At 53.3% G+C, this 115,343-nt stretch carries 103 protein-coding genes (2 of these 103 cut by a window edge); 39 read left to right on the top strand and 64 right to left on the bottom strand.

Features of this window, described 5'->3' with window-relative positions; all coding sequences use genetic code 11:
- Both CWE12_RS07795 and acs read right to left on the bottom strand, forming a co-directional pair.
- A protein-coding gene (locus tag CWE12_RS07795; protein WP_126789140.1) for a response regulator transcription factor crosses the window boundary here: on the bottom strand, positions 1 to 137 show its 5' portion. Its footprint begins 523 nt before the window's first position; only the first 137 of its 660 coding nucleotides appear in the window; its start codon is at positions 135 to 137; its stop codon lies beyond the left edge, outside the window.
- A gap of 38 nt (positions 138 to 175) precedes the next feature.
- Positions 176 to 2,119, bottom strand: coding sequence for an acetate--CoA ligase (acs, locus tag CWE12_RS07790; protein WP_126789139.1), 1,944 nt, complete (start codon positions 2,117 to 2,119; stop codon positions 176 to 178).
- Between the two features lie 168 nt (positions 2,120 to 2,287).
- Here acs and CWE12_RS07785 point away from each other — a divergent pair, with 168 nt between their 5' ends.
- From CWE12_RS07785 to CWE12_RS07775, 3 genes are all read left to right on the top strand, one after another.
- Positions 2,288 to 3,451 (top strand): DcaP family trimeric outer membrane transporter, encoded by a 1,164-nt coding sequence (locus CWE12_RS07785; protein WP_241984166.1) that lies wholly within the window; start codon positions 2,288 to 2,290, stop codon positions 3,449 to 3,451.
- A 121-nt stretch (positions 3,452 to 3,572) separates the two neighbouring features.
- Entirely contained in the window at positions 3,573 to 4,166 is a 594-nt protein-coding gene (gene smrA / locus CWE12_RS07780) for a DNA endonuclease SmrA (protein WP_157981947.1), read from the top strand.
- Positions 4,167 to 4,213: 47 nt separating this feature from the next.
- The gene (locus CWE12_RS07775) at positions 4,214 to 5,596 is read left to right on the top strand and encodes an alkaline phosphatase (RefSeq protein ID WP_157981946.1); all 1,383 of its coding nucleotides are present in this window, start codon (positions 4,214 to 4,216) and stop codon (positions 5,594 to 5,596) included.
- A 540-nt stretch (positions 5,597 to 6,136) separates the two neighbouring features.
- Here CWE12_RS07775 and purL read toward each other — a convergent pair.
- Positions 6,137 to 10,039, bottom strand: a complete 3,903-nt coding sequence (purL, locus tag CWE12_RS07770) for a phosphoribosylformylglycinamidine synthase (protein WP_126789135.1) — start codon at positions 10,037 to 10,039, stop codon at positions 6,137 to 6,139.
- Between the two features lie 141 nt (positions 10,040 to 10,180).
- Here purL and mltF point away from each other — a divergent pair, with 141 nt between their 5' ends.
- Positions 10,181 to 11,626, top strand: coding sequence for a membrane-bound lytic murein transglycosylase MltF (mltF, locus tag CWE12_RS07765; protein WP_241984165.1), 1,446 nt, complete (start codon positions 10,181 to 10,183; stop codon positions 11,624 to 11,626).
- 5 nt (positions 11,627 to 11,631) lie between these two features.
- Positions 11,632 to 11,820, top strand: coding sequence for a hypothetical protein (locus tag CWE12_RS07760; RefSeq protein WP_126789134.1), 189 nt, complete (start codon positions 11,632 to 11,634; stop codon positions 11,818 to 11,820).
- Here the strand turns inward: CWE12_RS07760 and tadA are convergent.
- The 4 genes from tadA to guaB form a co-directional block, all read right to left on the bottom strand.
- On the bottom strand, positions 11,775 to 12,302 hold the full coding sequence (tadA, locus tag CWE12_RS07755) for a tRNA adenosine(34) deaminase TadA (protein ID WP_126789133.1): 528 nt from the start codon (positions 12,300 to 12,302) through the stop codon (positions 11,775 to 11,777). The two genes, CWE12_RS07760 and tadA, sit on opposite strands and share 46 nt — an antisense overlap.
- Before the next feature lie 453 nt (positions 12,303 to 12,755).
- Positions 12,756 to 14,153: a Na+/H+ antiporter NhaC family protein gene (locus CWE12_RS07750; protein ID WP_126789132.1), complete on the bottom strand. Its 1,398-nt coding sequence runs from the start codon at positions 14,151 to 14,153 to the stop codon at positions 12,756 to 12,758.
- 14 nt (positions 14,154 to 14,167) lie between these two features.
- On the bottom strand, positions 14,168 to 15,745 hold the full coding sequence (guaA, locus tag CWE12_RS07745) for a glutamine-hydrolyzing GMP synthase (RefSeq protein ID WP_126789131.1): 1,578 nt from the start codon (positions 15,743 to 15,745) through the stop codon (positions 14,168 to 14,170).
- 120 nt (positions 15,746 to 15,865) lie between these two features.
- Complete coding sequence (guaB, locus tag CWE12_RS07740; protein WP_126789130.1) at positions 15,866 to 17,332, bottom strand: IMP dehydrogenase; 1,467 nt, start codon at positions 17,330 to 17,332, stop codon at positions 15,866 to 15,868.
- Between the two features lie 110 nt (positions 17,333 to 17,442).
- Here guaB and xseA point away from each other — a divergent pair, with 110 nt between their 5' ends.
- Positions 17,443 to 18,798, top strand: a complete 1,356-nt coding sequence (xseA, locus tag CWE12_RS07735) for an exodeoxyribonuclease VII large subunit (protein WP_420836635.1) — start codon at positions 17,443 to 17,445, stop codon at positions 18,796 to 18,798.
- Here xseA and CWE12_RS07730 read toward each other — a convergent pair.
- From CWE12_RS07730 to gspC, 13 genes are all read right to left on the bottom strand, one after another.
- Complete coding sequence (locus CWE12_RS07730; protein WP_126789128.1) at positions 18,795 to 19,697, bottom strand: mechanosensitive ion channel family protein; 903 nt, start codon at positions 19,695 to 19,697, stop codon at positions 18,795 to 18,797. The genes xseA and CWE12_RS07730 overlap by 4 nt on opposite strands.
- 80 nt (positions 19,698 to 19,777) lie before the next feature.
- Positions 19,778 to 20,521, bottom strand: coding sequence for a type II secretion system protein N (locus tag CWE12_RS07725; protein WP_126789127.1), 744 nt, complete (start codon positions 20,519 to 20,521; stop codon positions 19,778 to 19,780).
- Positions 20,518 to 21,045: a type II secretion system protein GspM gene (gene gspM, locus CWE12_RS07720; protein WP_126789126.1), complete on the bottom strand. Its 528-nt coding sequence runs from the start codon at positions 21,043 to 21,045 to the stop codon at positions 20,518 to 20,520. Before gspM ends, CWE12_RS07725 begins: the two co-directional genes overlap by 4 nt.
- Complete coding sequence (gene gspL / locus CWE12_RS07715) at positions 21,046 to 22,290, bottom strand: type II secretion system protein GspL (RefSeq protein ID WP_157981945.1); 1,245 nt, start codon at positions 22,288 to 22,290, stop codon at positions 21,046 to 21,048.
- Entirely contained in the window at positions 22,283 to 23,287 is a 1,005-nt protein-coding gene (gene gspK, locus CWE12_RS07710; protein WP_126789124.1) for a type II secretion system minor pseudopilin GspK, read from the bottom strand. Before gspK ends, gspL begins: the two co-directional genes overlap by 8 nt.
- Positions 23,284 to 23,937 carry a type II secretion system minor pseudopilin GspJ gene (gspJ, locus tag CWE12_RS07705; RefSeq protein WP_241984164.1) on the bottom strand — a complete coding sequence of 218 codons (654 nt, stop codon included), beginning with the start codon at positions 23,935 to 23,937 and terminating at the stop codon, positions 23,284 to 23,286. The genes gspK and gspJ overlap by 4 nt, the downstream gene beginning before the upstream one ends.
- Positions 23,937 to 24,305, bottom strand: a complete 369-nt coding sequence (gene gspI, locus CWE12_RS07700) for a type II secretion system minor pseudopilin GspI (RefSeq protein ID WP_126789122.1) — start codon at positions 24,303 to 24,305, stop codon at positions 23,937 to 23,939. Before gspI ends, gspJ begins: the two co-directional genes overlap by 1 nt.
- Positions 24,302 to 24,904: a pilus assembly FimT family protein gene (locus tag CWE12_RS07695; protein ID WP_126789121.1), complete on the bottom strand. Its 603-nt coding sequence runs from the start codon at positions 24,902 to 24,904 to the stop codon at positions 24,302 to 24,304. The genes gspI and CWE12_RS07695 overlap by 4 nt, the downstream gene beginning before the upstream one ends.
- 5 nt (positions 24,905 to 24,909) lie before the next feature.
- Positions 24,910 to 25,341 carry a type II secretion system major pseudopilin GspG gene (gene gspG / locus CWE12_RS07690; RefSeq protein WP_126789120.1) on the bottom strand — a complete coding sequence of 144 codons (432 nt, stop codon included), beginning with the start codon at positions 25,339 to 25,341 and terminating at the stop codon, positions 24,910 to 24,912.
- Positions 25,342 to 25,344: 3 nt separating this feature from the next.
- Positions 25,345 to 26,565: a type II secretion system inner membrane protein GspF gene (gene gspF / locus CWE12_RS07685; RefSeq protein ID WP_126789119.1), complete on the bottom strand. Its 1,221-nt coding sequence runs from the start codon at positions 26,563 to 26,565 to the stop codon at positions 25,345 to 25,347.
- A gap of 3 nt (positions 26,566 to 26,568) precedes the next feature.
- Positions 26,569 to 28,056: a type II secretion system ATPase GspE gene (gene gspE, locus CWE12_RS07680; protein ID WP_126789118.1), complete on the bottom strand. Its 1,488-nt coding sequence runs from the start codon at positions 28,054 to 28,056 to the stop codon at positions 26,569 to 26,571.
- A 3-nt stretch (positions 28,057 to 28,059) separates the two neighbouring features.
- A complete protein-coding gene (gspD, locus tag CWE12_RS07675) occupies positions 28,060 to 30,198 on the bottom strand; it encodes a type II secretion system secretin GspD (protein WP_126789117.1) in 2,139 nt (712 codons plus the stop codon).
- A gap of 16 nt (positions 30,199 to 30,214) precedes the next feature.
- Positions 30,215 to 31,123, bottom strand: coding sequence for a type II secretion system protein GspC (gspC, locus tag CWE12_RS07670; RefSeq protein ID WP_157981944.1), 909 nt, complete (start codon positions 31,121 to 31,123; stop codon positions 30,215 to 30,217).
- Between the two features lie 160 nt (positions 31,124 to 31,283).
- Here gspC and hslR point away from each other — a divergent pair, with 160 nt between their 5' ends.
- Positions 31,284 to 31,697: a ribosome-associated heat shock protein Hsp15 gene (hslR, locus tag CWE12_RS07665; RefSeq protein ID WP_126789115.1), complete on the top strand. Its 414-nt coding sequence runs from the start codon at positions 31,284 to 31,286 to the stop codon at positions 31,695 to 31,697.
- Between the two features lie 11 nt (positions 31,698 to 31,708).
- On the top strand, positions 31,709 to 32,572 hold the full coding sequence (gene hslO / locus CWE12_RS07660) for an Hsp33 family molecular chaperone HslO (protein ID WP_126789114.1): 864 nt from the start codon (positions 31,709 to 31,711) through the stop codon (positions 32,570 to 32,572).
- A gap of 20 nt (positions 32,573 to 32,592) precedes the next feature.
- On the opposite strand, the gene der is transcribed toward hslO, so the two are convergent.
- The 8 genes from der to ndk form a co-directional block, all read right to left on the bottom strand.
- On the bottom strand, positions 32,593 to 34,038 hold the full coding sequence (gene der, locus CWE12_RS07655) for a ribosome biogenesis GTPase Der (RefSeq protein WP_126789113.1): 1,446 nt from the start codon (positions 34,036 to 34,038) through the stop codon (positions 32,593 to 32,595).
- A 31-nt stretch (positions 34,039 to 34,069) separates the two neighbouring features.
- On the bottom strand, positions 34,070 to 35,257 hold the full coding sequence (gene bamB / locus CWE12_RS07650) for an outer membrane protein assembly factor BamB (protein WP_157981943.1): 1,188 nt from the start codon (positions 35,255 to 35,257) through the stop codon (positions 34,070 to 34,072).
- Entirely contained in the window at positions 35,257 to 35,874 is a 618-nt protein-coding gene (locus CWE12_RS07645; RefSeq protein WP_126789111.1) for a YfgM family protein, read from the bottom strand. The genes bamB and CWE12_RS07645 overlap by 1 nt, the downstream gene beginning before the upstream one ends.
- A gap of 20 nt (positions 35,875 to 35,894) precedes the next feature.
- On the bottom strand, positions 35,895 to 37,166 hold the full coding sequence (hisS, locus tag CWE12_RS07640) for a histidine--tRNA ligase (RefSeq protein WP_126789110.1): 1,272 nt from the start codon (positions 37,164 to 37,166) through the stop codon (positions 35,895 to 35,897).
- Between the two features lie 33 nt (positions 37,167 to 37,199).
- Positions 37,200 to 38,351, bottom strand: a complete 1,152-nt coding sequence (gene ispG, locus CWE12_RS07635) for a flavodoxin-dependent (E)-4-hydroxy-3-methylbut-2-enyl-diphosphate synthase (protein WP_126789109.1) — start codon at positions 38,349 to 38,351, stop codon at positions 37,200 to 37,202.
- Between the two features lie 11 nt (positions 38,352 to 38,362).
- Complete coding sequence (locus CWE12_RS07630) at positions 38,363 to 39,460, bottom strand: RodZ domain-containing protein (protein ID WP_126789108.1); 1,098 nt, start codon at positions 39,458 to 39,460, stop codon at positions 38,363 to 38,365.
- Between the two features lie 22 nt (positions 39,461 to 39,482).
- Positions 39,483 to 40,607, bottom strand: coding sequence for a dual-specificity RNA methyltransferase RlmN (gene rlmN, locus CWE12_RS07625; RefSeq protein ID WP_126789107.1), 1,125 nt, complete (start codon positions 40,605 to 40,607; stop codon positions 39,483 to 39,485).
- A gap of 175 nt (positions 40,608 to 40,782) precedes the next feature.
- Positions 40,783 to 41,214, bottom strand: a complete 432-nt coding sequence (gene ndk, locus CWE12_RS07620) for a nucleoside-diphosphate kinase (RefSeq protein ID WP_126789106.1) — start codon at positions 41,212 to 41,214, stop codon at positions 40,783 to 40,785.
- 251 nt (positions 41,215 to 41,465) lie between these two features.
- Here ndk and msrA point away from each other — a divergent pair, with 251 nt between their 5' ends.
- Positions 41,466 to 42,056 carry a peptide-methionine (S)-S-oxide reductase MsrA gene (msrA, locus tag CWE12_RS07615; RefSeq protein WP_126789105.1) on the top strand — a complete coding sequence of 197 codons (591 nt, stop codon included), beginning with the start codon at positions 41,466 to 41,468 and terminating at the stop codon, positions 42,054 to 42,056.
- Between the two features lie 33 nt (positions 42,057 to 42,089).
- Here msrA and CWE12_RS07610 read toward each other — a convergent pair whose 3' ends face one another.
- A complete protein-coding gene (locus tag CWE12_RS07610; RefSeq protein WP_126789104.1) occupies positions 42,090 to 43,265 on the bottom strand; it encodes an IscS subfamily cysteine desulfurase in 1,176 nt (391 codons plus the stop codon).
- A 3-nt stretch (positions 43,266 to 43,268) separates the two neighbouring features.
- Positions 43,269 to 44,024: a tRNA (cytosine(32)/uridine(32)-2'-O)-methyltransferase TrmJ gene (gene trmJ, locus CWE12_RS07605; protein WP_126789103.1), complete on the bottom strand. Its 756-nt coding sequence runs from the start codon at positions 44,022 to 44,024 to the stop codon at positions 43,269 to 43,271.
- Positions 44,025 to 44,219: 195 nt separating this feature from the next.
- Between trmJ and suhB the strand changes: the two genes are divergently transcribed.
- Positions 44,220 to 45,023, top strand: a complete 804-nt coding sequence (suhB, locus tag CWE12_RS07600; RefSeq protein ID WP_126789102.1) for an inositol-1-monophosphatase — start codon at positions 44,220 to 44,222, stop codon at positions 45,021 to 45,023.
- Between the two features lie 218 nt (positions 45,024 to 45,241).
- Positions 45,242 to 45,412 (top strand): DUF3545 family protein, encoded by a 171-nt coding sequence (locus tag CWE12_RS07595; protein ID WP_126789101.1) that lies wholly within the window; start codon positions 45,242 to 45,244, stop codon positions 45,410 to 45,412.
- 28 nt (positions 45,413 to 45,440) lie between these two features.
- Here the strand turns inward: CWE12_RS07595 and ung are convergent, their stop codons facing one another.
- The 5 genes from ung to CWE12_RS07570 all read right to left on the bottom strand — a co-directional run bounded on the left by ung (position 45,441) and on the right by CWE12_RS07570 (position 52,112).
- On the bottom strand, positions 45,441 to 46,184 hold the full coding sequence (gene ung / locus CWE12_RS07590) for a uracil-DNA glycosylase (RefSeq protein WP_241984163.1): 744 nt from the start codon (positions 46,182 to 46,184) through the stop codon (positions 45,441 to 45,443).
- Positions 46,184 to 48,244 carry a S9 family peptidase gene (locus CWE12_RS07585; RefSeq protein WP_126789100.1) on the bottom strand — a complete coding sequence of 687 codons (2,061 nt, stop codon included), beginning with the start codon at positions 48,242 to 48,244 and terminating at the stop codon, positions 46,184 to 46,186. Before CWE12_RS07585 ends, ung begins: the two co-directional genes overlap by 1 nt.
- 136 nt (positions 48,245 to 48,380) lie before the next feature.
- Positions 48,381 to 50,255 carry a DUF1302 domain-containing protein gene (locus CWE12_RS07580; RefSeq protein ID WP_126789099.1) on the bottom strand — a complete coding sequence of 625 codons (1,875 nt, stop codon included), beginning with the start codon at positions 50,253 to 50,255 and terminating at the stop codon, positions 48,381 to 48,383.
- Positions 50,256 to 50,433: 178 nt separating this feature from the next.
- Positions 50,434 to 51,366 (bottom strand): electron transfer flavoprotein subunit alpha/FixB family protein, encoded by a 933-nt coding sequence (locus tag CWE12_RS07575; protein ID WP_126789098.1) that lies wholly within the window; start codon positions 51,364 to 51,366, stop codon positions 50,434 to 50,436.
- Positions 51,363 to 52,112, bottom strand: coding sequence for an electron transfer flavoprotein subunit beta/FixA family protein (locus tag CWE12_RS07570; protein ID WP_126789097.1), 750 nt, complete (start codon positions 52,110 to 52,112; stop codon positions 51,363 to 51,365). The genes CWE12_RS07575 and CWE12_RS07570 overlap by 4 nt, the downstream gene beginning before the upstream one ends.
- 187 nt (positions 52,113 to 52,299) lie before the next feature.
- On the opposite strand from CWE12_RS07570, the gene CWE12_RS07565 reads away from it, so the two are divergent.
- The gene (locus tag CWE12_RS07565; RefSeq protein ID WP_126789096.1) at positions 52,300 to 52,722 is read left to right on the top strand and encodes a SufE family protein; all 423 of its coding nucleotides are present in this window, start codon (positions 52,300 to 52,302) and stop codon (positions 52,720 to 52,722) included.
- A gap of 5 nt (positions 52,723 to 52,727) precedes the next feature.
- Here the strand turns inward: CWE12_RS07565 and tcdA are convergent, their stop codons facing one another.
- From tcdA to rppH, 6 genes are read right to left on the bottom strand one after another with little or no spacing between them, the layout of a single operon-like run.
- Positions 52,728 to 53,516: a tRNA cyclic N6-threonylcarbamoyladenosine(37) synthase TcdA gene (tcdA, locus tag CWE12_RS07560; RefSeq protein WP_126789095.1), complete on the bottom strand. Its 789-nt coding sequence runs from the start codon at positions 53,514 to 53,516 to the stop codon at positions 52,728 to 52,730.
- A gap of 24 nt (positions 53,517 to 53,540) precedes the next feature.
- A complete protein-coding gene (locus tag CWE12_RS07555) occupies positions 53,541 to 54,374 on the bottom strand; it encodes a thymidylate synthase (RefSeq protein ID WP_126789094.1) in 834 nt (277 codons plus the stop codon).
- Positions 54,371 to 55,255 carry a prolipoprotein diacylglyceryl transferase gene (lgt, locus tag CWE12_RS07550; protein WP_126789093.1) on the bottom strand — a complete coding sequence of 295 codons (885 nt, stop codon included), beginning with the start codon at positions 55,253 to 55,255 and terminating at the stop codon, positions 54,371 to 54,373. The genes CWE12_RS07555 and lgt overlap by 4 nt, the downstream gene beginning before the upstream one ends.
- 27 nt (positions 55,256 to 55,282) lie before the next feature.
- Positions 55,283 to 56,080, bottom strand: a complete 798-nt coding sequence (locus tag CWE12_RS07545; protein ID WP_126789092.1) for a sulfite exporter TauE/SafE family protein — start codon at positions 56,078 to 56,080, stop codon at positions 55,283 to 55,285.
- Entirely contained in the window at positions 56,081 to 58,354 is a 2,274-nt protein-coding gene (gene ptsP, locus CWE12_RS07540; protein WP_126789383.1) for a phosphoenolpyruvate--protein phosphotransferase, read from the bottom strand. It lies immediately after the preceding gene.
- A 9-nt stretch (positions 58,355 to 58,363) separates the two neighbouring features.
- Complete coding sequence (rppH, locus tag CWE12_RS07535; RefSeq protein WP_126789091.1) at positions 58,364 to 58,873, bottom strand: RNA pyrophosphohydrolase; 510 nt, start codon at positions 58,871 to 58,873, stop codon at positions 58,364 to 58,366.
- 123 nt (positions 58,874 to 58,996) lie between these two features.
- Between rppH and mutH the strand changes: the two genes are divergently transcribed.
- Both mutH and CWE12_RS07525 read left to right on the top strand, forming a co-directional pair.
- Entirely contained in the window at positions 58,997 to 59,701 is a 705-nt protein-coding gene (gene mutH, locus CWE12_RS07530; RefSeq protein WP_126789090.1) for a DNA mismatch repair endonuclease MutH, read from the top strand.
- A gap of 163 nt (positions 59,702 to 59,864) precedes the next feature.
- The gene (locus CWE12_RS07525) at positions 59,865 to 60,545 is read left to right on the top strand and encodes a DUF2982 domain-containing protein (RefSeq protein WP_126789089.1); all 681 of its coding nucleotides are present in this window, start codon (positions 59,865 to 59,867) and stop codon (positions 60,543 to 60,545) included.
- A 21-nt stretch (positions 60,546 to 60,566) separates the two neighbouring features.
- Here CWE12_RS07525 and CWE12_RS07520 read toward each other — a convergent pair whose 3' ends face one another.
- Positions 60,567 to 61,301, bottom strand: a complete 735-nt coding sequence (locus CWE12_RS07520; RefSeq protein ID WP_126789088.1) for an EAL domain-containing protein — start codon at positions 61,299 to 61,301, stop codon at positions 60,567 to 60,569.
- 102 nt (positions 61,302 to 61,403) lie between these two features.
- Here CWE12_RS07520 and CWE12_RS07515 point away from each other — a divergent pair, with 102 nt between their 5' ends.
- The 12 genes from CWE12_RS07515 (at position 61,404) to arcA (ending at position 72,449) form a co-directional block, all read left to right on the top strand.
- A complete protein-coding gene (locus tag CWE12_RS07515; protein WP_198675717.1) occupies positions 61,404 to 62,192 on the top strand; it encodes a hypothetical protein in 789 nt (262 codons plus the stop codon).
- Positions 62,193 to 62,200: 8 nt separating this feature from the next.
- Positions 62,201 to 63,025 (top strand): mechanosensitive ion channel family protein, encoded by an 825-nt coding sequence (locus CWE12_RS07510; protein ID WP_126789086.1) that lies wholly within the window; start codon positions 62,201 to 62,203, stop codon positions 63,023 to 63,025.
- 78 nt (positions 63,026 to 63,103) lie between these two features.
- Positions 63,104 to 63,535: an ATP-dependent zinc protease family protein gene (locus CWE12_RS07505; RefSeq protein ID WP_241972426.1), complete on the top strand. Its 432-nt coding sequence runs from the start codon at positions 63,104 to 63,106 to the stop codon at positions 63,533 to 63,535.
- Entirely contained in the window at positions 63,532 to 64,440 is a 909-nt protein-coding gene (gene rimK, locus CWE12_RS07500) for a 30S ribosomal protein S6--L-glutamate ligase (protein WP_126789084.1), read from the top strand. Before CWE12_RS07505 ends, rimK begins: the two co-directional genes overlap by 4 nt.
- A gap of 28 nt (positions 64,441 to 64,468) precedes the next feature.
- Positions 64,469 to 65,497 carry a succinylglutamate desuccinylase/aspartoacylase family protein gene (locus CWE12_RS07495; RefSeq protein ID WP_126789083.1) on the top strand — a complete coding sequence of 343 codons (1,029 nt, stop codon included), beginning with the start codon at positions 64,469 to 64,471 and terminating at the stop codon, positions 65,495 to 65,497.
- 59 nt (positions 65,498 to 65,556) lie between these two features.
- Positions 65,557 to 66,213, top strand: coding sequence for a FlgO family outer membrane protein (locus tag CWE12_RS07490; RefSeq protein ID WP_126789082.1), 657 nt, complete (start codon positions 65,557 to 65,559; stop codon positions 66,211 to 66,213).
- The gene (locus CWE12_RS07485; protein ID WP_126789081.1) at positions 66,210 to 66,779 is read left to right on the top strand and encodes a FlgO family outer membrane protein; all 570 of its coding nucleotides are present in this window, start codon (positions 66,210 to 66,212) and stop codon (positions 66,777 to 66,779) included. The genes CWE12_RS07490 and CWE12_RS07485 overlap by 4 nt, the downstream gene beginning before the upstream one ends.
- Positions 66,776 to 67,330: a hypothetical protein gene (locus CWE12_RS07480; protein WP_126789080.1), complete on the top strand. Its 555-nt coding sequence runs from the start codon at positions 66,776 to 66,778 to the stop codon at positions 67,328 to 67,330. Before CWE12_RS07485 ends, CWE12_RS07480 begins: the two co-directional genes overlap by 4 nt.
- Before the next feature lie 64 nt (positions 67,331 to 67,394).
- The gene (locus tag CWE12_RS07475) at positions 67,395 to 69,059 is read left to right on the top strand and encodes a DUF342 domain-containing protein (RefSeq protein ID WP_126789079.1); all 1,665 of its coding nucleotides are present in this window, start codon (positions 67,395 to 67,397) and stop codon (positions 69,057 to 69,059) included.
- Positions 69,049 to 70,041, top strand: a complete 993-nt coding sequence (locus CWE12_RS07470; protein WP_126789078.1) for a methyltransferase — start codon at positions 69,049 to 69,051, stop codon at positions 70,039 to 70,041. The genes CWE12_RS07475 and CWE12_RS07470 overlap by 11 nt, the downstream gene beginning before the upstream one ends.
- Positions 70,035 to 71,624: a sensor histidine kinase gene (locus tag CWE12_RS07465; RefSeq protein ID WP_126789077.1), complete on the top strand. Its 1,590-nt coding sequence runs from the start codon at positions 70,035 to 70,037 to the stop codon at positions 71,622 to 71,624. Before CWE12_RS07470 ends, CWE12_RS07465 begins: the two co-directional genes overlap by 7 nt.
- 96 nt (positions 71,625 to 71,720) lie before the next feature.
- On the top strand, positions 71,721 to 72,449 hold the full coding sequence (arcA, locus tag CWE12_RS07460; protein WP_126789076.1) for a two-component system response regulator ArcA: 729 nt from the start codon (positions 71,721 to 71,723) through the stop codon (positions 72,447 to 72,449).
- A 64-nt stretch (positions 72,450 to 72,513) separates the two neighbouring features.
- On the opposite strand, the gene CWE12_RS07455 is transcribed toward arcA, so the two are convergent.
- Positions 72,514 to 72,873, bottom strand: a complete 360-nt coding sequence (locus CWE12_RS07455) for an Hpt domain-containing protein (protein ID WP_126789075.1) — start codon at positions 72,871 to 72,873, stop codon at positions 72,514 to 72,516.
- A 190-nt stretch (positions 72,874 to 73,063) separates the two neighbouring features.
- On the opposite strand from CWE12_RS07455, the gene folE2 reads away from it, so the two are divergent.
- From folE2 to CWE12_RS07420, 7 genes are all read left to right on the top strand, one after another.
- Positions 73,064 to 73,990: a GTP cyclohydrolase FolE2 gene (gene folE2, locus CWE12_RS07450; RefSeq protein ID WP_126789074.1), complete on the top strand. Its 927-nt coding sequence runs from the start codon at positions 73,064 to 73,066 to the stop codon at positions 73,988 to 73,990.
- Positions 73,991 to 74,152: 162 nt separating this feature from the next.
- Positions 74,153 to 74,716 carry a DUF2726 domain-containing protein gene (locus tag CWE12_RS07445; RefSeq protein ID WP_126789073.1) on the top strand — a complete coding sequence of 188 codons (564 nt, stop codon included), beginning with the start codon at positions 74,153 to 74,155 and terminating at the stop codon, positions 74,714 to 74,716.
- Positions 74,688 to 75,644, top strand: coding sequence for a cobalamin biosynthesis protein CobD/CbiB (locus CWE12_RS07440; protein WP_126789072.1), 957 nt, complete (start codon positions 74,688 to 74,690; stop codon positions 75,642 to 75,644). Before CWE12_RS07445 ends, CWE12_RS07440 begins: the two co-directional genes overlap by 29 nt.
- A gap of 78 nt (positions 75,645 to 75,722) precedes the next feature.
- Positions 75,723 to 76,748 (top strand): adenosine kinase, encoded by a 1,026-nt coding sequence (locus CWE12_RS07435; RefSeq protein ID WP_126789071.1) that lies wholly within the window; start codon positions 75,723 to 75,725, stop codon positions 76,746 to 76,748.
- 14 nt (positions 76,749 to 76,762) lie between these two features.
- Positions 76,763 to 78,136 carry an adenosylhomocysteinase gene (gene ahcY / locus CWE12_RS07430; protein WP_126789070.1) on the top strand — a complete coding sequence of 458 codons (1,374 nt, stop codon included), beginning with the start codon at positions 76,763 to 76,765 and terminating at the stop codon, positions 78,134 to 78,136.
- 23 nt (positions 78,137 to 78,159) lie between these two features.
- On the top strand, positions 78,160 to 78,750 hold the full coding sequence (locus CWE12_RS07425) for a GNAT family N-acetyltransferase (RefSeq protein WP_126789069.1): 591 nt from the start codon (positions 78,160 to 78,162) through the stop codon (positions 78,748 to 78,750).
- Between the two features lie 7 nt (positions 78,751 to 78,757).
- Positions 78,758 to 80,113, top strand: coding sequence for an NAD(P)/FAD-dependent oxidoreductase (locus CWE12_RS07420; RefSeq protein ID WP_126789068.1), 1,356 nt, complete (start codon positions 78,758 to 78,760; stop codon positions 80,111 to 80,113).
- A 68-nt stretch (positions 80,114 to 80,181) separates the two neighbouring features.
- Here CWE12_RS07420 and CWE12_RS07415 read toward each other — a convergent pair whose 3' ends face one another.
- From CWE12_RS07415 to rplU, 5 genes are all read right to left on the bottom strand, one after another.
- Positions 80,182 to 80,460, bottom strand: coding sequence for a DUF3718 domain-containing protein (locus CWE12_RS07415; RefSeq protein ID WP_241972425.1), 279 nt, complete (start codon positions 80,458 to 80,460; stop codon positions 80,182 to 80,184).
- A gap of 212 nt (positions 80,461 to 80,672) precedes the next feature.
- Positions 80,673 to 81,176, bottom strand: a complete 504-nt coding sequence (folA, locus tag CWE12_RS07410; protein ID WP_126789066.1) for a type 3 dihydrofolate reductase — start codon at positions 81,174 to 81,176, stop codon at positions 80,673 to 80,675.
- 13 nt (positions 81,177 to 81,189) lie between these two features.
- Positions 81,190 to 82,359, bottom strand: a complete 1,170-nt coding sequence (gene cgtA / locus CWE12_RS07405; RefSeq protein ID WP_126789065.1) for an Obg family GTPase CgtA — start codon at positions 82,357 to 82,359, stop codon at positions 81,190 to 81,192.
- A 125-nt stretch (positions 82,360 to 82,484) separates the two neighbouring features.
- Entirely contained in the window at positions 82,485 to 82,742 is a 258-nt protein-coding gene (rpmA, locus tag CWE12_RS07400; protein ID WP_126789064.1) for a 50S ribosomal protein L27, read from the bottom strand.
- Positions 82,743 to 82,759: 17 nt separating this feature from the next.
- The gene (gene rplU / locus CWE12_RS07395; protein WP_126789063.1) at positions 82,760 to 83,071 is read right to left on the bottom strand and encodes a 50S ribosomal protein L21; all 312 of its coding nucleotides are present in this window, start codon (positions 83,069 to 83,071) and stop codon (positions 82,760 to 82,762) included.
- A 196-nt stretch (positions 83,072 to 83,267) separates the two neighbouring features.
- Here rplU and ispB point away from each other — a divergent pair, with 196 nt between their 5' ends.
- Together ispB and CWE12_RS07385 are read left to right on the top strand one after the other, a co-directional pair.
- On the top strand, positions 83,268 to 84,239 hold the full coding sequence (gene ispB / locus CWE12_RS07390; RefSeq protein WP_126789382.1) for an octaprenyl diphosphate synthase: 972 nt from the start codon (positions 83,268 to 83,270) through the stop codon (positions 84,237 to 84,239).
- A gap of 274 nt (positions 84,240 to 84,513) precedes the next feature.
- Complete coding sequence (locus tag CWE12_RS07385) at positions 84,514 to 89,037, top strand: EAL domain-containing protein (protein WP_126789062.1); 4,524 nt, start codon at positions 84,514 to 84,516, stop codon at positions 89,035 to 89,037.
- Between the two features lie 77 nt (positions 89,038 to 89,114).
- Here the strand turns inward: CWE12_RS07385 and mdh are convergent, their stop codons facing one another.
- Positions 89,115 to 90,050, bottom strand: a complete 936-nt coding sequence (gene mdh, locus CWE12_RS07380; protein WP_126789061.1) for a malate dehydrogenase — start codon at positions 90,048 to 90,050, stop codon at positions 89,115 to 89,117.
- Positions 90,051 to 90,195: 145 nt separating this feature from the next.
- Here mdh and argR point away from each other — a divergent pair, with 145 nt between their 5' ends.
- A complete protein-coding gene (gene argR, locus CWE12_RS07375; RefSeq protein ID WP_126789381.1) occupies positions 90,196 to 90,660 on the top strand; it encodes a transcriptional regulator ArgR in 465 nt (154 codons plus the stop codon).
- On the opposite strand, the gene CWE12_RS07370 is transcribed toward argR, so the two are convergent.
- The 8 genes from CWE12_RS07370 to CWE12_RS07335 all read right to left on the bottom strand — a co-directional run bounded on the left by CWE12_RS07370 (position 90,657) and on the right by CWE12_RS07335 (position 100,761).
- The gene (locus CWE12_RS07370; RefSeq protein ID WP_126789060.1) at positions 90,657 to 91,568 is read right to left on the bottom strand and encodes a Dyp-type peroxidase; all 912 of its coding nucleotides are present in this window, start codon (positions 91,566 to 91,568) and stop codon (positions 90,657 to 90,659) included. The two genes, argR and CWE12_RS07370, sit on opposite strands and share 4 nt — an antisense overlap.
- A 39-nt stretch (positions 91,569 to 91,607) precedes the next feature.
- Positions 91,608 to 92,531: a glycosyltransferase family 2 protein gene (locus CWE12_RS07365; RefSeq protein WP_126789059.1), complete on the bottom strand. Its 924-nt coding sequence runs from the start codon at positions 92,529 to 92,531 to the stop codon at positions 91,608 to 91,610.
- Positions 92,532 to 92,547: 16 nt separating this feature from the next.
- The gene (locus CWE12_RS07360; protein WP_126789058.1) at positions 92,548 to 93,816 is read right to left on the bottom strand and encodes a nucleotide sugar dehydrogenase; all 1,269 of its coding nucleotides are present in this window, start codon (positions 93,814 to 93,816) and stop codon (positions 92,548 to 92,550) included.
- Positions 93,813 to 95,807: an acyltransferase family protein gene (locus tag CWE12_RS07355; protein ID WP_126789057.1), complete on the bottom strand. Its 1,995-nt coding sequence runs from the start codon at positions 95,805 to 95,807 to the stop codon at positions 93,813 to 93,815. Before CWE12_RS07355 ends, CWE12_RS07360 begins: the two co-directional genes overlap by 4 nt.
- A gap of 43 nt (positions 95,808 to 95,850) precedes the next feature.
- A complete protein-coding gene (locus CWE12_RS07350; protein WP_126789056.1) occupies positions 95,851 to 96,297 on the bottom strand; it encodes a hypothetical protein in 447 nt (148 codons plus the stop codon).
- Positions 96,298 to 96,517: 220 nt separating this feature from the next.
- On the bottom strand, positions 96,518 to 99,106 hold the full coding sequence (acnB, locus tag CWE12_RS07345) for a bifunctional aconitate hydratase 2/2-methylisocitrate dehydratase (RefSeq protein ID WP_126789055.1): 2,589 nt from the start codon (positions 99,104 to 99,106) through the stop codon (positions 96,518 to 96,520).
- A 229-nt stretch (positions 99,107 to 99,335) separates the two neighbouring features.
- Complete coding sequence (locus tag CWE12_RS07340) at positions 99,336 to 99,698, bottom strand: hypothetical protein (RefSeq protein WP_126789054.1); 363 nt, start codon at positions 99,696 to 99,698, stop codon at positions 99,336 to 99,338.
- Between the two features lie 175 nt (positions 99,699 to 99,873).
- Positions 99,874 to 100,761, bottom strand: coding sequence for a LysR family transcriptional regulator (locus tag CWE12_RS07335; RefSeq protein ID WP_126789053.1), 888 nt, complete (start codon positions 100,759 to 100,761; stop codon positions 99,874 to 99,876).
- A gap of 102 nt (positions 100,762 to 100,863) precedes the next feature.
- On the opposite strand from CWE12_RS07335, the gene CWE12_RS07330 reads away from it, so the two are divergent.
- The gene (locus CWE12_RS07330; protein ID WP_126789052.1) at positions 100,864 to 101,973 is read left to right on the top strand and encodes an efflux RND transporter periplasmic adaptor subunit; all 1,110 of its coding nucleotides are present in this window, start codon (positions 100,864 to 100,866) and stop codon (positions 101,971 to 101,973) included.
- 3 nt (positions 101,974 to 101,976) lie between these two features.
- Positions 101,977 to 105,057, top strand: a complete 3,081-nt coding sequence (locus CWE12_RS07325) for an efflux RND transporter permease subunit (protein WP_126789051.1) — start codon at positions 101,977 to 101,979, stop codon at positions 105,055 to 105,057.
- A 4-nt stretch (positions 105,058 to 105,061) separates the two neighbouring features.
- Here the strand turns inward: CWE12_RS07325 and CWE12_RS07320 are convergent, their stop codons facing one another.
- Positions 105,062 to 106,867, bottom strand: a complete 1,806-nt coding sequence (locus tag CWE12_RS07320; protein WP_198675716.1) for a glycerophosphodiester phosphodiesterase family protein — start codon at positions 106,865 to 106,867, stop codon at positions 105,062 to 105,064.
- A gap of 178 nt (positions 106,868 to 107,045) precedes the next feature.
- Here CWE12_RS07320 and CWE12_RS07315 point away from each other — a divergent pair, with 178 nt between their 5' ends.
- Positions 107,046 to 109,568 (top strand): zinc-dependent metalloprotease, encoded by a 2,523-nt coding sequence (locus CWE12_RS07315; protein ID WP_126789049.1) that lies wholly within the window; start codon positions 107,046 to 107,048, stop codon positions 109,566 to 109,568.
- 113 nt (positions 109,569 to 109,681) lie between these two features.
- Here CWE12_RS07315 and CWE12_RS07310 read toward each other — a convergent pair whose 3' ends face one another.
- The 6 genes from CWE12_RS07310 to CWE12_RS07285 form a co-directional block, all read right to left on the bottom strand.
- Positions 109,682 to 109,894, bottom strand: a complete 213-nt coding sequence (locus CWE12_RS07310; protein ID WP_126789048.1) for a hypothetical protein — start codon at positions 109,892 to 109,894, stop codon at positions 109,682 to 109,684.
- 199 nt (positions 109,895 to 110,093) lie between these two features.
- A complete protein-coding gene (locus tag CWE12_RS07305; protein WP_126789047.1) occupies positions 110,094 to 111,353 on the bottom strand; it encodes an Nramp family divalent metal transporter in 1,260 nt (419 codons plus the stop codon).
- A gap of 89 nt (positions 111,354 to 111,442) precedes the next feature.
- The gene (locus CWE12_RS07300) at positions 111,443 to 113,527 is read right to left on the bottom strand and encodes a M13 family metallopeptidase (protein WP_126789046.1); all 2,085 of its coding nucleotides are present in this window, start codon (positions 113,525 to 113,527) and stop codon (positions 111,443 to 111,445) included.
- Between the two features lie 103 nt (positions 113,528 to 113,630).
- Complete coding sequence (gene ribA / locus CWE12_RS07295; RefSeq protein WP_126789045.1) at positions 113,631 to 114,212, bottom strand: GTP cyclohydrolase II; 582 nt, start codon at positions 114,210 to 114,212, stop codon at positions 113,631 to 113,633.
- 163 nt (positions 114,213 to 114,375) lie between these two features.
- Positions 114,376 to 114,702, bottom strand: coding sequence for a hypothetical protein (locus tag CWE12_RS07290; RefSeq protein WP_126789044.1), 327 nt, complete (start codon positions 114,700 to 114,702; stop codon positions 114,376 to 114,378).
- Positions 114,703 to 115,160: 458 nt separating this feature from the next.
- Positions 115,161 to 115,343: the 3' portion of a metallophosphoesterase family protein gene (locus tag CWE12_RS07285; protein WP_126789043.1), read on the bottom strand. Its footprint extends 1,725 nt past the window's final position; 183 of the gene's 1,908 nt are visible here — the last part of the coding sequence; the start codon falls outside the window, past its right edge; its stop codon occupies positions 115,161 to 115,163.

Raw genomic sequence — 115,343 nt, 5'->3', positions numbered from 1 at the left:
TCGTCGTTCAGCACCTCGAGGGTACTTTCAAGACTGTCAGCTTCAACAATAGAAAGGTTATCTAAATGAGTCGCGAGAGCGCCTTGCAGCGCCTCGCGAAACAAAGGATGGTCGTCCGCTATTAATAGTTTGGTCATAACGCCTCTAACCTGCGCCGTCCAAACTACTGACGGCCTTACTTATTTAGTCTGTTTTCGATTAATGACTCTACCACACTCGGATCAGCAAGCGTAGATGTATCACCCAGACTATCATGCTCGTTAGCGGCTATCTTACGCAGGATCCGGCGCATGATTTTACCCGAACGTGTTTTCGGCAATCCTGGTGAGAACTGAATATGATCCGGGGTCGCTATCGGGCTTAAATCCGTGCGCACCCATTGAATCAATTCTTTGCGCAGCTCATCAGTCGGCTCGGTTCCTTCCACCACAGTGACATAGACATAAATACCCTGCCCCTTGATATCATGCGGAAAACCGACCACGGCCGCTTCCGCCACCGCTTCATGAGCAACCAGCGCACTTTCAATCTCAGCGGTGCCCAGACGGTGTCCGGATACGTTCAACACATCATCGACCCGACCGGTAATCATGTAGTCACCGTCTTCATCGACTTTGGCACCATCCCCGGTGAAGTAATACCCTTCGTAGGTGCTGAAGTACGTCTGCACAAAGCGCTCATGGTCGCCCCACAGGGTACGCGCCTGACCTGGCCAGGAATCGGCAATCACCAGATTGCCTTCGGCCACGCCCTCAAGCTTATTGCCCTCGTTGTCCACCAGTGCAGGCTGCACGCCGAAGAATGGCGTCATCGCCGCACCCGGCTTCATATCTTTCACCGCTGGCAATGGCGTAATCATGATACCGCCCGTTTCCGTCTGCCAGAAGGTGTCCATAATCGGGCACTTGCCATTGCCGATGCAGTTGTAATACCAGTCCCAGGCTTCCGGATTAATCGGTTCACCGACCGAGCCAAGAATGCGCAAACTGTCACGACTACTGCCCCGCGCCGCTGCGTCACCTTTCGCCATCAACGCGCGGATCGCAGTGGGTGCTGTGTAGAGAATATTAACCTGGTGCTTATCGACGATCTTCGCAATCCGCGTCTCGTCAGGATAGGTAGGCACCCCTTCAAACATCAGTGTCGTTGCACCATTGGCCAACGGACCGTACACAATATAGCTGTGCCCGGTAATCCAGCCCACATCGGCGGCACACCAATAGACATCGTCCTCGCGCAGGTCAAACACATACTCATGGGTCATAGCGGCATACACCATGTAACCACCCGTCGTATGCTGCACACCTTTTGGTGTGCCGGTTGAGCCTGAGGTATAAAGAATGAACAACGGATCTTCAGCCTGCATGACTTCGGCCGGGCAGTCGCTGTCGCAATCACCAATCAGCTCATGCCACCACACGTCGAGTTCACTGTTCCAGGGCACCTCTGTTTCGGTATGTTTGAAGACCACCACACTACTAACTGATGGGCATGCATTGTCTGCAACTGCTTTATCAACATTGGTTTTCAGCGCCACACCTTTACCACCGCGACGCCCTTCGTTGGCCGTAATAACCACTTTAGCGCCACAGTCATTCACCCGATCGGCAATCGCGTTGGGCGAAAAACCAGCAAAAATCACTGAATGAATAGCCCCGAGACGGGCACAGGCGAGCATTGCATAGGCCGCTTCCGGCACCATTGGCATGTAAATAGCCACCCGGTCGCCTTTTTTAACGCCTAGCTTCTTCAAACCATTGGCAAATTTCGCGACCTGCTCGTGCAGCTCCCGGTAACTGATATGCTTCTGCTCGTCGACATCGTCACCTTCCCAGATGATGGCTGTTTTATCAGCACGCTCGGCCAGATGACGGTCCACACAGTTGTAACAGGCATTCAGGGTGCCATCGCGGAACCACTCAATTTGCACGTCATTTTTACCAAAGTGCGTATTTTTCACCTCAGTGTATGGGGTGAACCAGGTAATCCGCTTGCCGTGTTCAGCCCAAAAGGATTCTGGGTCCTGAACCGACTGGTTATACATCGCCTGGTACCTGGCAGCATCCAGGCGAGCTTCATCTTTTAGTGCAGCTGGCATTGGATAATGAGCTTGTGCCATGACTACTCCTCCGTCATTCAAATGTGGTACTAGTTGTACTCGCTAAGACCCTCAAAAACCTATTAGACCATAGTCTAGATTGACCTATAATGGCGCCTTGCCCGATGATTTACCTTCACACTCTCTCACTCTCTCTACTTAAAAAAAAGGGTTAGCAGAATGAATAAAATGAGCAACAACAACCTCGTTTCGAGCGCTGTAGCCGGCGCCCTTCTGAGTCTAGCTACCTTAGGTGTTTCGACAAGTGCCGCCGCAGACACAGACTATCGTGTTGGTGGGTATATTAAGCTGGACGTTATGACCAGCCACTTTGACGATGGTACTTTACCCAGTGGTAGTATTGGCCGTGATTTCTATATTCCCGGCCTGACCCCTGTAGGTGGTGGGGACTCCAGCACGGTTACAGATTTCCACGCACGTGAATCGCGCTTCTTCTTCGAAGCTAAGCAAACACTGTCCAATGGTGAAACCATCAGCGGCTACGTCGAGTTCGATTTCCTTGGCACCGCCGGGGGTGATAAACGTATCACCAACTCCTACAGCCCTCGCGTCCGTCATGCTTTCATTGACTATCGCAACTGGCGGGTTGGCCAGTTCTGGAGTAACTTCCAGGAGACAGCGATCATTCCTGAAGCACCGGACTTCGTTGGCGTCGCCGACGGCATCGTGTTTAACCGTCAGCCACAAATCCGCTACACCTTTGACAATGGTTTATCAGTCTCTGTTGAAGCACCGGAAACCACAGTAACGCCGTATCAGGGTGGTACCGGCCGCATCACCTCCGGCGACACTGCCATGCCCGACCTGACGGCGCGCTGGGCAACCAAGCTGGATAATGTTTATTTTAGTATCGCCGGTATCTACCGTCGCCTCGAGTTGCGTCAACAAGGCGTTGATGACACTGAGAACGCGTTCGGCGCCAGCTTAGCCATGAAATGGGACATTGGCCCACACGACATCCGTACCAGTGTGGTGCATGGTTCAGGGTTAGGCCGTTACGTCGGTATTAATGTCGCCAACGGTGCGATTATTAATGAAGACCTCAATCTTGATGCGATTGACGTCACTGGTTTCTCGTTTGCATACCGTCATGTGTGGAGCGAGAAATGGCGCACCAACCTGATTTACTCACGTGCTGACATCGACAACCAGATGGAGCTCGCAGGTCCGGTAGCCAACGACAGTACTCAGCGTTACGCAATCAACATGATGTATCAGGTCAACGAACGCCTGGTCGTCGGCGGCGAATATAGCAGCGCCAACCGTGAATTGCTTAGCGGCGCTGACGGCAACATGGACCGGGTGCAGTTTTCAGCGCAGTATTCGTTCTAAGCTGAAACCGTTTACATAGGTCCAAACCTGTTTAGCCGCCCTTCTTAGGGCGGCTTTTTTTTCCTCCTTGCTGCCACTTTTGATATAATCGCTGGTCCATACGATATGGATGGAGGTGCCTATGTACGACAACAACCGTTCTCAGGACGATAGCTTTGACAGCTTACTTGGCGATGACGTCGTTCCGTTAAAACATGACACGATAGGCGACATCCGTCAGGCGTTTACCCCAACGCTAGCCCAGCTTGAACGCCAGAAGGCCGCCGCAGCCGAAGCACAGGATCAACCCGCTGACGCCTTGAGCGAAATTATCCAACACTGGCTTGAACCGGGTGAAGTTATCAGCTGGCGTCACGACGGGGTGCAGGATGGAGTCTTCCGAAGCCTTAAGCGAGGCGACTATACGCCCAGTGCCAGCCTTAGTTTACAGCAACATAACGTGACCCAGGCGCGGCATGCTTTAGCCAATTTTATTCACGACTGTTATCAGCGTGGTGTGCGTAATGCACTCATTATTCATGGTATGAGCAAACACAGCCAACCCAAGCCTGGTTTGCTCAGAAGTCTTTGCGGACAATGGTTGCCGCAACTCGAGCCCGTCCTGGCCGCACACAGCGCCCGCCCCGAACATGGCGGATTAGGTGCAACTTATGTCATGATACGGAAAAATAACGCGGCTAAGATAGCCAACAAAGAACGTAACCGGCGCCGCTAGCAAGCACTCGCTCTCGGTTTTTATAGTTGTGATACATGGGATCAATGATGTTTAATAAAGTAATCACCAAGCCGCTGCTCAGCAGCCTCTTTATCCTCGCGGCGCTCACCACCGCCACCCCGGCTACCAGTTTTGCGCAAACGGCAGAACCTGGCGCTGAAACCCCGCGCAACCTGATCCTGGTTATCGGTGACGGCATGGGTTTCCCATACCTTAGCGCCTATCGCTACTTTAAAGACGGCCGCGGCATGACCGACCGTGCCGACATTGAACAGACTATTTTCGACCAGTATCTGGTCGGCGCTGCCTCAACCTATCCCGCTGACGAAACCCTGGTCACAGATTCCGCAGCCGGTGCGACCACCCTTGCCTCCGGCGTCAAAACCTACAACGGTGCCATCGGTGTAGATCCTGACCGGGACCCCGTTAAAAGCATGATGGCCTATGCCAATGAGCGCGATATGTTAACCGCGGCCATTGCCACCGTGCAGGTAACCCATGCCACGCCCGCCGCCTTCTTTACCCATAGCGAAAGCCGCCGCCTGGAAAATGACATTGCCGACCAGTTCGCCAGCCTCGATGACAATGGCAACTGGCGCTTTGACTTACTCCTTGGCGGCGGTGAAGACTTTTTTGTTCGCCCTGCCAGCGACGAGCATGACGCCGTTGATCACCTCGAATACTTTCGCAACAACGGCATGCGCGTCGTCACCAGCTTCGAAGAACTGGCGACCCAGCAACGCCTGCCCCTGATTGGCCTCTTTGCAGAGCGCAACCTGCCGAACGTCATCGACGATCAGACGCGCCTCAAGAACATGACCGAACAAAGCCTGCGTTTGCTTAACAATGCCGACAAGCCTTATGTACTGATGATCGAAGCCTCAATGATCGACTGGTGTGGTCATGGCAACGACATCGGTTGCGCCATGCACGAAATGGCCGAGCTCGACGAGCTACTGGAATTCCTGATCCCATACGTCGAAGAGCAAGGCGACACCGCCCTGGTGGTCACCGCTGACCATTCAACCGGCGGCCTGACCCTGGGTGCAGACGGTGCTTATCAGTTCCGCGCCGCTGAAGTACGCCGCCAGGGCCGCGCCCTGCGTAGCATGGCAATCGACCTCAACGACATGCCCTGGATCGACTGGGAAGGCTACATCGAAACCCATCTGCCATACCCGCTAAGCACCGATCAACAGCAAGCCATCGCCGACGTCGCCGAATACCAGGGCGATGATCGCCGCAACAAAATCAACGACGTCCTGCGCGACATTCTCAACTACCACACCCGCGCCGGCTGGACCACTGGTGGCCACACCGGCGAAGACGTCCCCGTTATCGCCGCCGGTCCATGGGCCGACCGCTTCCGTGGCAGTCAGGACCACACCGACATCGCCAACCAATTCATCGAGTGGATAAAAGCCCACTAATCAAAAAGCCCGCGCCGCGGGCTTTTTTCTGCCCCGTGGGAGGGCCCGGTAAAGGTTGGCTTTGTGGGGGGCGTAGGGTTGACCGCTTTGCGGAGAGGTAGGGGCTCTGTTTTGGGGGACGCCGCAAGTACATCCATGTAGGCTCGGTTCGCGCATCCATGCGCTCAACGCCCCCAAAAGCAGAATCCCCCACCCCTCCGCGCGGCCAATCCTACGCCCGGCAAGCGTCCATAGCCCACGTCGGTCTTTCTCCGTGACTCCCTTACTCCAACAAATAACACATGTTAAGCCACGAAAGACGTGGCCCAAGAAACAGTGACGTTGTTAGTTTATGGATTCGTTAAATAGCGCACAGGTGTTGAGTGGAGGGTGACGCTGGCTGCGCGGGCGGGTGGGGAGTTCTGCTTTTGGGAGTGTCGGCCGCAGGGATGCGGCCGTCAAGCCCCCAGGGACGGGTTTACGGCGTCTCCCAAAACAGAACCCCCACCTGCCCGGGAAGCAGCCAGTGTCACCCTCCCCGAGCGATGCGGGCCTTTTTGCTTAGCCGATGGCTTTGCGGGCGTTGCGGAAGATGCGCATCCATGGGCTGTCTTCGCCCCACTCGCTGGGGTGCCAGGAGTTGGCGACGGTGCGGAAGACCCGTTCAGGGTGCGGCATCATTAGGGTGACGCGGCCGTCGTTGCTGGTGATACCTGTCATGCCGCCGGTTGAACCGTTCGGGTTGGCTGGGTATTGCTCGGTGACTTTGCCGTAGTTATCGACGTAACGCAGTGCCACCTGGCCGGCCTGGCTTAGGCTGGCGGCGCCATTGGCATCTTTAAATTCGACCCGGCCTTCACCGTGTGACACGGCGATTGGCATGCGTGAGCCTTCCATACCGGCAAACAACAGGGACGGTGATTTTTGTACTTCGACCATGCTGACGCGGGCTTCGAAACGCTCGGAACGGTTGGTCACAAAACGTGGCCAGCCTTCAGCGCCTGGGATCAAGCTGTGCAGGTTGGACAACATCTGGCAGCCGTTGCAGACGCCCAGTGACAAGGTGTCGTTGCGCTCGAAGAAGGTGGCGAATTGCTCCCTTGCTTGCTGGTTGAACAGAATTGATTTTGCCCAGCCTTCACCGGCGCCGAGTACGTCGCCGTATGAGAAGCCGCCGCATGCTGCCAGCGCCTGGAACTGCTCTAAGCTGACCCGTCCACTGAGAATGTCGCTCATGTGTACGTCAATCGCTTTGAAGCCTGCGCGGTCAAATGCCGCTGCCATTTCATAATGGGAGTTAACGCCTTGCTCGCGCAATATCGCAACCTGCGGCGCTGCACCTTTATTAATATAAGGGCTGGCGATGTCTTCGTTGAGATCGAAGGTCAGGTCGGCGTGCAAACCAGGGTTGCTGGTATCGGTTTTAATCGCCCATTCTTCGCTGACGCATTCGGGGTTATCGCGCAGACGTTGCATCTGGTCGGTGGTTTCGGCCCAGATCGCTCGCAAACTGGAGCGGCTTGCGCTGAAGACGGTCTCGCCCTGCTGGCGAATGCGCACTTCATCGCCTGCGCTAACTACACCAAGCTCCACCAGTACATTGTCGAGGCCGTGTTCCTGGCACAGGGTCTGCAAACGCGCAGCGCCGGCCGCGGTGACCTGAACCACTGCGCCCAGCTCTTCAGCGAAAAGTGCGGCTACAGCATCGGTGTTCGCGGGCAACTCAACATCCAGGGCGCAGTTACCGGCAAACGCCATTTCTGCCAACGTGGTAAAGAGTCCGCCGTCTGAGCGATCATGGTAAGCACTGAGCTGGCCATCGGCGATCAGGGTCTGAATAACATGGAAGAAGCCTTTTAAATCCTCTGCGCTGTCGAGATCTGCTGGCTGCTGTCCGATTGAGCGATAGACCTGAGTCAGGGCGGAGCCACCTAAACGGTTCTGACCACGGCCTAAATCAAGCAGGAATAGCTTGTTGTCGTCTTCGTTCGCGCTGGGCTGCAACTGCGGGGTAATCGCATTGCGTACATCGGTGACCCGGGCAAAGGCGGTGATAACCAGCGACAGCGGCGAGGTCACGGCAGTGTCTTTACCGTCCTGTTGCCACTGGGTTTTCATCGACATTGAGTCTTTGCCGACCGGGATGGTTAAGCCAAGCGCCGGGCAAAGTTCTTCACCCACTGCCTTTACGGCTTCGTACAAACCGGCATCTTCGCCGGGGTGACCGGCGGCGGCCATCCAGTTTGCTGACAATTTAATTCGTTTTAAGTCACCGATCGCATTGGCTGCGATATTGGTGATCGCTTCGGCAACCGCTAAACGGGCTGAGGCAGCGTAATCCAGCAACGCCACTGGGGTGCGTTCGCCCATCGACATGGCTTCACCGGCATAGCTGTCATACGACGCAGCGGTTACACCACAGTTTGCGACTGGGATCTGCCATGGTCCTACCATTTGGTCACGAGCCACTAAGCCGGTCACAGAACGGTCGCCGATGGTTATCAAGAAGGTTTTTTCAGCCACCGTTGGCAAGCGTAAAATACGTCCTACGGCGTCGTCGACAGTAATACCCTGAGTCGCAAAGTTGTCACCCCCGGCTTTGCGGCTGGTCACGTCGCGATGCATTTTTGGTGCTTTACCCAGTAGTACGTTTAGTGGCATGTCGACCGGGTAGTTATCAAAAACCTCATCGTACAGTTTCAGGTGACGCTCTTCGGTTGCTTCACCTACCACCGCGAACGGCGCGCGCTCGCGCTCACACAAAGCGCTGAATATCGCCAGTTTAGCTGGGTCGATGGCCAACACGTAGCGTTCCTGGGACTCGTTACACCAGATTGCCAACGGGCTCATGCCAGGCTCATCGTTCGGGATTGCACGCAGCTTAAACTGACCGCCACGTTCACCGTCATTGACCAGCTCTGGCATCGCGTTGGACAGGCCACCTGCACCAACGTCATGAATAAAGACAATGGGGTTATCGGCGCCCATCTGCCAGCAGCGATCGATCACTTCCTGACAGCGGCGTTCGATTTCCGGGTTTTCACGCTGCACGGAGGCGAAATCAAGTTCAGCCGATGAGGTACCCGAGGTCATTGACGACGCAGCACCGCCACCAAGACCGATATTCATCGCTGGACCGCCCAATACGACCAGCGGTGCGCCAACCGGGATCTCGTCTTTCTCAACGTGGTCTTCACGGATGTTACCGAGACCACCGGCGATCATAATGGGTTTATGGTAGCCACGCAGTTCGGTGCCGTTATGGCTTGCAACCATTTCTTCGTAGGTACGGAAATAGCCGAGAATATTCGGGCGGCCAAATTCATTGTTAAAGGCGGCGCCTCCTAATGGACCTTCCAGCATAATATCGAGCGCGGTCACAATACGGTCAGGTTTGCCGAAATCTTCTTCCCACGGCTGATCGAAACCAGGAATGCGTAAGTTGGACACGGTAAAGCCAACCAGCCCAGCTTTTGGCTTGGCACCAATACCCGTGGCACCTTCGTCCCGAATTTCACCGCCCGAGCCGGTGGCCGCACCTGGATAAGGTGAAATGGCAGTCGGGTGGTTGTGGGTTTCCACTTTCATCAGAATGTGGATATTTTCGTTGCTGTAACCGTACTCACCCGGATCGGCGCTGCCAAATGGTGCCGGGAAAAAACGTCCGGCTGCAGAGCCTTCCATCACCGCGGCGTTGTCTTTGTAGGCAGACAGGACGTAGTCCGGGGTGCTTTTAAAGGTGTTTTTAATCATCCCAAACAGTGATTTGGCCTGCTCTTCGCCATCAATCGTCCAGTCGGCATTGAAGATTTTATGCCGGCAATGCTCTGAGTTTGCCTGCGCAAACATATAGAGTTCGATGTCATTGGGATTACGGCCAAGGGCACGGAAATTTTCAACCAGGTAGTCGATTTCATCCTCTGCCAATGCCAGACCCAAATTAATATTTGCCGTTGCCAGTGCGTGACGGCCATCGGCAAGAATATCCACGGTGCTCAGCGGCGCCGGTTGCGCATGGGCAAACAGGACGTCGGCCTCAGCCAAAGTGGCGAACGTGCTTTCAGTCATCCTGTCGTGCAAAAAGCCTTTCGCGAGTTCCCATTGTTCAGCGGTAAATTCACCTTCCAAGTGATACAGAATGCCCCGCTCAACCCGCTTCACCGCTACCAGCCCACAATTATGAGCTATATCGGTAGCTTTCGACGACCACGGGGAAATGGTTCCCTGCCGTGGGGTGACAAAAACTTGCTGCTCGCCGCCTGCTTTTTCTTCCCGGGCCGGGCCGTAGGTTAGCAGCTGCTGCAATACATTTTGCTGTTGCTCGCTAAGCGCAGGTTCAGCGGTATATAAATGAATGAATTCCGCGCTAACAGAACGGACATCAAGGCCCGCTTGTTGCATACGGTTTATCAGCTTTTGTTGACGAAAATCGGATAAGGCAGGCGCGCCACGCAAAATTTGCACTGGTCTGGACTCCGCAGGTTAATTGAGCAGGTGTCTGGTGGCTGCGATTATAAAGAAAGTGGCCATATTTTGCGACATAAATGACGATGCAGTGGAACTTTTAGCATGGTATAAAGAGCGTAGTAACGCATAGAGGATTGCATGGAAAAACCAAATATAAAAAAATCCCTGCGCTTAGCGGCTCTTAGTCTGCTAGTCGTTTCGGTCTCATTATTAACGGCCTGTAATTCAGATCCGGTTAAACAAAATTACCTGCAAGAGGTACAGCAGCGTGGTTATCTGACCGTGGGCACGATTATGAACTCATCGAGCTACCATCTGGACGGGGAGAGTCCCACCGGCTTTGAGTACGAAATGGCCCTGGCCCTTGCGGACGAATTAGGCGTTGAACTCAGAGTGCTCGACGAAGTCCAGATTGAGCATTTATTCGAGCATTTAGAGCACGGCCGCGTCGATTTTCTCGCAGCCGGACTCGATGTGACGGACCAGCGCCGCAAGCACATGCGTTTTACCCCGTACTACCACCGTGTTGACCAACGGCTGATTTTCAAACAGGGTACCCGTCAACGTCCGCGGGACTGGAGTGACCTCGAGGGCGAGCTAGTGGTGGTTTCAGGCAGCAGCCACGAAGAATATTTGCAGGAGGTCCAGGCCGAGTATCCGGATTTACAGTGGCGTGCGACCCGGCTCTACGACGCCGACGAACTGCTAGCCAAGGTCATTTCCGAAGAAATTGATTTCACTATTGCCGATACCAATACCCTGGATATCAAGCGGCGCCTGTATCCTGACCTGAGTGTAGCCTTTACGGTGCGTTTTGATGTGCCGCTGGCCTGGGCATTCCCGCTCGCCGAAGACGACTCATTGTATGCAGCCGCCATTGAATACATCGGGCGCCAACATGAACGCGGCGAAATCACTAAACTGGTCGATCGCTACTGGGGCCATGTTCAGCATTTTAATTACGTCGATACGCAGCTGTTTATTCAGGCTGTAGACGAGACTTTGCCACAATATATCGAACTATTTCAACAGTATGCAGGCAACCTGGACTGGCGCCTGCTGGCTGCGATTAGTTATCAGGAAAGTCTGTGGGACCCCTGGGCGCGCTCGCCCACCGGTGTTCGAGGGATGATGATGTTAACCCTGCCGACCGCTCGCTCGATGGGCGTGCGCAGTCGACTGGATGCTGAACAGGCCATTCGCGGCGGCGCCCGCTACCTTGAGCGCTTGCACCAACGCCTGCCGGATCGCATCACCGAACCGGACCGGACCTGGTTTGCCCTGGCAGCCTATAACGTGGGCCTCGGCCATTTAAATGATGCGCGTGAAATTACCACCCGCCAGGGAGGCGACGCGGACTATTGGGTCGACGTTCGCGCGCGTCTGCCATTGTTGCGGCAAAAGCAGTACTACAAAGATACTCGCTATGGATTCGCTCGTGGCGACGAGCCTGTCACCTACGTTGGCAATATCCGACGCTACTATGACACGCTGCAATGGCTAGATTCACAAAACCGTATCCCCTACCCTGGAGACAACCGCCTGGTCCAGCGCGAGGATCAGGCTGACGAGTCAGAGGAGTAAGGTAAATGAAACGAGGCATGCGCAATACCCCTCGTGGCAAAGGGATTATTCCCAACGAACGCCGTCGTCAGCTTTGGCGCAAGCACCGTTTGAGCTTAACGGATCGCCGCACCAAATGGTTTTATCAGGATACGCAAAAACGAAAAGCTCAGGACGAGGACGGATCCGAACCGACCCTATCAGAGGACGACTGATACGCCCGTGCCGCTTTTTTTAACGCTTTTTTAGCGGCTCTGCGCTGACGGAAGAAGTTTGACAGCTTTTCCGCGCAGGGCTCGGCCATCAGCCCGGCAGTGACTTCCAGCTGATGGTTCAGGCGCGGGTCCTGAGTTAAGTTAAACACACTTCCACAGGCGCCTGTCTTCAGATCCGCCGCAGCATACACCAGTCGTTTTACCCGCCCATGCACCAGGGCACCGGCACACATTGGACAAGGTTCCAGCGTTACATACAGCGTTGTGTCGAGCACCCGATAGTTCTGCAGGTAATGCGCGGCTTCTTTTAACGCCTGCATTTCAGCGTGCGCAGACGGGTCAGCCAGGGTGATCACCTGATTATATCCACGGCCGATTATCTTGCCGTCATGAACCATCACGGCTCCAACCGGCACTTCGCCCTGGGCTTCGGCCTGATCAGCGAGTTCCAGCGCCAGCTGCATGTAATAGTCGTCTTGCATTGAGGTATGGGTATCGATTGAAAAGGGTAGGTCTAGTATACGGATTTATCTGACAGAAAGAAAAAAGCCCGCATCCTGCGGGCTGGTCCCTTATCTTTCCTGCGCGTCCCTTAGCTGCCATCCATTGGCACCAATCCTTTGGCATAGCTACATCCTGTAGGTGTCTTCCATGGGGGCGTCCAGCCCTGCGTCCTCTTGCGTCTTCCCTAACGCGGTGTCCAGTACTTACGTCCCTGTAAGCCGTTCCAAGGTCTTTTAATCTGCTAATTGCTTAGCTGAATTCGACTATGCACATAGAGTACAGTTATCTGCCTATATCTATTAGCAAGAGGCGCGCCAGTTTTTCAAAAAACTGAAATCACAGGAAAGATAAGGGGTCTAGCGAGATTGAGCGGTCGCCACGGGAGTGCTAGCAAACGATATTGACGTCAATTGACGCCAATATCGTCTTTTTTACATCACCCAGAGGCCATAGGTGAGATAAAGCAGAATGGTGCCGAAGGCCGCCAGCAAGGCGTAAGGTAACTGGGTACGTACGTGGTCAATATGTTCCGTCCCCGCAGCCAGTGATGCCAGAATTGTGGTATCACTAATCGGCGAGGCATGATCACCAAAAATTCCGCCTGAAATAGCCGCCGCAATAAAAGGCGCGGGGGGTAAACCCAGTGACAGTGCCAGCGGAATCGCCAGCGGTAGCATGATAGCAAAAGTGCCCCAGCTCGAGCCGATGGCAAACGCGGTCAGCGCGGCCAGAATAAAGGTGGTCGGCAACAGCACCCAAACCGGAAAACTGTCATCAATCAGGCTGGTTATAAAACTGGCGGTGCCGAGCATCCGTGTCATGTCGCCCAGTACCATCGCCAGCCACAAAATAATTGCTAACGGCAGGATTTTACGGGCCCCTTGCAACGCGTGCCAGCCGAGCTTACGCCATGACGTTTGCAGACTTATCCGCGCACCGAATACCGCCAACGCCAGCGCACAACTGACCGCAACCAGCACACTGGTGGTGCCAGCGCCCTGCACGATACTGCCGTTGCCCGTGATTAATAGCATCAGCGGAACCAGTACAATCATACTTAGCAGGCTTAGCATCACGCTGCGAGCTGCAGCGGAGTTGTAATCCGCTGTAGCAGGCTCACTCTGCGTCGCTGCGTCCGCGTTCTGCTCGGCCTGCGTGAGCGCGCGTCGGTCTGCTTTACGCATAGGGCCAATGCTCCAGCCACTCCAGGCGACCCAAAGTGCGAGTACAATAGCCAGAATGGCGTAGAAGTTAAATAGCAACGATTGGGCAAAGGTTAGCAGCGGGTTGGCGATGTCCTGCGCGCTGATTAAACCCAGATTAAAAGCACCCCAGGCGTTCAGCGGGATCAGAATACAAATCGGCGCGCAGGTTGAATCAATCAGGTAAGCAAGCTTTTCGCGGGACATGCCCAAACGGTCGTAGAGCGGACGTGAAGTGGTACCCGAGGTCATAATCGAGACATTCGACTCAATAAAGACCGCCACACCGAGAAACCAGGTAAACAGGCGTGCTTTACGTGGCGAGTTACCCAACCGGCGGCGCTCGAGCGCAGCGACAAAATGGCGAAACGTCCCGCCCCCTTCCAGCACACCAAATAAGGCGCCGATAATCAGGGTGAAGGCCCAGATTTGCATATTACCCGGGTCGACCAGAGCACTACTTAACGACACCACACTGCCAAGAAACGCGCTCAGCAGGTCGGGTGCATAGAAAAGTCCATTGGCCAGTAACACGCCACCCAACAAGGCGAGAATGACCCGCCTGGTGAGGATGGCGAATACGATCGCCAATAATGACGGCAGCAAGCTATACCAGCTACCGTCCATGGTGACTTACCGCGTTATTCCCACTCAATCGTTGCTGGTGGCTTGCCAGAAATGTCATACACAACCCGTGAAATACCATTAATTTCGTTAATGATACGGTTTGAGACGCGTTCCAGCAAATCATACGGCAGGTGAGCCCAGCGCGCAGTCATGAAATCGATGGTTTCCACTGCACGAATGGCAATAACCCAGTCGTATTTACGCGCATCACCCATCACGCCCACAGAGCGAACCGGCAGGAACACCGCAAATGCCTGACTGACTTTGTCGTACCAGCCCGAGTTGCGCAGCTCTTCGATAAAGATATGGTCGGCACGGCGTAATAAGTCACAATATTCTTTGCGCACTTCAGCCAGTACCCGAACCCCTAAGCCTGGACCAGGAAAGGGATGGCGATACAGCATGTCGTATGGCAAACCAAGCTCAAGCCCTATTTTGCGCACTTCGTCTTTAAATAGTTCACGCAGCGGCTCAACCAGGCTCAACTGCATGTCTTCGGGCAAGCCGCCGACGTTGTGATGCGACTTGATAACGTGTGCTTTACCGGTTTTGGAACCAGCCGACTCAATCACGTCGGGATAGATAGTCCCTTGTGCCAGCCATTGTACGTCTTCGATTGAAGTCGCCTGCTCATCGAACAACTCAATGAACACACGGCCGATGGTCTTGCGTTTAAGCTCTGGGTCACTGACACCGGCAAGCTCGCTTAAAAAGCGATCTTCGGCATCCACGCGCACAATGTTAAGGCCAAAATGGTCGCCGAACATTTCCATCACCTGGTCGCCTTCGTTGAGACGCAGCAGTCCATTGTCGACAAAGACACAGGTTAACTGGCTCCCGATAGCGCGGTGCAGCAACATCGCGGTGACGGAGGAGTCCACCCCACCGGACAGGCCAAGAATAACTTTGTCATTGCCGACTTGGTCGCGAATACGTTCAATCGCGTCATCAATAATGGTGGCTGGCGTCCACAGGTTTTCACAGCCGCAAATGTCATTCACGAAATGCTCAAGCATGCGCAGGCCCTGGCGGGTATGGGTCACTTCCGGGTGAAACTGAAGCCCATAAAAATGACGTTTGGTATCCGCCATTGCCGCATGCGGGCAGGTTTTGGTACGCGCAACAGTTTCGAAACCAGCTGGGATTTCAATGACCTTGTCACCGTGGCTCATCCATACATCAAGCAGCGGTTTGCCGTTTTCGCTGACCGCATCTTCAATGTTCTTAAACAGTTCACTTTCGATCACGTGCTCAATCTGGGCATACCCAAATTCACGTTCATCTGAACCCAATACCCGTCCGCCGAGCTGAGCGGCCATGGTTTGCATACCGTAACAAACCCCAAGCACCGGTACACCGGCCTCGAATACGTACTCTGGCGCGCGTGGTGAACCTGGTTCCGGCACGCTTTCCGGCCCACCGGACAGAATAATCCCTTGCGGGTTAAACGCTTTAATGTCGGCGGCATCCACGTCCCATGCCCAGAGTTCACAATAGACCCCGATTTCACGGATACGGCGGGCGATTAACTGAGTATATTGCGAGCCAAAGTCGAGGATTAGAATACGATGCTGGTGAATGTCAGTGGTCATTGGTTCTCTCGTGTTGGTTGCGACTGGCATAACTAACCTGCCATAGATACAAAATGCCTGAAGGCAGACCCTGCCTGCCCTCAGATAATGCGCGATGGCATGCAGTGCATGCCCCAGGGGTTAACCTAAACGGTAATTCGGTGCTTCCTTGGTAATCTGTACATCATGCACATGGGACTCACCCATGCCGGCAGACGTGACCCGGACGAATTCAGGTTTAGTGCGCAGGGTCAGAATATCGGCACTGCCGGTAAGCCCCATCGCCGAGCGCAAGCCACCCATCTGCTGATGGATAATGGTCGCCATCGGTCCTTTATAAGCAACCCGGCCTTCAATTCCTTCCGGAACCAGTTTCTCCGCCTGGTTGCTGCTTTGGAAGTAACGATCTGAAGAACCGTGGCTCTGGTTCATCGCACCGATGCTACCCATGCCGCGATAGGATTTGTAATAACGCCCCTGATACAGCTCAACTTCACCTGGCGCTTCTTCAGTGCCAGCCAGCATACTGCCGACCATGACACAACTGGCGCCGGCAACAATGGCTTTGGCAATATCACCGGAGAAACGGATGCCACCATCGGCAATAACCGGAATGTCGCGGTCTTTAAGTGCTTCAACTGCATCCGCAATAGCAGTAATTTGTGGCACACCACAGCCGGTCACAATACGTGTGGTGCAAATAGAACCCGGGCCAATACCGACTTTAACGGCATCGACACCGGCGTCGGCCAGCGCCAGCGCACCGGCTTTGGTGGCTACGTTACCAGCAATTAACTGCACATCAGGGAAATTCTTGCGAACCCAGCGAACCCGCTCAAGCACCCCTTCAGAATGGCCATGGGAGGTGTCGACCAGAATCACATCAACACCTACATCAACCAATGCAGCGACCCGTTCTTCAGTGCCTGCACCAACACCAACCGCAGCACCGACCCGTAAACGGCCCTGCTCGTCTTTACAGGCATTGGGTTTGTTGGCTGCTTTTTCGAAGTCTTTCAGCGTAATCATGCCAACCAGCGTCTGCTTGTCATCGGTGACCAGGATCTTTTCGATCCGATGCTGATGCATTAAGGCCAGGATTTGCTCGCTTTTGGCGTTTTGTTTGACCGTGATAAGGCGCTCTTCCGGCGTCATCACATCGGCGACTGTCGTATGGCTGCCATCTTCAAAGCGGGTATCGCGACCGGTAACAATACCAACCAGGCGCTTATTATCGACTACCGGGAAACCCTGGAAACCATGTTCTGCCGCCAGTGCTTTCACGTCGGCAATGGTCATCGATGGCGTCACAGTGACCGGGTCTTTAACAATCCCGCTTTCGTATTTTTTAACCTTGCGAACATGTGCAGCCTGTTCGCTGATACTCATGTTCTTGTGAATAAACCCAACGCCGCCTTCCTGAGCCAGCGCAATCGCCAGATCAGCTTCGGTCACGGTATCCATCGCCGATGAGACCATTGGAATATTGAGTTCGATGTTGCGCGTCAGACGCGTGCGTAAGTCCGCGGTATGAGGTAGAACAGTAGAGTGACCGGGAACGAGTAAAACGTCGTCAAAAGTCAGGGCTTCTTGAGCAATTCGTAGCATGGCAACATCTCTCTTGTGAAAGGTGGGAGCTGGATCAATGTTGCGGCGGTATTTTACTCACAAGCATGGCTCCAGTAAACTAGTTTTTATCAGATTCTCAATAAGGCCTCATTGTGTTTGCACCCGAACAAGCTGAATCCAGCCCACAGCGCACTATTTACAGCGTTTCTAAGCTAAACCTGGCGGTCCGTCGGTTACTTGAAGGTCACTTCGGTCAGGTCTGGCTGGTCGGCGAACTGTCGAACTTTTCAGCGCCGGCGTCCGGACACTGGTATTTCACCTTAAAAGATAGCAAAGCGCAGGTACGTTGCGCGATGTTCAGAGGCGCCAACCAGCGGGTTATGACTCAGGTTGGCAATGGCAAACAGGTCATGGTGCGGGCCAAACCAGGTCTCTATGAACCGCGTGGTGACTATCAGCTGATCGTCGAGCACATGGAAGATGCCGGTGCCGGGTTACTGCAACAGCAATTCGAACAACTTAAAGCCAAGCTTCAAAGCGAAGGTTTGTTTGACCCCGCCAGTAAAAAAGCACTGCCCACAGATATCCGCCGTATCGGCGTGGTGACCTCTGCCAGTGGCGCTGCTTTGCATGATGTGCTTTCAGTCCTTAAACGTCGTGACGCCAGTGTTGAAGTGATTGTGTATCCCTCACAGGTACAGGGTAGTCTGGCAGCTGAGAATCTGATTAGCGCCTTGAATACAGCCAACCGACGTAATGAAGTCGATGTTATTCTGCTCACCCGCGGCGGTGGCTCATTAGAAGATTTGTCCTGTTTTAACGACGAAACTCTGGCCAGAGTGGTATTTACCAGTAGGTTGCCTGTCATCTCTGCGGTGGGTCATGAGGTGGATTTTGCGATCACCGATTTCGTCGCTGACTTGCGTGCCCCGACCCCCTCTGCAGCCGCCGAATTGCTAAGTCAGGACCGCAGTCATTTACGCGCCCAACAGCAGCACCTTAGCCAACGCCTGTGGCGTGCCTGGCAGCATGCATTGCACCGGGTTCAGCACCGCCAGGCCTTATTGCAGCAACGGCTAACCCCGCTTCACCCGGCCCAGCAATTGCAACAACAAGGGCAACGGCAGGATGAACTGCAACGTCGGCTTCAGCAAAGCGTACATGCATTATTACGTCACTGTAGTCAGCAACAGCATCATTTGCAGGCGCGCCTTAGCCAAATCAAACCGGCCGCCCACCTCGATCGCGCCCGGCAGCAACACCTGCGTGCCGAACAACAATTGCAACGGGCTATGCTGCAGGTGCTCAAACAGGCTCAGCAACGCACCGCCGCGAACGCCCACTCATTGCAGCTGGTGTCGCCGTTACAAACCTTGAGTCGTGGTTATAGTATTACTCAGACTGACACTGGTGAGGTGATCAAAAACGCCGGGCAAGTAGAGCCCGGCGCTGTTATTACCACCCGCCTTGGTCAAGGCGAGCTGAAAAGTAAAGTACTCGACTAGCCGTGATTGGCGTGCTGCTTGTCTGCGTCACTGCCCGCGCTTTGGGACACTGTTGAAGCGATTCGGATCGGACCTTCGTCGCTGCCACCCTGATGCAAATGGACATCCATTTGTGGGAACGGGATGCCAATACCGGCTTCATCCAGCTTGAGCTTAATGGTTTCCATGGTATCCCAGTAAAACGGCCAGTAGTCTTCACTGTTAACCCAGGGACGAACAATAAAGTTGACTGAAGAATCTGCCAGCTCGTTCACCGAGACGCGCGGTTCAGGCTCTTCCAGCACACGAGGGTCGTCGTTAAGGACGCCCATCAGCACCTCTTTGGTCTTTTTCAGGTCCGCGCTGTAACTGACCCCAATCACCATATCGACCCGTCGCGTCGGGTGTTCGGAGTAGTTCGTGATCGGATTTGAAGTGATTTGCGAATTAGGGACCACCACTTTCTTACTGTCTGGGGTTTTCAGAATCGTGGTGAATAGCTCAATCCCGATCACAGTACCCGACACACCGCCCGCTTCGACATAGTCGCCGGACTTGAACGGACGGTAGATCATGATTAGCACCCCGGAGGCAAAGTTTGCCAGTGAGCCCTGCAATGACAGGCCAATCGCCAGACCCATAGCACCTAAGATGGCGATAAACGAGGTGGTCTGAATACCCACATGGGAGAGCGCCATCATAATCGCGGCAGCGACGATAATAGCCCGTACAATACCGGCCAGAAACGACACCACGGCATTATCAATCTTGCTCTTATCAAGACGCTTTACCATGCTACGGCTGATAATACCGGAGAGAATAAAACCACCCACTAGTATTGCCAGACCAATAACAAAGCGCACTGCATACATCGCCAGTATACTTTGGTTTTCTTCCAGCCAGAGCCACATCTCGTTCATGCTAATTCCTTATTTTGTCAGACAATATTGTATTAGCTTAATGAAAAGCCCGGCAGTTGCAAATTTGCGCTTCCGGCAAGCTACTGGAAACGCACACTAAAGCGCTGTTGCTGACGTGCTTGCTGCGGCAGCAGTGACATCAGGTTACGCACTGAGCGCGGGGCATCACTGCCCGGATTGAGCTGAAAGTGGCCCTGTGCCATCTGCAGCGATGCCTGCACCGATGCCGACAGGCCGAGGTCGTTCGGTTCATTCAGTTCACCGTATACCTGACCCTCTGCACAACTTAACTCCGCCTGCAGCATTCCTAATTCTTCCCACTCGCGACCAACCTGAACCGCAGCCCCCTGCACCCGGATCTGCCCTTGCAGTTCTGTACATAGCGGTTGCCCCCAGACGAAGTGAGCGACATTCAGTTCTACATCACCGCGCAGTGGCAACGGGCTGGGCTGAGGAGCAAACGCCGCAATGTCAGTTAGCCGCGCTTGCAACTGCAGGTTATCAACCTGTAACTGCCCTGAAGACGCTTTTACCACCGCGTCGCCGACCAGGATATTGTCCACATGGTCGCCAACTTCAATCGCCGCCGCCAGCTGACCGCGTAGCAACGACAAGGGCTGCAGGCGCCAGCTTACCTGGCGCAACATACTATCCTCCACGCGCAGTGCATCGACACTGCCAGACCAGAGACTGCCCTGCACGCCCCCTAGCTGTACCTGTGCAGGAAGCTGCACAAATTGCAGCGCAAATCGTGCTGGTAGTAAGGCCACCAGCGCACACAGGTAAGCCCCGATAAGCGCGAGCACAATTAACAGTTTCTTCATTCGGCCTCCGCCCTGACTTCCAGTCTACGAACCCGGACCATCCCTGGTTCATCGCCTTCGGCAATATCGACCGCATTTACCTGCACTGCACGAGATTCCAGCTCGGCGATAAACCGTAGGAGCTGATCAAAGTCAGCGTCATTAAAAACTACTAGCAACGAATCGCTCTGTGGCTGCAAGCGCGACACCTGTAAATTAAACTCGGCGCTGGTGCGACTGATAAAGGCGTTAAGCTCGCCGCTACGCACCGGTTGCTCTGCTGACGTGGTGGTCTGCGGTCCTGCTTGTTGACGCAACTGCTCGACCCGCGCGGCATTCTCCTCGACCCAACGCAAGGTTTCCTGTTGCGTCGCCAGGCGGTTTTCGGCACGAACTATATTGCTTTGCAGCGGTTGCCAAAGGCCGTACCAAAATATAAAAATAACCAACAATGCGGCTAATACGACCAGCAACTGCCGTTCACGTGGTTCACGTTTCTGCCACCACAATCGGGCCTGTTGTTTGTACTGCTTGAATTGATCCATTTATCCTCCCTGACCGCGGACTACCATGGTCCCGGCGATACGCCCACCACGACTGTTCAGTTGGCCTTGTTCGACCTCCAGTTCCTGCTCGCGCGCTAGCTGAATAAAGCGTTCAAAGGTCATGAAATCCTCTGCTGACGCCTGAATGCGTAATTCACTGCGTCCGGAATCAAACTGCAGCAGGCTTATGTCCAGTTCCGTCGCGGTAAACGCCGGTGTAAGCTGCTGCAACAGCACTAATAACTGGCTACCCTGACCTCCGCCCTGCAAGCGGCTTAGGTGCTGACCTAACTGAGCACGCACGTTTACTACCCGCGACTCCTCAGGAAAAGTATCGCGATAGCGCTGTTCGGTCGCCGCGGCCAGTTGCTGCTGTTGTTGATTCAGCTGCCACAAGTAGCTGCTGCGATCGACCAGTAGCAAAGCCAGCAGGACACCTGCCGCCGTCGCTGGCCAACGCCAGATACCGAGGCTGGTTTTGCGCTTACGTTTGAGTGCGAACTCCCCTTGCAGCAGATTAATCGCTTTGCTGGTGCGCTGATCAAGGTGACGAGCCAGTGCCAGAGCCGGTTCCTGCGCGGTGTCGTCTGCCGTATCGGCCTGGACCAACTGAGCTGGTGCCTGCGGCCACTCAACCTGGCCCCAGCAACGAATACGCTGCGGCGGGGGTAAGGCGTCGCTGAACAAGCCAGAGAGTTCGGCAAATAAGGTTTGCTCAATGGCAAATCCGCGCCAGGTCTGGTGGCGCACTACAATATCGTGATCCAGCTCCATTGCTGACCATTCGTCAGCTACCACAGGCAGGATAAACAAATCCGGGATCAAGGCTTTATAGGTCAGGCCTGCATTATCCAGCCAGTCACGCCAGGTCGCGACCTGCGCCTTGGCGACCACCACTACCGGCAAATGCGCCTGTTTGTCAGCCGGCAATTGCCAGGCGAAATGCAGTTCGCTGATATCCTGCGCCAGTTCCTCTTCCAGCGCGTAAGGGACGACCTGTGCTAAATGGCGACGAGAGCCCGGCGGCAACTCGAGTTGATGAAAGCCAACTTCGGTACTACTCACCAGCACAGTTAACTGTGCATCTGCCGCCTGGCCTGCCAGTTCATGCAATTGCCCGGAGTGAGCCAGAACGCCCTGATCCAGGGTCTGCGCCGACTTTCCATCCGCTGCATCCTGCCACAAAAGCCAGGGAATATTGCCGTCAGCTTGTCCGGGCAGGCGTATAATCAGCTGCTTAGTCATCCCAGTCATATCCTCTTCTTGAACGGTGCAAGATCCGAACCTCGCCCCCGCGCGCCTGCACAATGGAGGTCGCAAAAAATTCTGTCTCGCCGAACCTGATTGCCGCTCTCAATTCAAAATACTCACTGGCAACGGTCAATGAATCACCGGCTGGCAGGTCCTCTTCGCCTTCCGGAATAATACTTTGCAGCTCCGCCAGCTCCATAATCTCAGTGACATCCTCATACCCGGTCTCGGGCCAGCTCGCAAGCAGACTACTGGCCTCATCGACGCTCAGTTCACCGAAAAAGATAGCGCTGAGTAACTCCGCCTTGGTTTCATCCATAGTGTTGATATTAAACGCCAATGTCGAGCTTTGCGGGATCACGCAGACATAGGGACGGATGCGCTGGTAAACTTCCTGCGTGTAACCAATAATCTGCCGCGTTTCCGACACATGGCTCAGCAACCCATTCGCCGCCTGGTACGGCTGCGGCATCGACTCATAATCAGCATCTTCAGCGCCATACTGATTAATCAGTACGGTGTCGTCGTCCAGCCAGTCCAGCAGGGTCGCACTTAGCTGCTCGACGGTAAAATCATCAAACTCCAGCGCCCTTAATAACGCCTGATACTGCGCCAGCGCCAGGCTGGCGGTGTCATTGCCATCGCCGTCGGTGCCCGGGTACAGTGCATTCAAATTAAAGCAGCTGTGTAAATCACGGATTGTTCCGCCAATTAGTCCGCCGGCTACCGGGTACGGCCCCTGCTCTTCGGCCCAGCTTTGTCCGCCATGGGCATACCCGTCGTTTTCCAACTCAACATGCAGTAGCTGCCGCACCAGTTCTTCCGCGCTCAGCCAGTGCCAGTATCCCTGCTCAGCCTGCTCCATTGAGTGAGCCCTGGTCACCTGGCTTTGCAGGCGCCCGCTCATGCCGACCGCTATGACCGTGACTAAGGCGACGACCAAAAGCACGGTAATCAAAGCGACGCCCTGCTGTTTCCCTGAATGGTTCACTGTAGGCCCTCGCCCTGCGGATTGCCCTGCTCATCTGCCGCACCCAGCGGCCCTTCACCGCTGGTCAGTAACCAGCGCTCGATGCGGCCATAGCTGTCGGTTTGCAAGCTAACAATCACCACGTCCGGCAACCGGTTTGCGACATTCCAGTCTTCCCGCCGTTCGCCGTTGGCAATAAATTCAACACGAAAATCAGTCACGTTATGGAGCAGGTTCTGAATCGCTGGTTCAGCACTGACATCATCGACATAACTGTGGCTGAGTCGCTGTAAAACACCATCCCACAGACGGTAAACCACGGGTTGCAACATCGACCGCGGCAGCATCGCATCCGGGTTACTCCAGCCCGCACGGACGAAGGCCAGGCCATCAGCATCTGAATCGGTGTAGCGACCATCACTAAATAAATAGATGTTACGCTGCTCGGCTGGCACCTGACGCACCGGACGCATCACCATCTGACGCACATCACGCTCCAGCAACAGCAAGCTGAATTGCAGTTGCTCCAGCTCTTCGCGCCGTTCTGTGGCGCGTGCATCACTGCTTAGCATCTGATTAAGAACCACACTGCTGGCGAGACCAATCAAGGCAAATATAAACATTGCCAGCATCAGCTCAACCAGGGTGAATCCATTTAATTTTTTGTTCATCAGCGACGCCCCAGATAGCCGCTCAGGCTCGCTGACTCATCACCGTCTTCCTCGGTACGCACAATAATGGTGACTTCCCGCAGTCCGTCAGTGACGGTTTCCACCACCTGTTGCTCCCAAAACCAGTCACGGCCAGCCATCTCCACCCGTCCACTGGCGCCATTCTGCGGTGGCCACTGCTGCAGGCTGTGCAGTTCAGCCAGACGGTTCGAGGCGACCATGGTCGCCAGCGTGTGTTCCTCGATGAGGGATATATTACGAATATGTCCACTGGCAACCTGCAACGCAGCCAGAGCAGCCAGGGTAAAAATGCTCAATGCCAGCATCACTTCAATCAGTGTAAACCCAGCGCTGGTTTTGCCTCTCATGGCTCGATTTCCTCCACCCGTACGTGCAGGCCATCGTTGCCATTGACAAAATAGGCTGCACCACTGAGAAGATGGCGAAATTCCACCACGAAAGGAACAAAGTCGGTACTTTCAAAAATCAGCAGCCGTGGCTGCACGGGTGCTTCGTCGTCATCTTGATCACTCGGTTCGCTACGAAACACTGCCGAGCGGTCACCATCAATAATATTATCGAGCAGCGCGAAATCACCGAGGTTTAAGTCAAGTTGTAAGTCGGTCAGTTCGACGCGCTGTAAAGCCGGGTCGGGCAGCGCCTGCCAACGTCCCTGCTGCCAGTAATAAAAAGCATAGCTATGCTCCTCAACGTCGACACCGATTACCCAGTTACGAATAAGCGCCATTTGCCGCGCATGGCCAAGCTTTTCTTTAAATACCACTGCCGCCGTTTGCGCATCGTCGCGGTCCCCCCGCGGAGTGATATTAACTACAGCCGTCCCCGCAACCAAAGCCAGGATAAAAGCTACAATAAGAATTTCGAGCAGGGTAAAACCCCGCTGCGCTGATCGTCTGTTGCAACTCTGACCGCCGGGCTCCAGCTCAGACAACGGGCAAGTACGCATAGTGCTTACTGATAATCCTGCAGGTTCCAGTTACCCATATCGTCGTCAGTACCGGGCTGTCCGTCCGGGCCATACGAGAAGATATCGAACCGCCCATGCTCGCCCGGGTTTAACAGCTGGTATTCATTGCCCCAGGGATCTGCCGGCAAACGCCGAATATAACCGCCTTCGCGATAACGACGAGGCTGTGGCTCAATGCGTGGTTCATAGACCAGCGCCTCCAGCCCTTGCTCGGTCGACGGGTAAACGCCATTGTCGAGCCGATACATGTCGATCGCATTTTCCAGCGCAACAATGTCAGAAATGACTTTCTGCCGTTCCCCATCGTCACGGCTGCCCATTACATTTGGCACCACCAGACTGGCAAGAATCCCCAGAATTACCAGTACCACCATCAATTCAAGTAGTGAAAAACCACCTTGCTTCACAGTTTTCATCTTTTATAGTCCTACCTGTTGGTTAAGTGCCATAATCGGTTGGATAATGGCCAGTACAATAAATAACACGACGCCCGCCATGGTAATGATAAGCGCCGGTTCGAAAATCTTCAGGCTGACGTTAACCATATTGGAAAACTCATTGTCCTGATTGTCTGCACAACGTCTCAGCATCTGCTCCAGTTCACCACTTTTTTCACCTGACGCTATCATATGCAGCATCATCGGTGGAAACAGCTTACTGTCGGCCAGTGCTGCTCTTAAACTACTGCCTTCGCGGACCCGGTCACAGGCCTCGTCCACCACTTCGCGCATCCGCATATTGCTCATTACCGAAGCGGTAATTTTCAGACTCTCCAGTAAGGGAACTGCAGAGGCGGTCAGAATACTCAAAGTTCGCGCGAAACGCGCTGTATTAACGCCCCGGATAATGCGCCCGACAAAGGGCGTATAAAGCAATTTACGATGCACTTTGTAGCGAAATGAAGCTTGGTTCATCATCCGCTTAAAGGCGACCAGCAGCACGACAATTAAGAGGCCAAGGAAAAGCCCGTAATCACGCACAAAGTCACTCAGTGCAATCAAAAACAAGGTAACACCGGGCAATTGCTGACCTTGATCAGCGAACTGACTGACAATTTCCGGCACCACCGATGCCAGCAGGAAGATAATCACTGCTACCGCCACCAGTGTCAGCACCGCCGGATACACCGAAGCCTGCTGAATTTGACTGCGGGTTTGCTGACGTTGTTCCGTATAATCGGCCAGTCGGTCAAGGACTTCGTCAAGATGACCGGACTTTTCACCGGCAGCGACCATCGCGCAATACAGGTCATCGAAAATCTGCGGAAAATCGCGCATACCTTCAGCCAGGGTGTAGCCTTCAACCACTTTACTGCGTACCGACATCAGCATTTTCTGCAAACGCGGTTTATCGGTCTGCTCTGCAACTGCTAAAAGGCATTGTTCCAACGGTAAACCCGACGCTACCAGGGTGGAAAGCTGGCGTGAGATTAACGCCAGATCGGTGACACTGACCCGGCCCTGAAATAAGCGGCTACCAGAAGAGGGTCCCTTGTCCTTACCGGCTGCTTCCTCGACGGATAGCGGGATCAGCCCTTTCTCACGCAATTGCTGGCGTATCTGGCGCTCGTTGTCCCCTTCAAGCACCCCTTTCTTACGTCGCCCCCTGGCATCCATGGCCTGATATTCATACGCTGCCATGGCTTACTCCTCGCGGGTTACACGCAACACTTCTTCCAGTGTTGTAATGCCGGCCAGCACTTTATCGCAGCCGTCCTGACGGATCCCCGGGAATTTAGCCCGCGCATACTTTTCTATCGCCTGCTCGCCATGGCCATTGTGAATATGGCTACGGATCACTTCGTCGACCACCAGCATTTCATGAATGCCGGTACGCCCGCGGTACCCGGTCTGATTACACTCAGGGCACCCTACGGCGCGGTAAATCTTTGTTGGGTCCTGCTCTGTGATGCCAAGCAATGCGCGCTCATCGGCATTGGGCTGATAGGCTTCACGGCATTCACTACAAAGAGTTCGCACTAAACGTTGTGACAACACAGCCAGCAGACTGGATGACAACAGAAACGGCTCGATGCCCATGTCTTCAAGACGGGTAATCGCGCCGGAGGCTGTGTTGGTATGCAGAGTGGACAATACCAGGTGGCCGGTCAAACTCGCCTGAACGCCAATTTTTGCGGTTTCTGCATCGCGGATTTCACCCACCATGACCACATCCGGATCCTGCCGCAATATCGCCCGCAGCCCTCGTGCAAAGGTCATATCAACGCGGGGGTTCACCTGTGTCTGGCCAATGCCGTCGATGGCATACTCAATCGGATCTTCCACCGTGAGTATATTGCGGTCTTTCGAGTTAATTTCACTCAGTCCCGCATACAGGGTGGTACTTTTCCCTGAGCCGGTCGGCCCGGTGACCAGAATAATGCCATGCGGCTTGTGAATCAGTTCGGCAAAAATACTGCGGTTGGCTTCCGTCATGCCCAGCTGAATCAGTTGCAAACGGGCGTTGTTCTTATCCAGCAAACGCAGTACCACTCGTTCGCCGTGGTTCGATGGCATGGTCGACACCCGCACATCCACCGCGCGTCCGGCAATTAACAACGAGATACGACCGTCCTGCGGTAGCCGCTTCTCGGCAATATCGAGTTGCGCCATGACTTTTATCCGCGACACCAGCAGCGATGCCAGTTTACGGTTCGGCCGCAGGATTTCCCGCAACACGCCGTCAATACGAAAACGGATCAGCAAATCCTTTTCGAAGGTTTCAATATGAATATCCGATGCACCTTCTTTGATCGCCTCACTTAACATGGCGTTGATCAGCTTGATAATCGGCGCATCGTCTTCGCTTTCCAGCAGGTCCTCGGTTTGCGGTAATTCATCCGCCAGCGAAAACAGGTTTACTTCATTGCCTATGTCTTCCATCAACTGCTTTGCTTCCGACGAATCGCGCTGGTAAGCACGCGTCAGCAAGGCTTCAAATTCAGCTTCATTATGGCGTTCAACCCGGTAGGCCCGGCCCAGCAGACGGCGCACCTCATGCAGCGCGTGCGGGGTGACCGTTGGCCGGCAATGCACCACCAACTGATCATCCACTTGCATCAGTACCACCCCATTTCGCTTGGCAAAAGCAAACGGCAAGCGGGTAAAGACGGGGGTTGCCGTGTCGCTCATGCGCTACTCCTCGTCGTCCTGTTGTGGCGATTCATCCTCATTCGCTTCAGGATCAACGTAAGGTTCGAAACCCGGCGGCAGCAGTTTATGGTCAGCCCACTCCGGTAACACCGGGATGCGACTGTCCTGGCGCAATGACAGGCCGCGCTCGCGTTGTTCAAGTTGCTGCGCACGAATATAGCTGTACTTACGGCTGCTTAACTGGTCCATCCGTGCGTCATCACGAATAATAGTCGGCCGGATGAAGACCATCAGGTTACGCTTGCGGGTGGTGACACTGGTCGATTTAAACAAATGACCGAGGATCGGGATGTCACCTAAAATTGGCACCTTGGATAAACTTTCCTGCACGTCTTCATCGATCAGCCCGCCCAGCACAATGGTTTCACCATCACGGGCCAGCACTGTGGTCGACAGCTCGCGTTTGTTGATAGTGATATCCACACTGGTGGCACCGGCCAGACTTGAGACCTCTTGCTCGATAACCATTTGCACCGAATCGCCTTCGTTGATCTGCGGTGTGACCCGAAGCCGAATACCTATTTCCTGCCGTTCAACGGTTTGGAACGGATTGTCGTTGTTAGAACCCGCTGTTGACCCGGTCAGCGTCGGGACATCCTGGCCGACAAGGAAGTTTGCCTCCTGATTATCCAGTGTAGTGATACTGGGGGCCGAGAGAATATTTGAATTGGTATTCGTCGACACTGCCTGCACCACAGCGCCCCAGCCATCCTGCACGGTGCCGAACATCAGTCCGTTGGCCTGGCCTAACAGGTTCGCCAGCAGCGAGTAGTCGCCACGTTGGTCCGGTTCACGGGTGGTCACGACCTGTCCGGTATTCGGGTCGACCCGTTCAAATTCGGCTCCTGGCTGGTCGCGAGCCGCTTCTGCCGCAACTCCTATCTGTCCCAGCGGGACCAGATTGCCATTATTATGCTGCATTAAACCAAACTCGTCGCTGGCCCACTGCACCCCGAAATCAACTCCATCGCCTTCATAGACTTCGACAATAATCGCTTCAACCAATACCTGAGCGCGGCGGATATCGAGCTGACGCACGACCCCTTCAATCGCCCGGATCATCGACGGTTGCGCGGTTACCACCAGTGAGTTGGTACTTTCATGCGCCTGGATACTGACTTCGTTGCCGGTCTGTCGGCGTGCCGCGCTGGCGCTGCGTTGCTGGCCCCCGTTACCCTGCCCCTGGCTTTGCCGCTCTTCTTCGGCCAGCATGGTATCAGTCATGCCTTGCAGCACCTCGACCATGTCTTCGGCTTTGGCATAGCGAAGATAGAACACCCGCGTATTACCGCTCGTCTCGAGTTCGGAATCCAGCTCGCGGATCAGCCGTGCCACGCGCGCTCGTACCCGCGGTTCCCCACTGACCAGAACGCTGTTGGTTCGTTCATCAGCAACAATCCGCGGGACCAGTAGTTCAGGCGTATTGCCCGCGCTCTGTGGAATAAATATGGCACTGGCGATACGTACCATTTCCGCAGCTGATGCATGTTCAAGTTCAATTTGTTCGACGTCCTGGTCACCAGCGCGGTCGACCCGCCGGATAATCTCGACCAGTTGATTTACCACCGACGCACGGCCGGTAATCATGATCACATTCGAGGGGTCATAGCTGACCACGTTGCCGCCGCCTGACTGGTCGTTGAGGCCGCGTAGCAAAGGCGCCAGTTCACGTACTGACACATTCTCTACCGCTACCACACGGGTAATCATCGCCGCACCGGTCTGGCTATCGTCATCCACCACCGGCAGTGCTGTGTTACGTGCATCACGGTCACGGATCACGCGCAAGGTGCCATTGTCAGACTCAACCACAGCATAGCCGTAGACTTCAAGTACATCGAGGAAGAACTGATAATACTGAGTTCGGTTCAGCACATCGTAACTACGAACATTAATCCGCCCACGGACTTCAGGATGAACCACAATGGTCTTTTCCAGGTTACGGCTGACCGTCTGGATGAACTCATTGATATCGGTATTGTTAAACGAGGCCGAAAACTCACCCTGCTCTGCCTGTTGCGGCGATGCCTGCAACGCCTGGGCAACCGGAGAAAGTGAGAGCCCGGCAACCAATAAGGCTGAACTCAGGCCCACGGCGATGGTTGTTGTTAGAATACGCATTCCTGTACCTGTTACCCTAAGGAACCTGCAGTTCCAGGTCGATGATATTATTGCCTCGCTGCACCTGCACAATGGCGCGCGTAGCATCTTGTAATTCATTCATAGCCGCCAGAGCCTCGGAAGGCTCCGTCAAATCAAAACCATTAATAGCCAGCGCGATGTCACCGGGTTGCAGCCCGAGGGCATCAAATAAGGCCCGGTTCTGGCGCGGCGACAGCCGGTAACCAGTCAGCTGCTGGCCATTGCGCACTGGTGACACATTAATAATTTCGAGTAATTCTGACGGGTTCTCACGAACGTTACTGACTGCCTCAAGCAGCTCTTGGTTGGCGCTAAGATCCACCTGCTCCGAGCGTGTCGACTCGTTTTCAGACTGGTTTACCTGGGCAGCCGGAGACGCTGGCATTCTAAGCTGCGCTTCGGAACCGTCCCGCCCCTCGATATAGAGAGCCTCCCTGCGCCCGCCGTTGTCGAGAATAACCCGGTCCGGGAATACCGCATCCAGCGTCGCTCGGCTATTTCCAATACGTTCGCCGATAATATAGGTACGCTGAGTACCGGACTGTTCAATAATAGCCGCTGAGCGTTCTGGATCCACACTGGCGACCAGGCCGACCAGGCGCACGTTAAGCGTTGTTTCCGGTGCATCCAACACCTCAGCGTCTGCCTCCGCGGCGGCCACCCGGTCGCCAAAAAGATACAGCTGCTGAACGGCGACCAGGGCGTCACCTTCGACATTTCCAACGCGCTGTTGAAGCGCAATCGGAGCAACCACCACCTGTTCGGCAGGAGTTAGCACGCGCCAGGTTAACTGCGCCAACCACCATATGGCAATCAAGCTAAACAGCCACGCCAGACTCAGCGCTAATAAACGCTGTCTGGATGGAGTAAAATGTTGCTGGATTCGGGATTCTATTAGCTGCACATCTGTTATCGTTTTTATATATCGTTTAGCGTGACATTCTAGCCTGCCAGGCAAAAGCATAGCAACAAATTGTCAACAGCGGGTTTAACAAAGACTCTATGTTACACTTTAAATAAGACAATCGTCCTACAGTCGCCCGCTTCAGACTCGGAGTCCCGTTATGAGTTCCTTAAAAGCTGCTCAGTCTAAACAAAGCACCGCCAGCGTGCGGCTCGATAAATGGCTTTGGGCGGCGCGCTTTTTTAAAACCCGCGCCCTGGCCCGCGAAGCCGTTCAATCCGGTAAGGTAAGTTACAATGGTCAACGTAGCAAGCCATCTAAAGCAGTCGAAGTCGGTGCCATAATCGTTATCCCCCGTGGGTACGATCGAATGGAGGTCCATGTACTTGAGCTGTCCGAACGGCGGCGCGGTGCGCCCGAGGCCCAGCAAATGTATCAGGAAAGCGAAGCCAGCATTGCAAAACGTGAGGAAAATGCGTCTGCACGCAAAGCCAATGCATTGTATAATCCCCACCCGCAAGGCCGCCCGGATAAAAAGCAGCGGCGTGATATTATCAAATTCAAGAACCAATAGAGGTGGTCGCAGTGCAGTCAGCCGATAGTCTAATTCGTTATACCTTTGCCAATGCGCCCGTGCGCGGTGAACTCGTGCAGTTACAGCAAAGCTACCAGCGTCTGGTAGAAGGCCATGCCTATCCCGCTGGCGTACAGCAGTTACTCGGTGAGTTAATGGCGGTGACCAGTTTGCTGACCGCGACACTGAAGTTTGACGGCCATATTAATCTGCAGATACAAGGCGATGGCGCGCTCAATTTTGCCACCGTCAATGGTAGTCATGACCAGTTACTGCGCGGCGTTGCGCGACTCACGGCAACACCGGCTGATGACAGCTTTGCCGCTCTGATGGGCGCGAAATCGTACCTGATTATTACCCTCACCCCGAAAGACGGTGAACGTTATCAGGGGCTGGTTGAAGTGCGCCGAGATGACCACAGCCTGAGTCAGGTCATTGAACGCTATTTCACCCAGTCTGAGCAGCTCAACACCCGAGTCTGGCTGCACACATCGGCTACCCAGGTTGCGGGTTTACTGCTCCAGGCGTTACCAGGTGAAGACGATCCTGAGCGTGGTTTCGATCACCTCGCCACGCTGACCACCACTATGACCGCCGACGAACTGCATACGCTGGAAGCGAACGTTGTCCTACACCGTTTGTACCATGAAGAAGACCTTCGCGTATTCGAACCGGTGCCGGTGCGCTTCTTTTGTGGCTGTTCGAAAGAAAAAAGCATGCATGCATTGTACAGCGTGCCGATCGCAGAGTTGAAAGATATATTACAGCAGGACGGCGACATCCGCCTGACGTGTGACTATTGTCTGACTGAGTATGTCTACGACGAAGAGGATGTGGCCGCCGTACAGGGCTATCAGCAAAGCGGCGTGCAATAAAAAAAGGCAGCTCAGGCTGCCTATTTTTTTACGTGACGTAACATCCGTTTGCGCTTGCGTTGCTGCGACAACGTCAGCTTATTTTTCTTTCCTTCATACGGATTCGCGCCTTCACGGAACTCAACTTTTATCGGCGTACCCATAACTTTCAATGCTTTACGGAAGTAATTCATCAGATAGCGTTTATAGGTATTCGGCAATGACTTCACCTGATTGCCGTGAATAACCACCAGCGGAGGGTTATAACCACCAGCGTGGGCGTATTTAAGCTTAACCCGTCTGCCACGAACCAGCGGCGGCTGATGTTCATCCTGAGCCATGTCCATGATTTGCGTTAACTGGGCGGTACCAACCCGTTGGGTGGCCGACTTATAGGCTTCCTGAACGGAGCCAAACAAATGGCCTACATTGGTGCCATGCAATGCTGAAATAAAATGAATCCGGGCAAAGTCAACGAAGCCCAGGCGGCGGTCGAGTTCCTGCTTTAACCAGTCTTTAGCGTCCTGCTCCAGCCCGTCCCATTTATTCACCGTGATTACAATTGAGCGTCCGGCATTCAGAGCAAACCCAAGTAAACTCAAGTCCTGATCACTGATCTGGTCTCTGGCGTCGATCACCAGCATCACCACATTGGCGTCTTCAATGGCTTGCAGGGTTTTAATAACGGAGAACTTCTCCACCGCAAGGTCAATCCGGCCACGTTTACGCACCCCAGCGGTGTCGATAATCACATACTTCTGATCATCCCGCTCCATATCGATATAGATACTATCCCGCGTGGTTCCGGGCATATCAAACACGACCACCCGCTCTTCACCGAGCAGACGATTGGTCAGTGTTGACTTACCTACGTTCGGGCGGCCGACAATGGCGATTTTAATCGGCTGATCCGCATAGTATTCAGCCTGGCGCACCAGGGTGTCTTCGTCTTCGTCGCGCTCTTCTTTCGGCGGCGTAATCACATCCGGGTAGGTCTCCCGAAGTGGTTCAAGCGTCCGTTGCAGGAGTTGTTGCACACCACGGCCATGCGCCGCGGCAATATGATAGACCTCGCCGAGACCAAGCTGATAGAAGTCGGCAACGGCAGAGTCCGCATCGAGACCGTCAATTTTGTTGGCTACCACCCAGACAGATTTGTCCTGGCGGCGTAAGTGGTCGGCAAGTGCGATATCGGCTGCAGTTACCCCTTCACGCGCATCGACCATGAACAAAACAATATCGGCTTCGTCAATTGCCTGCAGTGACTGCTTAGCCATGTGCAGGTCAATGCCTTCCTCATTGCCTTCGATACCACCGGTGTCAATGACGATAAACTGATAGCCATCATAGTTTGCCTGGCCATACTTGCGGTCACGGGTAAGGCCCGGGAAATCAGCAACTAAGGCATCCCGGGTACGTGTTAAACGATTAAAGAGTGTGGATTTGCCGACATTCGGGCGTCCCACCAGTGCAACCACCGGAAGCATTCTATTTCCTTTCTAAAACTGAAAGCGCTGACTAGTCAGTCAGCGCAACTAGACGGCCGTCGATGGTCATTACAATAACCTTATCGCCCGCCCGTATGGGAGCTACCTGGATAGGGTCACTTGCTTCGTAGCGTCCCATCATCTGGCCACTATCGCGATCCAGCCAATGGACGAAACCAAAACGGTCGGCTACCACCAGTTGACCCGAAAGCACCGCGGGTTCTGTCAGACTACGCCCGTAAAGGTCAGCCGAACGCCAACTTTCATTGCCACTGAGCCGGTCAACCGCCACCACGTGGCTCTCACTGGTGGTCAGAAAAATACGACTGCCTGCCACCTGTGGGGTACGATGCCCCTGATAATCACGCCGCCAAACCACTTCACCGGTGCGCAGTTCTAATGCAACCAGCTCACCATTAAACGCCAGCATATACACCTGGTCACCACGTACCACAGGGGTTGCATCAATATCCACGATACGTTCGAGGTCACTGCCACCGGACGGAGTCGCCACGCGTTCGTCCCAGGCCATCTGGCCGCTTTCCAGCACTAATACCGCCGCGCGCCCATTATTGGTACCCAGAATCACGCCTCCGGCCGATATCACCGGCGATGAACTGCCGCGCAGAGTCAACGCAGGCACTTCCTCTTCGTGGCGCCATTGCTCTTCGCCGTCAGCAGCGTTCAGACTCACCACCATGCCGTTGCCAAGATGCAACACGACATAGCCTTCACCGACCGCAGGGGCTGAAATTACTTCGCCCTCGAGCTGGCTTTGCCATTGGATCTCGCCGTTGTCTTTATTGATCGCATAGAGCATGCCGCTCTCGTTACCCACATAAAGGGTATCGCCATCCAACGTCAGCCCACCAGCTAGTTTTGCCGGCGGCCCTTTACGGAATAAGCCCAATAACGAGAACCCCGTCGCTGGAGTCAGGTCCTGACGCCACAGACGTCGGCCGTTATCTGCATTCAACGCGACCACATTGCCATGCCGCTCAGCAGCGAAGACAACACCATCGTCATACACTGGCGCCAAGCGGGAATAGTGTTCGTCAGACCCCGGCCCTACATTGGCCTTCCAGGCTACGTTTACACTTACTTGCTCTTCGAATGTTTGCAGCTCGGCATAATCAGGCTCTTCGGTGCTGGAACAGGCTGCCAGCCCAACACTTAACAGAACGCCACTTATCGCAACTCGCCAATTCAACAATCGCACTATAGTTCACCTGCCAGGTTTTCAAATTTAAATTGCAGACCAGGAGACGACTGCGCGCCACCTAGATCGACCGCGGCTTGATAGGCAGCACGGGCCTGCTCAGGATTCCCCTGAGCCAGATACACGTCACCGCGGATCTCTTCTACCTGAGCCGTAAAGCTTTGCGGTAAAGACTGTTGCAAGCTCTGCAGTGCTGCATCGTATTCGCCCAGTGCCAGTTGCACGCGAGCTAGGCGGGTGGTCGCTAAACCACTCACAACACTGGAACCGGCTTTTTGCTGGGCACTGTAGAGATGATCTGCTGCACTACTCAAATCATCTGCATCCACTGCCTGACGCGCCAGTTGGAGGTGAGCTAAGGCGGCCTGACTGGATTCGTCCAGTTGACTCAGCACGTCTTCGGCTTGCGCCAGCGCTTCCTCGTCACCTTGTTGAACCTGTTGTGAGATTTGCTCATAGGCTGCGGTGCGCTGCTGCTGGGCTTCAATTTGTGAGGCATCATACGCACGCCAGGCAAATAACGAGCCCAACCCAATAACCACACCGGCACCAATCCAGATGCCGTATTCGCGCATAAATTGCTTTATCTGTTCGACCTGTTGATCTTCGTGTTCCACCTGCAAATCCTCTTCAGTTCTTAAACTAATTCGTTCACGGTCGCGACTATCTGTGCCCAGCTCATTTCTTGCTGAGGCGTGTCTTCGCGTAAAAACTTAACACTGACAACGTCACGTGCCACTTCATCCTCACCCATAATCAGGGCCAGGCGGGCACCAGACTTATCCGCTCTTTTTAATTGCTTCTTAAAATTGCCACCACCACAGTGCTGCATCACACGTAGCGTCGGAAACTGGTCTCGAAGGCGTTCGGCAACGTTCACCGCCGGAAGTTCCGCCGCCTCACCCATTGCCGAGACATAGAGATCGACTGCTTGCGGTAAGGTCACAGCATCGAGCTGCTCAAGCATCAGCACCAGCCGTTCCAGCCCCATCGCAAAACCCACCGCCGGGGTCGCTTTACCACCCAGTTGTTCAACCAGACCATCGTAACGGCCGCCCGCACAGACAGTACCCTGAGCGCCGAGGCTATCGGTCACCCATTCGAATACCGTGCGGTTGTAATAATCCAGACCACGCACCAGTCGCTCGTTATGAACATAACGAATGCCCAGCGCATCGAGGCGCTGGCATAACGCAGCAAAGTGGCTGCGTGATTCGTCATCCCAGTACTCTGAAAGCTTTGGTGCCTGACTGAGCATGTCGCTCATTGCCGGGTTCTTGGAGTCAAGCACACGCAGTGGGTTACTCTGCAGACGACGTTTACTGTCTTCGTCCAGTACCGCTTCGTGCTCGGTCAGATACGCGGTTAAGGCGTCGCGGTAGTCTGCCCGCGCCTCGTTCGAGGCCAGTGAATTAAGTTCCAGCGTAAGGTACTCGCTGAGTCCTAATTGCTTCCACAATCGCGCAGTCATGATAATCAGTTCGGCGTCAATATCCGGTCCGTTAAGGCCAAACACCTCAACGCCAACCTGATGAAACTGACGGTAGCGCCCTTTTTGTGGGCGTTCATGGCGGAACATCGGGCCCATATACCATAGCCGTTGCTGCTGGTTGTATAGCAGGCCGTGTTCATTGCCAGCGCGGACACAACTGGCAGTCCCTTCCGGACGCAAGGTCAGGCTGTCGCCATTGCGGTCCTCAAAGGTATACATTTCTTTTTCAACGATATCGGTGACTTCGCCAATCGAGCGTTTAAACAAATCGGTCTGCTCAACCACAGGCATACGAATTTCTTCATAACCGTAGCTTGCAACGATAGTGCGCACTACCTGCTCTATATACTGCCAGCGACGGCTTTGCTCTGGCAGAATGTCATTCATTCCACGAATTGCCTGGATTTGTTTGGCCACGTTAGTCTTTTCCTGCAGTCAAAAATGTCGGCATTATAGGGGCTGCTTGCTATCGCCGTCTACCGTTCCCTCGACCATGGTGATATCGATCGGTTGTTCAGCATCGCGCTTTTTCACGGCGGCACGGATGCGAGCTTCCAGGGTATCCACCAGATCGTCATTGCGCAGGCGTTCTTTCTGCCGAACACCATCGACATATAAACCGGATTTAGTCTTTGCCCCGGCCAGGCCGAGATCTGAAACCAGCGCTTCACCCGGCCCATTCACCACGCACCCAATAATTGAGACATCCATCGGCGTGGTAATATCTTCCAGGCGTTCTTCCAGCGCATTGACCGTGGCGATAACATCGAACTCCTGGCGTGAGCAGCTCGGACAGGCAATAAAGTTGATGCCCCGTGAGCGAATGCGCAGCGATTTCAGAATGTCGAAGCCCACTTTGATTTCTTCGACCGGGTCGGCGGCCAATGACACCCGCAGGGTGTCGCCAATGCCTTCGGCAAGCAACATTCCAAGCCCTACCGCCGACTTCACCGCACCAGCGCGAGCGCCACCGGCTTCGGTAATACCCAGATGCAGCGGCTGGTCGATTTGTTTGGCTAACAAGCGGTAGGCGTCGACGGCCAGAAAAACGTCAGAGGCTTTGACACTGACTTTAAAGTCCTGGAAATCATATTTTTGCAGAATATCGACGTGACGCATGGCTGATTCAAGCAATGCCTGCCCTGTGGGTTCCCCGTATTTTTCCTGCAAATCCTTTTCTAATGAGCCGCCATTGACGCCGATCCGAATTGGAATATTGTGGTCGCGGGCACAGTCAATGACAGAACGAATACGCGCTTCATTGCCGATGTTGCCCGGGTTAATACGCAGGCAGTCGACACCATATTCGGCAACTTTTAACGCGATCCGATAATCAAAGTGAATATCGGCCACCAACGGCACTTTCGCCTGTTGTTTTATTAATTTAAACGCTTCTGCCGCATCCATAGTGGGCACGGACACCCGCACAATATCAGCACCGGCATCAGCCAACCGGTTAACCTGCGCAACGGTGGCCGCTACATCGGTGGTCAGGGTATTGGTCATAGACTGCACCGCGATAGGTGCACCGTCGCCTATTGGCACATTGCCGACGTAGATGCGACGGCTGGGGCGACGTTTTATCGGTGATTCTGGGTGCATGATAACTATTACTACTCGTCTGCAGGCAGGGTCATCCGAACAACTCGACCAGGCCGATAGCCCGACAAGTCAACCAAAGTTCCCTGATAGTACATTTCAACGTTTTCCGGAGCGCCCAGAGTAACCTGGTACGGCCCCTGATCATTCAATTCGGTAATATGACCACTGCCTTTCACCCCAAATGCAACCGCATCGCCGTTGTTATCCTCGATCCGAATCCAGGTATCATCGGAGAAACGTAACACCAGTTCAGCGTCCGGTAACGGCAATGGTGCCTCTTCAGCTTCCGCCTCAGTTGGTTGCGGCGTCGCTTGTCGGGCAGGTGTTGGCTCAACAGGTTCAGCCGTTGTTGCAGCTTCATTTTCGACTGCGTCGCCCTGCGCGCTATTGGCGGGCTCTGGGGTTGCTGACTCCGCATTATTCTCGCTGCTACGCTCAGCGACATCGCGACTGGCTTGATCATTTTCAATCACATCAGCACTGCGGGGAGCATCGCCACTCGCCGTCTCCGGGTCACGATTAGCTCGGTCAGCTACCACACTGGCGTCAATAAAAATGGGGTCACGGGTCGCCCTGGTACTTTCGGCTTCGCTGGAGGCAGGTTCAAGCTCGACGCTGGCATCCTGTTCAGACACCATGCGTTCGGCCATGCCCTGGGCTACCGGTTCTACTTCACTGTCTTTATTTTGCAGCCAGAATATAACCGCAGAGCCAATAATAACGGCGCCGATAATATAAGTGACCAGCATCAGCCGATTATCGTTACTTTGTTCACGGGCACGCTGGGAAAAGCTTTGCATGGTCTGATCAACCGGCTCTTCGATGCCCTGCGACGCATAGGCCGCGAGAACTTTTTCTTCATCCACGTCGACTAACCGGGCATAGGATCTCAGGTAGCCACGGGTAAAGGTGCCCGCCACATACTTACTGAATAAGTCCCCTTCCAGATCAAGAATAATCTGGTGCCGCAGTCGCAAACGTTCTGCCACTTGCTGCGTTGTTAACTGAAGGCGCTCGCGCCCTTCTCTGAGCAGACGTCCAGGAGATTCCGGCGCAGGTCGCTGCACCGCATCTTCCGACACGTCCTGGTGCGGTTGTTGATCCGTCATGCGTATATTGGCCTCACGTGAATCACACGCTCTTGATGGCGATGGATTGCTGTTGTTGTTGTTTTTTTAGCAAACGTTTGGTTCTGTCGACCACGTCGCCGACTAACTGCCCACAGGCGGCATCAATATCGTCGCCCCGGGTTTTTCTAACCATAACGGTATAACCGTGTTGCATCAATACCTTTGCGAAGCGATCAATTCGTGAATTGCTCGAGCGCCCGTATGGCGACTGCGGAAAGGGATTGAACGGAATCAAATTAATTTTACTCGGCGTATCTTTTAACGTTTGTGCTAGTGCATGCGCCTGATCCGTTGAATCATTGATATGATCCAGCATCACATACTCAACGGTGACTTGTTTCTGCGCCTTAGACTGATCCACGTAGGCTTTTGCCGACGCGAGAAATTCTTTAATCGGATATTTTTTATTGATAGGCACTATTTCGTTACGTAATGCGTCATCTGGCGCATGCAGCGAAATCGCCAGAGCCACGTCAATTTTCTCGCGCAACATATCCAGCGCCGGCACCACCCCTGAGGTACTTAAGGTCACCCGCCGTTTGGACAGGCCGACCGCTAAGTCGTCGAGCATAAGCTCCATCGCTGGGACGACGTTCTTCATGTTCAGCAATGGTTCGCCCATTCCCATCATGACCACGTTAGTCACAGCTTTGACATTGGTTTTGCCAAAGGGGCCCAGCAGTTGGTTAACCCGCCATACCTGACCAATAATTTCGGCCACACGCAGGTTACGGTTAAAGCCCTGATAGCCAGTCGAGCAGAATGTACACTCAAGCGCGCAGCCAACCTGCGACGAGACGCACAACGTGGCGCGGTCATCTTCCGGGATCCAGACCGTCTCAACTTCCTGCCCGTCGAACAGTTCCATGGCAAACTTAATGGTGCCATCAGATGACTGCTGTTGACGTTTAATCTTAGGTGCGCGGATTTCGGCGATCTCTTTCAACTTAGCCCGCAGGACCTTGTTGAGGTTGGTCATTTCATCGAAATCGTCAATGCAATAGTGATGCAACCACTTCATTACCTGTTCGGCACGGAACTTCTTCTCACCCAGTTCGGAGAAAAAATCGTGCATCCCTTGCCGGTCTAAATCCAACAAGTTCACTTTTTCGTTTGTGGTCGCCATGTGCACCTCCGCGGTTTGACTTCAACCGTCACTGCCGTCGCAGTTATATCTCTACAACAAAAATTTATAAAAAAAGGGCCCCTGCTGCGCCCTTTTTAATTCCCTTACGGGAAGTCCTTTCTCTGTCAAAGTGGCAACGTCCTGCCAGGCTGGACGTTGCATGGTCAGGCAACTCTTAACGAGTGCGTGAGCACACTTCTTCATCAGAGAAGAAATAAGCGATTTCACGAGCCGCAGACTCAGGAGCATCTGAACCATGTACCGCGTTCTCGTCGATCGTTTCAGCGTAGTCAGCACGCAGCGTACCGGCAGCCGCTTCAGCTGGATTCGTTGCACCCATGATTTCACGGTTCTTACGTACCGCGCCTTCACCTTCAAGTACCATCACTACGATAGGACCAGAGGTCATGAATTCAACCAGCGCGCCAAAGAAAGGACGTTCGCTGTGTTCTGCATAAAAACCTTCAGCCTGTTCCTTGCTCAGGTGCATCATTTTTTGACCCACGATGCGCAGATCCGCAGATTCAAAACGGTTGACGATTGCGCCGATCACGTTTTTAGCAACTGCATCAGGTTTAATGATTGACAGGGTACGTTCCAAAGCCATGCTGTAACTCCAATTCGATTTGCTGAGGGCCCGCGTCACGCGGCACCACCTGGATTCATAAATTCGCGCGAATTATACGCGAATAGGTCGCTAATTCCCAATAAAACTTTCTTAAAAAAGGCTTTTCATCCTATCCTTACCGATCTAATATAGACGTCTATACGCCCACCGTGATGTGGCGGTGGCAAGTCGACAATGTGCAGCAACGTACGTCTTCGACATACGCGCCAAAACCAACAGGAGTTCTACGTATGACCGATCTAGTTTCCAGTAATTCCAGTGACACCCCGGATCTGGCGCATGCCACGCTTGGTGGCGGCTGTTTTTGGTGCATTGAATCTGCGTTTAAAGAAGTTCAGGGCATTATTGATGCGGAATCAGGGTACGCCGGCGGCCACATTGAAAACCCAAGCTACCAGCAGGTTTGCAATGGCGACTCAGGCCATGCAGAAGTCGTTCGCCTGAGCTACAACCCGAACCAGATTAGTTATCGGGAATTGCTCGAGATCTTTTTTGCCCTGCATGATCCAACCCAACTGAACCGTCAGGGTAACGATATTGGTACTCAGTACCGGTCAGTGATATTTGTTCATGATCAGCAACAGCGTAGCGAAGCAGAAGCGATTATTGCTGAAATGGGTGCCGACCAAACCTGGCCGGACCCGGTGGTTACTGAGGTCGCACCGTTGCCGGTTTACTATCCGGCCGAGCAATACCATAAGGATTATTACGCTAACAACCCGCAGCAACCTTATTGCGCGATGGTGGTTGGTCCGAAACTGGCGAAATTCAAACAAACGTTCGCTAAACGCCTGAAACAACCCGACTCAGCGTCAGCCTAGATCGGGTCAACTCGGGCTCTACCGCCAACTTGTTTACCAGGGGCTCGGCTGCTGACGTAGCCGGGTCACTGCCTCACTGACCACCTCAATACACTGAGCGACTTCCTCGTCCGTCGTAAAGCGACCGACACTGAAGCGGATCGAACGGTGAGCCTGGTCACGGTCCAGCCCCATTGCGGTTAACACAAACGACGGGTCGACACTGGCAGAATTACAGGCCGATCCAGTCGACACCGCCAGGTCTTTCAGTGCCATCAGCAACATTTCACCATCCACCTTGGCAAACTGCAGATTAAGAATACCGCCAACGCGCTGAGTCGGGTGGCCATTCAAAGTGACCTCACCAATAGCGCACAGCCCGTTGTACAATTGCTCCCGCAGCTTTTCAATGCGTGCCGATTGATCTGCAAGTCCAGCCTGTGCAATAGCGGCTGCCTTGCCGAATGCCGCAATCTGGTGGGTCGCCAGGGTACCTGAACGCATCCCCCGCTCGTGCCCCCCGCCGTGAATTTGGGCATGCAGCATGACCTTCGGGCTGCGGCGGACAAAAAGTGCACCTATCCCTTTCGGGCCATACATTTTATGGCCGGATACCGATAACAGGTCGACATCCAGTGCGCGCACGTCAACCTTCAGCTTGGCCACACTTTGCGCCGCATCGACATGCAACAACGCACCACTGCGGTGACACAGCGCTGCTATGGCGGCAATATCCTGCACCACCCCGGTTTCATTATTGACGTGCATCACACTGACCAAAGCCGTTGGCCGTTGCAGTGCCTGCTCCAACGCAGCCAAATCAAGCAGACCGTCGTGCTGCACATCAAGGTAGGTTACTTCAACCCCTCGCTGCTGCAGATCGTTGCAGGTATCCAGCACCGCTTTATGTTCGGTCTTCAGGGTCACCACATGCAGCGGATCATGACCACCCTGTCGCTGCAGATACTCAACCGCGCCTTTAATAGCCAGGTTATTCGATTCAGTCGCGCCACTGGTGAAGACGATTTCGCGCGGATCTGCATTGATTAAATCGGCAAGGTCTTCACGAGCGTTATCTACCGCCTCTTCCGCCTGCCAGCCAAAGCGGTGCGAACGCGAGGCCGGATTACCAAAAACACCATCGGCGGTCAGATAGCGGCACAGGGTTGCGGCCACTTCAGGGTCCATCGGTGTCGTCGCTGCATAGTCAAAGTATAAGGGCGTTTTCATTGTCTAACCTTTGGTTTTGTCACTTAGCATGCGTTTGTCATAGGTCGACAAAATGCCACGTAAGATGTTCAGTTCGTTCTCGTCGGGCCGCGCACGGTTAAATAACCGACGTAACTTATTCATGACCAGCCCGGGATGCTGGCGGACAATAAAGCCGGACTGCGTCAGGCTTTGCTCTAAATGCTGGTAGAAACGCTCAAGATCGTCGCCCCGTGGGTACGCAGATGGCTCCTGTTGCACCCCCTGCTGCTCGTTCTCACTGGCCAGCCAGGCCATACGCACTTCATAGCTGAGTGTCTGCACAGCCATCGCCAGATTCAATGAACTGTAGTCAGGGTTTGCCGGAATATGCACATGGTACTGGCTCAGCTGCAGCTCCTCATTGGTCAGGCCGCTATTTTCACGCCCAAAGACCAGCGCGACTTTGCCGCGAGCGGCTTCCTGTACCGCCTGCTTACCCGCTTCACGCGGGTTCAGCATCGGCCAGTCAAGTGTGCGTGAGCGGGCACTGGTCGCTAAGACCAGATGGCAGTCCGCAATCGCTTCCTGCAAGGTCGGAACGGTACGTGCCTGAGCCAGAATATCGGTCGCACCAGCGGCCAACGCCGAGGCGTGACTTTGCGGCGCTTCCACCGGGTCGACCAGAACCAACTCGGAAAGCCCCATGGTCTTCATGGCGCGGGCGGCAGAACCGATGTTGCCTTGATGGGACGTGTTAACAAGCACAATGCGTAAATTGTCTAAAACAGCGACTGACATGACGATCTCACAAACCTGGGGTTCGCTCCCACGGAATTCGTCCATGAGAGTCTACAAAAAAGAGACCTGGATTCTAACACAGGGCCGCCCTTTCGGTCATATTCGGTTTACGTTGGGTGCTGCATCACGTATAATGCGCCGGCGTTTTTTGATGAAAAAATGCTCACGTTCTTTAGCAACCAAAAGGTAATCACCATGCATCCGATGCTTAATATCGCGGTGCGCGCTGCGCGCGCGGCCGGAAAAGTAGTCATGAAATCAGTGGCTCAGGGCGAAAAGCTGATCATTGAAGGCAAAGGCCAACACGATTTCGTCACTCATATCGACAAAGCGGCGGAGAGCGTCATTATTGATACCATTCGCAAGTCCTACCCCAACCACAGTATTCAGGCTGAAGAGTCTGGCGACCAACAAGGTAGTGACAGTGATTACCTTTGGGTCATCGATCCCATCGATGGCACGACTAACTTCATGCGTGGAATCCCCCATTTTTGTATCTCTATAGCACTGGTCGTCAAAGGTCAGGTACAGCAAGCCGTAGTTTTCGATCCGGTTCGTGACGAACTCTTTAGTGCAAGCCGTGGTGCCGGTGCTCAGCTCAATGGCTACCGCATTCGCACCGGCAAAAACAAAGATCTGGACGGCACTATCCTCGCCACAGGCTTCCCTTTCCGCATGAAGCATATCCTGCCTGAGTACCAGGCGGTGTTCACTAAATTCTTCGAACAGGCTGCAGACGTCCGCCGCATGGGCTCTGCCGCACTAGATTTAGCCTATGTAGCCGCCGGACGATACGACGGCTATTGGGAAGCAGGCCTGAAACCCTGGGATCTGATGGCTGGTCAGTTGCTAGTTCGCGAAGCGGGTGGCATGGTCAGCGACTTTGCTGGAGGGATGAATCACGAAACCTCCGGTAACATTGTTGCAGCTAGCCCAAAAGTACTGCAAATGATGGTTACCCAAATGCGTACACTGCTCCCTGCCAGCCTGCGCAAGTAATAGATCAGCGTTTAAAATACCGCGCGAACCTCGCAAGCCCAGCCCAGTGCTGGGCTTTTTTATGTCCGCAAAAGATTGTCAGTGATCCACTCCCGCACCTGCACTACGAAATATGTTAATAATTCTGCAACAAAAGAGTTTTACAATCGGTTCAGATGTGGTAAAAGGTTAATACGTTAGCATTTTGTTAATGATTCGTTAGACAAAGGGGGTGCCCAGTGGACCATTCAGAAGAACTAAAAAACGTCACTGAAAAAACCAGTAAGTCTCGTGCGAACAAGCGCAAATGGCGTGAAATCGAAGCGTTGAAAGAACGTCATAGCTTACGCAAAGAGTTGATGGACATCGACTACTGCTTCGATTGCGAGCTCGAAGAGCTTGAACTCTAGTAGTTGCTACACACTCAAACACTAAAACTTACCACGCCAGCTTTTGCTGGCGTGATTGTTTTTGCCCGGGGTCTGCAGGCTGCTGCCGCATAACGCTGCACCACTCCACAGCGTCTCTTCCCTGTTGCAGCAGAAATTGATTACTCTGGCTAAAATGGCCACACTGAAAAAACCCCCGATGCGCCGATAATGGTGACGGGTGCACACTGCTTAATTTTAGATGACGTGAGTCAGTAATCACCGCGGCTGCATTCTGCGCATGCTTGCCCCACAATAAAAATACCAGAGGTTGCGGGTGCTCGTTGAGGCAGCGCAACAGGTTCCCGGTAAATTGCTCCCACCCCCATTTTGCATGGGAATGAGGCTGTCCTTCATTCACTGTCAGTACCGTATTCAGCAGTAACACTCCCTGCTCTGCCCAGCTGCTCAAATCGCCCTGCAATGGCGCTTCAAAGCTTTCAATGTCCAAAGCCAGCGCCTTGTATATATTGCGCAGTGACGGTGGCAGCCTGACGTCTGCTGGCACCGAAAATGACAATCCCTGAGCCTGGCCAGGCTGGTGATACGGATCCTGCCCCAGAATGACCACTTTGACCTTTGCATAGGGGGTTAACTGAAACGCCCGGAAAACATCAGCTGACGGCGGATAAACCGGCAGTGGACCAGATCTGGCCTGGTCCACTTTTTCACTCAGGGTCTGGAAATATTCCTGCTCTGCTTCATCAGCCAGCAATGACTGCCAAATCGGGCAGGTCAGATCCGACATTTGCATCAGTTGCTTTCACCGCCATTGGCGCGAAAACGGTCAAACCAGTACACCGCATAGGCTGGTTTCGCCATCAGGTTACTCGGACGCAGGTGCAAAGCATGGGATGCACCGGGCACTCGAACCATTGCCGATTCCACCCCACGTAGTTTGAGCGCCTGATAATACTGCTCCGTTTCACTGATTGGAGTACGGTGATCCGACTCACCCGTGAACAACAGTACCGGCGTATTGACCTTGCCGACATGGCTAATCGGTGAATACTCCATATAGTGTTCAACATTGTCCCATGGCAAACCCGGGAACCAGTACTGGCTGAAATAGGGGTACATATCTGCAGTTAAGGTAAAGCTAATCCAGTTTATAACCGGGTTCACCACCATAGCCGCAGCAAAGCGATCAGTATGAGCGATACTCCATGAGGTCAGCACGCCGCCACCACTGCCGCCCATCACAAAGAGTTCCTCTTCATCGACAAAACCGCGCGAGACCACCAAATCCACTGCATCCATCAAGTCATCGTAGTCATTGCTTGGGTAATTATGATGGATCAGATTAGCAAAGTCTTCGCCATAGCTGGTACTGCCACGTGGATTGGTGTAGACCACCACATAGCCTTGCGCCGCCATCAGTTGCAGTTCCATCGCGAACGCAGGGCCGTAAGCCGCATGGGGACCGCCGTGGATCTCAAGAATCATTGGGTACTGTTTGCTTTCATCAAAGCCCGGTGGATACATGATCCAGCCCTGAATCCGGGTGTCGTCCACCGACGATTCGAGCCAGAACTCCTCCACCTCACCGACGCTGAATGAACTAAGGAAATCGCGGTTGAGCTGAGTAATCGGGCGGGTCTGACTGCCCTCCAGGAAGGCAAGTTCGGCGGGGTGGTTACTTGCCATTTGGGTAAATACAAGCTTGCCATTGTCGGCGACCGAGAACTGCCCACCAGTATACGGGCGACTATAAGACAGGCCGCCCACACCGTCAGTCAGGGTTTCGGCAACACCGCGTAACGTATGCAGCGCCAAATGACCTTCGCCCTCGTCATCATAGCTAAAGTAAATACCACGGCCATCGCGGGCCCACTCAAAGCTACTCACACTGCGGTCAAGATCTTCGGTCAGGTTACGGATCTCAGAACCATCCGTATTCATCACGTAGAGGCGGTTTGCCTGATGCGCTAACTGGCGATCTTGATAACCGACAAAGGCTATCTGACGGCCATCAGGCGACACTTTTGGCTCGCTTGCCGGACCATTGGTACTGGTTATACGCTGCACTTCTGCAGAGTCTACTTCGACCCGATAAATATCCGAGTTCACTGGTTCTGTGACCGGGTTTTCGTTCTTATTAGCACTGTAATAAATAGCCCCACCGTCGTGGCTCCAACTTATCGTTCCACGCACATCGTAGTCACCCTCGGTCAACTGCCGAGGTGTGCCCCCTTCGACGGGCATCACGTACAGATGAGAGTTCCCCTGCGGGGAATAGCCAGCGCCATCGCGGCGGTACTGGACACTGTCAATATAGGTTGGGGCCTCTGCCCATTCTGCGCCTGCTGGCTTGCCCGGAAGTTGTACCGGGGCCTGGCGTGATTCAGGCGTAAACATGGTAAAGGCAAACCATTCGCCGTCCGGCGACCAGCTCAGGCTACCCGGGCTAAACGGAAGCGTAGAAACCAGCGAGGTGTGCCCGCTGTCCTGCCAGCGAATATGGATTTGCTGGCTACCACTTTGGTCAGACACATACGCCAGCCGTTCGAAGTCAGGCGACCAACGTGGACTGCTTTCATTGCCCTCACCCGAGGTCAGCGGACGCAGGTTCGAACCGTCAGTAGCCACCTGCCACAACCGTCCTACCATACGGTCTGCCTGGCGGTCCATGCTGCGCCGAACAAAGACCACGTGATTGCCATTGGCATGGACCTGCGGATCGGCTGCCAGCTCCAGCTCGAAGACATCGTCATACTGCAGTGGGTTAATCTCACTCTCAGCTGCAGACACCGGCCATGCGAACGCTGCCAGCGCCGCCGACGCCGTCAGTAAATAATTTAAACCTGGTTTCATACCATGCCCCTATCAATCGATCAGATTGAATCCAACAAAAAAGCCAGCATAAGCTGGCTTTTTAACATATTCAAGGTGTTAGCCGGGCATCTGCCCCTGCTTTAAACCCTTTGGTCGTTTCCGTGACCCGTTCCGGTTAGAACGAGTACGCGAAGTTAACACCGACGTGATTACGGTCCATTGCCGGGTCATAATCAGCACCTGTGTAATGGTTGTACGCTAATGACAGGCGATATTTGCTCTGGTAGCTCGCATCCATCAACACACCTACATTGATGCGCCCTTCAATAAAGTTAGAGTTTGGTGAATAGCCATGAACGTCGTGGTTAAATACCAGTGTCGGATTCAGGTTCCAGCCCTTGTACACGTTTGCGTATTCAAACACGAAGCGTGCACGATAACCGAACGACAGGTCAGTGACAAAACCTTCACAATTCTGGTCGTTGAAGTCCCCGGCACTTGCTCCCGGATTCCCCTGCAACTGTGCAATAGTTGCCTGGTCCTGTGACGTCAGGCATTTACCGTAAACCGGGTTGCGACCAAAACGTTGTTCATCCAGGCCTGGTAAATCAGCGACATAGTTGGCACCAACTTCGCCAATAAAGGTCATCCGTTGAGAACCCCACAGGCGATCAAAGAAGTTCACAAAGGTCATTTGCGCCTGATACACCTCAAGCTCTTCAAAGCCGCGCGCATAGGCACCCACTGGCGCATCAACATCGCCGCCGCGGGCTTCTGTAATGCGGCTTCTGAAACTGCTTGGTACTGCCGGTTGTAAACCAGCCGTCAGGATCTCGGTGGTATTGATTTGCACCGCCTGATTTGGGCGATAGCTTACTTCACCAGACCAGGACCAGGCACCCAGTGTGGTACTGAAGCTGGTACCGAAAATTTTGTTATCTTCCGGCCACTCGATAAAATACCGAGGACCAATAGCGGCTACGTTTGCCGTGCTGATATCACCTGTCTGCCAACCGCTAGGCGCGGTTTCAGTGGCGGTGTCCCACGCCAGCGTATCCCAGTCATAGGCTGAAATAATAGGCTGTGTATTGTGGACGTTGATAAAGAAGAAACCGAATTCAGTATCAAGCCCAGTCGAGTAATAACGCGCCGCTAAACCATACTGGCCACTGTCACTTGCGTCACGGTCACCAGCACGGGTGATGTAAGCGCCTGCTTCCACCGACTCCTGGTCGCTAAGGAAACGACCCGGTGCAATTTGCGGGTTCAGGGTTACTTTGTCACAGCCTGGACCACCGACAATATCGACCGTCGAGAAGAAGCTACCACAACCATCCAGCTTGGTGTTGTCCCATTCAAATGCACTAAAGGCATCCAGACTCCATTCGGCATTCAGGCCGATAGACGCGGTGACCATACCAATCGGCAACAAGGCTTCACGAACTTCGGCGCCAGGTCGGCGAATCGCGTTCACATCAGCAGGGTTAATTGAATTAATACCGTTCTGGATAAAGGTGCTTTCACCCCAGCTCAGAACCTGACGACCAATACGTAAATCAACCGGCATCTGACCAAGGTCAAAACCAGTGTAGAAAAACGCATCCAGCAAATTAAGACCGCTGCCAGCTGAGTAGTCATCGAATGCGTTGGTGTTGAGGCGCGCGTCCGGGTAGTAATTCGTGGCGGCGTGACCATGATAGACGTTTTCGTTTTTCAGAATATCGTCATACCAGTAGTTAAAACGAACAAAGAAGCCATGATTACCACCATCGACTGCGACGTCGTGGATGCCACGGAAAACCAAAGATGTCAGGTCACCTTTCTCGTAGTTCAGGTTACCGTCGTCGGCAACCCCCGACTGGCCTTCACCTCCAGCCATGTTACCCGGGTGGATAACGCGCATGTCTGGATCTTCAGTGCGCATCGTGGCACCAATGGATAAAGTTGAATCGACACGCACGTTGTAACGGCCGAGATCAAATTCAACAGCTTGGGCTGGCAATGCGAGTGCCATAGCAATCGCAGAGGCGAGAGGTAATTTTTTTATCATAGTTGGATTTCTTTTCATTGTTGTTGCCACCTATCCTGCGTACCCCACAAAACGTGAGAGTCCCTGGCGTTATTACTTTATCGTCGACCAGACATTGATCCAGTAAACGTTTATTTTTTGTAACTATAGCAAGCAGGTTAGCAGAGGACTAACCTGCTTGTCACTAGTTGTTATCAGATTAAGATAACGCCTTTTCTAACTCTGGCAAAGCCTCAAATAAATCCGCTACCAGACCATAATCAGCAACCTGAAAAATTGGCGCCTCTTCGTCTTTGTTGATAGCCACAATCACCTTTGAGTCTTTCATTCCCGCCAGATGTTGAATCGCGCCACTGATACCCACTGCGATATACAACTGTGGAGCGACAATTTTACCCGTCTGGCCAACTTGCATGTCATTTGGCACAAAGCCAGCATCGACTGCAGCACGCGACGCACCGACCGCAGCACCCAGTTTGTCTGCCAGACTTTCCAATAGCTTAAAGTTCTCGCCATTTTGCATACCGCGACCACCTGAAATCACCACAGGTGCTGAGGCAAGATCCGGGCGTTCTGATTCAGCCAGCTGTTCACCAACAAATTCAACTTTATCGCTGTTGAATACATCGCCGATAGCCTCTACCGAGGCACTGCCACCGGATGCACTGGCGGCGTCGAATGCAGTACCACGGACGGTAATAACTTTAATACTGTCGCTGCTTTGCACCGTGGCAATCGCGTTACCAGCATAGATAGGACGCTTAAAGGTATCTGCACTTTCTACCGCGACGATGTCTGAAATCTGGCCAACATCAAGTAGTGCTGCGACCCGCGGCATCATATTTTTGCCGGTGGTAGTCGCAGGCGCCAGAATATGGCTGTAGTCAGCACCGACTTTCGCCACCAGCTCACTGACGTTTTCCGCCAGTTGATGCTCATAGGCTGCATTGTCCGCAAGCCGGACCCGTTTGATCCCTTCAACCTGGGCCGCGTTATCTGCGACACCCTGGGCATTCAGCCCTGCTACCAGCATATCCACATCACCGCCAATCTGCTGCGCGGCTGCAACTGCTTTCAGAGTAGCCTGGTTCAGGCTCTGATTATCGTGTTCGGCAATCACTAAAATGCTCATAATACTTTTGCCTCGTTCTTCAGTTTATCGACCAGTTCTGCGACATCTGCTACGCGAACTCCAGCGCTACGTTCAGCCGGTGGCTCCGCTTTCAAAAGCTTGATGTTGCTGCTGACTTCGACACCCAAATCAGCTGGCGATTTGACCTCAAGCGGCTTGCGCTTGGCTTTCATAATATTCGGCAGCGACGCGTAACGTGGCTCGTTGAGACGCAAGTCGGTGGTCACAATAGCAGGCAAGGTCAAACGTAAGGTTTGCAAACCGCCATCCACTTCGCGGGTGACATCCACTTTGCCGTCTTCAACTTTCACTTCAGAGGCGAAGGTACCTTGCGGCATGCCAGTAAGCGCACCCAGCATCTGGCCAGTCTGGTTGTTATCTGAATCGATAGACTGCTTACCTAAAATAACCATGTCTGGCTTTTCTTCGGCAACGACTGCTTTTAACAGTTTAGCCACTGCCAGCGAATCTGGCATCGTATCGGCTTCGACATGAATGCCACGGTCGGCACCTAATGCCAACGCGGTGCGGATCTGTTCCTGGCAGGCTTTCGGGCCAATCGAAACCACCACCACTTCTTCAGCCGTGCCCTTCTCTTTCAATCGCACTGCTTCTTCGATGGCAATTTCACAAAAAGGGTTTAATGCCATTTTAACGTTCGCCAGATCCACGTCTGACTGATCGGCTTTCACACGGACTTTGACGTTGTAGTCAATCACGCGCTTCACCGCGACCAAAATTTTCATAACTTCAATCCTTCTTTACGTCGTAAAGATTCAGGTAAATTCAGATAATCCGTGCGGCATTATGTAAAACCCGCCTGCATCAAACAAGGCTTATGGGTATAATATCGGCGAATTTCCATTAACTTGCTGTCAACTTATACTGGCAGCGTTCATTATTTGTTCACATCAAACTGGCTGGCGACACCTTATGACAACTTTGCCTGCAGAAGCTGACAGTCTGCGTCAGCAACTTCTTGCCCAGGGTAACTGGCAGGAAACCTACCGGGTTCTCTTACTGGCCGCCAAAACACAAGCGTCACTGGACCCGGATCAGCGCACCCCTGCCAACCGTGTGCATGGCTGCGAAGCTCAGGTCTACCTCCGCGTAGAAGGGACTCAGCAGCATGCGAATTACCGCTTTCAGAGCGATGCACGGATGGTGCAGGCGCTGATCTACGCCTCACTGTTACCTCTGCAAGGGCAAACTGCAGAGGCAGCAATGCAATTCGACGCCAGCGCATGGCTGACATCCTGTGGCCTGGAAAAGCAGTTAAGCCCGTCGCGCAGTAACGGGTTGTACCAGGTAATTAAAGCCGCGAAAGCCGCGGCACAGACCTTGCCACCGACCTGAACCCACTAGGCCCCAGGCTTAGCCTGCGGTAACAAACGGTTCAGCAGCACCGCCGCGGCCTGCAAACCAAAGCTGGCGGTCACCATCATACTGGCACCGAAACCACTACTACAGTCCATACGACCGCTCTGAGTACCAGGTTTTGCGTAGGAAACCTCGCCATCCCCCGCCGGATAACGCAATTGCTCAGTGGAATACACGCAATGGATGCCAAATTTACGTTTGGGGTTGGTGGTAAAGTTATAGTCGCGACGTAGCTGCGAGCGAACCTTGGCCATTAACGGGTCCTGACTAACCCGCGCCACATCGGCGACGGCAATCTGGCTCGGATCAATTTGTCCGCCGGCTCCACCTGTGGTCACAACCGGAATTTTTTGCCGTTTGCACCAGGCCAACAGCGCGGTCTTTGCGGCAATGCTGTCGATGGCATCGAGTATCCCATGCGGCCGATTGGCAAAGATCTCAGCCAGATTAGACGGCGTCGCGAAATCATCAACCAGATGCAGCGTTAAGTCGGGATTTATCTGCAACAACCGTTCGCCCAGTACTTCGATCTTCGGTCGGCCGATGGTATCGGTCAGCGCATGTGACTGCCGATTCATATTACTTAAGCAAACATCGTCCATATCGACCAGAGTGAGTTCACCGATGCCACTGCGGACCAGTGCCTCAGCAGCCCACGACCCAACACCGCCAACCCCGACCACCGCCAGGTGCAAGCTGCGGATCACTGCGGTATTTGCGGTCCCGTATAAGCGCTCAATGCCGCCAAAGCGACGTGCAAAATCATCCATACTGCCTTCGTTGATTGGTTGGCCTCAGATAGCGATCGGCGCCTTGATGTGCGGGTGCGCCTTATAGTCGACCAGTTCGAAATCATCAAAGGTGAACGCAAACAGGTCTTTCACCTCAGGGTTCATGCGCATGGTCGGCAACTGATACGGCGTTCTGCTCAACTGCTCTCGCGCCTGATCGAAATGGTTACTATACAAATGCGCATCACCAAAGGTATGCACAAAGTCGCCGGGCTCTAACTCACAGACTTGCGCCAGCATCATGGTCAACAATGCATAGCTGGCAATGTTAAATGGAACCCCAAGGAACACATCGGCACTGCGCTGGTAGAGCTGACAGGACAACTTGCCATCAGCAACGTAAAATTGGAACATGGTATGGCAGGGTGGTAGTGCCTGCAGGCCTTTTGCCGCATTTTCTTTGGGGCTCAACCCTGCTTGCGGTAACACCGCCGGGTTCCATGCACTGACCAGCAGCCGGCGAGAATCCGGGTTGGTCTTTATTTGGTCCACCAGCGCCTGAATCTGGTCAATATGACCGCCGTCCGGGGTCGGCCAGCTACGCCACTGTGCGCCATACACAGGCCCTAAATCACCCTCATCGGTGGCCCATTCGTCCCAGATACTGACCCCATTTTGTTGCAGATAGCTGATATTGGTCTCACCACTGAGAAACCAGAGTAATTCATGAAGTATCGAGCGTAAGTGGCACTTTTTGGTGGTTACCAGCGGGAAGCCATCGGCCAGATTAAAACGCATCTGGTGGCCAAACACACTGCGTGTGCCAGTGCCGGTACGATCACTTTTGTCGACCCCATTATCAAGCACATGCTGCATCAGTTGCAGGTATTGTTTCATGACTTGCCTCCACGCTGTTTACCCTGCGTTTTGCTCTCTTTGCTCGCCACTTGCTGCGTGTAACGTGGCTTAAATACGCCACGATACGCGAGCAGCAGAAACAGAACTCCCACTAGCACCATGGGGATCGATAACCATTGGCCCATCGACAGTGACGCGGCCAACAAACCGAGATGAGCATCGGGTTCACGGAAATACTCGGTGAACAAACGTGCGCAGCCGTAGCCAATCAAGAATAAACCCGCAATGGCGCCGGTCGGCCGCTGACGGCGGCTAAACCAAAACAATAAAGCAAACAACAGCAGGCCTTCAAAGAACGCCTGATACAACTGGGATGCGTGCCGCGGGTCAGGCCCGGCCGCCGGGAAAATCACTGCCCATGGCACGTCAGTGGTACGCCCCCACAGCTCGCCGTTAATATAGTTGCCTATCCGCCCTGCACCTAAGCCAATTGGAACCAGAGGGGCAACAAAGTCACCCACCGCCATGATCGAGCGCCCTTTCACTTTGGCATATAGCAGGATCGCAACAATCGCGCCGAGCAAGCCACCGTGGAACGACATGCCGCCCGAGGTGATATCGAAAAGGTACAATGGGTTGGCAAGGAACGCACTGAACTGATAAAACAGCACATAACCCACGCGGCCACCAATAATCAGCGCCAGAAAGCCCCAGAACAATAAATCGCTCCATTGCTCACGGGTCCATACTTCACCGCCGATGGCCTGCCCCTGCTGAGAGCGGTCGGCCTGTCGGTTGCCCCACCACCAGGCGAATGCCAGCCCAACCAGGTACATCAAGCCATACCAGCGCACATCCAGTGGACCTACGCTAAAAAAAATCGGGTCAAATCCCGGATGAACGTAATAGTCTCGAGTCATTGCTTCTGCAATCCTTGTTAATGGTCGTCAGACAGTGACGAAAAGATGCACTGATACCACAATCAGCAGCAAGGCAAAGGCACGCTGTAACCAGCGTACCGGTAAAATCCGCGCCAGTCGCGCGCCAACAGGCGCCATCAACACCGACATCACGGCAATCCCTAACCAGGCGGGGAGGTAAATAAAGCCGACCGCGCCCTTAACCACCCCTGCACTCACCTGCTGACCCAGTAACGCGTAGGTGATGGTACCAACAAAGGCCAGCAGAACGCTACACACAGCAGCCACTGCCACTGCATGGCGCATGGTAATCTGGTAAAAATGCAACAGCGGCACTACCAGGGCACCACCACCGATCCCCACCAGCGACGAAATAACACCAATACCGACGGACCATAGCCGCACCGGGGTGCGCCGGATTCGTTTGTCGTCGGCGCGCGGCTGCATCTTCCAGATCATCCGCGCGGCCAGCAGTAACAGAACAGTGGCAAAAATTCGCTGCAATAATTGAGGCTCAATTTTAACCCCGAGCATGGCCCCCACTATACCGCCGCCGACCATGCAAGGGGCAATCAGCCCCACCCAAGGCCACAGGATCATACGATGGCGGTGATGCGCATAGGCGCCTGACAAGGTGGTCACGACAATAGTGGCAAGACTGGTACCCACCGCCATCGGCACCACCAGCGCCGCTTCAATCCCCATCAGTGGCAACAGGTAGATTAACAACGGGACGACCACAATACCGCCGCCAATGCCGAGCATGCCCGACAACAGGCCGGCCAGTATCCCACCCAATGCCAACAGGAAAAAGCTCAGCAGCATCTACTTGCCCGCCCGGATAAAGCCGCCCAGGCCGAGGCTTTCCAGCTTATTATTCACAATTCTGCGGACCTGCGACGGATGCCGTGCTTTCAACGCCTGAGTCAGCAACACCTGCAAGGTGCTGGTGTGCACATTACGGATTATCCACTTCACTTTATCCAGGTTGTGACTATTCATGCTCAGGTTGCGGTAGCCCATCGCGATAAGTAACATCGCGCCGCCCGGATCACCGGCAAATTCGCCACACACACTGACCGGTCGGTCCAGACGGTGGCATTCTTCAATGATATGCATCAGTGCCCGCAATACGGCCGGGTGATAGGGTTCATACAGGCTGGCTACGCGCGGGTTGTTGCGATCCACTGCAAGTAAATACTGGGTCAGGTCATTGGTACCGACCGAAAAGAAATCAACTCGCGGTGCAATCATTTCCAGCTGATATAAAATACCCGGCACTTCTATCATCACACCAAGCTCAGGTCGTGCCAGCGTCGCCCCCGGTTGTTTCTGCACCAGCTCATTGCGCACTTCGAAATACGCCTGATTGAGTAAGCGTGCCGCTTCTTCGACTTCTTCCAGTGAGGATATCATCGGCAGCAGAATTTTCAGATTACTGCGCCCCACATTGGCCGCCAGCATAGCGCGAGCCTGCACCAGGAAAATCTCAGGGTGGTCGAGGGTCAGCCGAATACCACGCCAGCCCAGAAAGGGGTTGTCTTCGTGCAATGGAAAATACGGCAGCGGTTTATCACCACCCACGTCAAGCGTGCGCATGACCACTGGCAGATCGCCAAAACTCTGTAACACCTGATGATAAAGCTCAGTCTGCTCAGCTTCCGTAGGAAAGCGATCTTTCATCATGAATGGAATTTCGGTGCGATAGAGGCCAATGCCGTCATAATGACCGTTGTGTTCAACCCCATGCTCGATATTCAGACCGGCGTTAATTTGCAGGGTTACCGCCACCCCATCCTGAGTTTGCGCAGGCAAATCACGATCCCGGGCAACAATTTCAGCCAGTTCCTCTTCTTCCAGCTGCAGCTGTTTATACTCGTCCAGGACCTGCTCAAAGGGATTTACAAAGAGCTCCCCCGAATACCCGTCCACTATCAGAAACTGTTCTTCAAGGTACTGCAACGGCACATCTTCAATCCCCAGCACCGCCGGCACGCCCATACTGCGGGCCATGATTGCTGCATGCGAGTTGGCACTGCCTCGTAATGACACAATGCCCTGCAGTTTCTCCCGCGGGATTTCAGCCAGCATACTGGCGGTGACTTCCTCAGCCACCAGGATACAGTGGTCCGGAATCACCTGATCGCGACTACTGCGCTGCTGCAGATGCGACAGAATACGCTGGCCGAGGTCACGCACATCGACCGCCCGCTCCTGCAGATAGGGGTCCTCAAGGTCTTCAAACTGAGCTACATAGTCTTCCACGGTCAGCTTGACCGCGGTTTGTGCCATCCAGCCATCGCGGATTTTGCTTTCAACCGCGTTGCCTAATGAGGCCGCATCAAGCATCCCCTGGTAGACATCAAAAATAGCCAGGGTGTCTTCCGCTACATAGCTCGCAACTTGCTTTGCCAGATCCTGCAACTCACGGCGGGTTTGCATCACCGCTTTGCGGAACAAACGAATATGGCGCCAGGGTTTTTCAGTTTTTCGTGGAACCACTGCACTTAGCCGGGCAGCAGGCTTGCCAATAAAAGCGCGACCAATAGCAACCCCAGGCGAACCGGGCACTGCATGCAGGCTCCGTAGCCACGGCGCAGTATGACTGGCCAACAAACCCTTGGCCTCGGCGTGCGCAATGACCGACGCTAACTGCGCGGCCAAAGTCACCACAAAGGATTCTTCGTCTGCAGAAAATGCCCGGGCCGCCGCTTGCTGCACCGCCAGCACACCCATCACCCGGCGCTGGTGAATAATAGGCGCGACCAGCATGGCCCTGAAGCCTTCTTCTTCGACCTCATCAACCAGTTTAAAGCTTGGGTGCTGTGCCGCATTGGCGAAGTTGAGCGGCTCTTCACGCTGTGCGGCGAGGCTGATAAGGCCTTCACCGAATTTCAGCGTGATCCGTTCACCCTGATTCATACGCAGGCCATCTGAGGCAGCGAGGACAAATTCCTCAGATTGATAGTCAGCAATATAGATGCTGCATACATCCGTTTGCAGAGCAGCTTTAACCCGGGTCACCATGGTACGCAGGGCAGTATCAAACTCCGGCGCCTGATTTACCGCCTCAACAATTCGATGTAATTTTGCCAGCATCACCATAGGTTATCGCCTGCGCTTACGTTTAGAACGTTTATGTTGAAATGGCATGGCGATAGCCGCAAATTCTTTCATTACACGGCGGTACACGTCCCTTTTAAAGGACACCACCTGACGCACCGGATACCAGTAGGACACCCAGCGCCAGCCATCAAACTCCGGATGGCCGGACTGCAACACATCGACATCTGATTCCGGGCAGGTCAAACGTAACAAAAACCATTTCTGTTTCTGTCCAATACACACGGGTTTGGCGCCTTTGCGCACCAAACGTTTCGGTAACTTGTAGCGAAACCAGTTACGGCTGGTATAAATAAGTTCCACTTGCTCGGGACGTAAGCCCACTTCTTCGTATAACTCACGAAACATTGCCTGTTCCGGCGTCTCGCCTTCGTCAATACCGCCCTGTGGAAACTGCCAGCTATTTTGCCCATAACGTCTGGCCCAGAAGACTTGCCCGTGCTCGTTACATATCACTATGCCGACATTCGAACGATAACCTTCGGCATCAATCACGCGAGCATCTCCATACTATTCATCTCTGACTTTGATTCTTCCATAAAGGCCAACAATGGGCAAACATTACCTGTAACTGGTAACATACCAACAGACCTTATTTCACAACCGATAACGACCCCGATGTCCGACTATTTACAGTTGCCACAAGTTCCGTCTCACCCGCCTGCCGACGAACAGCAGCTGCTGACCCGTGCCTGTGCACTGGCAGGTATGCCGCTGGGCTGGCTGGCTGAGCAAGCCGGCTGGGTCACACCGGATAATCTGAGCAGAGCAAAAGGCTGGAGCGGTCAGTTGATTGAGCTTTACCTTGGCGCCTCAGCAGGGTCCCGACCAGAGCAGGATTTCCCTGAGCTGGGGATTGAGCTGAAAACCATTCCGGTTAATAGCGGTGGTACGCCGCTGGAAACCACCTATGTATGCATTGCCCCCCTACTCGGACTGAATGGGGTCAGCTGGCAACAGTCCAATGTCCGTAATAAGCTGCAAAAAGTACTCTGGGTCCCGCTGGATGGCCGACGTGAGATAAAACCCGCCGACCGTTGCATCGGTATGCCCTTCCTCTGGCAGCCAGCCGCCGACGAAGATGCACTTTTACGTGCCGACTGGGAAGAAATCACTGAGCGCATTATTCTGGGGCAGATCCAGCAAATTACCGCGCGTCATGGGCAAGCATTGCAACTACGCCCAAAAGCTGCAAACAGTAAAGCCTTAACCGCGGCCATCGGGCCAGACGGCGATACCATTCAAACGCTGCCCCGCGGCTACTATCTGAAAACTGATTTTACCGCACGGATTCTGCAGCGTGCCTTGCAAAACAGCTGGTAACTCAGCATGCTGAAACTATGACTAAGAAAATGAAAAGCCGGTTGCGCCAATGGTGGCAAACCGACTGTGAATACTGTAAACGAACCCGCCTGTTGTTGCTCTGGTGCATTTTACTGTTGCCCTGGATAGCCTGGTGGGTGGTTAGCCTTGGTGAGCCGAGTCGATGACTGAACTGGTCCGCAGAATACGTCCGCATACGAAGCGCAACGGTTCCTTTTACCTGTTATTAGGGGCCGGAGGTCTGCTTTTAATTGCACTGGTGCACGGACAAACCGAGCTCATGCCCTGGCCGGTGCGGCTGTGTCTGTCATCGTTTTGCTTAATCACAATGGCGCTCGGCGTCGGTAAGCTGATTGAGCCGGAGACCAGCCTTGAGATCACCCCGGATAAAATACATTACATCCATATTCGCGGGCGCTGGACACTAACCTGGGACGACATTGTCCGCTACGACGTGCCCACGGTGCAGTATGGCGCCAAACGCCAGCCACTGGCTTTTCTTGGAATTCGTTTACGCCATTACGATGCCTTCCTGCAGCAGCTGTCGCCGCGCCTTGCGGTGCATCTGCTGCATCAGCAGCGGGCGCTGATGACCCAGGCCATACGCAGTGAAATGCCCGCGCACCGCCAGTACACTGATTATTTTGAAGTGCCCGATTACTTTGTCAGCGAAACCGGAAAACGGTACTCCGGTGTCCTTGCCACCTTTGCCGTACGCATGCAGCTGATGCGCGAACTGCTCGGCTATGACCTCTATATTCCGCAGAATGCGTTCGATCGACCCTTATCTGACTTTGTCGCTCACCTTAAAGCATTGCAGCAAACTCGTAATCAGTACCTTTAAATTCACGGGCAAAGGCGCGGATTAGCGCCACTCAGGCATAATGGCTTGTTCAAGGGCGGGCCGGGCGAAGTAATACCCCTGTTGCAGTTTCACCCCCGCGTGTTTAAAGAACGCGTGTTCTTCTGCCGTTTCCACGCCTTCAGCGATAAGCGTGATGCCGAGTTCTTCAGCCACTTTCGCAATACCCGAGAAAATCGCCTGTTTGACCCTGTTCTGGTCAATACCCCGGATCATTTTCATATCCAGTTTCAGCAAATCCGGCTGAAAGTCAGCAAGCAGGTTGAGCCCCGCGTAGCCTTCACCGAAGTCATCGATGGCGGTCATGAAACCATGCCGCTGATAGGTTTGGAATACATCGACCAGTAAATCATGATTTTCCACTTTCTCGTGCTCGGTCACCTCGAAGATAATATTCTGATGAGGGAAATTAACCCGCTTTGCAGTTTGCAGCGTTTTAGCCAGGCAGGTTTCCGGCTCGTAAATGGCATTCGGCATAAAATTGATCGATAACTTTGCCGGGAGCTTAACCGCAGCGGCGGTTTCAATCGACTTGACCCGGCAGGCCTGGTCAAAACTGTACAGATTGTCGGCATTGACCCTGCCAATCACTTCTCCGGCCCCTTCACCATGTTCGCCGCGCACCAGCGCTTCATGCGCAAATACGCTGCGCTGTTCAACATCAACAATTGGCTGAAATGCCATGCGGATGGCGAAATCTAATGGCGTATGGCAATGACAGTCTGTGCATTTAGGCATTCAAATCGCCCTCCTCTGAACGTTTACAACTTCTCGACTTTACGGATAAAACGAAAAAAGCGATGATGGAACCCGCATTTATTTCTATTAAGTTAGCGTATCATGTTGCAAGCCGTCGAGGCCTTTCAATTACCACCAGGCGAAGCAGTGTCAATTGAGACCCATGAGGAAACGTTGTTTATCCAGCGTCAGCCACAACAATGGGTGCTTGCCCGGGTTAACCGTGAGGCGCCCGCCTGCTCGTTGCAACGTGCGCTTTGCATTGAACGTAACGTCACCATGCCAGACCAGGCCAACACCTGGCAACGCTGGAGCAATGCAGAACAGGAAAGTACCCTGCGCATTGTCCCCTGTATGGCTGATAAGAACCTGGTCGCCCGCCCGACTCAGCCGATCCTGATCCCGCATGGCCGCAAACCATATTTTTATGTCAGCCTGCCGTTGATGTACCAACTTTATATTGGCAACAATAAACGCCCGTTGATTGAGTTTTTTGTCGAGAAATTGCCACTGACCTGGTTTGGCAGTAATACCCGCCGGGGTGAGTTATGTTATGAAATTGAGTCCGGGCTGGTGCAAAGTATTGACGAGCTTCCTGCAGCGCCGCATCGGGCGATTCTCGAGGTCCGCGTGCATAACCGCGATCCCGAGCATCTTAGCATCGACAAACTCAATCTGCCGGCGCAGTTTCTTCCCGTCTACCGGGTCGACGGCCAGCATTACTGGACCTGCCCGTTAACCATTACCAATGAAAAACTGACTGATGAACTCAGCCTGCATTATGGGAAGTCCGTGCCCTGTCGGCATGAACAGCTGCAACTCATCAGCGAGCCTCGCATGCGCAGTGAAGCGCGCACCATTTTACGGGCACTGGAAGCAATTATAGGATAAGGATCAGCGTGGATATTCTTCAACAAGTTCTGCAACCCCTGCAAGGCGCTGATGGCGGTGCCTGGTTACGCGCTCTGGGCTACCTGTTGCTCGGTATTGTGCTGCGTAATATTCTGATCCACGGTATGCGCAAGTACGTCGATACGCATACCAGCCCGCACAAGGCTATTCTGTTTCGTCGGGCGATGTCTTACAGCATTGTCTTTATTTTCGTCCTGATTGCGCTCAGTGAACTCGGTTTTCATAGCGGTGTACTGCTAGCCGTAGCCGGTGTGCTGTCGGTGGCCATAGGTTTTGCGTCGCAAGCATCGACCTCAAACTTTATTAGTGGCCTGTTTTTACTTGGCGAAAAAAGTTTCAAAGTTGGTGACGTCATAGCCGTCAATGCAACCCGCGGTGAAGTCGTCAGCATTGACTGGCTGGCGATTAAAATTCGCACCTTCGACAACCTCTACGTTCGGGTTCCCAATGATGACCTGATAAAAGGTCACGTGATCAATTTCGCCAAGTTTCAGATCCGCCGGATAGACCTTAATTTCTGGGTCGATCTGGGCACCGACTGTGTTCAGCTTGAAGACATTCTGACCCGGCTAATCCAGCCCCATACCGACTTCCTTCGTGATCCAGAACCTGATTTATTTCGTTTAGGAATAGGCGTACTTGGTTTACAAGTACAGTGGTCGGTCTGGACTCAAACTGAGGGTTTTTTTGATGCCCGCTCAAAACTGATTGATTTAATGCTGCCTGCTATGCAAAATGCCGGCGTTGTCATCACGCAAACCCCAAGCGTGGTTCAGGGGCAAGACAGTTCCTACCGGATGCCCTACCCTTAATGACAACCGCTGGCTCAACGCCAAACACTGGTCTAACACGGAATGGCGTTAGCAGTGCTAATCACACAGGAGAAAACAGTGGCAGCAACTACAACTCTGGGCTGGCGCGAATGGGGCGCTTTGCCTGATCTGGGTATCACCAATATCAAAATGAAAGTAGACACCGGGGCGAAAACCTCCTGTTTGCATGCTTTCCAGCTCGAACCATTTGAAAAGAACGGTGAACAATGGTTACGAATATGGGTCCACCCTCGCCAGGGCAGCAACGAAGAGCACATGTGCGAAGCGAGGATTAAAGACCAGCGAGCTGTCACTGACTCCGGAGGACACCGTGAGACACGTTACGTGATCGAGACTACACTGGTGATTGGTGGGAACGCCTTTAAAGTCGAGCTAACACTAACAAATCGTGACACCATGAAGTTTAGAATGCTACTCGGTCGCCAGGCTATGAATGGCCGTTATCTGGTCGACCCGCAAGCCTCCTATTTAACCGGGGAACTGAAATGAGAATTGGAATTTTATCGCGTAACAAGAATCTCTATTCGACGCGCCGCCTGATTGAAGCCGGCGAAGCCCGCAACCACGAAATGGTGGTACTGGATCCGCTGCGTTGTTATATGAACATTAATGCTAAAGAACCCAGCATTCACATGCGTGGTAAAGAGCTCCCTGAGTTCGACGCTATCATTCCGCGCATTGGCGCCTCGATCACCTTCTACGGTGCTGCGGTGTTGCGCCAGTTTGAAATGATGGGGGTTTACCCGCTTAATGAATCGGTCGCAATTAGCCGCAGCCGCGACAAATTGCGCTCACTGCAATTGTTGTCACGCAAAGGCATTGGCTTGCCCGTGACCGGGTTTGCCAGTAAGCCAAGCGACATCCCTGATTTGATCGACATGGTCGGTGGTAGCCCCTTAGTGATAAAACTACTGGAAGGCACTCAGGGGATTGGCGTGGTACTGGCGGAAACCCGTAAGGCCGCAGAAAGCGTAATTGAGGCCTTTATGGGCCTGAACGCTCACTTTATGGTGCAGGAATATATCAAGGAAGCCGGCGGTGCCGATTTACGTTGCTTAGTGATTGGTGACCGCGTCATTGCCGCCATGAAACGCCAGGCTAAACCCGGTGAATTCCGCTCCAACCTGCACCGCGGTGGCAGCGCGACGCTGGTTAAGCTCACTGCATCTGAGCGTGCCACTGCAGTGAAAGCAGCGAAAACCATGGGTCTAAGCGTTGCTGGTGTCGATTTACTGCGCTCCAACCACGGTCCATTAGTCATGGAAGTGAATAGTTCACCTGGCCTCGAAGGCATCGAAACAGCGACCGATAAAGATGTGGCGGCACAGATTATTAGCTTCATCGAAAAAAATGCTGACAAAGCCAATCGCACCCGCACCAAGGGCAAAGGCTAATCAATCCACGCAATCAGAAGGCGGTTAGATGAAAGCGTTTCAACTGCATGACCATTTTATTGCGCCAGGCAGCCGCGCCAGTATTCACCTGCCAGCCGCCCGGCTTTATAACGACGCCCCCTTAGATCTGCATGTTGAAGTCATGCATGGGGTTAAGAAAGGCCCGGTGGTATTAGTCTGTGCCGCTATTCATGGCGACGAGATGAACGGTATCGAAATCTGCCGTCGGGTCGCCGCTCAGGTCGACCCGACCAAGCTGCACGGCACCCTGATGGTAGTGCCGGTGGTCAACATGTTCGGTTTTATTCAGCAGTCCCGCTACCTGCCGGACCGTCGCGATCTCAACCGCTGTTTCCCCGGGTCCGAACGTGGTGCCCTGGGGAGCCGGCTGGCCTATTTGTTCAATACCCAGCTGGTCCAGCGTGCGAGCCATATTATTGACCTGCACACTGGCGCGATTCACCGCAGCAACCTGCCGCAAATCCGCGTTAACATGGACAACGCTGAGGCCTGTTTGATGGCTGAAGCCTTTAACTGCCCAGTGATTTTAAACGCCAAAGACCGCGACGGGTCGCTCCGCGCCCTGGCCGCTGAACTCAACATCCCGCTGATCCTGTATGAAGCCGGTGAAGCACTGCGTTTCGACTACACCGCCATTGACGCCGGCGTGAATGGCGTGACGAATGTGCTGAAAATGCTGAAAATGCTCAAAGGCCGGCGCACCCGCAAAAAGGTCAAGCCGGTGTGGGCGCTGCGCTCGCTGTGGATGCGCAGTGACAGCGATGGACTGGTCATTAAGCTCGCCGACCTCGGACAAACCGTCAGTCGTGGACAAATTATTGCCCAGATAGCGCCGCCCCACGGTGGCAACACCAGTGAAGTTAAAGCTGCCGTCAGCGGCATTATTATCGGCGCCAGCAATATTCCGGTGACCAACGAAGGAGAAGCCCTGTTTCACCTTGCCTGCTTTGACAGCAATGAAGCACCACTGGCAACCGCCATGGTAGACACCTTTGTTGAGGCCTATCCGAATCAACCCGCACCACTAAACGATTAAAGAGAATGCAGTTGGCGCCGATAGCTTGAGTATTCGCAGTTAATGCATTGAGGATTATCATGTCATTTGCACGTTCTGGCTTTCGCTATCTGGCGGTGGTTGCGACTGCCTTACTGATCAGTTCATGCGCCAGCCCTACGCCGGTCGCCAGTCACAATGATCGCAGCCTGCAAACTCATACTGAAGAGCTTGCTGCCTCCCTGTTCAGCACCCACTCGCGCCGTTCAGCGGCGCCGCGACGTATAGCGGTGGGCAGCTTGGTGCCGGTTCAGGACCTTCGCCAGCAAGGCGACGGCCAGGACCGGGTTATGGTGCAGCAGATCCAGGAAGGCTTAATTGGAGCCGTGACTCAACGCGGTGCACAGGTGATTGAATACCGCACCAGCCAGCAACTTAGACTGGAAGACAATCAGGAACTGATGCTGAGTCGCGAACTGCAGGAATTGAGTACCCGCCAACATCTGGATTACTTCCTCACCGGTACATACAGCGAAGTGAGTGGTGGCTTACTGGTCAATATACGCCTGGTGGCACTGGCCGATAACAGTGTGCACAGCGCAGCGACCCACTTTTTCCCCTGGAGCGCTCTGCATGGCAGTGGCCAGCAAAGTGAGCTGCGTCAGGGACGTTTATACCGTGAAGCGGTCCCAGCCGAAGCGGCGCAGTCGCGCACTCAGCGACAGCGCACGATGTTTAACCAAGGAGCTCGCCGATGATCAACTTTACTAACAGAGCCCGTCAGCTGTTTGTCGCTGCACTATTCAGCCTGGTGTTGGGCGCTTGCAGTCAGTTTCCACAACCTGTAGCGAGTCAGCCTCAACCTGAGTCGATTCGCGACTATGCACATCAACTGAGTACTCAGTTAATGGACTCGGGAAAGTATGTGCGTGGCGGACAGCGCATCGCGGTTACCACACCGGCATGGCTCGAAGGCAACCTTGACCATGGCAGCCTGCTGGCGTTGCAGTTGCAGGAGAACCTGGCCGCCGAGTTGCATAGCCACCATATGCATGTGATTGATTTTAAGCTGACGGATGGTATTCGGGTCACTCAGCAAGGCGATTTTGCACTGAGCCGCAACTACCTTGAATTACGTGAATTGCAGTCAGCGGATTATATTCTTGCGGCCACGGCGGTGGATCGCAGCGACGGTATCACGATTAATGCACGCCTGATTGAATTCGACAGCCAGATAGTCGCAGCCACGGCGGAAGTTACTGTACCTCGTGCACTGGTTGAGCAACTGCGTTCAGAGCAAGGGGTGGAGCTGGTTGCGAGATGACCTCCAGCCCGTTGCTCGACGTCGACTACGGGCTGAGGATCTGTCAGCACAAGCAGACACTGTATCGTTCTGTTTTAGAAAGCTTCGTCCAACAACATGCTGCTTTGCTCAGCAGCGAGGCCCTGACCAGTGAACAGGCGCAGGAACTCGCTCATAACTGGAAAAGCACCGCACCAGCCTGTGGTGCTCGCCCATTAGCTGACCTGGCGACTTCGCTGGCACCTCCAGCGCCCCTGCCTTCAGCCGGTCAAAGCCTGCAGTTGCTTGAGCTGGCACAAGATACTCTGGAGCAGATTCAGGCACAGTTAAATAGCCGTAGTCATGCAGTAAAAACTACTTCATTGACGAAGGAGTTGTTACAAAAGCTTGAACAGCATAACTTAAGCGCAGTAACATTGTTGAATTCCTGGGCATCTTGCGATGCTGCTCACTGGCCGGACGACGACCTCGCAGATATCGAATTGGCACTGCAGGCATTCGATTTTGAGCGTGCAAAACAACTCGTTATGCAAGGGCTGATCAGTCACCAGGACGATACCAACAAAGAATGACAACGCGCAGCGTGCTCACAGAGCCCGCTTAAAAAATAATTATAATTTTGTCAGTGGGTGGATCATGAAAGGCATCGATTTCGTGCTTACCGATCAAAACCTGTACCTGTCTCTGGACAGTACCGCAGAGCGTGCCAGCCTGAATAGTAAATCGCTGGATACCCTGTTTCAGCAATCCGATATGCGTCACTGCGTTCTCGACGACAATGCATTCATAAATGCCTGTCAGCACCTGACCGAGCATGACGACTCGCTGATCCGTATTGGCCAGTGTTTGCCTGCCTCGATAACCTTGCAACTGAGTGACGACCAGATGCAGGCCCACGCCGAGGTGATTGCGCCTCAGGGCGGTGCGGCCCTGACCATGAATCAAATCCTGAAAACCTTGCGCGCCGAGGGTATCACCTCAGGTATTCGCCGCCAGGCCATGGAAAAACTCGTCTTACATAGTATGAATGGCGAACCCGGGACCTCACTGACCTTGCTAATAGCACGCGGCCGCCCTCCTATTGACGGCGACGACGCGCGTTTTGAGGCACTCACCATGGATGCCCGCGAACGTGTTCTGCAACCGCAGGAAGTGGACGGTAACAAGGTCGATATGCGCGATCTTGGTGAAATTATTAGTGTTGAACCAGGCACTCCGCTGCTGCGTAAAATATCCCCCACCCCTGGCAGTCCAGGGTTCACCGTAAAAGGTGTGGCGACCCCGCCAATCCCCGGCAAGAACCGCGATCTGCACGCCGGAAACGGCACCGAAGTTAAAGAAGACGACCCCATGATACTGATCGCCGCGCGGCAGGGGTTACCCAGGCTGATTGACAATGCAGCCCATGTGGATGATGTGCTGACCATGCGCAAAGTCGACGCCACCACTGGTCACGTTAGTTACGAAGGGTCCGTTATCATTAATGGCAACGTCGGCCCCGGCATGAAAGTCGTCGCCGGAGGTGATGTCACGGTATCGGGCTATGTTGACTCGGCCATTATTGAAGCTGGCGGCAACGTCACCATCACCAAAGGTGTTATTGGACAACAATCTGAAGCCCACGACGAGGGGCATGAGGTCAGCGATGTACCTGAACATTCTGCTCAGGTCACTGCCAAAGGCTCGCTTTGGGTTTCTTACTCACAATACGCAACCTTGCATGGTGAAACCGGGGTCATCGTCGACAAACAGTTAACCCATTGTCACGTTGTCTCTGGTGGGTCGATTTGCCTTGGCGGCGAAGGTAAAGAAGCGCGCGGTAAATTAATCGGCGGTACCGTAGACGCCGCGAACCATATTTACGCGGGGCAAATTGGCGCCCCCGCTGGCACCAAAACCCACGTGGTTTTGCAGTCACCCAAAGCCGATCCCGAGTACCTTGCTGACAAGTCACGTCTGGCAGCTGAATTAAAGGCAGAGCTTATCCTGATTAAGCGCTTCAGCCGCGCCCGCGATCGGGCCCGCTACCGACTCGAAGCGGCGCCACTGAAAAAGTTTCTGCATACCCTCGATCAAAAGCTGGAAAATCACCGTCGCAATGCCACCGTACTGCGTATTCAGGTTCAGGAGCTGCAGAAACGTGCGCCTGAGCGCCAGATGATCGTGGTCCATGCAAACCGTGTCCTGTACTCCGGCGTGGTCTTTCACAGTGACTATGAAACCAAACGGATTGATGAAAACCGGGGTCCTTCATCGCTTATTCTGAAGAACGGGAGCTTCAGTTACCAATATGTTGGATAACAGCAGTCAGCTTTTGCTGCGTCACCAGCTGGTCGACCACGAGACCTTGCTGGTAAACGCCCCGGACGCCTTAGCACGCGAGGCCAAATGCCTCGCCCATTTTTATTATTTCAATCTCTGGCATCGTTATGCATTGCCAACCCATCAGTTTGGCGCTGTGCTTCAGCAACGGGCGTCAGCGACCGTGCTGTATGTTCCGAAAGAAAAGAATCTGGCGCGGATGCTGCTGGCAAACCTGGCCCACAGCCTGGTTCCAAGCGATACGCTCTATCTGGTAGGCGGCAACAAAAGTGGTATTAAAGCACTGGCCAAGCAACTCGGTGACGACTGGCATCCGGCGCAAAAAATCGCCAGTGGTAACCATTGCCTGCTCTACCGTACTCAGCTCAAAGACGCCAAAGCCGGCCACTTTGAACTGGCGGATTACCGCTCCATCTATCAGTTAAACCAGCCAGAGATCACGGTGGTGAACCTGCCCGGGGTCTTCAGCGAACAAAAACTGGATGCCGGCACCGCGCTGTTACTGCAACACTTTCCCGCGGAAATGCAGGGTAAGGTCCTCGACTTTGCCTGTGGCAGCGGAGTTCTGGCTGCGAGCATTGCCACCCGGTTCCCTGGCATCACCCATATTAGCGCAAGCGATGTCAATGCATTTGCCATCGAAGCGTGTAAACAGACGCTTAGTCAGGTCAAGCCAGCAGACAGTCAGATTGTCGCCAGTGACGGATTAGATCAGATCGAGGGCAGGTTCGACTGGATTATCAGCAACCCGCCTTTTCATACCGGACAACGCACCGACTACAGCATCGCCCGCGACTTCATTCGCTCGGTACCGGCCCATCTGACCGCCAGTGGTCGTTTACTTCTGGTGGCAAATAACTTCCTCGGCTACCCGGAACTGCTTCGTGAACAATTCCGCAACGTACGAGAAATCGTCAACAATGGTCGCTTTCATATTCTTGAGGCCAGTCAGCCATGTTGAATTCGTTGCGCAAAAGCTTTCTGGTAACGACGCTGTGCGTCACCTGCCTCAGCACCGGCCTGGCGCTCGCAGGTTATACCTGGGTTAATTACCTGCAGGCCCGCGGCACAATGCTGGAACGAACTGAGGACTATAGCAAGGCCCTGGCAATCAGCGTAAACCAACAACTGATTCATCATAATGAGGACTTCGCCCAGTCGTTTTCCAGCTTGCTAAATGAAACCCGGTTTATTCTCAACGCTCATGTCTACCTTTACGACGACGAGGGGCAACTAAACTTCCTCACCAGCTACAACCGCGCGGGTATTCAGCCAATAGCGGCGCGTCAGGATTCGATTAACGCCCTGCAAAGCCCGCATTTGACCAGCAACGGCATTGATATCATGGTTCCCGTGGTCGCCTTACAATCAGCCGCAAACGGTGACCAGGACCCACGCGGGTATGTGTTCGTCCGGACCAGCATACAACCGCTTCAGCAAGTGTTACGGCAAGCCGGAGTCACTGCCGTTGGCGCAATCCTGTTTGCAGCCCTGCTCTCTTTGTTGCTCGCCAGTCTGGTCAGTCACTATTTCGGACGGCCATTACGCCGCCTGATCATGGCAACCCGGGACGTAGCACGAACGCGGGATTACAGTATCCGCGCGCCCAACGGCCAGTTTTCAGAATTCGACCTAATTGCCCACAATTTCAATACCGTGCTCGAGCGTATCCAGCAGTACATCCGCCAACATGACAAGTCCGAAGCCGCGGCACAGCAACTTAACGCTGAACTTGAGCAGCAAGTACAGGAACGCACCAACGCGCTGCGCAATGCCAATCAGGAACTGCTCGAAACCCTGGAGCAGCTGCACCAACACCAGGGACGTCAGGTTGAAGCACAAAAAATGTCGTCGTTATCCGAGCTGGTGGCCGGTATATCGCATGAGATTAATACCCCGCTTGGCCTCGCGGTAACTGCCGCATCGATGGTAGAAGACAGCCTGCGTGAGCAGCCAATACGTACCGACGAAGCCCATGAGCAGATGCAGATCCTGCAGCGAAACCTGGACCGCGCGGTTGAGCTGATTAATAACTTTAAAAAACTGGCTATTGAGCATGCTGGCGAAACGGCGACTGACGTTGAACTTAGCCAGTTAATGGAAGATATTGTTACCAGCGCCCGAGCCTATATCACTGACGCCAGAAAACTTGAGGTCACCATTCACAGTGACATCCCTGAGCTGGTAAAGCTGAAAGTAGGTGTGTGGCAACAACTTATTAGTAGTTTGCTGGAAAACTCAGTGATTCATGGCTTTGCAGGTAAAGACAGCGGCCAGGTTGATATTTACTTACAAAATCAAAACGGGCATCTGCAAGTACGCTACAAAGACAATGGCTGTGGTGTCCCGGCCGATATTTTGCGGCGTATTTTCGACCCCTTTATTACCAGTAAACGTGGTCACGGCAATAGCGGCCTGGGTATGCACCTGGTTTACAATTTAGTCACCCACACCTTAAACGGCACTATAAACTGCGTCAGCGCTCCGGACGAAGGCTTTGAGGTCATCATTAACTGTCCGTTGGAACTAGTAAATTCAGCTTAAACCGTGCAAATACTTGCAATCAACCCGTTAAAAAACTTATCCTTACAACTTGATCTTCCTTATGTTTGCTAAATCGTTTAAAGACAGGACTTAACTATGAGCGCCAAACTTCTTATCGTTGAAGATGAAGTCGTCACCCGACAGACTCTGACCCGCCTCTTCCAGCAGGAAGGTTATGAAGTTTTTGACGCTGCGGATGGCAAGCAAATGGAACACATTATGGCGCAGCAGCCTGTTGACCTCATCATCATGGACGTCAACTTACCAGGCCAGAGCGGCCTTGAACTGGCTGAATCCTTACGCGAACAGAACAACATCGGGCTGGTCTTCCTGACCGGTCGCGATAGTGACGAAGACCGTCTGCTTGCGTTAGAACTTGGCGCTGACGATTACCTGATTAAGCCTTACAACCCGAAAGAACTGACTATTCGGGTGCGTAACCTGTATCGCCGCATTCAACATAGTCAGCAACCTAGCGAACCTAAAGTGGAAGGCTCACGCGAGTTCCACTTCAATGGCTGGGTATTGGATTGCGATAGCCGCTGCCTGTATTCACCGGATAAGAAAATGTTCCGCCTGCCGAAAAGTGAATACCGTGCGATGGAGCTGTTTCTGACCCAACCGGGTAAAATTCACGACCGTGAAACCCTGGTACGTAAAATGCTGGACCGCGAGTTGCGCCCCAATGACCGTACCGTTGATGTTGCTATCCGTCGTATTCGCCGTCATTTCGAATCGCACCCTGAAACACCTAACCTAATCACCACCATTCATGGTGAAGGTTACCGTTTTGTCGGTGACGTCCGGGTTGAAGTGTCCCAATAACACTCAGGCAATAACTGACAACGACGACTGACCAGAATATAACGAAAAAGCTGAGCTACCCTGCTCAGCTTTTTGCTTTCAGCCACTGCCGGGCGGTCTCCTGGTCTTCGGCTAACCATTGCCGGGCATCAGCAATAAGAGCAGGGACTTCCGGCCACTGCCAGTGGTCTTTTTCCAGATACTGCATCAGTGCACCTAAGCGGGCGAAGCCTAGCGAACGACAGCCGCCTTTTACTTTATGTGCCTGACGTCGAAAGTCATCCTCTTCTTCAGCCAGTGCGAAGCGCTCAAGCTCAACTATATACTCTGGCATTAAACGGGCAAAGGTATCCAGGCTCTGGGTTAAACCCTCTTCGCCCAGCAGCTCATGGTATTGTGAGAGCAGTTCTTCATCTAATGATTCGAATTTATTAATAAAGGTCATTTGTTTTTCCGTCTTGGGCTTTCAATCCAAAATACGTATGCTCGCGTATAAGAATTTACAAATTGGCCGGTCGCTGGTTGCTTAATAAGCAACGGTAGTTAAATAAACAGCACAAGTCAGATATAATATCCCGTCAATTTGTATTTTGACACCAACCATTTTGACAGCCAACACGCGGAGTAGTAATTGCATGCCGACCTCAATGCCAGATATAGCTAATCAAGACAGTGCCCAAACGATGGGGACGCTGGACTGGGTTGGCATGAGCAATATCGAAATGCCACTGCTGGTTACCGTCCCTGGTCAGCCAGACCGTCAGGTCAGCGCTAAGGTAGATGCGTTTGTCAGTCTCGACGACTCTCAAGCCAAAGGTATCCATATGTCACGCCTTTACCTGGCAGTCGACGAGTTGTCCGCAAGCGGCAGTCTTCAGCCTGCGCAGCTGCACACCCTGCTGAAAACGTTTATCAGCAGCCATGCGGATCTCAGTTCGCAGGCCATGGTGCGTTTCCATTTCGACTACCATTTACGCCGCAAGTCGCTGATTAGCAAAAAACAGGGTTGGAAAGCCTACCCGGTTACCTTGCAGGCCATATTAAGTGACCAGGGCCTGGATATAGAGCTTGGCGTTGCCGTGCCCTACTCGTCTACCTGCCCGTGCTCAGCAGCATTAGCCCGCCAGCTAATTCAGGATGCGTTTAACCAACGTTTTGATGATGACAGCATGGACAAAGAATCAGTGCTGGCCTGGCTCGGCACCACCGAGGGTGTGCCAGCGACGCCCCACAGTCAGCGTTCTATTGCCGATATTAAAGTGAAGTTGCAGGCTGAGCATAACGACTTGCCGATCGAAGAGTTAATTGATGCCATCGAGAACACGCTGAAAACACCGGTTCAGGCGGCGGTCAAACGTGAAGATGAACAGGAATTTGCCCGTCTTAACGGACAAAACCTGATGTTCTGTGAAGACGCCGCTCGCCGCGTCAAACACACCCTGAATCAGAATGCCCACATTCGCGACTTCTGGATCCGCATCAACCATTATGAATCGTTGCACGCCCACGACGCGGTAAGTATCACCACCAAAGGCATCCCCAACGGCTACTCCCCGCGTTAGCCGCCCTGGCTGCGGCTGGTATAAGGCATCGGACTGCCTTATACAAGCGCCAGGGTCCGCCGCCCCCAGTTTCAATTATATTCCCCACTGCTAATGAAACCTGGCACCTTGTTTGCATTAAAACCTTACAGAACAGTTAATGGTTTTTGAACGAGGTGTTCAATGGAATTTGTGCTAATTGGTTTTATCGCGGTTTTAGTATTGGTGGCGGTCTTGGCTTCGCGTCTGACGGAGCGTTACTCGCCTTACCCTTATCAGAAGCGTCAGGAGACATTCTTCTCTGCAACAGAAGAGCAGTTCCTGAGTCTGCTTGAGCGTGGGCTGGGCGACCAGTACCGTGTCTTCACCAAAGTTCGCCTGGGCGACGTGGTGAGCGTACGGGACAAAGGGCTGTCACGCGCGGCTAAACGTGAAGCACACGGCAAGGTGGCGAACCGGATGCTGGATTATGTGCTCTGTGACCGTCTCAACGGTATGCGTGTAGTGGCGGTAATCGAGCTCGAAGCGGCAGAAAGCAATCAACACCAGGCTAAACGTAACTGGTTCCTGAAGAACTCCCTGACGGCCGCCGGTGTACCTTTCCTTCGCTTTAAGGCTAAATCAGGCTATCGTGCTGACGAGCTGGGTCGCTTTATTCTGTCCAAACTCAACCAGTCTGACTTTGTGCGCGCTGCACGTCCGAAAATGCGTGGTGCCGATGGCCACTCTGCCCCAATGGCAGCCTGAGTTTTATTACTGGCTGTTACTCACATTTGTAGTGGGGCTGGAGCGGTTTTTGCCGCTCCCACGCTCCGCACACCCATTCTTTCTCCTTCATCAGCTAGCTGCCGGCATGGCTCGCAAGGTGCACCGACCGGACAATAGTCGCTCACAACAACGCATTTCCGGGCTGATGGCTACCCTGTCACTGACTCTGCCCTGGCTGGCGATAGCCGCCGTTATCTACTGGGTTGCCGAACTGGACTGGCTGTTTGAAGCTCTCGTATTGCTGCTCTGCTTACATAGTGGCCGTGCCTTCAGCGATTACCGGCAAGTGCAGCAGGCACTGGCTAAAGGTCAAAAGCAGTTAGCCCGAGAGCGCCTGGCCCGCTATCTTGCGCGTGACCTCACGCCGTTGTCCGAACTCGGTCTGCGAAAAGCGGCAATGGAGTACCTCAGCCGCCAGCTCATGCTTGGCTGGCTGGCAACGTTATGCTGGTTTATCATCGGCGGTCCGCTGGCGGCACTGGCGTACCGCATGCTCTTCGAACTTAGCCAGGCCTGGCCCGTGATGCAAAAGCGCTGGCGTGATTTTGGCTTTGCTGTTAACTGGCTAATGCGGGGCTTTGCCTGGCCTGCCAGTGTCTTGCTATGGCTCTTACTGGCGGTTCGCAGTCTGCTTGGCGGCAACATCTTGCCATGGCGCTTTGCCCCGCAAAGTCACATGCACAAACAGGATGGCCGACTTTGGCGCGCACTGGCGGTGCGCTTAAAATGCACCATGGGCGGCGCCATCAAACTCGATGATCAGCGGCAGCACCGGCCCAGGTTTACCCCTGGACCCGAGCCAGAGCCGCACCATTCAAAACGCCTGCCTGGTATTCTGACCCGTTGCCAGTGGGTGGCCTGGATGCTGGTAAGCCCGTTATTTCTGATTGGACTGCTTGCCACCTGATCTAACTGAACATGGCATCGATCCCGACGCCATGTTCATATATAATGCCTGCCTTAATGTCGTTCGGATTTATTACCCATGAAGAAATACCATGTCATTGGTCTTGGTAACGCCCTGGTCGATCAGGAATACAAGGTCACAGACGACTTCCTTGCTGAGCAAAGCCTGGAAAAAAGCATTATGACGTTGCTCGACGAATCGCAACAGGATGACTTACTGACTCAGTTAAACAAAAAATTTGAGTTGGAAAAGCGTGCCGGTGGCGGCTCAGCAGCCAATAGTCTGGTTGCACTCAGTCAGTTCGGCGGCAATGCATTCTACTGCTGCAAGGTAGCTAACGACGAAGCCGGGGCATTTTATCGTCACGATCTTGAGAGTGCGGGGGTCAATACGCACCTTAAAGCACAGGACAACGACGGCTTAACCGGTAAATGCGTAGTGATGGTGACGCCGGATGCTGAGCGCACTATGTGCACCCACCTTGGTATTACCATTGATTTCTCGGTCGAGGAACTCGAACTGGATAAAATCAGTGAATCTGAGTACCTCTACATCGAAGGCTACCTGGCGACCTCAGAAATCGCCCGCCATGCGGTTCAGGAAGCGCGCCAGATGGCAGAGAGCCATGGCACTAAAATCGCCCTGACGTTCTCCGACTCGTCCATGGTGAAGTACTTCAAAGAAGGGTTGCAGGAGTTTCTTCAACCCGGCGTCGACCTGCTATTCTGCAATGAAGACGAAGCGCTTGAATACACAGACACCACCGATTTCGACAGTGCGATGCAGCATTTATTGCGCTTTGCCAAACAGGTAGTAATTACCCGTGGGCCTGCCGGCGCTGTGATCGGAGAAGCCGATAAACGCGTACAAGTACCGGGCTTTAAAGTAAAAGCCATCGACACCAACGGCGCCGGTGACATGTTTGCAGGTGCGTATTTGTACGCAATTACCCAAGGGCTGGGTGCAGCACAAGCCGGTACGCTGGCGAGCCGCTCTGCCGCTGAGGTAGTCAGCAATTACGGACCGCGCCTGGAGCCCGGCACTCAGCAGGCTATTTTAGACGAATTAGGTTTGCAGCCTGACGCTGCAGCCGTAAATGCATAAGCAGGAAGGTACTAATGACTGAACAGACCGATTACAAAGTAGCAGATATTTCTTTGGCCGATTACGGCCGTAAAGAAATCGCCATTGCCGAATCAGAAATGCCGGCGCTGATGGCGATTCGCCGTAAATATGCCGCCAGCAAGCCATTAGCCGGTGCCCGTATTATCGGTTGTATTCACATGACGATTCAAACCGCAGTCTTGATCGAAACCTTACTCGAGCTTGGCGCTGAAGTACGCTGGTCATCGTGCAATATTTTCTCTACCCAGGATCACGCTGCTGCAGCGATGGCCGCCGCTGGCGTTCCGGTATTTGCCTGGAAAGGCGAAACCGAAGACGAATACGTCTGGTGTTTAGAACAAACCTGTAAGAAAGACGGTGAATTGTGGGATGCCAACATGATCCTGGATGACGGCGGCGATCTGACCCTGCTTATCCACGACCAGTACCCACAAATGCTGGACAAGGTTCATGGTATTACCGAAGAGACCACCACAGGGGTTCACCGTTTACTGGAGATGCTTGAAAAAGGCACCTTGAAAGTACCAGCGATTAACGTTAATGACTCAGTCACTAAATCGAAAAATGACAACAAATACGGTTGCCGTCACTCGCTTAACGACGCTATCAAGCGTGCCACTGATCACCTGTTGTCCGGTAAAAAGGCACTGGTCATTGGTTATGGCGACGTGGGTAAAGGCTCTGCTGCCAGCCTGCGTCAGGAAGGCATGATTGTAAAAGTCGCAGAGATCGACCCGATTTGCGCTATGCAGGCCTGCATGGACGGATATGAAGTGGTCTCACCATATATTAACGGTGAAAATCACGGCGATGGCAGCAACCTGAATAGCGACCTGCTGCTAAATACCGACTTGCTGGTTACCACCACGGGTAACTTCAATGTCTGTGACCGTTACATGCTGGCTGGCCTTAAAAAAGGTGCTGTGGTTTGTAACATTGGTCACTTCGACAATGAAATTGACACTGCGTACATGCGCAAAAGCTGGCGTTGGGATGAAGTGAAGCCACAGGTTCATCAGGTCTTCCGCTCAGAGTCTGATGACGACTACCTGATCCTGTTAGCGGAAGGTCGCCTGGTTAACCTGGGGAATGCAACCGGACACCCTAGCCGTATTATGGACGGTTCCTTTGCTAACCAGGTACTGGCACAAATGGATCTGTTCGAGCAAAAATTTGCCGACATGAGCGATGCAGACAAGCAGAACGCGCTGTCAGTCAAAGTCCTGCCTAAACAGCTTGACGAAGAAGTAGCGCGCTATATGGTAGAAGGGTTCGGCGGTACCATGACCCGTTTGACCAAAGAGCAGGCAAGCTACATTCATGTCAGTGTAGATGGTCCATTTAAAACGGATGCGTACCGTTACTAAGCATAGCTAACTACGGAGACTGTATGACAAGTCAACCTTGTCTGCACTTTCGACCCATGACGGCGGCAGATTTTGCCGCCGTTATTGTATTGGGAAACAAAGTGCATGGTGACAACTACCTTACCGAAACAAACGTCGCGGAGTATTTTGCGCGCGGTCAGAAAGACGGTCGCAATCTGCACTGGCTGGCCTTTGCCGATGATAAACTGGTCGGTCTGCGGCTCACTTTTGCTCCTGGCAACTGGCCGATTGACGACTATTGTTCACCCAGCGAATGGCCGGTCGAGCCGACCCGGATGTGTTACTTCAAGTGTGCGGCTATCGACCAGGACTTCCAGGGCTTAGGCATTGGCAAAAGTCTGCTCCAGCATTCCATCATTGAAGCGTCTGCATTAGGCTGCAAAGCGGGTCTTGCGCATATCTGGCGCCAAAGCCCGAACAACAGTGCCTTTGAGTACTTCTCCCGGTGCGGCGGCGAACTTATTGACGACTACCCGGACCGCTGGTATCTGGCCTCAATTGAAGACGGTTACTATTGCCCGGTTTGCGATGGGATCTGTCGTTGTATCGCGGCCGAAATGGTCCTCCCATTCAGCAAGATAAATCTCGCCTGACCCACTTATGGCCAGCCCCTATGCAGTCTATGACCCACTTTGCAGCCCGACTACACCACGCAACCATGACCGCGATATCAGCAGTTACTGGCAGCATAACGGTCCGCTGACAGGTGCCCCTGGTAGCACCGGGATTCCCTGCAGCAGATTGCCGCAGCATGCCGAGTTCGTTGTTGTCGGCGCTGGCTATACCGGCTTAAACGCTGCGATAGAACTAAGCCAGCGCGGTCATCAGGTGGTCGTACTCGAAGCTGGGGACGTCGCTGCTGGTTGCAGTAGCCGTAATGCTGGTTTCGTCCTGCCATCCAGCGGACGCCTGAGCCTGCACGACTACCGTCGTCACTATGGGGCTGAGTGCGCCGACAATGTTCTGCATGAATTTAACCAGGGTGTGAGGCATGTCGAGTCCCTGGTGAAAGCGCACCAAATCGAGTGTGACTGGCAGTCGGCGAGCTATGTGCGGGTTGCCCATACTCCCGCCCATGCTGCTGCCTTGCGAGCGCTTGCTGACAACGCTGCCGCCTGGCCGCGACGCTACCTGGATAGCGCTCATATGCAACAGCGCTATGGCGGCCTGCGTCACGCTCATGGCGCACTGCAGCAACAGCCCGCTGCACGAGTTCACCCACGGGCGCTGGCACAAGGGTATGCCACTATAGCATTACAAGCCGGTAGCCAGATTAAAACCAGCTGCCCGGTGACCGCTTTATCAGCTAAACGCGACGGTTACCTGCTGCAAACCGCCGAGGGGGAGATACAGGCTGACAAGGTACTGATGTGCAGTAATGGGTATTTGCAGCGCTCGTTACTACCCGCGCTCAGCCACTGCCAGCTACCCGCCCTTTCCAGTATTATTGTGACTGCCCCATTAAGCGACTGGCAACGCGAATGTATCGGCCTGACCGACCGTGAGCTGATGATGGATACCCGCTTACTCAAGTATTATTATCGCCTGTTACCGGATGGACGTCTTCTTTTCGGCGGCCGCGGCGCAGTTCAGGGCCGTGACGCGAACCATCCGCGATATCAGCACGCGTTGCTGCAGGCAATGTATACCAGTATGCCGGTGCTCAAAGGCATTGCAGTGGATTACAGCTGGTGCGGGTGGATTAGCGTCTCCGCCGATAGCATGCCCAGAGTCTGCGAACTGGATACCAACTTATTCGCCAGCTTTGGGTATTGTGGTGCAGGTATTTCGTTTTCCAGCCTGGCTGGCAAACGCCTGGCTCAACGGGCATTGGGCGACCGGCTGGCCGCGCTGCCTTTCTACCAGTTACCACCCCGCTCCTTCCCGATGCCCCGCATGCGGCGTTTGGGACAGCGCCTGTATTACCGGTACGCTCGAGTACGCGACGCCTGGTAACTGAGATAAAGAGCAACCAGCAGACATAAAAAAACCGCGCTTAAGCGCGGTTTTTACTAAAACGTATCTTAGTCTTCGGTGCGTTCACGGATAGCTTGCGCCACTTCTGAATCACCATGTCCATTTGCTTCGGCCCACTCTAAATCGCCGTTACTGGCCAGCTGTGACGCTGGCAACTGGCTGACCATGAAGGTACCAATGTCAGCAGAACCGCTTGCCATTGCAAACTGAATAAGACTCATGTTGTTACACAGAATGCCGTCATAAACAGAACGTAAACGTAAACGGTCTTCCCGCATACGTTGACGCATACGCATTCGGTCATCACCCTGTACATATGTGCACATGTTTAATGCCAGATCCTGCGCTTGCGCCGGCTTAACTACGACTAAGTTAGCCCCGAAAGCGACCGCCGCAACGGTCAATGTACTAGCAACGAACTTCAACATTTTTGCCCCCAAACTATGTGTTACTTTGACTTCACTGTCATATATAAAAATATATATTAAAGCATACCTACATCATACTTTTTCAGTATGACAAATTTATAAAATCACGCTTATTTTATCGACACGTTATCATTTTTCTCCAGTAATTTCGCTCGAAAAGCTGGAGTGTTTTCGTCTTCTGCATCGATATCTCTGAGAATAGTACTAGACCATTCATCCGAGTTGAATTCAGGAAACCATGTATCGCCGTCGACCACAAGATCAATTTCGGTCAAATACAGGCGGGTTGCGACAGGCAGAAACTGACGGTAGATTTCACCACCACCAATGACCATAATTTCATCCACAGCGCCGGCAGCCTGGAGTGCCTCGTCGACACTGCTAACCACACTGACCTCATCAGGCAGCGAAGGGTTACTGCCGCTGATAACAATGTTATGTCGCCCCGGTAGCGGCCTTCCTATCGACTCATAGGTGCGCCGTCCCATTACCACTGGCTTGCCCAAGGTTATTTCTTTAAAGTACTTCAGCTCTTTCGGTAAATGCCATGGCATGTCACCGCCTTTGCCAATCACTCGATTCGCTGCCATCGCAGCAACCAGGCTAATGTGCATGTCCGTTCACCAGTTATTCTTTGGTGTAAATAACTTCAACGTCATAATCGTCGTCGTCATCATCCAGATCATCGTCATCCTCTTCCTCAGCCATTTGTTCAAGCTGGCGGTCATGATAATGATCCCATTTGAAATCGACACTTTCAGCGGTTTCTTCCGGCTCCTGCTGCGCTTTAGGCAAGCTTTCCAGATACTTCATAATATCGAACATCAGTCCGTCACGGGCATTGCCCTGCAACGCTGATATCTGATACACCGGGCCTTCCCAGCCAAGCGCTTCAACTATGTTCGCAGTTTTCTCAGCAATCTCGTCTTCATCAAGCAAGTCCGTTTTGTTCAGCACCAGCCAGCGCGGCTTGTCTGCCAGGGCGGCACTGTACTTTTCCAGTTCGCCGATGATGGTCACCGCCTGCTCTACCGGATCGCTGCCATCGAATGGCGCCAAATCAACTAAGTGCAATAGCAAGCCACAGCGTTCAAGATGCTTGAGGAATTGAATGCCAAGCCCTGCGCCTTCGGCCGCGCCTTCGATCAAACCCGGGATATCCGCGATAACAAAGCTTTGATGCGGTGCCGGACTGACGACGCCCAGGTTTGGCACCAGCGTAGTAAAGGGGTAATCTGCTACTTTCGGCTTGGCAGCTGAAACCGAGCGTATAAAGGTCGATTTCCCTGCATTTGGCATCCCCAATAAGCCTACGTCCGCCAGTAACAACAGCTCCAGCCGCAACGGGCGAATTTCACCCGGGGTACCTGTGGTCTTTTGTCGTGGTGCACGGTTAGTCGAGCTTTTAAAGCGCGTGTTACCTAAGCCGTGGAAACCGCCTTTAGCCACCATTAACTTCTGCCCGTGCTTGGTCAGATCACCAATGATCTCATCGGTATCCATATCGCGAGCACGGGTGCCAACTGGCACTGGAATGGTTAAGTCCTGACCACGCTTACCGGTGCAGTTACGGCCCATCCCGTTCTGACCACGCTCAGCACGGTGAAAACGTTCAAACCGATAGTCAATCAAGGTATTCAGGTTTTCATCCGCAATCAGCCAGACGTCACCGCCATCGCCGCCGTCACCGCCATCTGGCCCCCCTCTGGGGACATACTTCTCACGACGGAAACTAACGCAGCCGTTACCACCGTCTCCGGCTTCTACACGGATATCTGCTTCATCGACGAACTTCATGCCTTACCTGCCTTAACTGTTAAAACTTTCAGTCTGCTACAGAACCTGTAGCAGACAAAACAAAAAACCCCGCGACAAACGCGGGGTTTCTGTTTCGCTATACGCGCGATAGAAGTGAGTAAAACTTACTCAGCTACAACGCTTATAAACTTGCGATTGTTCGGGCCTTTGACGTCAAAAGAAACTTTGCCGTCAGACTTTGCGAACAAGGTGTGGTCGCGACCAACACCAACATTGTCCCCAGCGTGGAAACGAGTGCCGCGCTGACGAACCAGGATGTTACCTGCTAATACAGATTCACCACCATAACGCTTCACACCCAGACGTTTAGACTCTGAGTCACGACCGTTCTTGGTTGAACCACCTGCCTTTTTATGTGCCATGTGTCGTTACTCCTTAATTAGGCGCCAAAACCAGTGATTTTCACTTCAGTGAACCACTGACGGTGGCCCATCTGAGTACGTGAGTGCTTACGACGACGGAACTTAACAATGTTCACTTTGTCGTTACGGCCATGGTTTACAACTTCAGCTGTAACCTTGCCACCTTTCACGAAAGGCGCACCAATAGTCACGTCGTCACCGTTTGACAGCATTAAAACCTGATCAAACTCAACTGTATCACCAGTTGCGACTTCTAACTTCTCCAAGCGTACAACTTGGCCTTCAGCGACACGGTGTTGCTTACCGCCACTTTGGAAAACCGCGTACATAATTCTTCTCCACTGCCCCGACAGGGCGCTCAAAACTCAATTCAGGGCGCGAATTTTACGCAAAATATGCCACTAACGCAAGGGCAAATTGGTAAAAAATCAAGCTTTTGCTAACTAACCATCAGAACACTGGCGAAATTGCAAGGATCCTGTAAAATCTGCGCCAAATCGTGACCTGTGAGACAGAACCGAAATGATGGATCTAGCGGCGATCAAACGCCTTTCTGAAGCTGATATGAACGCAGTTGATACTCTTATTATGACGCAGTTGCGCTCTGACGTCGCGCTTATTAATCAATTGGGTCTTTATATTGTCAGTGCGGGTGGTAAGCGTTTACGTCCTCTGCTTGCGGTACTGTCGGCACGAGCATTTAACTACCAGGGAGACCACCACCATACGCTGGCTGCGGTGGTTGAGTTTATTCACACCTCAACCCTGCTGCATGACGATGTGGTTGATGAGTCCGACATGCGTAGAGGGCGTGAAACCGCAAATGCCAAGTTCGGCAATGAAGCCAGTGTACTGGTTGGTGACTTTCTTTACTCACGTGCCTTCCAGCTGATGGTTTCGATGCAGTCGATGCGGGTGATGGACATTCTGGCGGACGCTACCAACGTAATCGCCGAAGGTGAAGTCATGCAGCTGATGAACTGCAATGACCCGGACACCACAGAGGCCCGTTACTTTGCGGTTATTTACAGCAAAACAGCCCGCCTGTTTGAAGCCGCAACCCAGCTGGGTGCAGTGCTTAGCGAACAACCAGCAGAGGTGGAAGAGGCCATGGCAGCCTACGGCCGTCACCTGGGGACAGCGTTTCAGCTGGTCGACGATATTCTTGATTACACCGCCGACGCCGAGGCTATGGGCAAAGAAGTCGGCGACGATCTAGCCGAAGGTAAACCCACCCTGCCGTTGCTCTACGCCATGTGGCACGGCTCTGACGAGCAGTCAGCAATGATAAAGCAGGCTATTGAGCAAGGTGGCCAGCGGGATAAGCTTTCCATGGTTATGCAGACGATGAAGGAAACCGATGCGATCGGTTACGCTCAGCGTAAAGCCATCGAAGAAACAGACAAAGCCATTGACGCGCTTGCTCTGGTGCCTGACAGCGACTACAAAGAGGCGCTGCTCGCGCTGGCACGAATTGCCGTTAAGCGAGTTGCCTGAAGACAGTTCGATCTATTAGATTTTATAATCAGTTCATGTTCTCAATCAGGCGCAGGCACTCGCTCTGCCTGGCCTGCTTTGTTAAAACTGTACTGATACTAAAGCATTAGAAAATAGCGAACACTTACATTCGTAAAATGAAACTTTCATTCGCTAATTTTCCCCGCATTTTTTTAGGCTGAGCCCCTTCCCCCCCAATCTCATACGTTTATTTCACTCCCAAAACCATCTATTATCATTTTGTTAATAATAATTAAAATACAAATGGACCTGCATGAAGGGATTAGTCTGCTGGCTCGCTCTTTGTCTTTCGTTGTTTTTAGTTACCACAACTGAAACTACTGCGAATGATACAATCAGAATCGAGCACTATTCAGTCCATCACGGGCTATCACAGAATTCGGTCACAGGAGTCCTCCTGGACCATGATGGTTTCTTGTGGGTTGCTACCGAAAATGGCTTGAATCGCTTCGATGGCTATCGCTTCCAGTCGGTCAACGGCCCTGACAACCTGTTCCAGACCAATTATATCTCGATGATCGCGCAGACTGACGATAAAACAATCTGGGTTGCTATCCCGACCCAGGGCGTATTTAGCCTCAGCCCGGGCGACCGCGAGTTTAAGAAGCGTATGGACGCAGAGATGTCTGATGACTGGTGGTTCGCCGAAGTCACCGATATCTTCGTCCATCGCGATCGGTATTACCTGGTCACTGAAACCAGCCTGCGCCAGCTGCACCCCGACGAAATGGACAGTAGCCTGCTCTTCGAAGTGGCGCAGAACAGCGAAGACTACTACGACCTGTTACGGCATGCTCTGGCGATTGACGAATTCGTCTTCCTGGCCACCTCCAGTGGTCTTCAGGTCTACCACACGGAAACCGGACAGCATCAGGCGGTTGATTATTTGCCCAACATGCACGACGCACATGCGGATGAAATCAATACCAAATATCTTTACCAATTCGACGATGAACTTTATGTCGCGACTGTACAGGGACTGTATTCGCTCGATCTGACCCAGGTTCTCAGTGCGTTACGCACCAACTCACCTATGCCGACGGCAACCGTGCGTGACCCGGTACAGAATGTATGGCAAATGATCGATCACGACGGTCAACTACTGTTAGCGACCCAGAATGGTCTCTATACCTATACTCCTGATGACCCTCAGGCCAGCCTGTTATTGCGTTTTGAGGATACCGAAAGAGCTATATTCGACAACAGCATCCACCACCTGACCCTTGACGGGCAGGGCAATCTCTGGCTTGGAACCGCTTTCAATGGCCTCTTCCACTGGCGCCCGTCAACACGTCAGTTCCATATCATGGCGCAGGGCATCGGCCCATACCCTGACCTCAGTAGTAACCAGGTCTGGACCTTAGCTGAAGACCTCGACCAACGACTATGGGTGGGCACCCAGAATGGTCTTAATCAGCTCAATCCGGATGGCTCTCATGAAGTCCATTTCTATACTCAGCATGACTCCGCGTATATTCATGAAGGCACCGTCTACGACATATTCCCCGACCCTCAGAACGCTAATCATATCTGGCTCTATCATGCTGAATACATGTACTTATTTAATGTAGAGGACGGCTCACTAACGCCATTACACGAGCTTGTTGACAACCAGGCCGACGCGGACCTGCTGGAAGACTATTTCTGGGGTTACAATCTGATTGGGGACCGTCTCTGGTTTGCCAATGCCGAAGGGCTCTATGTCTTTGACACTAAAGAATACCGCCTGCAACGCTACACTGACTTCGACCATTTGCAGTTTGACCTGATGAATGTTCATACCATTCTCGGTAGCCCCAGAGACAACCCGGATGCGCTTTTCCTTGGTCTGGCCAGCGAATTGTGGCTGTTTGACATGCAGGACAATTCATTGCGTCGTCTGTACCGCCATGAACCCTACCAGCTCTATTCACTTATTTATCCGGAAAGTTTTGTCTACGACGACCAGGGGCGGATCTGGTTTACCATGCTACGCCACGGTCTGCTGGCGTTGGATGCGGAGACTCTCAAGCCTGAAGTCAACCTGGGTATTAACGACGGTTTGCCAGCCAGTTCTCTCTACCAGGGTCACCTTGATCAATATGGCTACCTCTGGTTCAGCTCGATGCAGGGTATTATTCGGTTCCATCCGCAAACCCTCCACCACGAACGGTTTAGCTACATGGATGGCGCCAGTAGCAATGAATTCAATGCCAACGCCAGTGTCCGGCTTAACGATGGCCGCATCGCCTACGGGTCGATGCGGGGCCTCACTCTGTTCAACCCAAGCGACTTGAAACCCGCTCAGCGTACGCTTAATACCCGCATCAGTGGCGTCAACTTCATTACCAGTGGCGAGCGGCTAAACTCGCCGCTTGCCGATCTCAACGGCTCGCATATCGATCTCAACTACAATACCCCGGGGATCCGCATCGACGTTTCTACCAATAGTTTCGAACGGCCCCATATGGTGTTTTATTCATATAGCCTGGAAGGCCCGGAACCCGTTTATATTGCGCGTACCCAGGAGGCCAGCATTTCCTTTCCCCGACTGCCACCCGGTCACCATACACTCACGGTTCGCGCTATCGATCCGCGCAACGGTAACTACGCTGAAACTGCCACCCTAACCATACAGGTGGCATACCACCCGCTGCTTTCGCCGACAGCCTGGGTTAGCTATATTCTGATTGTTTCCCTCGCTCTGGCATCTTTCCTCAAATACCGCTACCAGCAGCATCAGCGTATCATTGAGAGCAAAGCACGCGCTGAGCGCAGCGAAGAACGTTTGCAGCTGGCCATCGGAGCCACCAATAGCGGTATTTGGGACTGGCATTATGAAGGGGACCGTTTATTCGAAACCCGCATGCAGCTGGAGCTCGGGTATAGTGACGATGAGCCGGATATGACGATGGCGATCCATCAAAGTCGCATCCACCGCCGTGACCTCGACGACTATCTGCAGTCATGGCAACAATTACAGCGTGGTCAGCGCAACGACTTCTCCTGTACCTACCGTTTACGTCACGCGGACGGACGCTGGCTCTGGTACCGCGATGTCGGACAAGTCACCCGCCGCAACCGAGACGGCACTGTAGAACGGGTTACCGGTGCCTTCCAGAATATTACTCACGAACGCAGCAACGAGGAAAAAGCGTTGCTGTTTGGTAAAGCCATTGAGCAAACCAAAGACTGGGTCCTGCTACTGGATGGGGATCAGATGCCATTGACCGCTAACCGCGCGTTCTGCGATGCACTTGGTATTGAGCATGACAAAATAAACGACTTCAATTTCATGAATCTGAGTGCAGAGCGCCTGCACTACTACCGCGATATTATTAAGCAGTTACGTCCGGGGCAGCAATGGCGCAATGAGGATGTTATCCGCCTGGTGGATAACGACGAGGTCCCCGTTATCATTAACATCAGTGCAGTGGCGGACGATTCCATTGGTAGCCGTGCCTATGTCATCGTTTTTACCGACATCAGAGCACAAAAGGAAGCTGAGCATCAGCTCCGCAGGCTGGCTAACTACGACGCTCTGACCGGTTTGCCGAACCGGGCTCTGCTCAACCAGCGAATTGACGAAACCCTGGCGCTGGAGGAAAAGAAGCAGGTCGCCCTGATGTTCATGGACCTCGACCGCTTCAAACAAATTAACGACTCGCTGGGGCATAGTATCGGCGACAAACTTCTGTGCGTAATTGCTGAACGGGTTCAGCACTGTCTGCGCAGTGTCGACACTGTCGCGCGCCTGGGCGGCGATGAATTTATTATTCTGCTTCATGCCAATAGTCTGCGCGCAGTTGAGGAGACCGCACAACGCGTCCTGCACACCGTTAATGAGCCCCTTGTCATCGATAAACATCATATCCGCGTCTCACCCAGCATAGGTGTCGCCCTGCACCCGCAGCACGGTCAGACTCGTGAAGAATTGCTCAAGCATGCCGACGTCGCTATGTACCACGCCAAAGACGCAGGCCGCAATTGCTACCGCCTGTTTAAGGACGAAATGGACACCAGGGTACGGGCCCAGCTCAACCTTGAAGTAGAACTCAAGCATGCCGTCAGTCAGCAATTGCTAACCAATAGCTACCAACCCATTGTTAACGCCGCACGCAACCAATGCGTCGGCGTCGAGCTGCTGATGCGCTGGCAGCATGAGAACAACAACATCAGTCCCGACGTATTTATACCCGTGGCTGAAGAGCTCGGGGTCATTGTCACCATGACTAATGTCGCTCTGCGCCAGGCGTGTCTCGATCTGAAAGAACTCCGTGCGCTGCAGCCAGACTTATACCTGTCAGTGAACCTTTCGGTGCGCCATCTTGAGCAGGATGATCTGATTGAACAGCTGCAAAACCTGCTACAGGACTTTGATCTGCCGCCCTCTGCACTGCGGCTGGAACTGACCGAAGGTGTCCTCATCGAAGAAACACTGCGCGCCAGTCAGATTATGAACCGGTTGCGTGATCTGGGCATTCAACTGATGCTCGACGACTTTGGCACCGGCTACTCGTCGCTACGCTACCTCAAGGAGTTTCCGCTTAACGTGATCAAAATTGATCGCACCTTCACCACCGATATTGGTTGTGACCGTTCCGATGAAGCCATCATTGAGTCGATTCTGGCGATGGCCAGCAATCTGGATAAAGTATGCATTGCTGAAGGCGTCGAGAGTGAAGCGCAACGCAGTTGGCTGTTAGCCCGCGGCTGTTATTTAATGCAGGGCTACCTGTTTGGCGGACCAATGCCGATTGAGCATGCCCTCAAATGGTTTAGCGAGTCTTCCCGCTAAGCCTCTTTTAGCTATAAGTTCAGCCATAAAAAAGCCCCGCAATGTGCGCGGGGCTTACTCGACAGAACCTAACCTGGTTACTGGTTAGCGAATTCAATACCGGTCTGAATATCACCTTTCAGACCATCTAACATGTCTGCTTTCGCTTTCGCTTCGAAGTCGCTCAACTGGCCATATGGCAGGATTTCAACCACACCGTCTTTGCCTAGTTTAACTGCTTGCGCGAAAAACGGTGCATCGCTGCCGTCACCTTCAACATAGGCGTATTCAGTCACAGCTTCGCCTTGCTTGGCACGTGCCAGCGATAAGCAGAAACGTGCTGCAGCCTGACCCATGGACAGGGTTGCAGAGCCACCGCCCGCTTTGGCTTCGACCACTTCAGTCCCAGCATTCTGGATACGGTGAGTCAGTTGTTCAATTTCGTCCTGGCTAAACTCAATACCTTCAACCTGAGATAACAATGGCAGAATCGTGGTGCCACTATGGCCACCAATCACTGGCACATGGATATCCGCTGGGTTCTTACCTTTCAGCTCCGCTACAAATGTCTCGGCACGGATTACGTCCAGAGTGGTTACGCCAAACAGTTTATTTTTGTCGTAGACACCTTTTTTCTTCAGCACTTCAGCGGCAATCGCTACTGTGGTATTGACCGGGTTGGTAATAATACCGATGCAGGCTTCAGGGCAGTTGTCCGCACAGGCTTCAACCAGGTTCTTGATAATACCGGCGTTCATGTTGAACAAGTCAGAACGGTCCATTCCCGGCTTACGCGGTACACCAGCTGGAATCAACACGATATCAGCACCTTGCAGTGCAGTAGCTAATCCATCTTCACCGTATCCTTTGATGCTAACGGCAGTCGGAATATGGCTCAGATCGACAGCGACACCCGGGGTTACTGGTGCGATATCAAATAAGGCTAAATCAGATCCCGCAGGTAACTGAGTTTTTAACAATAATGATAACGCCTGACCGATACCGCCAGCGGCGCCTAACACTGCTACTTTCATGATGTACTCCATTTAACTTGGAATTGAGAGGGCTAAAACCTTACTGGATTTGGGTCCAAAAAACAACCGAAAGGCGCAGCCTACTAGGCGTTTGCAGATGTCTCAGGTACACTTACAACATAAGTTGAACCAGTTAGAAGCGACTATGGCAAACTCACAGCAGGATCAGTTAACTGAGCAGTTTAAAGCGCTCCTTAAAGAAGAACGTTATGGCTCACAAACCGCTATCGTTGACGAGCTAAAAGCGCAGGGCTTTACCAACATCAGTCAGTCCAAAGTGTCCCGCATGCTGAGCAAATACGGCGCGGTACGCACCCGTAATGCGAAGCAGGAGATGGTTTACTGTCTGCCCAGCGAACTCAGTGTCCCCTCGGCGAAAAGCCCGGTACGTCAGCTGGTGCTTGAAATTGAGCACAATGATGTGATGGTTATTATCCGCACCTCGCCCGGCGCCGCCCAGCTTATCGCTCGCCTGCTCGACTCCGTGGGCCGCAAAGAAGGTGTACTGGGGACGATTGCTGGCGACGACACCATCTTCATTGCGCCGGTCAAAGTAGCCAACATCGATTTTACCCTGACCAAAGTGCAAGAGCTGTTTGAACGGGTTTAGAAAACCGATTTAAGGTGTTCGAACCAGGGTAACGGCGGCACAAAAAAAGCGGCGCTTAGCAGGTTGTCCTGGTAGTCCAGGATCGGGTCCCGAAAGCCATCTTCATCGTCTTCAATTCGCTGCGCTAACCAGCGATGGGCGGATTCAGGGGTATTACTCCAAAGCAGTTCGAGATGGCTTTGTTCATTCATACTGGCGATCGGCATCTGATGCCACAGTAGCGCCTGCCCCAGATGCTCCTGGACTTTGCTGAAATGGTTTGGGCGGTCAGTCAGGATCGGCTCGCCGCTTAATTTATTCCGCCCTATAACCTGTTCCTGTTGCTCTGGCTTTAGCTGTTGCCAGGCCTGATCCGCAATTCGCTGGTGCTGCAAAATAAGGTAACTACCCTGGTCCCATAACGGCTCATGCTCAGCCTGCATGGCAAGTAAATTACGTCGTTCAGCCCCAAGCAGGGTATCGCGCCAGCATTTAAAGCCGAATAAGTTACGGTTATCCAGATAATGAAAGAAATTGTAGTCGGCCAGCATCTCAACATCAGCGGCAAACCATTCGGTTAACACGCGGCCGGCGAAAAAACAGCTGTCATATCGTTCAGAGCGGATAATCAAGGCGATATCGACGGTTGTCACGTTGAGCGACGCCGGACTCTGCTCGAACGAGGGCAGGTCGGAAAAACGATGGGCCGGCGCCAGAGCTCCCAGTTGGCGGAAAGCATCTTCGCCGAATGCGGCGGTAACGGTTAACAACGACTCCGAAAAGCGTTCATCAAGGCTTGCCGCCAGGGCTGGTAATTTGGCCAGTTTCAGGCGCAGTGATGCCAGATGCGCAGGTTGCACCTGACACAATAAAACCAGGCCATGAATACTGCCCCGGTTTGCTACCCCTGCTTGTCCCTGTGACTTCATAGTCAGCCCTGTCGTGTGTTGCGAGTCGAGCGTTGCGAATTAGTCTTCTGTTTTGTTGCTATCGTGGCGCTGACGGATACTCTGACGCATCGATGTCATCGCTTTACTGCCATGGTAACGGCCTTTTTCAATGTGGCGAATACGGTAAATGGATGGTACCTCTACGGTCTCGCCGTGGGTCCCCATAATCCAGCGATAGGCCCTGTCTTCAAAGGTCTTTTTCCAACGATCTGTAGGGCGCTGATACGCCGCCACATCATTACAATAGCCTATTTCCCGACAAACATCGCCATGCACGATTTGGTAAGCGCCGACGGCACGTTCTAGCTTGCGTACCTTAAAATCGGATTCATCCACCTGCACTACTCTGGGTTCCCGCGCCGCCTGCAGCATCGGGCTATCGTCACTCAACAAGGTGGTAATACGTTCTTCAGCCGGAAAGTAGAGCATTCCACTACAGCCCTGCAGGGAGTCGGCAAGGCCATCGAGACAGCCTGCACCGAAAATCAGATCGCAGTCGGCAAACCAAACCCAGTCCGCGGTTGTCGCCAGCGCTGACTTGTTGCGGCCGATCGCGCGGCGGAACAATTCAGGCGCTGGTAGCCGTTGCCAGTTCCAGGTCACGTTGCTGACCTCTTTAGTGGCAAAAAAGTCGAGCAGTTGCGCCGTTGCCTGATCCTCGTCTGCGTAATACACGGTCATCGTCACGTCCACGTCCTGTGGTGGATGCTCGACCAACGAACTCAGCTGGTAGGCATGCAAGTGAGAATAGCGCCAGCAATGGCTGACTATTTCAATCTGCAGCCGGCCCTTGCGTGCCGCCCGGGTACTGGCAGGCTTGTTATAAAAAAACCTCAACGGCAACAGGTTACTCACTGCCGCACGCAACGCAAATTCCTGCAGCCCCTGATACCAGGGTGTCTTTACCTCAAAAACCGGTGCTTCACTGGTCGCCTTGCTCATTCCGCTTCCTTATTCTTTATAAGCGCCAGCTAGGCGCTTCGACGATGCCTTTCACATCCATCACCACGGGGCTAGTCGCAGACATGCGCTGGTAATCCGCCTGGGTATAACGGGTAAATAGCTGGTGCGCAACAGCCACCACTACTGCATCATAGCCCGCTGACTCAGCAAAGGGGTCACCGCAGACGCTGAAGTCATCATGCTTCGCCAGTTCCTGCTGGTCTACGACCGGATCAAAGACATCGACTCGTACCCCATACTGATTCAATTCATCAATAATATCGACCACTTTGGTATTGCGTGTATCCGGGCAATTTTCCTTAAAGGCATAACCAAGAATGAGCACCCGCGAGCCTTTGATGCGGGCGTCGTTCTCAATCATCTTCTTGATCGTCTGCTCGGCCACATATTTGCCCATGCCATTATTAATCTGCCGTGAGGCCAGGATCAGGTTTGGTTTGTACCCCAGCTCTTCAGCCTTGAAGGTCAGGTAATAAGGGTCAACGCCAATGCAGTGACCACCGACCAGACCCGGGAACAGCTTTATAAAGTTCCACTTGGTCGCGGCGGCCTCGATCACTTCTCGTGTGTCGATCCCCATTTGATTAAAAATGAGCGCTAATTCATTGATAAGGGCGATATTAACGTCGCGCTGGGTGTTTTCTACCACCTTCGCCGCCTCAGCGACGCGAATGCTCGACGCAAGATGGGTACCGGCAGTTACGACACTGGCGTATAGTGCATCAACGCGCTGGGCGATTTCAGGCGTCGACCCTGCAGTCACTTTCCTGATCGTTTTGAAGGTATTCTGTTTGTCGCCCGGGTTGATCCGCTCCGGTGAATAGCCAGCATAAAAATCCTGGTTATAAACCAGGCCGGAATTGGTTTCCACCACCGGAATACAAACCTCTTCAGTCACCCCTGGGTACACGGTAGATTCGTAAATAACAATATCACCGCGTTTCAGTGTTTGCGCCACCAGTTCAGAGGCACTTACCAGCGGCCGCAAGTCCGGGCGGTTGGCACTGTCAATTGGCGTCGGCACGGTAATAATGTAGATATTGCAGTCCGCGGTATCCGCGATCGATGCCGTCAAGTGCAAGCGGTCCGCTACCTGGGTCAGTTCACTCTCAGTCAACTCACCGGTCACATCGCGTCCCTGTTTTAACTGGTCAACGCGGGTCTGATTGATATCAAAACCAACCACCTGATACTGTTCAGCAAACGCAGCGGCCAAAGGCAACCCTACGTACCCTAACCCAACTACACAGACCTTATCGTTCATTCTTCATTTCCATCCGCTGATTCGTCAGAGCTGGCATCACTGAACATTTTCCTGAACTCTGTCAGTAAAAGTCGCCCGCCCCGCTCATTTAAGTGATCGTCATCGAAATAGACGGGTAATCCGTCTTTGTCGCCCCAACAATTTTCTTCATCGCACAGCACTGCCGTGGGGGCCAGCAGCTTAACATTGCATTCGACTGTGAGTTCATGCATTGCTTCAAGCGCTAACTTGTGACGCTGCTCGTATTCGGAAATACTGATACTTACCCGTTCTATTTCACCGTTAAAATGGAGTTTACGCGACATGAACTCCGGAACATCGACCGGCATCTCCGCCACAGGTTCGAGAACATACACAGGTCGGTGCTGAGCAAATGTACACACCGTGTCTTTAAACCCGCTGATTAATTCCTGCGCTCGTTCTACGGTATAGGTTGCAGCCGGCTCAGACAAGTAGATTTCAGGCTCCTGTTTTTGCGGCTCGCCATGAAGATAATTAGAAATGCGGTTAACCACCAGTAAGGGCACCTCGGGCGGCAACTGGCTGCTTTGCTCGATTGCGTAGTCAACAAATTCCGGGCACAAAAAACGCGATGAGTGCCGTTGGCTATGACGCAGATTGCGAATGGTTGGACATGCACTCATCGTCCAGTCGAGTACATGCAACCCGTCATTTGGCAACGCCGCCTCAACCGAGCGGACAAGCGCCGCTGCGTGACTGTCACCTATAACAATGGCACCTAAACGTTCACCCCCATAGATGCATGGTTCATGTAGTTCTGACATTGATTGGCGACAAGCGTCACCTCTTGGGTTTCGGTTTTCAGCTTCCGCCGCAATTCTCTCCACCTCGGTCGGCATACGCCCGTCAAATACGACATTTCGGATCACCAGACTCATAGCTAAAACCATGACCAGTGGCACCATAACAGCGACAAACCTGAGACGTCCTGAGAGCTCTTTGAAAGAACGCCGAACCGGCTGTTCCACCCACCAATACGATAAATGCCCGGCCAGAATACTGACCGCTATACCCACCGCTAAATACCAGGGATTACCCAACTGGCCGATGTAATATAACCATACCGCGAATGGCCAATGCCACAGATAAATCGAGTAGGATCGGTCGCCAAGCCACTGGAATAGGCGTGGCTTAGTCAAGATGCTTTGTGACTGATTCGCTAACAGCACCAAAACGGTACCCACCACTGGCAGCAAGGCCCAGGCTCCGGGCCAGGATAAATCAGAATTGAGAGTGGTGAATGAGAGCCCCAGTAAAAGCCAGCCTGTATACAAGGTCAGTGGTCTTTCAACCACACGGCGCCAATTGGAAACATACACAAAATACGCCACCCCTCCCGCTGCCATTTCCCAGGCTCGGGTGGAAAGTAAATAGAACGCTGCGGTGGGCTCACGCGGGGACAGCCAAATACTGTAAGACAGCGACAAAACGACCAGCGCAATAAGACTATAGAATAGGACATGCAGTCTGGCATTGGTGAACTTAGCAATTAACACCAGAAGAAGCGGAAACAGAATATAAAATTGCCACTCAACAGACAAAGACCAGGTATGCAACAGCCAGTTTTCATGCGAGTTGGCTGCAAAGTAGCTGTCCGCACTGGCAAATTCGACGTTTGACCAAAAGACCAGAGCATAGCGTGCATGACCTGCCAACCCCTGATAGTCAGGGGTCGGAAGGTAAAACCAGGCCCATACTAAAAGTGACAGCACCAGTACAACCAGGGCCGGCACAATTCGAACAGCCCGCGCTAAGTAGAAGCGGGAAAAGCTAAATTTTTGCTCGACCAGGCCTTGAGTAATGATCCCCGTCATCAGAAAACCTGATATAACGAAGAAAATATCTACCCCGACGAACCCTCCGGAAAATCCCGGGACGAGGAAGTGAAACAGCACCACTGAAATGACAGCCCAGGCCCTTAGGCCATTGATGTCATTTCTAAAGCCCGACTTTTCTATTAAAAACTGCACACTATATTCTTATCTTTATAAAAAGTGCGCAGTATAACGTGCTTTAACTGTTGTGCCTATCCATCGCATCAAACATGGCAAACAGGCCGCCAGCACGACTATTCTGCTGGTCATTGCCCTGCACCTGGTCTTCCAGCATGGAGAGTATATTGACGGGTTTCTGACTGTCATTATTCAGCGACTGCAAGGATTTCTGCCCTTCACCAAATAATGCGCGTAAGTCGCTTGCTTCTAACTCAGATATCAAGCCCTGCTCTTCAAGTTCGCTGGTCAGGTTGTCAAAATCGTCTGCTGTCAGATTCTGCACATCAAAGCGGCTGGCCAGATCACGCTCCCGTTGTGCCATCGCCTGACCCTGTACACTCAAATCGGCACGAGTTTCCTGCGCCGGCGGAGCAGGGATCGGAGCCTGCTGGTTTTTCTGCTTATCGTCCTCATCAATACGCTGGGTCTGCAAGTTACTTACGCCCGGCAAACTGGTAACGTTCATAGTGCCTCCACAAGGGTTGCATGGGGTTTGAGAGCCCGCCTAATCCTTCCTGTAGCGGCACTCTCGCTCAGCACTACCAATGCAAATTGTGATCCAGCCTGTCATCTGCAATTTTCGGCAATGGCTTGCCGCTCTGCTCTGTTGCAGAAACAGGCATAAAAAAACCCGGCAACTCAGTGCCGGGTTTTGGTCGCGATGCTTTCGTTAAGCACGCATGCTATTAAGCAACATTGATAGTTGGAATAATAGTCTGTTTCGCGTTGTCTTCAGCCTGTTTAAACTCAGGCATCTGATCAAAGTTAAGGTACTTATACACTTCGCCAGCCATCGCATCGATGTTCTGTGCATATTCCATGTACTCTTCACGCGTCGGGATTTTACCCAGAATTGCACCAACCGCTGACAACTCAGCAGAGGCCAGATACACATTAGCACCATCACCCAGACGGTTAGGGAAGTTACGCGTTGAAGTTGACAGTACCGTAGCACCCGCTTCAACCCGTGCCTGGTTACCCATACACAGCGAACAGCCTGGCATTTCAGTGCGTACACCGTTGCGACCGTAGATGTTGTAGTACCCTTCTTCCATCAGTTGCGCTTCGTCCATCTTGGTTGGTGGCGCAATCCACAACTGAGTTTTTAATGCTTCGGTATTCTGCTCAAGCAGTTTACCAGCAGCACGGAAGTGACCGATGTTGGTCATGCACGAACCGATGAATACTTCATCGACCTTGTTACCTGCTACATCAGACAGCGTTTTCGCATCATCCGGATCGTTCGGGCAGCACAGGATTGGCTCTTTGATCTCGTTCAGATCAATTTCCACTACTTCCGCGTATTCCGCATCTGCATCCGCGCTCATCAGCTCAGGGTTCGCCAGCCACTCTTCCATCTTGCGGGCACGACGTTCCAGGGTACGCTGATCGCCATAGCCTTCGTTGATCATCCAACGCAGCATGGTGATGTTTGAACGCAGGTATTCAGCCACAGACTCTTCTGACATCTTAATCGTACAGCCAGCCGCTGAACGCTCGGCAGACGCATCCGACAATTCAAATGCCTGCTCAACAGTCAGGTTATCGAGGCCTTCGATTTCCAGAATACGACCCGAGAACGCGTTTTTCTTACCACGCTTCTCAACGGTCAATAAACCTTGCTTGATGCCATACAGCGGAATGGCATGAACCAGATCACGTAACGTTACGCCCGGCTGCATTTTGCCTTTGAAGCGAACCAGTACCGACTCAGGCATGTCCAGTGGCATAACCCCGGTCGCGGCGGCAAACGCCACCAGACCAGAGCCTGCAGGGAATGAAATACCAAGCGGGAACCGGGTATGTGAATCACCACCAGTACCTACGGTATCAGGCAGTAACATACGGTTCAGCCAGCTGTGGATAATACCGTCACCCGGGCGCAGTGACACACCACCACGGTTCATAATGAAATCAGGCAGCGTGTGCTGAGTATCAATATCAACAGGTTTCGGGTACGCCGCCGTGTGACAGAACGACTGCATTACCAGATCCGAGTTAAAACCAAGGCAAGCCAGGTCTTTCAGCTCGTCCCGGGTCATCGGGCCGGTGGTGTCCTGTGAACCTACAGTAGTCATCTTCGGCTCACAGTAGGTACCTGGACGCACACCGTCAAGGCCACAGGCCTTACCAACCATCTTCTGCGCTAAGGTATAGCCCTTACCGCTGTCACCTGGTTGCTCTGGGGCACGGAACAGATTGGCGTTGCCAAGACCCAGCGACTCCCGCGCCTTGCCTGTCAAACCACGACCAATGATCAGGTTGATACGGCCGCCAGCGCGTACTTCGTCGAGGATAACCTCGGAGCTGTATTCGTACTTAGCAAGGATATCGCCAGCGTCGTTGGTGATTTTCCCTTCGTACGGGTAAATATGGATCACGTCGCCGGTGTTCATTTGGTCAACGTCCGCTTCAAAAACCAGCGTACCGGTATCTTTCATGGTGTTGAAGAAAATAGGCGCGACTTTACCGCCGATGCAGATACCGCCGGTGCGCTTATTCGGCGTACCCGGCATGTCTTCACCGATATTCCACAACACAGAGTTGGTCGCAGATTTACGTGAAGAACCCGTCCCTACTACGTCACCAACAAATGCAACCGGGTGACCTTTTTCTTTCAGTTCAGCGATTTGCTGCTCAGCGTTGGTGACACCTTCACGTGGCATCTTGTACATCGCTTTGGCGTGCAAAGGAATATCAGGGCGTGACCAGGCATCAGGCGCCGGAGATAGGTCATCGGTGTTGGTCTCGCCGGGGACTTTAAATACGCTCGCGGTAATCTTCTCTGCTAACGCAGGGCGGTTGGTAAACCACTCGGCCTCTGCCCAGCTTTCCACCACGGCCTTGGCCACGGCATTGCCGTTTTTCATTTTCTCTTCAACGTCATGGAAGGCGTCGAACATCAAAATGGTGTGCTTCAGCTCTTCACCGGCTAACTCTGCCAGTTCGCTGTCGTCAAGCAAATCAACCAACGTCACGATGTTGTATCCACCGTGCATATTGCCTAGTAATTTAACGGCTTGTTGCTTGCTGATAATCGGTGAGCTGTCTTCACCTTTGACGATAGCGGCCAGGAAACCTGCTTTGACATACGCGGCTTCATCTACGCCTGGAGGCACGCGTTCACTGATCAATTCAAACAGGAAGTCTTCTTCGCCTGCTGGTGGATTCTTTAGCAATTCAACTAATTCTGTTACTTGCTCAGGGCTAAGTGGCTTTGCCGGGATGCCTTCTGCGGCGCGTTCGGCCACGTGTTCACGATACTGTTTTAACACTACTGCTTCCTCTTATTTCAGGATCTGCTGCCGAACTCGGTTTCAAACGGCAACAGCTCATTGGAAAAACACTGCGCATTATACGGGAATTCGCTTGTCATTTGAACGCAGCAGCGTCAGCAAAGGCGGATTTCCGTCATTCACCGTGCTTATGGCTTGTAGTCAGAAGGAAAATAGCGGAGCAGTAAGGAGACGATGGAAGAATACTATAAACAGAATCGAGGCCGGCCTAGACCGGCATGGCGTGGATATGGCGGTACAGCGTAATTGCCCGCTCGGTGAAAGTATACCCCTTCGAAGATGCACTCAGCGTGGACCAGTTAGGTGCCCCTTCAGAGCGTGACCATTCGGCGCTTTCCTTGGTTTGGTTCGACGCCCCTTGTGTGGCAGCGGTGCCGCTGGCGGCGGCAGGTGCAGTAATGGCTTGATCTGAACCGGCTTCAGCCAGCTCGCGAGCAACGCCTGCGGCCGCTTTCTCTTCGCTGAGAATTTCAGGATTAAAAGGTTTACGCCCCTTCTCACCTTGCGATGTCTGAGCCTGCAGACCGACTGTCGGTCCAGGCGCCGTATGAACTCGTCCTACATCAACCATAGTAACTCTTTATTGTTCTTTGGATGCGATGCATCTCTGCTTCCTACCTGAGGCGCCGATAGTTTGACAGCCTCACCCCGAATTCTGTTCTGACCAGCGCTTTTATGTGCTTTAGCGTTTTATATGAAAATTAATTCAATATATGTGCCACATTTAATACGTTGCTACCAGCTGACTACATGCGCTCCAACTGTCTAAAGTAGTCCCACACCACCTGCCCGGCGGGCCCAAGGACAGTACTCGCAAGTTTAACCAGATGCACCTCCGCCCGGATGCGGTCGAGGAAACCGTCAATATTAAGTTCCACCAGTTCACCCTCTGCTATCGAGTCAGCAACCAGTTGCCGCGGTACGATGCCCCACCCCATGCCAGCTTTAATAAAGGTCAGCAGTGTCGAAACGTCATTCACCCGCAACCGTGCGACACCCCCTACCCGGTAGATCTGCTCGGGGTCGATGCCCATATCCATCTTCTGTGGCAACACATAAGGAAGCGTATTTAGCAGTTCACGGGTGGGCCGCTCAGTGCCTGGCAGAAGGTCTCGCGCTATCACCACCGTCAGTTCAAATTCACACACATACAAGCTCTCAAAATCAGCGCGCTGCTGAAACACCGGCAGCCAGGGTGTCAATGCCAGTGCGACCTGATTGTCCTGCACCATTTTTAGTGCATTCAACTGCGAATATCCGTTGACGATGCATTCGGTGCCGGCAAACTGGTGCTGCACCAATTGCAACGCGGGTGTCAGTAAATTGGCGTTGCAAGTGGCATCAAACGCCAGCTCCAGTTCCGCTTCCGCGCCACTGGCCAATAACGCACTGAACGATTCAAGCTTGGCATACTGCCGCAGCAGCTCGTAGCTATGCCGGGTAAACTGCTTGCCGCGCGGGGTCAGACGAAGGCGATAACCTTCACGGGTGAATAAACTGAAACCAAGTTCCTGCTCCAGTTTACTTAAGGTCATACTCAGGGCCGGCGGCGTGCGATGCAAACGTGCCGCCGCCAGCTGCAAACTGCCGTCATCGACGATCGCTTTGAACACCTGCAACTGCCAGATAGTCATTAAGAAATCCTTAATAAAAGCAAAAAATTTATTCAATATTACTTTAAAAACAAATTGACTACACTGCTTTATCAGAATACTGGTCCACTACAAGGTTTTAACATGTTACCTGCGCGCAATTTAGTCCTCATACTTCCGGCACTGACGGTGCTGCTATCTGCTTGCAGCGACCCATCTCAGCCCACTGCCGCTGAACAGCCGAGACCGGTGCACCTGTACCAGGTCAGCGGACATAGTGAACATCAGATCCGACGTTTCCCGGCGATTGTTGAGGCAACCCAAACCGCAGAACTGGCATTTCGTGTCGGTGGCCAGCTTGAGCAGCTGCCATTGCGGCCAGGGCAGTCGGTAAACCAGGGCGACCTAGTGGCGGCACTTGACCCAACCGATTACGAACTGGCCCTTGAACAGGCCTCAGCTCAGGCCGAGCTGAGCGAAGCTCAACACCAGCGGAATCAGCGAATGGTGGAAGAAAATATGCTGTCACAGGCAGCATTTGATCAGTCCAGAGCCGACTTACGTGTCGCCCGGGCCAACCTGCAAGGTGCCGAAACCAATCTCGACTACACCCGCTTAAAAGCCCCCTTTGACGGGGTCATCGCCCATTTGCATGTGGAAAACCACGAAAACATCGCCCCCCAGCAACCCATTCTGACCTTGCAGGTAGACGGATTTATCGATGTCAGCATCCAGGTTCCGGAGCGCCTTTTCGCGCGCGTGCGCCGGGATCTCGAGTATCAGCCTGATGTGGCATTTGATGGCATGCCGAATCACTTTTATCCCGCGACTATCCGCGAATGGGATCGTATCGCTGACCCGGCGACCAACACCTACCGCGTGGTGTTTACGCTGCCAGCGCCGGACAATGTCAATATTCTGCCCGGCATGACGGCCACAGTGTTGATCGATACCAACCGCATGACCCAGGCACAACCTGAAGTGGTCGTGGTGCCAGCCTCGGCTGTATTCGCCCCGGAGCAAAAACCGTTGCGCGATGGTCGCGCCTATGTCTGGCTGTATCAGCGGCAGTCCGGCGAGGGCGATGAAGTCGGCAGCATTCAGTTGCAGCCGGTGCAGATCGGCAATATGACCAATGACGGTGTCGAAATAAGCAGGGGCCTGCAGGCGGGCGATCTGGTGGTACAGGCAGGCGTTCACCACCTGCGTGATGGGCAGACCGTTAAGCCCTGGCACCGTGAGCGGGGGTTATAAGCAATGGATATTGCGCAGTACTCAATTAAAAACCGTACCAGCAGCTGGTTACTGTTACTGATTTTACTGATTGGTGGTGCGTTTGCGCTGGATGGACTCGGCCGGCTTGAAGACCCCGAGTTCACCCTAAAGCAGGCGCTAGTCATTACCAGCTACCCGGGGGCGTCAGCGCAGCAGGTCGAAGAAGAGGTCACCCACCGCCTTGAAAGCGCAATCCAGGAACTGCAATACGTTCGCCATATCACGTCGATTTCCAAACCTGGCTTGTCGCAAATAACAGTCGAAATGCAGGACACCTATCGCGCTCGCGAGCTTAAACAGATCTGGGATGAATTGCGGCGTAAAGTCAATGACAGCCAGCACCAGCTGCCACCGGGCTCCAATCCATCTCAGGTGATGGATGATTTTGCCGACGTTTACGGTGTACTGCTCGCCCTGACCGGTGATGGCTATAGCAACAGAGCGCTGCACGACCACGCGCGCTATGTGCAACGTGAACTGGTCAGTATCCCCGGTGTTGCCAAAGCAACGATTTCCGGGGTTCAGCAAGAGCAGGTGGTGGTTGAAGTGTCGCGTGCACGTCTCGCCAATCTGGGGATTTCACCCCAGCGTATCTACGAATTGCTATCGACACAGAATACCGTATCCAACGCCGGACAGGTCATGCTTGATGACGATGCGGTGCGGTTTGCCACCAGTGGTGAGTTCAGCAGTGTCGAAGCAATGGAAATGCTCCTTATCAGCAACCCCGGTGCTCAGGAGCAGCTTTATCTGGGTGATGTCGCACGGATTTATCGCAGTCCGGAACCCATTCCTGATCACATTCTGCACTTTCAGGGCCAGTCTTCAGTCTGGCTCGGGGTTTCGTTTGCCTCTGGGGTCAACGTGGTTGAAGTCGGCGAACGGGTGCAACAGGCACTGAACGATATTGAGTATGCGACGCCAGCCGGCCTTAACATCGATCCCATTTACAACCAGCCGGCTAAAGTTGAAAGCTCAGTCAACGGCTTCCTGATAAACCTGGCGCAAGCGGTTATTATCGTCATGCTGGCGCTGTTGCTGACCATGGGCATGCGCTCCGGCTTTATTATCGGCTTCGTGTTGCTGATTACCGTGCTTGGCACCTTTATTTTTATGTCGCTGTTCAGCATCGAACTGCACCGGGTCTCGTTAGGCGCATTGATTATTGCCCTCGGCATGCTGGTCGACAATGCGATAGTCATTACCGAAGGCATGCTGGTCGGCGTGCAACGCGGCCGTTCAAAACTTGATGCGGCGCGTGAGGTGGTCAAACAGAACATGTGGCCATTGTTAGGCGCGACTGTCATCGCGGTCATCGCCTTTGCCCCGATAGGCCTGTCTGCTGATGCGACCGGTGAATTTGCTGGTTCCATGTTCTGGGTGCTGCTGATTTCCTTGCTATTGAGCTGGTTCACTGCCCTGACCCTGGTGCCTTTCCTTGGCGAACGCTTGTTAAAAGCACCGCGCCTCTCATCCGAGAGCAGTAACCCTAGTGAGTCCGGCGCTGACTATGATGACCCCTATGGTGGCGCGCTTTATCAGTGCTATCGCACCCTGCTCAAATTGTGCCTGCGCTTTCGCGGTCTCACCCTGGTCGCAATGGGCGTGCTGCTAGTCACCGCGGTGATTAGTTTTGGTGCGGTCAAACAGAGTTTCTTCCCCGCCGCAAACACGCCACTCTATTACGTTGAAGTCTGGTATCCACAAGGTACTGACATCCGTGCGACCAGTGCTGATATCGAGCAGGCCGAACGCTTTCTGACTGAACACCCTGACGTTGATCAGGTAGCCACCACCATCGGCCAGGGGGCGTTACGTTTCACCCTCACCTATGTGGTCGAGAAAGCCCACGATAACTTTGCTCAGCTGATTGTGCAGGGACGGGATATGGACAGCCTGCAAGGGCTGATGGAAGATACCTCGGAGTATTTTGCCAGCCACCATCCACAAGCCAGAATTAAGTTGCGGCGGATGGAAATTGGGCCTCCTTCAACCGCAAAAATTGAAGCGCGCTTTAGTGGGCCCGATCCGCAGCATTTAAGGCAACTGGCGCACCAGGCAAAGCAGATCCTTGAAGACGACCCCGACGTTGTTAATGTCATGGATGACTGGCGTGAACGTTCGATGGTGTTGCAACCACAGTTCAATGAAACGGTCGCTCGTCGGGTCGGAATAACCAAAGCAGACGTCGACGAATTGCTACTGGCCAACTTTAGCGGCAAGCATGTTGGGGTCTACCGCGACGGCACTGACTTATTGCCAATTGTCATTCGCGCACCGAGTGAAGAGCGTCTCGACCTCGACAACTGGCAGGATCTTCAGGTCTACAGCCCGGTTTTGAATCGCTATATTCCGTTAGCTCAGGTCGTCACCGACATGCCATTGGCCTGGGAGGATTCGCTCATCAAGCGCCGCGACCGTAAGCGAACACTTACTGTAATGGCCGACCCTGATCTCTTTGGCGAGCAAACCGCCGCCGAGGTGCAACGCCGCATTCAGCCGCTGATAGAAGCGATTCCGCTACCCCGTGGTTACACTCTCGAATGGGGCGGTGAATATGAGGCCTCGGGCAATGCACAGGCAGCGCTCTTTACCTCGTTACCCTTTGGCTACCTGTGCATGTTTGTTATCACCGCCCTGCTTTTCAGTTCAGCGCGTAAAGCAGCTATTGTCTGGACCACAGTACCACTGTCGATTATCGGCGTGAGTATGGGCTTACTGATCACCGGTCAGCCATTCAGCTTTATGGCCTTGCTTGGATTACTCAGCTTAACTGGCATGCTAATCAAAAACGGCGTGGTGTTACTGGAGCAGATAAAAGCAGAAGAGGACAGTGGCAAAAGCGGTCATGCAGCGTTGTTCGACGCCTCGGTGAGCCGGGTCCGCCCGGTCAGCATGGCAGCCGTTACCACCATCCTTGGCATGATCCCGTTGTTATTTGACGAGTTCTTTGCCGCGATGGCGGTGACCATAATGTTTGGTCTTGGCTTCGCCACGCTGTTGACGCTGATTGTAGTGCCAGTGATGTACTCGCTGGTCATGCGCGTGCCACAAACAGAGTAACTCCTCACCATACCCAGTGGCGCATGCGTAGCAACAACCGCTCGCCGGCACTTAAATCAGCCCGCTCCTGCTGAACTTCGCTCAGCAGCGCGGGCTGATCGGTAATAATGCCATCGACACCCATGTCCATATAGCGGTGCATGTCACTACTGCTGTTTACTGTCCACACATGCAGCTGGTAACCACCACTGCGCGCTGCGCGCAGTGCTGCTGGTCCGGTGACGGCATCGCGTAAACTCAGAGCATCATAGGGTTGCCGGGTAAATGCGCCGATCGCCGTATGCACCAATAAACTGGTACGCAGATCAGGTTCCAGCTCACGCACCTGATCCAACACCCGTGGCGACAAGGCAGCAATCAGGGTGTCATCGACAAATTCGAGCTGCTGCAGCGCCGCAACGGTATCCTCGACCAGAGTTGGCATCGCGGGTGAGGTTTTTACTTCCAGGTAGAGCTTTGCCCGGCCTCGCATTAACTCAACCGCCTCAGCCAGTGTCGCTACCTGCTCTGCGGCAAACGCCGGCGCAAACCAGCTGCCGGCATCGAGCTCTGCCAGTTCAGCATAAGAAATATCCCAGATAGCGCGCGGGTCACCGGCGACCCGCAACAAGTCCCGATCATGCAGCAGGACTAACACGCCGTCGGCAGTTTGCTGTACATCCAGCTCAATGTAATCAGCGCCCTGCCTGATCGCTTCTTCAATCGCGGCCAGTGAGTTTTCCGGTGCGTCAATGGACGCGCCCCGGTGGGCAATGTTGAGCACCTCAGTACGGGTATCGAAACTTTGTGCCACATAGGTCAGTTGACCCAGCGCGAGGAGCGCCATGACCAGTTCAAACGACCACGCCAGGGGGGCAGTCGCTCTGGGCTCGAACTCAGCAAACACCTGCGGCGTATGCCCGCAGCTGCGCAGGTAGAGCTTTAACAGCAGCAGGCTGTTGGCGCTAATAGCAATAAATGACAGCACTACCGCCAACAACACGTAGAGCACGATGAGTAGCCCCATCAGGGTGACCTGGACCGCGGTCGGACCCGGCAACCAGGCCATCAATGCCGCACCAATGGCCTCAAAGGTCAAAGTAAACACAATCGGCAATGACAGGGTCAGTAACGCAATCGACAGAATTAACCGCGCCGCTTTGAAGCGTGCACCTTTCACCAGCTGCCAGCTGCGGGTCAGCGCAACCCGTGGCTTAAAGCCATCCAGCAGCATGGCTGGTAACGCCATTGACCAACTGACGTACAGCAGCCCATTGCCCAACAGTAAAGCAATCAGCAACATGGTGGCCAACGGCAGAAAGTAGAAAAGCTCAGTCGGATGAACGTTGACCACATAGTAAATATCGTAGTCACCCAGCAGCCATTGAAAAAGCCACAGGAGCAGAAGCAGGCTAGGAGCGGCGAGCAATAAATGAGAGACCACCTGCATCGAGGCGAGTTTAAACAGATCAGTAAAGCGTTTGAGTACACGCCACAAGGCGTTGCTCGCGGTGTGGAACCTGTCATCCTGATCACGTGCAGCAATCAGAATCATCCCCGCCGACTGAAAAAAGAGGAAAAAAGCCACAAATGAAGCGGCGAGCAGTACCCAGGCGATACCGGTGGGGGTCAGTAAAAAACGCGCTAAATCCTGATTGCCCAGCATCGCCGAGCCACTAAGCTGAACCAGGCCAGCCAGCGTCCAGCCCGCTAACGGACTTAACGCAAACAATGCCAGTAGTGAAAAATACAAATGGAACGCCAGTAAGGGCCGTTTATGGTAGGTAATGGCCCCCCAGACCTGGCTGGCATATTCGCGAATTATAATCATGCCGCTACTATAGCCGCCGCTCCCCGCGCCAGCAATACAACTTGAGCACGACAAGCAGAGCTCACTACATTTTCTTACATTTTGCCCACACCATTTGTTAGACAACTGCGATACAATGGCGGGGCAAACCATAACAAATAGATGCCAACACTGACGATAAACACTGATAGGAAATTTTATGCTAACAGTACGCAAATCCACCCTTGCCAGCCTGATTGCGATGAGTCTTGTACTGACGCCAGCCTGGGCTGAAGAAGACGCAGAAGAAAAAGATGATAAAGGCTATGCCGAACTCATCGCCGAACTGACTGCGCAGGAAGGTCTTTTTAATTTTTACCGCAACGAAGAAAACGGCGAAACCATGCTGTCGTTATCCAACGAGCAATTGGATACGCCATTTATCTATTTTGCCCAAACCATGGATGGCGTGGTTGAAGCCGGTCACTTCCGCGGTAACTTCCGCCAGACCAACCTGATTGAATTCCGTCGCCACTTTAATCGTATCGAAGTGGTCACCTGGAACCCACGCTACACCTTTGACCAAGACAGCCCGTTACGCCGTGCGGCTGACGCCAACCGCAGTGAAGCCGTCCTCGCTGTACTCGATATTGAAGCCGACGACAATGGCCGCGTGCTGGTAAAAGCGGATCCTCTGTTTAAAAGTCAGGCGTTGCACCGGGTTGCTCCGTGGGCGAACCCAAATCAGTCTGGCCCCGCGTTCTCGCTCGGCCAACTGAATTCTGACCGTTCGCGCATTGCCCGCGAACGTGTGTACGAAAACAATATGGACGTCGTGGTTGATTATGTTTTCGTCAACGAAGAACCGGTCGTATTTGGCTCAAATGCCATTGCTGACCCTCGTTCAATTACTATCAGCCTGCAACATTCATTTATTGAAATGCCGGAAAATGATTACCAGCCACGCCGTGACGACCCGCGCGTCGGCTACTTCACTCAGGAATTTGATCAAATGACCAACCCTGAGTGGGCGCCGTGGGGTGATGTCATCAACCGCTGGAACCTGGTAAAACAGAATCCGGATGCTGAGTTGTCAGAGCCTGTTGAACCCATCGTTTGGTGGATTGAGAACACCACTCCGCACGAATGGCGTGATGCCATTCGCCAGGGTGTAGAAGACTGGAACATCGCCTTCGAAGCCGCTGGCTTCAAAAATGCGATGGAAGTTCGTGAGCAACCCGATGATGCAGAATGGGATGCCGGCGATGTGAATTACAATGTGTTGCGTTGGACCTCTTCACCACGCCCTCCGTTTGGCGGTTATGGTCCATCACTGGCTAACCCGCTGACAGGTGAGTTAATCAGCTCCAACATCATGCTTGAATATGTGTTTATGTCGAACCGCTGGACCTTAGGCGAGCTATTCTCGCAAGGTGCTGCCCATTCGGATCTACATACCAATGATGACGCAACCATGCTGTGTAGCCTGGGTCATGAATTGCATATGGGCCAGATGTTCGCCCGTTTAGGCTCCGATAACCGCATGTACGATGACATCGAGAATGACCCGATTCTGGTGCAGGGCTTACGTCATTTGATCATGCATGAAGTGGGTCACACTCTGGGTCTGAACCACAACATGAAGTCGCATAGTTTATGGGACAACGAGCAGGTTCATGACGCTGAGCTCACTCAGGGCGTTATTGCCGGCTCAGTCATGGACTACAACCCGGTCAACCTGGCACCTGTAGGCGGAACCCAGGGTGATTACTACAGCTACAAGCCGGGTCCTTATGACCTGTGGGCAATCGAATACGGTTATTCGCCTGCACTGGAGGACCCTGAAGCCGAAGAAGCCCGCCTGCAGGCTATCCTTAACCGGTCTCACGAGCATGAGCTGGCATTCGGCAACGACGCCGACGACATGCGTGCCCCGGGTCGTCATATCGATCCACGGATCATGACTGGCGCAATGACCTCCGATCCGGTTGCCTATGCAGTGGACCGCTGGGACTTAGTGAATCATGAGTTCGGTCAGTTGCTGGACAAAGGCCGTGAAGAGGGTGAGTCGCATCAGCGTGTTCTGACCAGTGCCAATATGCTCTATGGTCAGTATTCAGGCCAGGCAAACGTGGTTAGCCGCTTTGTTGGTGGTGTCTATGTGGAACGTGCGTATGTCGGACAGAACGATGATGTTCGTCCGTATACCCCGGTGCCACGCGAAACCCAGAAACAAGCCATGGAAGCATTAGCTGACTACGTGTTTGCCCCAAATGCACTGGAAAGCATGCACCCGGTACTAAGTTACATGCAGCAGCAGCGTCGCGGTTTCAACCACTATGGCGATAATGAAGATCCGAAGCCGCATCAGATGGTACTCAACATTCAGCGCAATGTGTTTAACCACATTCTGCATGAGAATGTTCTGCAGCGTCTGTCTGACAGCAGCTTGTACGGCAACGAGTATCGGTTAAACGAGATGATGGCCGACCTGACCAGCGCCATCTTCCCCAGTGCCGATCTGACCACTACCAGCCAGAACCTGCAGGTTGAGTACATCAACCGCCTGATTGGTATTGCCGGTCTGGGAACTGGTTCGAGCTACGACAATCTGAGCCAGGCGAGTGCCGTGGGCCAGTTACGTCGTATTCGTAACATGAGCATGCCACGTCGCGCCAGCGATGAGGCTCGTACTCATTATAACTACCTGCATCTGCTAATTGACCGCGCGTTTGAAGCCTAAACGCCGGTAGCGACCTCAGCATCCGCTGAGGTCATAGCGAACCAAAAGAGCCAGCCCGCTTCACGCAGACTGGCTCTTTTTTATTGGTTTGGCGGTGCATCAGGCAAGCTCAATTACAAGCGCTTGAACTCTTCCCGCAGCTGATAGGATTTATCCGTCACCAAAGCTTCCAGCGTCGCTACCCGTTCTTTCAGGGCCTCCACTTCTTCCCGTAACGCCGGGTCAGTCTTACTCTGTTTGGCATTCTGACGTTTGACGTAGGTACGGTATATCTCAATGGCACAACCACCAATAATAGCAATGGCAGCAATTTCAAATGGACCCATAGTAATCTCCTTGTTCTTTTTCACGCTACGCTGACAGCGACAGTGTTGTTAGTTAACTATACACATGTTTATGCAACACACGAGCCAACAATTATTCATTTGAAATCAACTAGATAGAAACATTCGACCGAGAGCTAATGTGCACTATGACCACTATGTAGTGCGCCTAGCCGCCATCTTGGTCTGCTTCACTACCCATTCAGCCAGCCCAAAGCGCCAGCCAGATACTGCGTCCGCCCAGTCCACAGGCGACCACAAATACCAGCCCACCAAGCAGGTTCTGCCACCGCGAATTGGCGTATTCACCAAGCTCACTGCGGTTCACCGCTAACAACAAAAACGCCGTTATCAACGGCAACAGGATGCCATTAGCGACCTGCGCAAACAGAATCAGGGTTACCGGCCTGACCCCAAGAGAGGCCAGCAGCATACCTATCACTATGATAGTGAGCCAGGTTAAACGAAAACGCCAACTGCGCATATCCGCCGACCAGCCAAGCACCCCGCTCAACGCATAGGCGGAGGCTAAGGGTGCCGTTACCGACGAGGATACTCCGGCAGCCAGCAGGCCGAGTGCCATCAGGTAAGTCGCTGCAGAGCCGAACACCGGGTTCAGAGACTGCGCCAGATCGGCGGCGCCTTCAATACTGGCCGTCTGGCCAAAGAAAGCCGACGCAGCCGTCGACACAATGGCCAGGGTCACCAGCCCGCCTAACGGAATTGAAACCAGTACATCACGTCGGGCTTCGCCTACCGCCGGACCCGGCGACTCCCCAGCCACGCGCGGCCAGCGTTTACTGGCACTGGATGCATGCAGAAACAATGCGTATGGCACCACCGTCGTTCCAATCAATGCCATCATAGTCAGGGCGCCACCTGCCGGTATCGAAGGCCGCACCAGACCAGCCAACAAGCTACTCAGATCAGGCCGGCTGACCACAAAGGTGGTCAGAAAAGCCAGTGACATCAGCAGCACCAGCACCACTAAAACTCGTTCTATGCGTTTGTAGTGACCATTCCACAATACTGCGATTGCAATCAGTCCCACCAGAATCGCCCATAGATTCACCTGGGTCGTCGCCTGTACATGGTGCAGCAGCGGAATGTCAGCGGCCAGCGCATCTGCACCCAGGGCGGCCCCGGTCAGATTGCCACCCTGGAACGCGCTATTACCGACCACCACCGCAGCCAGCACCACCGTTATGAACGCGGGTCGACCCAAGGGATGCACCACCAGCGAACGTAAGCTTTCACCTAACCCCTGACCGGTAACGACCCCAATACGGGCTGCCATTTCCTGCAAGACCATGGTTGCTGCGACCGCGAACAACAACGCCCAGAGTAAATCGTAGCCAAACTCAGCCCCCGCCAGCGACGCGGTGACAACCGTACCCGGACCAATAAAGGCAGCAGCCACCAGGGTGGCGGGACCAAAGGTTATATAATGTCTAAATGCCATACCGTCTCTCAGTAGCAGACCTGAATTTGGGTATAAAAAAGGGGCTTGCGCCCCTTTTTTTATACCTGATTATTTAATCACAACCGGTATTACCAGATCCGTGCACGTTCATCTTCCGGGATAAACATACCGTCACCTTCTTTCACGTCAAAGGCTTCGTAGAAGGCATCAACGTTGCGCGGCGCGCCCATCGCACGGTACTTAGGTGGAGCATGCGGACCACGGGCAATCTGCTCGCGCATGGCGTCGTCCCGCATCTTCATTTTCCAGACCTGGGCCCAGCTCAGGAAGAAGCGTTGCTCGCCGGTATAACCTTCCAGTACCGGAGAACTTTCACCTTCAAGCGATTCCTGATAAGCACGGAATGCCGTGGTTAAGCCCACCAAATCACCAATGTTTTCGCCCAGTGCAACTTCACCGTTAATATTTAGACCCGGTAGCGGTTCAAACGCGTTGAACTGGTCAACAAGTACCTGCGCGCGGCTATCAAACTGCTCGCGGTCTTCGTCAGTCCACCAGTTATACAGGTTGCCGCCGCCATCATAACGTGAGCCCTGGTCGTCAAAACCGTGGCCGATTTCGTGGCCGATCACCGCACCGATACCACCGTAATTGACTGCATCATCCGCTTCCATATCGAAGAAAGGAGGCTGCAAAATACCAGCCGGGAAGACAATCTCATTGGCCGTTGGGCTGTAATAGGCGTTCACGGTTTGCGGTGTCATACCCCACTCTTCACGGTCCACCGGCTCACCAATGCGTCCAACCATATCGCGGTAGGCCCACACTGAAGCGCGTTTGGTATTGCCGATCAGGTCATCTGCAGCAATGCTTAAATCACTGTAGTCTTTCCATTTACTTGGGTAGCCAATCTTCGGAGTGAAGGTCGACAGTTTCTCAAGTGCCTGCTCTTTGGTTTCATCTGTCATCCATGCCAAATCGTTAATGGAGTCTTCAAACGCCACCAGCAGGTTGTCGATCAGTTCTTCCATCCGTGCTTTCGCTTCCGGCGGGAAGTGACGGGCAACATACTCTTCGCCCAGAACTTCTCCAAGAACGCCGTTGGTCGCCTGAACGGCGCGCTTCCAGCGCTCCTGTTGCTCAGGAACACCGCTTAAGGTGGTCTGATAGAAATCAAAGTTGAGGTCAGCAAATTCGCTGCTCAGACGTGAAGCGAAGCGGTTTACCGTACGCAGCGTCATATAGTCCTGCCAGGTTTGCAGGTCCGTTTCACTGAAAATACCAGGCAAGGCTTCGAAATAAGACGGCATCCGCACTACCAGTTGTTCAGCCACATCCAGCTCAGCTTGTGAGGCATACAGCGAGTAATCAAAATCACCCATGAGTTCAGCAAACTCGTCTGCGCTCATCGGGTTATAGGTTGCTTCAGCGTCGCGGCTTTCGGCACGTGTCCAGTGGTGTTCAGCCAGCTGTGCTTCCAGTTCGTAAATTCGTTCTGCGGCGTCGGCTGCATTGTCATGTCCGGCAGCAGTAAGAATGTCAGCAATATATGCTTTGTACTTCTCACGAATCTCAGCAAATGACTCGTTGTCATTGAAGTAGTAATCGCGGTCAGGCAGACCTAAACCACCCTGTGACATATACAGCGTATTGTAATCAGGGTTACGCGCATCGGCCCAGGCATAAAAGCTGAACGGTCCACCGATACCACGCATTTGCAACTGCGCCATAACAGCGGCGAGCTGACTATGGTTGCTAACGCCGGAAATCATTTCCAGTTCTTCTTCAATCGGCGTAATACCAAGCTCTTCGATGCGTTCTTCATCCATAAAGCTGGCATAGAAGTCGCCCAGCTTCTGATTGTTTGAACCCGCTTCGACGTCGTCTTTTTCCATCGCATCTTCAATAATGGTATGCAGACGCTGCTCGTTTTCTTCATGCAAAATACGGAATGCGCCGTAGCTCGACATATCACTTGGGATTTCAGTGTTTTCATACCAGCTACCGTTCACATATTGAAACAGGTCGTCCTGCGGGCGAGCGGTGCGGTCGAAATCTTCAAGAAACAAGCCTGCATGCAATTCAGGCTCTGCAGTGTTGGCTTGGGTTTGTGGATCTGGCTGATCCGGAGTTTCCGGTTCATTCGCCGGACTGCATGCAAGCAGCCCCAATGCCAGTGCTACGCTGCTGGCGACTAAAGTGAGCTTTTTCATTTGTTATAATGTCCTCGTGGTGTCACTGAGTAAAAGTCGGTGACACCAGTTTATGCTCCTTCAGCAGGCACTGCAAAGAGCAATAGGACTAAATTGTAAGCAATTACAACAAATGGCCGAATTTCTTCGTTTTGGTCGCCAGATAATGCTGGTTGTGCGGGGACGCAGCAACCTGATGTGGAACCCGCTCAACCACATTGATACCGGCGTCCGTCAACGACTGTACTTTATCGGGGTTGTTCGTCATCAGCCGAATCTCCGCCACACCCAACGCCTCAAGCATCGCAGCGGCGACTCTGTAATCGCGGGCGTCCGGCAAAAAGCCAAGAATTTCGTTGGCTTCCACGGTATCCAGGCCCTTGTCCTGCTCCGCATAGGCGCGTAACTTGTTAATCAAGCCAATGCCACGCCCTTCCTGACGCAGATACACGATAATACCGCGCCCCTGGTCAGCAATTTTCTGCATCGCCGCTTCCAGCTGTGGGCCACAATCGCAACGTTGACTGAACAGAGCATCACCGGTCAGACATTCTGAATGAACACGTGTCAGCACCGGTGCACCGTCGGTATAAGAGCCCATCGCCAGGGCGACATGCTCCTGCCCGGACTCAGTTTCAAAGCCAATTAATTCAAATTCACCGAACGGAGTCGGAAGTTTAGTCTTCGCCGCAATTTTAACCTGCATGTCGTTCTTCACCACATCATCACTTCAGTTAGATAGCTTATGTTGCCATTTTGGGGTACTGCCCATATGAGGGGCAATGTGAATAAACACAATGATACCAAAAGAGGCGCCGCAGCGCCTCTTAGTTGTAATACTATAACAAGGTTGTCAATCCATCAGGCTTCTACAACCGTCGCACTCTGGGCGGTCTGCTATGCCAGTCCCCACGTTCGGTTTCTAACATTCGGTTACCACGGTCGTAGATTTCCAGAGTTCCGTTTTCGTACAGACGGTAACGAAGTTCAGCATCGGAAAATTGATAGCCCATTAAACCGCATCGTGCGCCCGGCCGAGCACACACGGTATGCAAGGTGCGACCATACATGGTGCTTCGCGTCCCTCGTTTTTTATCGGTGAAGACCACTTCGTACGCATCACAGGCAACATCCCCTTCAATGCATTGACGCTCTAACTCAACCACATAATCACGTGAAACCCATGTCTGGGCCATTGAAGGTAAGCTGACTCCCAGCAATATAAGAACCAAGAATCCTCTTAGCATCATCCCTATCCAACTCCTCGTTGCCACACCCAGACTTCGCATCTAAGTTAACTTGTTGTTAACTCTACCGGAAGCGTCTGATAATTTCGATAATTTCCACACTTCGGTAAAACCACAGCGCGGATTAGCCGCCGACTTTACTGTGCAGCTATCTATCGACCTCGCACCTTAAAATCTTAAGCTAAGGTTCAAACTCTGCCAGTCCCGCGTCAGCAACAAGTTACAGATATTTTATCCAGGCCGTCTACTTTTACGTTTATAGCGATTAAAAGCCCGTGATTTGTACCTCAAACACTGACCGCTAACGTATACAGTAACAGCAGAACGAAGAGATGTAGAATATAGAAGAACATCGGCGCGCCACCGTAGCTCGCGAGTATTTCGTTGAGACGTCGGTTAAAGCCGCGTTAATCAGTCTCCGCGGCGGGGTAGACCCGCCCTTGGGCGGTATCAATAAAAAAGTGATCGCTGATTAAGCCATCCCTGAACCCGTCAAAAATTACCAGCAGCTGCGCCAGTTGCTGGCCGAGTTCTGAATCTGTCGTCGCCGCCAGTTGCTGAAGCTGGCTGTATTGGCGGAGCCGCGCTGC

Origin of the sequence: Aliidiomarina sedimenti (genome assembly GCF_003986955.1) — a bacterium.
Lineage (GTDB): Bacteria > Pseudomonadota > Gammaproteobacteria > Enterobacterales > Alteromonadaceae > Aliidiomarina > Aliidiomarina sedimenti.
This window is presented reverse-complemented; position numbering and strand designations above follow the sequence as displayed.

What these genes read in the sequence shown, in the direction of transcription:
- CWE12_RS07525 (WP_126789089.1), top strand. Translation starts at nt 59,865, where the DNA reads ATGACTGAACTGGTCCGCAGAATACGTCCGCATACGAAGCGCAACGGT.
- CWE12_RS07555 (WP_126789094.1), bottom strand. Translation starts at nt 54,374, where the DNA reads ATGAAACAATACCTGCAACTGATGCAGCATGTGCTTGATAATGGGGTC.
- CWE12_RS07475 (WP_126789079.1), top strand. Translation starts at nt 67,395, where the DNA reads ATGAAAGGCATCGATTTCGTGCTTACCGATCAAAACCTGTACCTGTCT.
- gspM (WP_126789126.1), bottom strand. Translation starts at nt 21,045, where the DNA reads ATGGATCAATTCAAGCAGTACAAACAACAGGCCCGATTGTGGTGGCAG.
- msrA (WP_126789105.1), top strand. Translation starts at nt 41,466, where the DNA reads ATGACCGATCTAGTTTCCAGTAATTCCAGTGACACCCCGGATCTGGCG.
- gspE (WP_126789118.1), bottom strand. Translation starts at nt 28,056, where the DNA reads ATGAGCGACACGGCAACCCCCGTCTTTACCCGCTTGCCGTTTGCTTTT.
- CWE12_RS07485 (WP_126789081.1), top strand. Translation starts at nt 66,210, where the DNA reads ATGATCAACTTTACTAACAGAGCCCGTCAGCTGTTTGTCGCTGCACTA.
- cgtA (WP_126789065.1), bottom strand. Translation starts at nt 82,359, where the DNA reads ATGAAGTTCGTCGATGAAGCAGATATCCGTGTAGAAGCCGGAGACGGT.
- rpmA (WP_126789064.1), bottom strand. Translation starts at nt 82,742, where the DNA reads ATGGCACATAAAAAGGCAGGTGGTTCAACCAAGAACGGTCGTGACTCA.
- gspD (WP_126789117.1), bottom strand. Translation starts at nt 30,198, where the DNA reads ATGCGTATTCTAACAACAACCATCGCCGTGGGCCTGAGTTCAGCCTTA.
- acs (WP_126789139.1), bottom strand. Translation starts at nt 2,119, where the DNA reads ATGGCACAAGCTCATTATCCAATGCCAGCTGCACTAAAAGATGAAGCT.
- CWE12_RS07420 (WP_126789068.1), top strand. Translation starts at nt 78,758, where the DNA reads ATGGCCAGCCCCTATGCAGTCTATGACCCACTTTGCAGCCCGACTACA.
- CWE12_RS07325 (WP_126789051.1), top strand. Translation starts at nt 101,977, where the DNA reads ATGGATATTGCGCAGTACTCAATTAAAAACCGTACCAGCAGCTGGTTA.
- ispG (WP_126789109.1), bottom strand. Translation starts at nt 38,351, where the DNA reads ATGCACCCAGAATCACCGATAAAACGTCGCCCCAGCCGTCGCATCTAC.
- gspI (WP_126789122.1), bottom strand. Translation starts at nt 24,305, where the DNA reads ATGAGAGGCAAAACCAGCGCTGGGTTTACACTGATTGAAGTGATGCTG.
- CWE12_RS07580 (WP_126789099.1), bottom strand. Translation starts at nt 50,255, where the DNA reads ATGATAAAAAAATTACCTCTCGCCTCTGCGATTGCTATGGCACTCGCA.
- CWE12_RS07490 (WP_126789082.1), top strand. Translation starts at nt 65,557, where the DNA reads ATGTCATTTGCACGTTCTGGCTTTCGCTATCTGGCGGTGGTTGCGACT.
- CWE12_RS07425 (WP_126789069.1), top strand. Translation starts at nt 78,160, where the DNA reads ATGACAAGTCAACCTTGTCTGCACTTTCGACCCATGACGGCGGCAGAT.
- folE2 (WP_126789074.1), top strand. Translation starts at nt 73,064, where the DNA reads ATGCCGACCTCAATGCCAGATATAGCTAATCAAGACAGTGCCCAAACG.
- lgt (WP_126789093.1), bottom strand. Translation starts at nt 55,255, where the DNA reads ATGACTCGAGACTATTACGTTCATCCGGGATTTGACCCGATTTTTTTT.
- CWE12_RS07385 (WP_126789062.1), top strand. Translation starts at nt 84,514, where the DNA reads ATGAAGGGATTAGTCTGCTGGCTCGCTCTTTGTCTTTCGTTGTTTTTA.
- CWE12_RS07350 (WP_126789056.1), bottom strand. Translation starts at nt 96,297, where the DNA reads ATGAACGTTACCAGTTTGCCGGGCGTAAGTAACTTGCAGACCCAGCGT.
- ung (WP_241984163.1), bottom strand. Translation starts at nt 46,184, where the DNA reads ATGCAAATGTCGGATCTGACCTGCCCGATTTGGCAGTCATTGCTGGCT.
- CWE12_RS07320 (WP_198675716.1), bottom strand. Translation starts at nt 106,867, where the DNA reads ATGATTATAATTCGCGAATATGCCAGCCAGGTCTGGGGGGCCATTACC.
- CWE12_RS07495 (WP_126789083.1), top strand. Translation starts at nt 64,469, where the DNA reads ATGAAAGCGTTTCAACTGCATGACCATTTTATTGCGCCAGGCAGCCGC.
- CWE12_RS07365 (WP_126789059.1), bottom strand. Translation starts at nt 92,531, where the DNA reads ATGAGCAAGGCGACCAGTGAAGCACCGGTTTTTGAGGTAAAGACACCC.
- CWE12_RS07630 (WP_126789108.1), bottom strand. Translation starts at nt 39,460, where the DNA reads ATGACGGATCAACAACCGCACCAGGACGTGTCGGAAGATGCGGTGCAG.
- CWE12_RS07570 (WP_126789097.1), bottom strand. Translation starts at nt 52,112, where the DNA reads ATGAAAATTTTGGTCGCGGTGAAGCGCGTGATTGACTACAACGTCAAA.
- trmJ (WP_126789103.1), bottom strand. Translation starts at nt 44,024, where the DNA reads ATGTCAGTCGCTGTTTTAGACAATTTACGCATTGTGCTTGTTAACACG.
- hslR (WP_126789115.1), top strand. Translation starts at nt 31,284, where the DNA reads ATGAGTTCCTTAAAAGCTGCTCAGTCTAAACAAAGCACCGCCAGCGTG.
- ispB (WP_126789382.1), top strand. Translation starts at nt 83,268, where the DNA reads ATGGATCTAGCGGCGATCAAACGCCTTTCTGAAGCTGATATGAACGCA.
- gspF (WP_126789119.1), bottom strand. Translation starts at nt 26,565, where the DNA reads ATGGCAGCGTATGAATATCAGGCCATGGATGCCAGGGGGCGACGTAAG.
- CWE12_RS07695 (WP_126789121.1), bottom strand. Translation starts at nt 24,904, where the DNA reads ATGCGTACTTGCCCGTTGTCTGAGCTGGAGCCCGGCGGTCAGAGTTGC.
- CWE12_RS07575 (WP_126789098.1), bottom strand. Translation starts at nt 51,366, where the DNA reads ATGAGCATTTTAGTGATTGCCGAACACGATAATCAGAGCCTGAACCAG.
- CWE12_RS07730 (WP_126789128.1), bottom strand. Translation starts at nt 19,697, where the DNA reads ATGAACGAGATGTGGCTCTGGCTGGAAGAAAACCAAAGTATACTGGCG.
- CWE12_RS07785 (WP_241984166.1), top strand. Translation starts at nt 2,288, where the DNA reads ATGAGCAACAACAACCTCGTTTCGAGCGCTGTAGCCGGCGCCCTTCTG.
- CWE12_RS07725 (WP_126789127.1), bottom strand. Translation starts at nt 20,521, where the DNA reads ATGAAGAAACTGTTAATTGTGCTCGCGCTTATCGGGGCTTACCTGTGT.
- suhB (WP_126789102.1), top strand. Translation starts at nt 44,220, where the DNA reads ATGCATCCGATGCTTAATATCGCGGTGCGCGCTGCGCGCGCGGCCGGA.
- CWE12_RS07305 (WP_126789047.1), bottom strand. Translation starts at nt 111,353, where the DNA reads ATGGCATTTAGACATTATATAACCTTTGGTCCCGCCACCCTGGTGGCT.
- CWE12_RS07545 (WP_126789092.1), bottom strand. Translation starts at nt 56,080, where the DNA reads ATGCTGCTGAGCTTTTTCCTGTTGGCATTGGGTGGGATACTGGCCGGC.
- argR (WP_126789381.1), top strand. Translation starts at nt 90,196, where the DNA reads ATGGCAAACTCACAGCAGGATCAGTTAACTGAGCAGTTTAAAGCGCTC.
- CWE12_RS07465 (WP_126789077.1), top strand. Translation starts at nt 70,035, where the DNA reads ATGTTGAATTCGTTGCGCAAAAGCTTTCTGGTAACGACGCTGTGCGTC.
- CWE12_RS07585 (WP_126789100.1), bottom strand. Translation starts at nt 48,244, where the DNA reads ATGAAACCAGGTTTAAATTATTTACTGACGGCGTCGGCGGCGCTGGCA.
- mltF (WP_241984165.1), top strand. Translation starts at nt 10,181, where the DNA reads ATGGAAAAACCAAATATAAAAAAATCCCTGCGCTTAGCGGCTCTTAGT.
- rlmN (WP_126789107.1), bottom strand. Translation starts at nt 40,607, where the DNA reads ATGGCGACCACAAACGAAAAAGTGAACTTGTTGGATTTAGACCGGCAA.
- CWE12_RS07455 (WP_126789075.1), bottom strand. Translation starts at nt 72,873, where the DNA reads ATGACCTTTATTAATAAATTCGAATCATTAGATGAAGAACTGCTCTCA.
- CWE12_RS07315 (WP_126789049.1), top strand. Translation starts at nt 107,046, where the DNA reads ATGCTAACAGTACGCAAATCCACCCTTGCCAGCCTGATTGCGATGAGT.
- ahcY (WP_126789070.1), top strand. Translation starts at nt 76,763, where the DNA reads ATGACTGAACAGACCGATTACAAAGTAGCAGATATTTCTTTGGCCGAT.
- guaB (WP_126789130.1), bottom strand. Translation starts at nt 17,332, where the DNA reads ATGCTACGAATTGCTCAAGAAGCCCTGACTTTTGACGACGTTTTACTC.
- folA (WP_126789066.1), bottom strand. Translation starts at nt 81,176, where the DNA reads ATGCACATTAGCCTGGTTGCTGCGATGGCAGCGAATCGAGTGATTGGC.
- CWE12_RS07775 (WP_157981946.1), top strand. Translation starts at nt 4,214, where the DNA reads ATGTTTAATAAAGTAATCACCAAGCCGCTGCTCAGCAGCCTCTTTATC.
- CWE12_RS07340 (WP_126789054.1), bottom strand. Translation starts at nt 99,698, where the DNA reads ATGGTTGATGTAGGACGAGTTCATACGGCGCCTGGACCGACAGTCGGT.
- CWE12_RS07415 (WP_241972425.1), bottom strand. Translation starts at nt 80,460, where the DNA reads ATGTGCACATATGTACAGGGTGATGACCGAATGCGTATGCGTCAACGT.
- CWE12_RS07520 (WP_126789088.1), bottom strand. Translation starts at nt 61,301, where the DNA reads ATGCCTAAATGCACAGACTGTCATTGCCATACGCCATTAGATTTCGCC.
- CWE12_RS07470 (WP_126789078.1), top strand. Translation starts at nt 69,049, where the DNA reads ATGTTGGATAACAGCAGTCAGCTTTTGCTGCGTCACCAGCTGGTCGAC.
- CWE12_RS07750 (WP_126789132.1), bottom strand. Translation starts at nt 14,153, where the DNA reads ATGGACGGTAGCTGGTATAGCTTGCTGCCGTCATTATTGGCGATCGTA.
- CWE12_RS07445 (WP_126789073.1), top strand. Translation starts at nt 74,153, where the DNA reads ATGGAATTTGTGCTAATTGGTTTTATCGCGGTTTTAGTATTGGTGGCG.
- smrA (WP_157981947.1), top strand. Translation starts at nt 3,573, where the DNA reads ATGTACGACAACAACCGTTCTCAGGACGATAGCTTTGACAGCTTACTT.
- guaA (WP_126789131.1), bottom strand. Translation starts at nt 15,745, where the DNA reads ATGACCACTGACATTCACCAGCATCGTATTCTAATCCTCGACTTTGGC.
- CWE12_RS07515 (WP_198675717.1), top strand. Translation starts at nt 61,404, where the DNA reads ATGTTGCAAGCCGTCGAGGCCTTTCAATTACCACCAGGCGAAGCAGTG.
- CWE12_RS07435 (WP_126789071.1), top strand. Translation starts at nt 75,723, where the DNA reads ATGAAGAAATACCATGTCATTGGTCTTGGTAACGCCCTGGTCGATCAG.
- CWE12_RS07440 (WP_126789072.1), top strand. Translation starts at nt 74,688, where the DNA reads ATGGCCACTCTGCCCCAATGGCAGCCTGAGTTTTATTACTGGCTGTTA.
- ndk (WP_126789106.1), bottom strand. Translation starts at nt 41,214, where the DNA reads ATGGCTTTGGAACGTACCCTGTCAATCATTAAACCTGATGCAGTTGCT.
- ptsP (WP_126789383.1), bottom strand. Translation starts at nt 58,354, where the DNA reads ATGCTGGCAAAATTACATCGAATTGTTGAGGCGGTAAATCAGGCGCCG.
- mutH (WP_126789090.1), top strand. Translation starts at nt 58,997, where the DNA reads ATGTCCGACTATTTACAGTTGCCACAAGTTCCGTCTCACCCGCCTGCC.
- arcA (WP_126789076.1), top strand. Translation starts at nt 71,721, where the DNA reads ATGAGCGCCAAACTTCTTATCGTTGAAGATGAAGTCGTCACCCGACAG.
- CWE12_RS07310 (WP_126789048.1), bottom strand. Translation starts at nt 109,894, where the DNA reads ATGGGTCCATTTGAAATTGCTGCCATTGCTATTATTGGTGGTTGTGCC.
- rplU (WP_126789063.1), bottom strand. Translation starts at nt 83,071, where the DNA reads ATGTACGCGGTTTTCCAAAGTGGCGGTAAGCAACACCGTGTCGCTGAA.
- CWE12_RS07290 (WP_126789044.1), bottom strand. Translation starts at nt 114,702, where the DNA reads ATGGCCCAGACATGGGTTTCACGTGATTATGTGGTTGAGTTAGAGCGT.
- CWE12_RS07330 (WP_126789052.1), top strand. Translation starts at nt 100,864, where the DNA reads ATGTTACCTGCGCGCAATTTAGTCCTCATACTTCCGGCACTGACGGTG.
- CWE12_RS07610 (WP_126789104.1), bottom strand. Translation starts at nt 43,265, where the DNA reads ATGAAAACGCCCTTATACTTTGACTATGCAGCGACGACACCGATGGAC.
- tcdA (WP_126789095.1), bottom strand. Translation starts at nt 53,516, where the DNA reads ATGGATGATTTTGCACGTCGCTTTGGCGGCATTGAGCGCTTATACGGG.
- CWE12_RS07565 (WP_126789096.1), top strand. Translation starts at nt 52,300, where the DNA reads ATGACAACTTTGCCTGCAGAAGCTGACAGTCTGCGTCAGCAACTTCTT.
- gspJ (WP_241984164.1), bottom strand. Translation starts at nt 23,937, where the DNA reads ATGAACAAAAAATTAAATGGATTCACCCTGGTTGAGCTGATGCTGGCA.
- ribA (WP_126789045.1), bottom strand. Translation starts at nt 114,212, where the DNA reads ATGCAGGTTAAAATTGCGGCGAAGACTAAACTTCCGACTCCGTTCGGT.
- CWE12_RS07760 (WP_126789134.1), top strand. Translation starts at nt 11,632, where the DNA reads ATGAAACGAGGCATGCGCAATACCCCTCGTGGCAAAGGGATTATTCCC.
- rimK (WP_126789084.1), top strand. Translation starts at nt 63,532, where the DNA reads ATGAGAATTGGAATTTTATCGCGTAACAAGAATCTCTATTCGACGCGC.
- CWE12_RS07335 (WP_126789053.1), bottom strand. Translation starts at nt 100,761, where the DNA reads ATGACTATCTGGCAGTTGCAGGTGTTCAAAGCGATCGTCGATGACGGC.
- mdh (WP_126789061.1), bottom strand. Translation starts at nt 90,050, where the DNA reads ATGAAAGTAGCAGTGTTAGGCGCCGCTGGCGGTATCGGTCAGGCGTTA.
- CWE12_RS07360 (WP_126789058.1), bottom strand. Translation starts at nt 93,816, where the DNA reads ATGAACGATAAGGTCTGTGTAGTTGGGTTAGGGTACGTAGGGTTGCCT.
- CWE12_RS07370 (WP_126789060.1), bottom strand. Translation starts at nt 91,568, where the DNA reads ATGAAGTCACAGGGACAAGCAGGGGTAGCAAACCGGGGCAGTATTCAT.
- CWE12_RS07300 (WP_126789046.1), bottom strand. Translation starts at nt 113,527, where the DNA reads ATGAAAAAGCTCACTTTAGTCGCCAGCAGCGTAGCACTGGCATTGGGG.
- tadA (WP_126789133.1), bottom strand. Translation starts at nt 12,302, where the DNA reads ATGCAAGACGACTATTACATGCAGCTGGCGCTGGAACTCGCTGATCAG.
- CWE12_RS07480 (WP_126789080.1), top strand. Translation starts at nt 66,776, where the DNA reads ATGACCTCCAGCCCGTTGCTCGACGTCGACTACGGGCTGAGGATCTGT.
- gspG (WP_126789120.1), bottom strand. Translation starts at nt 25,341, where the DNA reads ATGAAAACTGTGAAGCAAGGTGGTTTTTCACTACTTGAATTGATGGTG.
- gspL (WP_157981945.1), bottom strand. Translation starts at nt 22,290, where the DNA reads ATGACTAAGCAGCTGATTATACGCCTGCCCGGACAAGCTGACGGCAAT.
- der (WP_126789113.1), bottom strand. Translation starts at nt 34,038, where the DNA reads ATGCTTCCGGTGGTTGCACTGGTGGGACGCCCGAATGTCGGCAAATCC.